The sequence below is a fragment of the Advenella kashmirensis W13003 genome (genome assembly GCF_000506985.1).
In the GTDB taxonomy this organism is placed as follows: domain Bacteria; phylum Pseudomonadota; class Gammaproteobacteria; order Burkholderiales; family Burkholderiaceae_B; genus Advenella; species Advenella kashmirensis_A.
Genome location: NZ_KI650981.1, coordinates 449,491 through 545,027 on the forward strand (window position 1 = coordinate 449,491; position 95,537 = coordinate 545,027).

At 56.1% G+C, this 95,537-nt stretch carries 83 protein-coding genes, 1 tRNA gene and 1 other RNA gene (1 of these 85 running past the window's edge); 45 read left to right on the forward strand and 40 right to left on the reverse strand.

Going from position 1 to position 95,537, the window contains the following annotated elements:
- Window positions 1-236, reverse strand: partial view of a hypothetical protein gene (locus W822_RS41590; protein ID WP_024006696.1) — the beginning only. Its footprint begins 268 nt before the window's first position; 236 of the gene's 504 nt are visible here — the first part of the coding sequence; it begins with the start codon at window positions 234-236; its stop codon lies off the left edge, out of view.
- A gap of 111 nt (window positions 237-347) precedes the next feature.
- On the opposite strand from W822_RS41590, the gene ettA reads away from it, so the two are divergent.
- Entirely contained in the window at window positions 348-2,021 is a 1,674-nt protein-coding gene (gene ettA, locus W822_RS41595) for an energy-dependent translational throttle protein EttA (protein ID WP_024006697.1), read from the forward strand.
- Between the two features lie 253 nt (window positions 2,022-2,274).
- On the forward strand, window positions 2,275-2,496 hold the full coding sequence (locus tag W822_RS41600; protein ID WP_024006698.1) for a glycine zipper 2TM domain-containing protein: 222 nt from the start codon (window positions 2,275-2,277) through the stop codon (window positions 2,494-2,496).
- 307 nt (window positions 2,497-2,803) lie between these two features.
- Here W822_RS41600 and minE read toward each other — a convergent pair whose 3' ends face one another.
- The 4 genes from minE to W822_RS41620 all read right to left on the reverse strand — a co-directional run bounded on the left by minE (window position 2,804) and on the right by W822_RS41620 (window position 6,682).
- Window positions 2,804-3,088 carry a cell division topological specificity factor MinE gene (minE, locus tag W822_RS41605; protein WP_024006699.1) on the reverse strand — a complete coding sequence of 95 codons (285 nt, stop codon included), beginning with the start codon at window positions 3,086-3,088 and terminating at the stop codon, window positions 2,804-2,806.
- Between the two features lies 1 nt (window position 3,089).
- Window positions 3,090-3,905, reverse strand: a complete 816-nt coding sequence (gene minD, locus W822_RS41610) for a septum site-determining protein MinD (RefSeq protein WP_024006700.1) — start codon at window positions 3,903-3,905, stop codon at window positions 3,090-3,092.
- A 100-nt stretch (window positions 3,906-4,005) separates the two neighbouring features.
- Window positions 4,006-4,902, reverse strand: coding sequence for a septum site-determining protein MinC (gene minC, locus W822_RS41615; RefSeq protein ID WP_024006701.1), 897 nt, complete (start codon window positions 4,900-4,902; stop codon window positions 4,006-4,008).
- A 19-nt stretch (window positions 4,903-4,921) separates the two neighbouring features.
- On the reverse strand, window positions 4,922-6,682 hold the full coding sequence (locus W822_RS41620; RefSeq protein ID WP_024006702.1) for a glutamine--tRNA ligase/YqeY domain fusion protein: 1,761 nt from the start codon (window positions 6,680-6,682) through the stop codon (window positions 4,922-4,924).
- Between the two features lie 106 nt (window positions 6,683-6,788).
- Between W822_RS41620 and W822_RS45970 the strand changes: the two genes are divergently transcribed.
- Together W822_RS45970 and W822_RS41630 are read left to right on the forward strand one after the other, a co-directional pair.
- Window positions 6,789-7,949: a cytochrome ubiquinol oxidase subunit I gene (locus W822_RS45970; RefSeq protein ID WP_024006703.1), complete on the forward strand. Its 1,161-nt coding sequence runs from the start codon at window positions 6,789-6,791 to the stop codon at window positions 7,947-7,949.
- Entirely contained in the window at window positions 7,946-9,001 is a 1,056-nt protein-coding gene (locus W822_RS41630) for a cytochrome d ubiquinol oxidase subunit II (protein WP_024006704.1), read from the forward strand. The genes W822_RS45970 and W822_RS41630 overlap by 4 nt, the downstream gene beginning before the upstream one ends.
- On the opposite strand, the gene W822_RS41635 is transcribed toward W822_RS41630, so the two are convergent.
- From W822_RS41635 to W822_RS41655, 5 genes are all read right to left on the reverse strand, one after another.
- Window positions 8,982-10,451, reverse strand: coding sequence for a HAMP domain-containing sensor histidine kinase (locus W822_RS41635; RefSeq protein ID WP_031243415.1), 1,470 nt, complete (start codon window positions 10,449-10,451; stop codon window positions 8,982-8,984). The genes W822_RS41630 and W822_RS41635 overlap by 20 nt on opposite strands.
- The gene (locus tag W822_RS41640; protein WP_024006706.1) at window positions 10,448-11,155 is read right to left on the reverse strand and encodes a response regulator; all 708 of its coding nucleotides are present in this window, start codon (window positions 11,153-11,155) and stop codon (window positions 10,448-10,450) included. Before W822_RS41640 ends, W822_RS41635 begins: the two co-directional genes overlap by 4 nt.
- 86 nt (window positions 11,156-11,241) lie before the next feature.
- Window positions 11,242-11,949, reverse strand: coding sequence for a membrane protein (locus W822_RS41645; protein ID WP_024006707.1), 708 nt, complete (start codon window positions 11,947-11,949; stop codon window positions 11,242-11,244).
- A gap of 64 nt (window positions 11,950-12,013) precedes the next feature.
- A complete protein-coding gene (gene murU, locus W822_RS41650; RefSeq protein ID WP_024006708.1) occupies window positions 12,014-12,709 on the reverse strand; it encodes an N-acetylmuramate alpha-1-phosphate uridylyltransferase MurU in 696 nt (231 codons plus the stop codon).
- Window positions 12,709-13,788, reverse strand: coding sequence for an aminoglycoside phosphotransferase family protein (locus tag W822_RS41655; RefSeq protein WP_024006709.1), 1,080 nt, complete (start codon window positions 13,786-13,788; stop codon window positions 12,709-12,711). Before W822_RS41655 ends, murU begins: the two co-directional genes overlap by 1 nt.
- A gap of 418 nt (window positions 13,789-14,206) precedes the next feature.
- On the opposite strand from W822_RS41655, the gene W822_RS41660 reads away from it, so the two are divergent.
- Genes W822_RS41660 through rsmA form a run of 3 tightly spaced genes read left to right on the forward strand, consistent with a single transcriptional unit; the run spans window position 14,207 to window position 18,803 of the window.
- Complete coding sequence (locus tag W822_RS41660; protein WP_081724442.1) at window positions 14,207-16,510, forward strand: LPS-assembly protein LptD; 2,304 nt, start codon at window positions 14,207-14,209, stop codon at window positions 16,508-16,510.
- Entirely contained in the window at window positions 16,510-18,012 is a 1,503-nt protein-coding gene (locus tag W822_RS41665; protein WP_024006711.1) for a peptidylprolyl isomerase, read from the forward strand. The genes W822_RS41660 and W822_RS41665 overlap by 1 nt, the downstream gene beginning before the upstream one ends.
- Window positions 18,013-18,023: 11 nt before the next feature.
- Window positions 18,024-18,803: a 16S rRNA (adenine(1518)-N(6)/adenine(1519)-N(6))-dimethyltransferase RsmA gene (gene rsmA / locus W822_RS41670; RefSeq protein ID WP_024006712.1), complete on the forward strand. Its 780-nt coding sequence runs from the start codon at window positions 18,024-18,026 to the stop codon at window positions 18,801-18,803.
- 22 nt (window positions 18,804-18,825) lie between these two features.
- On the opposite strand, the gene W822_RS41675 is transcribed toward rsmA, so the two are convergent.
- The 8 genes from W822_RS41675 to glyQ all read right to left on the reverse strand — a co-directional run bounded on the left by W822_RS41675 (window position 18,826) and on the right by glyQ (window position 27,221).
- On the reverse strand, window positions 18,826-19,980 hold the full coding sequence (locus W822_RS41675; protein WP_024006713.1) for a glycerate kinase: 1,155 nt from the start codon (window positions 19,978-19,980) through the stop codon (window positions 18,826-18,828).
- Window positions 19,973-21,445 carry a pyruvate kinase gene (gene pyk, locus W822_RS41680; protein WP_024006714.1) on the reverse strand — a complete coding sequence of 491 codons (1,473 nt, stop codon included), beginning with the start codon at window positions 21,443-21,445 and terminating at the stop codon, window positions 19,973-19,975. The genes W822_RS41675 and pyk overlap by 8 nt, the downstream gene beginning before the upstream one ends.
- A 70-nt stretch (window positions 21,446-21,515) precedes the next feature.
- The gene (gene gloA, locus W822_RS41685) at window positions 21,516-21,929 is read right to left on the reverse strand and encodes a lactoylglutathione lyase (RefSeq protein WP_024006715.1); all 414 of its coding nucleotides are present in this window, start codon (window positions 21,927-21,929) and stop codon (window positions 21,516-21,518) included.
- 167 nt (window positions 21,930-22,096) lie between these two features.
- On the reverse strand, window positions 22,097-22,900 hold the full coding sequence (locus W822_RS41690; RefSeq protein ID WP_024006716.1) for a M48 family metallopeptidase: 804 nt from the start codon (window positions 22,898-22,900) through the stop codon (window positions 22,097-22,099).
- Window positions 22,881-23,618 carry a lysophospholipid acyltransferase family protein gene (locus tag W822_RS41695; RefSeq protein ID WP_024006717.1) on the reverse strand — a complete coding sequence of 246 codons (738 nt, stop codon included), beginning with the start codon at window positions 23,616-23,618 and terminating at the stop codon, window positions 22,881-22,883. The genes W822_RS41690 and W822_RS41695 overlap by 20 nt, the downstream gene beginning before the upstream one ends.
- A 2-nt stretch (window positions 23,619-23,620) precedes the next feature.
- A complete protein-coding gene (gene gmhB / locus W822_RS41700; RefSeq protein WP_024006718.1) occupies window positions 23,621-24,160 on the reverse strand; it encodes a D-glycero-beta-D-manno-heptose 1,7-bisphosphate 7-phosphatase in 540 nt (179 codons plus the stop codon).
- Entirely contained in the window at window positions 24,157-26,322 is a 2,166-nt protein-coding gene (gene glyS, locus W822_RS41705; protein ID WP_024006719.1) for a glycine--tRNA ligase subunit beta, read from the reverse strand. Before glyS ends, gmhB begins: the two co-directional genes overlap by 4 nt.
- Complete coding sequence (gene glyQ / locus W822_RS41710) at window positions 26,319-27,221, reverse strand: glycine--tRNA ligase subunit alpha (RefSeq protein WP_024006720.1); 903 nt, start codon at window positions 27,219-27,221, stop codon at window positions 26,319-26,321. The genes glyS and glyQ overlap by 4 nt, the downstream gene beginning before the upstream one ends.
- Before the next feature lie 157 nt (window positions 27,222-27,378).
- Between glyQ and W822_RS41715 the strand changes: the two genes are divergently transcribed.
- The 10 genes from W822_RS41715 to W822_RS41760 all read left to right on the forward strand — a co-directional run bounded on the left by W822_RS41715 (window position 27,379) and on the right by W822_RS41760 (window position 41,222).
- Window positions 27,379-28,146 (forward strand): crotonase/enoyl-CoA hydratase family protein, encoded by a 768-nt coding sequence (locus W822_RS41715; protein ID WP_024006721.1) that lies wholly within the window; start codon window positions 27,379-27,381, stop codon window positions 28,144-28,146.
- A 26-nt stretch (window positions 28,147-28,172) separates the two neighbouring features.
- A complete protein-coding gene (locus tag W822_RS41720) occupies window positions 28,173-29,693 on the forward strand; it encodes a fumarate hydratase (RefSeq protein WP_024006722.1) in 1,521 nt (506 codons plus the stop codon).
- A 554-nt stretch (window positions 29,694-30,247) separates the two neighbouring features.
- Window positions 30,248-31,831 carry an ABC transporter substrate-binding protein gene (locus tag W822_RS41725; protein ID WP_024006723.1) on the forward strand — a complete coding sequence of 528 codons (1,584 nt, stop codon included), beginning with the start codon at window positions 30,248-30,250 and terminating at the stop codon, window positions 31,829-31,831.
- A gap of 209 nt (window positions 31,832-32,040) precedes the next feature.
- Entirely contained in the window at window positions 32,041-33,639 is a 1,599-nt protein-coding gene (locus W822_RS41730; protein ID WP_024006724.1) for an ABC transporter substrate-binding protein, read from the forward strand.
- A gap of 97 nt (window positions 33,640-33,736) precedes the next feature.
- On the forward strand, window positions 33,737-35,329 hold the full coding sequence (locus tag W822_RS41735; RefSeq protein WP_024006725.1) for an ABC transporter substrate-binding protein: 1,593 nt from the start codon (window positions 33,737-33,739) through the stop codon (window positions 35,327-35,329).
- Between the two features lie 243 nt (window positions 35,330-35,572).
- The gene (locus W822_RS41740) at window positions 35,573-37,171 is read left to right on the forward strand and encodes an ABC transporter substrate-binding protein (RefSeq protein WP_024006726.1); all 1,599 of its coding nucleotides are present in this window, start codon (window positions 35,573-35,575) and stop codon (window positions 37,169-37,171) included.
- A gap of 132 nt (window positions 37,172-37,303) precedes the next feature.
- Window positions 37,304-38,332, forward strand: a complete 1,029-nt coding sequence (locus tag W822_RS41745) for an ABC transporter permease subunit (protein WP_024006727.1) — start codon at window positions 37,304-37,306, stop codon at window positions 38,330-38,332.
- Window positions 38,333-38,342: 10 nt separating this feature from the next.
- Window positions 38,343-39,263, forward strand: a complete 921-nt coding sequence (locus W822_RS41750; RefSeq protein ID WP_024006728.1) for an ABC transporter permease subunit — start codon at window positions 38,343-38,345, stop codon at window positions 39,261-39,263.
- 10 nt (window positions 39,264-39,273) lie between these two features.
- On the forward strand, window positions 39,274-40,254 hold the full coding sequence (locus W822_RS41755; RefSeq protein ID WP_024006729.1) for an ABC transporter ATP-binding protein: 981 nt from the start codon (window positions 39,274-39,276) through the stop codon (window positions 40,252-40,254).
- Entirely contained in the window at window positions 40,251-41,222 is a 972-nt protein-coding gene (locus W822_RS41760) for a peptide ABC transporter ATP-binding protein (RefSeq protein WP_031243422.1), read from the forward strand. The genes W822_RS41755 and W822_RS41760 overlap by 4 nt, the downstream gene beginning before the upstream one ends.
- Before the next feature lie 126 nt (window positions 41,223-41,348).
- On the opposite strand, the gene folK is transcribed toward W822_RS41760, so the two are convergent.
- Genes folK through W822_RS41785 form a run of 5 tightly spaced genes read right to left on the reverse strand, consistent with a single transcriptional unit; the run spans window position 41,349 to window position 45,708 of the window.
- Complete coding sequence (gene folK / locus W822_RS41765) at window positions 41,349-41,843, reverse strand: 2-amino-4-hydroxy-6-hydroxymethyldihydropteridine diphosphokinase (RefSeq protein WP_024006731.1); 495 nt, start codon at window positions 41,841-41,843, stop codon at window positions 41,349-41,351.
- A gap of 4 nt (window positions 41,844-41,847) precedes the next feature.
- A complete protein-coding gene (gene pcnB / locus W822_RS41770; protein ID WP_024006732.1) occupies window positions 41,848-43,251 on the reverse strand; it encodes a polynucleotide adenylyltransferase PcnB in 1,404 nt (467 codons plus the stop codon).
- A 23-nt stretch (window positions 43,252-43,274) separates the two neighbouring features.
- Complete coding sequence (locus W822_RS41775; RefSeq protein WP_024006733.1) at window positions 43,275-43,955, reverse strand: HAD family hydrolase; 681 nt, start codon at window positions 43,953-43,955, stop codon at window positions 43,275-43,277.
- A gap of 17 nt (window positions 43,956-43,972) precedes the next feature.
- Complete coding sequence (hda, locus tag W822_RS41780) at window positions 43,973-44,647, reverse strand: DnaA regulatory inactivator Hda (RefSeq protein ID WP_024006734.1); 675 nt, start codon at window positions 44,645-44,647, stop codon at window positions 43,973-43,975.
- Window positions 44,644-45,708 carry an AI-2E family transporter gene (locus W822_RS41785; protein WP_024006735.1) on the reverse strand — a complete coding sequence of 355 codons (1,065 nt, stop codon included), beginning with the start codon at window positions 45,706-45,708 and terminating at the stop codon, window positions 44,644-44,646. The genes hda and W822_RS41785 overlap by 4 nt, the downstream gene beginning before the upstream one ends.
- A 60-nt stretch (window positions 45,709-45,768) precedes the next feature.
- On the opposite strand from W822_RS41785, the gene purM reads away from it, so the two are divergent.
- Window positions 45,769-46,818: a phosphoribosylformylglycinamidine cyclo-ligase gene (gene purM, locus W822_RS41790; RefSeq protein ID WP_024006736.1), complete on the forward strand. Its 1,050-nt coding sequence runs from the start codon at window positions 45,769-45,771 to the stop codon at window positions 46,816-46,818.
- Window positions 46,819-46,834: 16 nt separating this feature from the next.
- Here the strand turns inward: purM and miaA are convergent, their stop codons facing one another.
- The 5 genes from miaA to W822_RS41815 form a co-directional block, all read right to left on the reverse strand.
- Window positions 46,835-47,779 (reverse strand): tRNA (adenosine(37)-N6)-dimethylallyltransferase MiaA, encoded by a 945-nt coding sequence (miaA, locus tag W822_RS41795; protein WP_024006737.1) that lies wholly within the window; start codon window positions 47,777-47,779, stop codon window positions 46,835-46,837.
- Entirely contained in the window at window positions 47,776-49,719 is a 1,944-nt protein-coding gene (gene mutL / locus W822_RS41800) for a DNA mismatch repair endonuclease MutL (protein WP_024006738.1), read from the reverse strand. Before mutL ends, miaA begins: the two co-directional genes overlap by 4 nt.
- A gap of 215 nt (window positions 49,720-49,934) precedes the next feature.
- Entirely contained in the window at window positions 49,935-51,266 is a 1,332-nt protein-coding gene (locus tag W822_RS41805) for an N-acetylmuramoyl-L-alanine amidase (RefSeq protein WP_024006739.1), read from the reverse strand.
- Window positions 51,218-51,778, reverse strand: a complete 561-nt coding sequence (tsaE, locus tag W822_RS41810) for a tRNA (adenosine(37)-N6)-threonylcarbamoyltransferase complex ATPase subunit type 1 TsaE (RefSeq protein WP_031243427.1) — start codon at window positions 51,776-51,778, stop codon at window positions 51,218-51,220. Before tsaE ends, W822_RS41805 begins: the two co-directional genes overlap by 49 nt.
- Before the next feature lie 97 nt (window positions 51,779-51,875).
- The gene (locus W822_RS41815) at window positions 51,876-52,781 is read right to left on the reverse strand and encodes an AEC family transporter (protein WP_024006741.1); all 906 of its coding nucleotides are present in this window, start codon (window positions 52,779-52,781) and stop codon (window positions 51,876-51,878) included.
- 106 nt (window positions 52,782-52,887) lie between these two features.
- Here W822_RS41815 and xerD point away from each other — a divergent pair, with 106 nt between their 5' ends.
- The 3 genes from xerD (at window position 52,888) to W822_RS41830 (ending at window position 54,640) form a co-directional block, all read left to right on the forward strand.
- Complete coding sequence (xerD, locus tag W822_RS41820; RefSeq protein ID WP_024006742.1) at window positions 52,888-53,805, forward strand: site-specific tyrosine recombinase XerD; 918 nt, start codon at window positions 52,888-52,890, stop codon at window positions 53,803-53,805.
- 82 nt (window positions 53,806-53,887) lie between these two features.
- A complete protein-coding gene (locus W822_RS41825) occupies window positions 53,888-54,379 on the forward strand; it encodes an aminoacyl-tRNA deacylase (RefSeq protein WP_024006743.1) in 492 nt (163 codons plus the stop codon).
- A 186-nt stretch (window positions 54,380-54,565) separates the two neighbouring features.
- Window positions 54,566-54,640 (forward strand) — tRNA-Arg (locus W822_RS41830).
- Between the two features lie 10 nt (window positions 54,641-54,650).
- Here the strand turns inward: W822_RS41830 and W822_RS41835 are convergent.
- From W822_RS41835 to W822_RS41840, 3 genes are all read right to left on the reverse strand, one after another.
- A complete protein-coding gene (locus tag W822_RS41835) occupies window positions 54,651-55,061 on the reverse strand; it encodes a hypothetical protein (protein WP_024006744.1) in 411 nt (136 codons plus the stop codon).
- 337 nt (window positions 55,062-55,398) lie between these two features.
- Window positions 55,399-55,788 carry a hypothetical protein gene (locus W822_RS46420; RefSeq protein WP_155848202.1) on the reverse strand — a complete coding sequence of 130 codons (390 nt, stop codon included), beginning with the start codon at window positions 55,786-55,788 and terminating at the stop codon, window positions 55,399-55,401.
- Entirely contained in the window at window positions 55,785-56,165 is a 381-nt protein-coding gene (locus tag W822_RS41840) for a hypothetical protein (protein WP_024006745.1), read from the reverse strand. Before W822_RS41840 ends, W822_RS46420 begins: the two co-directional genes overlap by 4 nt.
- Window positions 56,166-56,332: 167 nt before the next feature.
- Here W822_RS41840 and W822_RS46555 point away from each other — a divergent pair, with 167 nt between their 5' ends.
- Window positions 56,333-56,497 (forward strand): hypothetical protein, encoded by a 165-nt coding sequence (locus W822_RS46555; protein ID WP_216593322.1) that lies wholly within the window; start codon window positions 56,333-56,335, stop codon window positions 56,495-56,497.
- 58 nt (window positions 56,498-56,555) lie between these two features.
- Here the strand turns inward: W822_RS46555 and W822_RS41845 are convergent, their stop codons facing one another.
- The 4 genes from W822_RS41845 to W822_RS41860 form a co-directional block, all read right to left on the reverse strand.
- Window positions 56,556-56,873 carry a DUF1634 domain-containing protein gene (locus W822_RS41845; RefSeq protein ID WP_024006747.1) on the reverse strand — a complete coding sequence of 106 codons (318 nt, stop codon included), beginning with the start codon at window positions 56,871-56,873 and terminating at the stop codon, window positions 56,556-56,558.
- The gene (locus W822_RS41850) at window positions 56,870-57,730 is read right to left on the reverse strand and encodes a sulfite exporter TauE/SafE family protein (RefSeq protein WP_024006748.1); all 861 of its coding nucleotides are present in this window, start codon (window positions 57,728-57,730) and stop codon (window positions 56,870-56,872) included. Before W822_RS41850 ends, W822_RS41845 begins: the two co-directional genes overlap by 4 nt.
- Window positions 57,730-58,488, reverse strand: coding sequence for a GntR family transcriptional regulator (locus tag W822_RS41855; RefSeq protein WP_024006749.1), 759 nt, complete (start codon window positions 58,486-58,488; stop codon window positions 57,730-57,732). Before W822_RS41855 ends, W822_RS41850 begins: the two co-directional genes overlap by 1 nt.
- 142 nt (window positions 58,489-58,630) lie before the next feature.
- Complete coding sequence (locus W822_RS41860) at window positions 58,631-58,951, reverse strand: hypothetical protein (RefSeq protein ID WP_024006750.1); 321 nt, start codon at window positions 58,949-58,951, stop codon at window positions 58,631-58,633.
- 490 nt (window positions 58,952-59,441) lie between these two features.
- Between W822_RS41860 and W822_RS41865 the strand changes: the two genes are divergently transcribed.
- The 6 genes from W822_RS41865 to recR all read left to right on the forward strand — a co-directional run bounded on the left by W822_RS41865 (window position 59,442) and on the right by recR (window position 68,898).
- On the forward strand, window positions 59,442-62,150 hold the full coding sequence (locus W822_RS41865) for a PD-(D/E)XK nuclease family protein (RefSeq protein WP_024006751.1): 2,709 nt from the start codon (window positions 59,442-59,444) through the stop codon (window positions 62,148-62,150).
- A complete protein-coding gene (locus tag W822_RS41870; protein ID WP_024006752.1) occupies window positions 62,143-65,487 on the forward strand; it encodes a UvrD-helicase domain-containing protein in 3,345 nt (1,114 codons plus the stop codon). Before W822_RS41865 ends, W822_RS41870 begins: the two co-directional genes overlap by 8 nt.
- Before the next feature lie 40 nt (window positions 65,488-65,527).
- Window positions 65,528-65,625: signal recognition particle sRNA small type (gene ffs / locus W822_RS46195), an RNA gene on the forward strand.
- Between the two features lie 64 nt (window positions 65,626-65,689).
- Window positions 65,690-67,918 carry a DNA polymerase III subunit gamma/tau gene (gene dnaX, locus W822_RS41875; RefSeq protein WP_024006753.1) on the forward strand — a complete coding sequence of 743 codons (2,229 nt, stop codon included), beginning with the start codon at window positions 65,690-65,692 and terminating at the stop codon, window positions 67,916-67,918.
- A gap of 42 nt (window positions 67,919-67,960) precedes the next feature.
- Window positions 67,961-68,287, forward strand: coding sequence for a YbaB/EbfC family nucleoid-associated protein (locus W822_RS41880; RefSeq protein WP_024006754.1), 327 nt, complete (start codon window positions 67,961-67,963; stop codon window positions 68,285-68,287).
- A complete protein-coding gene (recR, locus tag W822_RS41885; protein ID WP_024006755.1) occupies window positions 68,287-68,898 on the forward strand; it encodes a recombination mediator RecR in 612 nt (203 codons plus the stop codon). The genes W822_RS41880 and recR overlap by 1 nt, the downstream gene beginning before the upstream one ends.
- Window positions 68,899-68,983: 85 nt before the next feature.
- On the opposite strand, the gene tal is transcribed toward recR, so the two are convergent.
- Complete coding sequence (gene tal, locus W822_RS41890; RefSeq protein ID WP_024006756.1) at window positions 68,984-69,943, reverse strand: transaldolase; 960 nt, start codon at window positions 69,941-69,943, stop codon at window positions 68,984-68,986.
- Between the two features lie 388 nt (window positions 69,944-70,331).
- Here tal and W822_RS45975 point away from each other — a divergent pair, with 388 nt between their 5' ends.
- From W822_RS45975 to W822_RS41910, 5 genes are all read left to right on the forward strand, one after another.
- Entirely contained in the window at window positions 70,332-71,252 is a 921-nt protein-coding gene (locus W822_RS45975; RefSeq protein WP_155848203.1) for a hypothetical protein, read from the forward strand.
- 96 nt (window positions 71,253-71,348) lie between these two features.
- On the forward strand, window positions 71,349-72,503 hold the full coding sequence (gene carA / locus W822_RS41895; RefSeq protein WP_024006758.1) for a glutamine-hydrolyzing carbamoyl-phosphate synthase small subunit: 1,155 nt from the start codon (window positions 71,349-71,351) through the stop codon (window positions 72,501-72,503).
- Between the two features lie 7 nt (window positions 72,504-72,510).
- Window positions 72,511-75,762, forward strand: a complete 3,252-nt coding sequence (carB, locus tag W822_RS41900; RefSeq protein ID WP_024006759.1) for a carbamoyl-phosphate synthase large subunit — start codon at window positions 72,511-72,513, stop codon at window positions 75,760-75,762.
- A gap of 154 nt (window positions 75,763-75,916) precedes the next feature.
- Window positions 75,917-76,381, forward strand: coding sequence for a bacterioferritin (bfr, locus tag W822_RS41905; RefSeq protein ID WP_024006760.1), 465 nt, complete (start codon window positions 75,917-75,919; stop codon window positions 76,379-76,381).
- Between the two features lie 57 nt (window positions 76,382-76,438).
- The gene (locus W822_RS41910) at window positions 76,439-77,191 is read left to right on the forward strand and encodes an SDR family oxidoreductase (RefSeq protein ID WP_024006761.1); all 753 of its coding nucleotides are present in this window, start codon (window positions 76,439-76,441) and stop codon (window positions 77,189-77,191) included.
- 161 nt (window positions 77,192-77,352) lie between these two features.
- On the opposite strand, the gene W822_RS41915 is transcribed toward W822_RS41910, so the two are convergent.
- Window positions 77,353-77,988: a histidine phosphatase family protein gene (locus W822_RS41915; RefSeq protein ID WP_024006762.1), complete on the reverse strand. Its 636-nt coding sequence runs from the start codon at window positions 77,986-77,988 to the stop codon at window positions 77,353-77,355.
- Window positions 77,989-78,161: 173 nt separating this feature from the next.
- On the opposite strand from W822_RS41915, the gene W822_RS41920 reads away from it, so the two are divergent.
- Together W822_RS41920 and greA are read left to right on the forward strand one after the other, a co-directional pair.
- Window positions 78,162-79,523 (forward strand): solute carrier family 23 protein, encoded by a 1,362-nt coding sequence (locus W822_RS41920; RefSeq protein WP_024006763.1) that lies wholly within the window; start codon window positions 78,162-78,164, stop codon window positions 79,521-79,523.
- Between the two features lie 303 nt (window positions 79,524-79,826).
- On the forward strand, window positions 79,827-80,303 hold the full coding sequence (gene greA, locus W822_RS41925; protein WP_024006764.1) for a transcription elongation factor GreA: 477 nt from the start codon (window positions 79,827-79,829) through the stop codon (window positions 80,301-80,303).
- 212 nt (window positions 80,304-80,515) lie between these two features.
- Here greA and W822_RS41930 read toward each other — a convergent pair whose 3' ends face one another.
- Window positions 80,516-81,109: a YhbY family RNA-binding protein gene (locus tag W822_RS41930; protein ID WP_024006765.1), complete on the reverse strand. Its 594-nt coding sequence runs from the start codon at window positions 81,107-81,109 to the stop codon at window positions 80,516-80,518.
- Between the two features lie 15 nt (window positions 81,110-81,124).
- On the opposite strand from W822_RS41930, the gene W822_RS41935 reads away from it, so the two are divergent.
- From W822_RS41935 to W822_RS41955, 5 genes are all read left to right on the forward strand, one after another.
- Window positions 81,125-81,799 (forward strand): RlmE family RNA methyltransferase, encoded by a 675-nt coding sequence (locus W822_RS41935; RefSeq protein WP_024006766.1) that lies wholly within the window; start codon window positions 81,125-81,127, stop codon window positions 81,797-81,799.
- A 366-nt stretch (window positions 81,800-82,165) separates the two neighbouring features.
- Window positions 82,166-84,076, forward strand: coding sequence for an ATP-dependent zinc metalloprotease FtsH (ftsH, locus tag W822_RS41940; protein ID WP_024006767.1), 1,911 nt, complete (start codon window positions 82,166-82,168; stop codon window positions 84,074-84,076).
- A 19-nt stretch (window positions 84,077-84,095) separates the two neighbouring features.
- Window positions 84,096-84,947 (forward strand): dihydropteroate synthase, encoded by an 852-nt coding sequence (gene folP, locus W822_RS41945; protein ID WP_031243437.1) that lies wholly within the window; start codon window positions 84,096-84,098, stop codon window positions 84,945-84,947.
- A complete protein-coding gene (gene glmM / locus W822_RS41950) occupies window positions 84,937-86,277 on the forward strand; it encodes a phosphoglucosamine mutase (RefSeq protein WP_024006769.1) in 1,341 nt (446 codons plus the stop codon). The genes folP and glmM overlap by 11 nt, the downstream gene beginning before the upstream one ends.
- 154 nt (window positions 86,278-86,431) lie before the next feature.
- Window positions 86,432-87,196, forward strand: coding sequence for a GNAT family N-acetyltransferase (locus tag W822_RS41955; protein WP_024006770.1), 765 nt, complete (start codon window positions 86,432-86,434; stop codon window positions 87,194-87,196).
- Window positions 87,197-87,290: 94 nt separating this feature from the next.
- Here W822_RS41955 and ppx read toward each other — a convergent pair whose 3' ends face one another.
- The gene (gene ppx, locus W822_RS41960) at window positions 87,291-88,778 is read right to left on the reverse strand and encodes an exopolyphosphatase (protein WP_024006771.1); all 1,488 of its coding nucleotides are present in this window, start codon (window positions 88,776-88,778) and stop codon (window positions 87,291-87,293) included.
- 166 nt (window positions 88,779-88,944) lie between these two features.
- On the opposite strand from ppx, the gene ppk1 reads away from it, so the two are divergent.
- The 5 genes from ppk1 to pstB all read left to right on the forward strand — a co-directional run bounded on the left by ppk1 (window position 88,945) and on the right by pstB (window position 95,359).
- Window positions 88,945-91,038, forward strand: coding sequence for a polyphosphate kinase 1 (gene ppk1, locus W822_RS41965; protein ID WP_024006772.1), 2,094 nt, complete (start codon window positions 88,945-88,947; stop codon window positions 91,036-91,038).
- A gap of 435 nt (window positions 91,039-91,473) precedes the next feature.
- The gene (gene pstS, locus W822_RS41970) at window positions 91,474-92,520 is read left to right on the forward strand and encodes a phosphate ABC transporter substrate-binding protein PstS (RefSeq protein ID WP_024006773.1); all 1,047 of its coding nucleotides are present in this window, start codon (window positions 91,474-91,476) and stop codon (window positions 92,518-92,520) included.
- 149 nt (window positions 92,521-92,669) lie between these two features.
- Window positions 92,670-93,629: a phosphate ABC transporter permease subunit PstC gene (gene pstC / locus W822_RS41975; RefSeq protein ID WP_024006774.1), complete on the forward strand. Its 960-nt coding sequence runs from the start codon at window positions 92,670-92,672 to the stop codon at window positions 93,627-93,629.
- A 21-nt stretch (window positions 93,630-93,650) separates the two neighbouring features.
- Complete coding sequence (gene pstA, locus W822_RS41980; protein ID WP_024006775.1) at window positions 93,651-94,541, forward strand: phosphate ABC transporter permease PstA; 891 nt, start codon at window positions 93,651-93,653, stop codon at window positions 94,539-94,541.
- A gap of 41 nt (window positions 94,542-94,582) precedes the next feature.
- Window positions 94,583-95,359, forward strand: coding sequence for a phosphate ABC transporter ATP-binding protein PstB (gene pstB / locus W822_RS41985; RefSeq protein ID WP_024006776.1), 777 nt, complete (start codon window positions 94,583-94,585; stop codon window positions 95,357-95,359).
- Between the two features lie 110 nt (window positions 95,360-95,469).
- Here the strand turns inward: pstB and W822_RS46810 are convergent.
- The coding region (locus tag W822_RS46810; protein ID WP_367379368.1) for an IS3 family transposase at window positions 95,470-95,537 on the reverse strand (68 nt) is incomplete at its 5' end.

Here is a 95,537-nt window from a genome sequence, read left to right on the forward strand (position 1 = left end):
CTGGATTCGCTGACAAGGCGTGCGCCCGCACCGCCCATTTCAAGCGTAACAATATCGTCTGAGTTGTCATCCGAAATATCCAGCGGCACGCCGAACGCCACCCATTCCATGCCATCTTCGGTCGTATCGATTTCGGCGATAACCGGTTTGCCAAGGTAGGCGGTAAGGGCGTCGGCTGTTTTTTTCAGCAGCGAAATTTCGTAATCGGTAAAGGTGGGTTCAGGTACAAAGCTCATGGCGGTGGTCCGTATTCAGGTCTTATTGCCATTGTAGCCGCCCTCTTGCGGCACGCAGCATGTTTATTTCATACAATGCTTATTTGAATTTATTTGCAAGCAAAATTAACTATGGCCCAGTACGTTTATACGATGAATCGAGTCGGCAAAATCGTGCCTCCCAAGCGGCAGATTCTGCGCGATATTTCGCTCTCTTTTTTCCCGGGCGCCAAGATCGGTGTTCTTGGCCTGAATGGATCCGGCAAATCAACATTGCTCAAGATTATGGCGGGTATCGACAAGGATATCGACGGCGAAGCCATTCCCATGCCGGGCCTGAAGATCGGCTATCTGCCGCAGGAACCCGAGCTGGATCCCGATCATACCGTCAGGGAAGCGGTCGAGGCCGGACTGGGCGAGGTATTTGCCGCGCGCCAGCGGCTGGAGCAGGTGTATGCCGAGTACGCCGAACCTGATGCCGATTTTGATAAACTCGCGGCCGAGCAGGCAGAGCTTGAAGCGGTCATCTCCGCAGCGGCCTCCAGTGGTGCAGATGACATTGGCACCCAAATGGAAATTGCTGCCGATGCCTTGCGGCTGCCGCCGTGGGATGCGGTGGTCGGCAAACTGTCGGGTGGCGAGAAGCGTCGCGTGGCGCTGTGCAGACTGCTGTTGTCCAAGCCCGATATGCTGTTGCTGGATGAGCCGACCAACCACCTGGATGCGGAAAGTGTCGAGTGGCTGGAGCAATTTCTGCAGAAATTCCCCGGTACCGTTGTGGGCGTGACCCACGATCGCTATTTTCTGGATAACGCCGCAGAATGGATTCTGGAACTTGATCGCGGCCATGGTATCCCCTGGAAAGGCAATTACAGTTCCTGGCTGGAACAGAAAGAAGCCCGCCTGGGACAGGAAGAGGCGAGCGAGTCGGCCCGGCAGAAAACCATTCGCAAGGAACTGGAATGGGTCCGGCAGAATCCCAAGGGTCGTCAGGCTAAATCCAAAGCCCGTCTGGCGCGTTTCGAAGAGCTGTCTTCTCACGAGTATCAGAAGCGCAACGAGACGCAGGAAATTTTTATTCCCGTCGCCGAGCGTCTGGGTAATGAAGTGATTGAATTTGTCAATGTCAGCAAGGCATTTGGTGATCGCCTGCTGATTGATGATTTGAGTTTCAAAGTGCCGCCAGGCGCCATTGTCGGGATCATCGGCCCCAACGGCGCCGGTAAGTCTACCTTGTTTCGCATGATTGCAGGCAAGGAGCAGCCCGATTCTGGAGAGGTCAAGCTCGGCCAGACCGTGAATATTTCATTTGTCGATCAATCGCGTGACACGCTGGCCAATGATCAGAGTGTGTTCGACTTTGTTTCACAGGGGTCCGATCTGCTGAACGTGGGTCGCTTTGAAATTCCCACCCGGGCCTACCTGGGCCGATTCAACTTCAAGGGTTCCGACCAGAACAAGCTGGTCGGTCAGTTATCCGGGGGTGAGCGCGGACGCCTGCATATGGCCAATACGCTGATCAAGGGCGGCAATGTGCTGCTGCTGGATGAACCGTCCAATGATCTTGATGTCGAAACCTTGCGTGCGCTGGAAGATGCCTTGCTGGAGTTTGCCGGCGCCGTCATGGTCATCAGCCATGACCGCTGGTTTCTGGATCGCATTGCCACTCATATACTGGCCTTCGAAGGGGATTCCAGCGTCGTGTTCTTTGACGGGAATTATCAGGAATACGAAGCGGACAAGAAAAAACGCCTGGGCGAAGAGGGGGCCAAACCCCGTCGCATACGCTACAAGGCGCTCAAGTAACGCAATCGATGTGGTGCCGGCCGGTCGTACTGACGCGATCGGCCCACTGCAACGTTGCATTTTACCCACGTGAGCATATGGGCTTATTTCAGTTGATATCATTTCGATTGCAATAAACCATCTCTGTAACAAAGAGCCACGCACAGTTTGGTCGTGCCAAGTTTTCCGGAGTATAGTGGGACTTAAGGCGTTTGAGACTAGCATCTGCTTGACCAATGCGCGAGACTATTTTCATTACACTCAGGAGCACAATATGAAAACGAATATCGTAGCCAAGAGCATTATCGCAGGTACCCTGGCCATTACACTTGCCGGATGTGGCGGTATGACGCAGCGGGATCGTAACACGGTTGGTGGCGCTGCTATCGGTGGGGTTGCCGGATCACTGCTGACCAGCGGCGGCACATTGGGTACGCTGGGCGGAGCGGCCATTGGCGGCGTCATCGGCAATCAGGTAGGAGGTCACCGCCGTTAAGCGGCAGATCGTCTTTTTGCATGGGCGTGGGAGTTCCCGAGCGTGAACTGACGCGCCACACCGGCGGGCCAATTCAACTGATATTGCAGGGCTGAATTCTGTTTTTACAGATTTCAGCCTTTTTCTTTGCCTGATCACGTTCCTTGAGCGTCTGTCCGGCGGTTGGCTTCGATCCGTAAAAAATGCATCACGCTCGCCGGGCTGTAAAGTCTGCACGTGGATACAGCCATAAAAAATGCACCGCATTCGCCAGATTCTATTTTCTGGCAGATGAGTGCATTTTTTTGCCATTTGATGGCCTGACGCTTTAACCTGCCTTGGCAACGGCGTTTTTCGGATCCTGGGGCATTTCGATCTTGACTTCCAGTACTTCCAGGTTGCCGTGCTTGTCGACGTTCACCTTCAGATCCTGTTCGTTGATCTTGATGTATTTGGAAATGACCTCGATCAGATCTTTTTGCAATTGCGGCAGAAAATCGGGCGCACCGGTGGAGCCTTCCTCGCGTTCGTGTGTGATGATGAGCTGAAGTCGTTCCTTGGCAACGCTGGCGGACGATTTCTTTTCACCGAGAAGAAATTTCAGGAAGGACATATTACTTGCCTCCGAAAAGTCGTTTGAAGAAACCTGGTTTATTGTAGTCGGTAAAGCGCAATGGCTTCTCTTCGCCCAGGTATCGTGCAACGATGTCCTGATAGGCTTCGGACACGTCAGAATCTTTCAGGTGGATGGCAGGGATCCCGGAGTTGGACGCCTGCAAAACAGACTCAGACTCGGGCACAACACCGATCAGCTTGATACGAAGAATATCTTCGATATCTTTCAGGGACAGCATTTCGCCATCTTCAACACGCTTGGGATTGTAGCGTGTTAACACCAGAAATTCCTTGACGGCTTCTTCACTTTGTTCCGCGCGGCGTGACTTGGAAGACAGGATACCCAGGATCCGGTCCGAATCCCGCACCGAGGATACTTCTGGGTTGGTGACCACCAGGGCATCATCGGCAAAGTACGCTGCCATAAGCGCACCGGTTTCGATCCCGGCAGGTGAATCACAAACGATATATTCAAAATCCATACCCTTAAGGTCTTCAAGTACCTTGGCAACCCCTTCACGGGTAAGCGCGTCTTTGTCGCGGGTTTGCGATGCAGGCAGGATAAACAGATTTTCCAGCTGTTTGTCTTTGATGAGCGCCTGGTTCAGCGTAGCTTCACCCTGGATGACATTGACGAAATCGTACACCACGCGGCGTTCGCATCCCATGATGAGGTCAAGGTTACGCAGGCCGACGTCGAAGTCAATCACGACTGTTTTATGGCCACGCATGGCAAGACCGGATGAAAAACTGGCGCTGGTGGTGGTTTTGCCCACACCGCCTTTACCTGAAGTTACCACAATGATGCGAGTCATGTAAGGTTATTCCTATATATCCGTATGGCTGTAAGTGCCGATATCTTAACGCATATCGGTATGAATTTCTTTTAAAAAACGTTACCGGAAGGCAGCGGGGTTATCCCTGACTGCTGTCTCCCGGAATGAATCGCAGCGTGTCATTGTCCAGCTCGACGATGACCGGTTTTTTGTTCAGAGCCGGTTCGATCTCGGCGTCGATGACGCGGTAGATGCCTGCAATGGCCAGCAGTTCTGCATCCAGGTGCGATGTGAATATCCGCGCAGACGCATTGCCACGGGCGCCGGCAATGGCTTTGCCGCGCAGCGGCCCGTAAACATGAATATTGCCGTCGGCAATAACTTCGGCGCCACGGCTGACCACGCCAATGACGATCAGATCGCTGTTGCGGGCGTAGACGCGCTGGCCTGAGCGCAATTGGCGCGCCAGCACCATGGTAGGAACGGGAACCGGCACTTCGCGAATGGTTTCGCGGATGACCGGCTCATTGCTGCGATTCTGATTGCGGGGCGGCGTAGCGGGTTTCTTCGGTGCTGCGGCAGGCGGCGGGCTGGGTGGGGGCGTCGCGCTGGTGTCCGTTGCGGCGGACACGGTGCGGACATTGGCAGCTGGCGCCAGCTTGACGGCATCGGCCACCGGTTCGGTCAGCATGGTCGGCTCGGGTGGCTGTCGAGTGTTGAGCGTAGAGATCTCGACTTTGCACAGGCCAGCCTGGCGGGCGCTGTCGATGAGGGCGCCATCAGGCCCCATGACACCGATGACCGGGAGTTTGTGTTGCGCGAGCAGGGTGACCAGACCGTTCCAGTCTGGCGCGCTGCTCAGGCCTGTGGCGTCGAGTACGACCGGCTCGTGCTCGAACAGGCTGCCGGCTTCGGCCATTTTTTGTTCCAGCGCCTGCTGCAGTGCCGCTGTATCGGTACTTTTGAGTTCGATACGGACAACAAAAAGCGATGCGCTTTTGAATTCGAGGGCAGAGGAAGAGGATTTGGAAGCCACGTTTCAATTCACTTTAAATTTAGGTCCATGAATCACGCAGGGTAACACAGCGGTTCAGTACAGGGTGTTCAGGAGTGGAATCTTTCGAATCGGCAACAAAATAACCCAGGCGTTCAAATTGCCAGCGGGCGCCCGGTGTTGCGACAAATCCGGGTTCCAGCCAGGCATTAACCTGCTGCACTGAGTTGGGATTCAGATAGTCCAGAAAATTCTTTTCGCCGCTGTCCGGGGAAGGATCGGTAAAAAGCCGGTCGTAGAGCATGACCGTGGCAGGAACGGCATGCGCTGCGCTGATCCAGGTGATATTGCCCTTGACTTTGACACTGTCGGCGCCGGGCGTACCGCTTTTGGTGTCGGGCAGGTATTCGGCATAGACTTGCGTTACGTTGCCCGCGTCGTCCTTGTCGAAATCGGTGCATTTGATCACATACGCGTACTTGAGCCGGACCGTATTGCCAGGGAAAAGCCGGAAATATTTCTTGGGCGGGTCTTCACGGAAGTCGTCACGTTCTATCCAGAGTTCGCGCGAGAACGGAAATTCGCGTCGGCCGGCGTCGGCCGAGTGCGGATTGCGCGGCGCGCTGCAGGGTTCGGTCTGGCCCTCGGGATAGTTGGTGATGATCAGTTTGATGGGATCAAGCACGGCGACACTGCGGTCTGCGATCGGGTCAAGGTCGTCGCGCAGGGCCTGCTCCAGCAGACTGTAGTCGATTCGTGAGTCTGATTTTGATACGCCCAGGCGGTCACAGAACAGCCGAAGGGCGGTCGGTGTATAGCCACGGCGTCGCAGTCCGGCCAATGTCGGCATGCGGGGATCATCCCAGCCTGTGACATGGCCTTCGCGCACCAGTTGCAGCAGCTTGCGCTTGCTGGTGATGACATGGTTCAGATTGAGCCGGGCAAATTCGTACTGACGTGGCAGGGGATTGCGCAACTGACCCAGTTCGACCAGACGGGCCAGCAGCCAGTCGTAGAACGGACGCTGATCTTCGAACTCCAGGGTACAAATGCTGTGGGTAATGCCTTCGAGCGCATCCTCGATCGGATGGGCGTAGGTATACATTGGGTAGATGCACCAGGTGTCGCCGGTGCGGTGGTGCGTGGCGTGACGGATGCGGTACAGCACGGGGTCGCGCATATTGATATTGGGTGAAGCCATATCCACCTTCGCGCGCAGGGCGAGGCTGCCGTCGGGATGTTTGCCTTCCTTCATTTCGCGCAGCAGTGTGAGCGATTCTTCGGCCGGGCGATCGCGCCACGGCGAATTGACGCCTGCAGAGGTGAGTGTGCCCCGGTTAAGGCGGATTTGCTCCGGTGTCTGTTCGTCGACGTAGGCGAAGCCGCCCTTGATAAGCGCTTCGGCAAAGTCAAACATATAGCCAAAATAATCGCTGGCGAAATACCGGTTTTCTTCACGGGCGGGACCGGACGTGGTAAAGCCCAGCCAGTTGACGGTTTCGTCAATGGCGTCCACATACTCCTGTTCTTCCTTTTCGGGATTGGTATCATCAAAACGCAGGTGACAGACGCCACCATAATCACGCGCCAGGCCGAAGTTCAGGCAGATGCTTTTGGCGTGACCGATATGCAGATAGCCGTTAGGCTCAGGCGGAAAACGCGTACGGATGCGGGCCGGGTCTTTGGCGGCGTTCTGCAGAGCCGAAGCAGGTCCGGGTTCGCCGGCCCATTTTTTTGCCTGGTAGCGATCATTGCTCAGATCATTTTCAATAATGGTTCGCAGAAAATTGGCGGCGGGAATCTCAGGCGTCGAGGCGGACATATTTTTAAAATTTCAGTAAATCGATAATATCGACCATTTTGCCATGTTCAGCGGTTAGACTCATGGGATTCGCTCAACTGGCCCGAAATTTAAACCGCTCTTGCGTATGTGGGATATCTCAACATTACAGCTGGCGAAACTGCAGTTTTTCAGTTCGCTTTCCTTTTTTGCCATCTTCGGTCTGTGCACCGTCGGCCTGGGCTGGTTGCTCGTATTCTGTAAAATCATGACGCACCGTCAAACGGCAGATAGTCGCTGGATGGACATGTACCGCTTCTGGGTGCGTATTTTTGCACTTTGCGTAACCGTATCGCTGCTGGGCATGGTGTTTTTACTGGTACAGTCCGGGGCCCTGTGGCCGGGTCTGTTCGTGCGTCTTGGGCCTGTCAGCGGTCCGCTGGTGGTGCTGGTGGCAGCCCTGACTTTCGTCATCAAACTGTTTGTGGTCGACATCATGCTCTATCGGCAGGGTTCGCTTGCGCCGCTGCTGCACAGTCTGTTTGTCTTGCTGGCTGCGCTGGGAATGACCGCCATCGCCATGCTGTTGATCATATTCCAGAGCTGGCTGCATTTTCCTGTCGGACTTGCGCCCGATACGCTTCCGCTCACCATCGCCGACTGGCGTCATTTCGCCCTGCATTCACAGGCATGGCACCGGGTTCTGTTCATGACATCGGTGAGCGGTCTGGGCGTGGGCAGCCTGATGGTGTCGATCAGCGCCAGCGAAGCACTGGCAAAACCGCTGAACACTTCTGAGCAGCTGGGTTTCCGGATCGGAGCCGGGTTGGCGACGGTATCGCTGGCCGCGCTGGTGGTGGGGGGCGGGCTGTTCGGCGACGAGTTGTTCCGGAACGCAACGAGCCTGCCCGTTGCAGGCGTGGCCGTGCAAAAGCTTGTGCTTGGCCTGCTGGTGCTGGTCGGACTATTGTGTCTTGCGCAATGGGCATGGTATTTGAAACGTCGCAGCGATTTCGGCAAAATGCCGCGCTGGCTGCTGCACGTGTTGGTGTGGTTCGGGCCGGCAGGCTGGCTTGCCTTGTGGCTGATTCAGGGGTTGTTGTCCCTGCGCGATGGTCAGTTTTTTGTGCATGGCCTGGTCACCTTTGCCGAAGCATTCAGTGATCAGCAAAGTGCGGTGCTGATCGGCGCAGTGACGGTGTTTCTGTGGCTGCTGTTTTGTCTGATCGTGGCCGGATTTGTCTTTCTGGCCCGGCGAGCTGCCCGTTTTGGCGTTGTGCCCGTGCGCAAAATCAGGAGAACGGCATGATCGAGACGCTAGCCGGTTCGCTGGGCCTGAACAGTTACGATCCCGGGTTCTGGATGCCTTTGCTGTGTTTTGTCGTCTTTCTGGGCGTCTGTATCGCTGGCGCGGTTCTGGATGGATTCGATCTGGGTGTGGGCATGTTGATGCCATTTGCGACGCCGGAACAGCGCGCACGCATGTTCACCTTTCTGGGCCCCTGGCGCGACATGAACGTATTCTGGATTTTCCTGGGGTGCGCCATTTTGCTGGCCGCTTTTCCCAAGGCCTGGGCCTATGTAAGCGGGGCGTTGTACCTGCCGCTCATGCTGCTGGCAGCAGGTGCGCTGCTGCGCGGGATTGCCTATGAGTTTCGCCTGCGCGCGCTGGTCGACGGCCGGCCGGTCTTTGCGGCTGCCTTCGCGGCCGGATCGTTGCTGACGGCTTTCGGACAGGGAATGGTGCTGGGACGGATTGCCGTCAATTTCGGCAATGAGCCGGGCAGCGAGCTGTTTGCCATTTTTATTGCGTTATGCACGGTCGCCACCTTTATTCTGCTGGGAGCCACCTGGCTGCTCATGCGGGTGGATGATGATTTGCAGCAGCAGGCGCGGGGCTGGGTGCGGCGCGCGTCGCGTCTGACGGCGGCGGGGGTGGTTGCGGTCTCGGTGGCTCTGGGCATGGTCAACAGCGGGGTGTTTTTCAAGTGGACAGAAACGACCCGGTTGCCAGTGGTGCTGTTGGGCTGGTTTGCGATGCTGGCCATTTTTGTAATCATAGAGCTGGTGGTGCGAAAGGTGCAGCGTGCCCGGGTTCTGATCTGGCTGCCGTTTATCCTGACGGTCGTGATCGTGCTGGGCGTAATAAGCGGGATTGTGTTCAGCATCTTTCCGTTTTTTGTGCTGGACGAAGTGACCATCTGGGAAAGCGTGTCTAGTCTGGAGACGACCCGGATCCTGGTGGCCGGCTTTTTTCTGTTTTTGATTATTCTGCCGCTGCTCGTTGTGTGGTATTACCGGGACTTGCTGGGCAAAGAGCGCAAGGCCAGGGATGTCTCGTTTATGAGGCGGGGGGACTGATCAGCGGTAGCGTGACGGTCACCTTCAGGCCGCCGCTGTCACTGCTGTCCAGGGTCAATCGGCCGTTATGCGCGCTGGCGATGGTTTCGGCCAGCGACAATCCCAGGCCAACGCTGCCCGTCATGGTGCGTGCAGAATCCAAACGTGAGAATGCGCGTAGTGCTTCGGAGCGACGTTCTGCCGGGATCCCGTCGCCGTGATCGCTCACGGAAAGTGCTGCCTGGTCGCCACTGACTGTCAGAGCAACTTCGATGGGCGGACGGCCGTGCTTGAGCGCATTGCTGATGAGGTTATCCAGGACACGAGCCAGAGACAGGTGGTCGGCGCTGACATACGCCGCCTCAGTCGGCGAGTGCAGTAAATGTACCGGACTGCCCGCTTCGTGCCAGGACGCCACACGCTCTTCTGCCCACTCGCAAATGTTCAAAGGCTGGAATTTATATGTGGCCAGATCGGAGCCGCGTACATAATTGATGAACTGGTCGATCATGTCCTGCATTTCGTGAACATCATTGCGCATGCCTTCCTTGAAAGACGCGTCGTCGGTCAATTCCACACGCAGGCGCATGCGTGCCAGCGGACTTTTCAAATCGTGCGGCAAACCGGCAAGCAGGGTCTGCTGGACCGCTTTGGATTCTTCCAGGGCATCCAGCATGGCGTTGAAGCGTTCACCCAACTGCCGGGTTTCACTGGGTCCGGCTGGTGTCACGCGCTCAGGCTGGCCCTGGGCCAGTTTGTCGGCCGCCATCGTCAGCCGCGTGAGAGGACGGGTAATATGCCAGGCAAAGCCTGCGGCCAGAATCAGAAGCAGTCCGGTCAGGCTGAGCCACGCAATGGTGATGGCGTGCATATTCGGCGGTTCGATCCGGTCCAGCGGGATGACCAGCCATTCCCGGATGAAGGTATTGCCATCGTTATCCGGCTGCAGTGAAATGAACATGCGCGGAGTCGGGCCGCGGGTGAGGCCGACGCGGGTACCATCGTCCAGTTCCATATTCAGGCGCTTGACGATTTTCAGGATATCCGGACTGGGGTTCTCGCCGAAGGGGACGGTTCGTGGTTGAGGTTTGGGTGCTGCCTGGCGACGGGCCCGTTCAACTTCAAGCGCAGCTTCGGGAACGGGCAGCGGCGCCGGTGCGCCAGCATTGCCCAGGGTACCGCCACGGTGACGGCGATTGGCGTAGGGGTCTGCGCGGGAGAGCAGATACCAGCGCTTTTGTGAGGCTTCGATAATAAAGTCGGCGCGCCGGTTTTCGGGAATTTGCGAGACCGCCGAACGAAGTGTGCGAATAGTCGTGGAGAGGTAATTGACAACGACATCTTCAAGGAATCGTTCTTTCAGGTAATTGCCGACAGCGAAACTGCCCAGCTGCACCAGAATCACAGTACCCAGAATAAAGAGGATCATCTGCAGCCGCAAGGAGCGCGGCCACAGGGAGGGTTTTATCATGCGTCAGGAGAGAAGCGGTAACCAATACCCCAAACGGTTTGAATCCAGCGCGGATCTTTCGGATCGTCCTCGACAGCGCGACGCAGCCGCAGGATGGCGATATCGATTGCGCGATCATTGCGCTCACCTTCATCATCATCACGGGCCAGTGCCAGCAGGCGCTCACGCGAGAGCGGCTTGCCGGAGTTCTTCACCAGCGCTTCGAGCAGATTGATTTCGCCGCCTGTCAGCTTGACCTGGACATTATCCTTGAACAGCTGGCGTTTGGCCGGGTCGAAGGTAAAGGGTCCGAAATGGATCGGCGTTTCCTTGACCAGCGCCGATGCGCCTTTTTTGCGCCGCAGGACCGTTTCGATACGGGCAAGCAACTCGCGCGGGTCGAACGGTTTACCCAGATAATCATCGGCACCGGATTCGAGACCGATAATACGATCTGCGGTTTCGTCTTTGGCGGTGAGCAGGATGACGGGAATGTCTTCGTTCTGTGCGCGCAACTTGCGGCAGGTTTCCACACCATCGCCACCCGGCAGCATGCGATCAAGAACGATCAGGTCGGGTGAGAATTTGGTGATGCGCTGGGTAATATCACTGGCGTCTGGCGCAAGCAGCGTATCGTAACCATGACGGTTGAGATATTCCGCGAGAAGCTGGCGCAGGGCAGGATCGTCGTCGACGACGAGAATTTTTGTCAGTTGTTTGTCCATAGTGCCTCATCTTGCCAAAGGGTTGAAAGGAGCGCAAGAGGCCGAAATACGCTGAAATCACAATGAACGGCTGAATGCGCTGCAAATCAGCGGCTGACCTGGAAAGTACGTGTGGTAAGAACCTTTCCGGCTGCCACATCTGTGATTTTAACCGTAACTCGACGCGCGGTCATTGTTGGCGGAATTTCCACGGTTCCCGCAGTCTGCTGGAAGTCGGTGACATCCAGTGTAAACGGGTCCAGTTCGGCCGTACCGTAGCGACCATTGCGATATCGGCCATAGACAGAAAACTGCACGGATGCCTGCAAATCGGGGTCCTGCTCATTTTTTTTCATGAGCAGCATGCTGTAATTGAGCTTGCCGATAGGACCATCGAATTCGCCCACGCGAATTCCCACGGCGCTATTGCTGGGGTCTGCAGGAATGATTTTCTTGATGAGTGCGAGGTTGCCCGAGAGGTCATTGGCCTGGCTCTGGGCTTTGCTCAGGGCCGTTTCCCGCGATTCAAGCTGGGATTTGAGGCCGTTGCGTTCCTGCGTGACCAGTTCAAGCTGGGACTGCAGGCGCTGGCGATCTGCCGACAGCGACGTGACTTCACTGGTCAGGCGGTTGGATTCGTCCAGGCTCAGCCGTTTCGGACCGTAGTTGGTCTGCAGAAACCAGTAGCCGCCCGCACCGATAATCACGCCGGTAAATAAAATGCCAACCCATGGTGGCATACGGCGGTGACGGCGGCGGCTGCCTGTCTCAAAAACAGAGGGTTTGAAGGCTGCTCTTTTTGACGATCCAAACATGGGTAAATAATCCAAAATAAACCAAAACTCAACTGCCTGTCATTGTACCTTTTCCATCGGCCGTTTAGCTTGCGACGCGCAGTTGTCGATCAAGATCGGCCAGACGCTCGGGTGTGCCCACATCGGTCCATTGACCCGTGTAGTGATACCCTTCAACAGAGCGGGTTCCCATGGCCATCCGCAACAGGGGAGCCAGCGGCGCTGGCTGTTCCGGGTCGATGCTGCGGAACAGGCTTGGATGGAAGACGCCAATGCCCGCGTAGGTGAGGGCGGGTGCATCGGCCTGCCTCGGGTGCAGATAACCCAGCGAGTCCAGATGAAAATCGCCGTCTGGGTGCTGCGGCGGATTGTCAACCATCAGCAGCCAGGCCTGACTGGGTGAATCGTGCAGTCGGTTGACGACGCTGACAGCCTGCATGGGATTCCAGTCGCACCAAACATCCCCATTGATAACCAGAAAAGGCTGGTCTCCCAGTAGCGGCAGGGCATGGGCAATTCCGCCGGCGGTTTCCAATGCAGGATTCTCGCGCGAATACTGGATGGCGACATCGAATTGGCTGCCATCGCCCAATTCTTCTTCCAGGCGCTCTCCAAGCCAGGCATGGTTGATGACCACGTCACTGATGCCGACAGAGGCGAGGCGTTCCAGGTGGTGCACGATTAGCGGTTTGCCGTTGACGGGCAGCAGGGGCTTGGGCAGTGTATCGGTCAGCGGCCGCATGCGTTCGCCGCGTCCTGCTGCCAGTATCATGGTTTGAATCAAAATGTATATCCCACTTTTGTTTCGATATTGTCCAATCGGTCCAGCAGCCGCAACAGGGGGCGGAAGGCGTTATAGCGCGCCGCCACCTGCCTGACATAGCCGTTGACCCGAGGCATATGTTGCTGGTAGTGCGGCTTGCCATCGCGGATCGACAGCCGGGCAAACACGCCCAGAATGCGCAGGTTGCGCTGCAGCCCCATCCATTCGTAGTCCACATGAAAGTCGGCAAAGTCGGCCGGAACGGGCAGGCCGGCCTGTCTGGCCAGTTCCCAGTATCGGATGGCCCAGTCCAGTTGCTGGGGCTCTTCCCAGGTGGTGCGCGCGTCCATGACCAGAGAGACCAGATCGTAGGAGACGGGACCGCGCACGGCATCCTGGAAATCAATGATGCCCGGACCGCGGCCGTTTTCAGGGTGCGTGTTGATCATCAGGTTCGGTGAATGAAAGTCCCGATGCACAAAGCACGCGCTCTGGCGCGCGTTGTGCGCGGACAACTGGTCAAATAGCGAGACCAGCGCCGACTGCTCCGCCTCGGACAGGACCGTATCGCAGTGGCGGGCCACATACCAGTCCCGAAACAGGGCCAGCTCTTCGCGCAGTCTTGCGCTGTCGTAGACTGGCAAATGATCGGTGGTCACCTGCTGCATTCGCACCAGCGCCTGCAGCGTGTCGCGGTAATTGGCCTGCAGGGTTGCATCGTCCATGCCTTTGACAATGCGCTGGTAAAACGTGTCCTGACCCAGGTCGCTGAGCAGCAGCAATCCGTTTTCTGTGTCCTGCTCCAGAATTTTCGGCACGTTCAGGCCGGCGGCATCGAGGCGCCTGGCGATATCGATGAACGGGCGGCAATCTTCGTGGGCGGGTGGCGCATCCATGATGACCAGACTGTTATTCGGGCAATCGACACGGAAATAGCGGCGAAAGCTGGCATCGCTGGATGCGGGTCGCAGGCTGTCCGCGCGTATGCCATATTTTTCAACCAGCGGGGTGAGCCAGGCCTGTACCAGCGCAAGGCGGGCGTCGTCACCGGCTGTGGCAGAGGTGGAAGGCGTCAAAGAGGCTACGGGCTTGTTCATGTGCTGTGTTCGTAAAAGGGTTTTGAGATCAACGACTTGTGTTCTGTCCTGATTTTTATTTCTGCAAATCGGGCAGGCATTGCCGTTGTCTGCGGTAGATAACTATAATATCGGGCTAATGTAAAAAACTGCAGGATGCCGATATTTTATGCGGTATCCTCTGGTTTGTCCCGCAACAGCAGGAAGTCGGGCAAGTCCCGACAGCATTGCGATATAGTGCAGCATGTTGATCCCGTCTCAGTCCCGGGAAAGTTGGTAACAGGACAGGTTTTTTCTTCAATTATTTCCGGTAAAAAGCACAGTGCGAAAGATCTGTCACCTATTTCTTCTGACCGTATCCCCCATTGCTTTTGCCCAGAGCGGTATCTCAGTGCCCGGGGTAGGGAACACCTCTGCACCGCGGCTGTTTGTTTCTCCCATGCTGAGCAGTCCTGCGCTGAATAACGACGAAATTGTTACTTTTACCGACAGCGCGCGCGCAGACCTGACCAATAATGCCAATCGCATTACCCTGGATGGCGGCTCGCAGGTGCGCCGTTCCGATTCTATTCTGAAAGCCGACAGAATCGACTATGACCGGAGCCTGGGTACGGTCACGGCCACGGGCAATGCCCGCCTGTTGCGCGATGGCAACCTGATCACCGGCCCGGCGCTGCGCTACAACGTTGACAAGGTTAACGGAACCATTACCTCGCCCGTCTACAGTCTGGCCACGGGCGGACAGGGACAGGCCGGGGTTGCCAATATCATCGATGACAATCATCTGAATCTGAAGGAAGCCACCTACAGTGGCTGCAGTTGCGAAGAGCCGTTCTGGCAGATCCGTTCGAAAAACGTCGATCTGTACAACGACGAAAACGAAGGGATTGCCGAAGACGGCACGCTTTATATCAAGGGCTTGCCGGTGTTATGGTCGCCCTATCTGACGTTCCCGATCCGGGCAGAGAAAAAAACCGGGTTCCTGACGCCCACGTACGGCATGACCTCGCGCAGTGGCCTGGATATTTCCGTTCCGTATTTCATCAACCTGGCACCGCAATACGATTTGACCCTGTACCCGCGTTATCTGAGCAAGCGGGGTCCGCAACTGGGTGCCGAGTTCCGGTATCTGCAGCCCGGTTATTCCGGCACAGTGTCGGGCAACTACATGCATCGGGACAATGAGCTGGGCCGCTCCCGCTGGATGTTCTCCTGGCAGCATATGCAATCGCTGGGCTCAGTGCTGGGCTTCAATTTCAATCTGTCGGCCGACTGGAATGCCGTTTCTGATGACGATTACTATCGTGATTTCACCGATATGACGACCATCACCCAGGCCGACAAGACCTATCTGAACCGGAATATTACGCTGGGCTTTTCGGGCCATAAGTACTGGGACGGCTATCTGCAGATCCAGAAGTATCAGACGCTGCAGGACGCCACGGCAGATGAGATTTACGGCCAGTATGAGAAAGTACCGGAGTTGCGGGTGCATGGTGCGCGTTTCGACTGGCACGGGCTGGATATGGAAACCACCAATACACTGACGCGGTTTGAATACCCCACGTATTTTGGTTCCAAGCTCAGCGACGAGGTGATCGACCGGACGGATGGCCATCTGCGGCCCAACGGTACCCGCCTGACGTCGTATTCGACCTTAAGCTATCCTATCATCAGGCCAGGCTGGTATATCACTCCCAAGGTCGGCCTGCATGCTTCCCAGTACGAAACCGATTGGTATACACGCTACGGCCAGTATTCGTTTTACAGCCAGGGCGGCACGCAGCGGCGTTCGCTGTCGCGGGTATTGCCTATCGTGTCCCTGGATGCCGGCATGACATTCGAGCGTGAAACCACACTTTTCGGTTATCCCTCTACCCAGACTCTGGAGCCACGTCTGTACTATCTGTACATTCCCTATCAGGATCAGAGCGATATCCCCATTTTTGATACCGACGTGAGCCAGTTCGGTTTTGCCAGCGCCTTTTCTGAAAACAGATACAACGGCGGATGGGACCGGATCAACAACGCCAATCAGGTCACTCTGGGGCTGACCTCACGCTGGTTTGATCGCGATACCGGCTTTCAGCGCCTTGCTCTGCAGGTTGCCCAACGCATCTATTTCGATTCCCAGCGCGTAACGCTGCCGTTTGAGTCGCCGCGCACGGGCGCCAAATCAGACTGGATTTTCGGCGCAGAAGCGGCGCTGACCAACAAATTCACCACGCAGGCTGCATTGCAGGTCGATCCTTACCAGGGCAAGACGACACAAAGTTACGCTGCCGTCAAATGGACGCCCAAGCGTCTGGCTACGCTTTCGCTGTCCTACCGTTATCAGCGCGATCCGTATGTAGACGAGCGGCGCACCGACATTAATCAGGGCAATCCCCTGTCGTACCAGTTGCAAGGAAAGGAAACCGTCAGTTTTGCCGGCCAATGGCCTTTCACTCGTAATCTGTACGGCGTCGGGCGGGTCGACTATTCGCTCAAGGAAAGCCGGGTCACCCAGCATATCCTGGGTATCGAATATAAAGGTGACTGTTGCTGGACCGGGCGAGTTGTTTTGAAACGTTACGCCGTTTCGAAAGAAGATTCGAATTCTGCTATATTCTTTCAGTTGGAATTGGCGGGTTTGGGCTCAGTCGGAAAAGATCCGATGGAATTGTTAAGACAGAATGTGCCCGGATACGAGAGTGTCAACACCCCGGTTCCGGCCAGGACATCATTTGAAAGGTATGAATAATGCGTAAATTGGGTTTCATGAAAACCGCAGTTGCTCTCGCAATCCCCGCCATTTTTATTGCGGTTCCTTCTGCCGCCAGCGCGCAGCAGGCAAAACATTCCGGCGCAGCGCAGCAGCGTGCGGGAGGGCAGTTTGCGGATGGTATTGCGGCGGTTGTCAATAATGAAATCATTACGATGCGGGAATTGCAGCAACGCATGGCCAGCAACCGCATGACGACGGGAAATCAGAATCAGGTGCAGCAAACGGTGTTGCAAAGCATGATCGATGAAAAGCTCATGCGGCAGGATGCCGAGCAGTATGGTATTAAGGTCAGCGATGCGCAACTGGCGCAAGCAATGGCCAATATCGCACAGCGCAACAATCTGCCGCCTGAAAAATTGCGGCCGGCCATCGAGCAGATGGGCCTGAATTGGGACGCATACACTCGTAACCTTCGCACCGAAATGGTGATGGAGGAATTGCGCAATCGCATTATCCAAGCGCGGGTGGACATCAATGAATCGGATGTCGACGCTTTCCTGAAACAGAATCCCACAGGCATTTTGCCCGGACGGGAAGCAGAAAGGCAGAACCAGCCCAAGCCGCCCCCACAGAAACAGGTGGTGGTAGAACGTTCATTCGTGCCCAAGGCCGTGGCTCTGCAGCACATTTATATTCGCGTACCGGACAACTCTTCTGATGAAGTGGTGGCCGCAGCGCGCAAGAAAGCCGATGCCGCCATGGCGAAATTGCGTGGCGGGGCCAGTTTTGCCAGCGTCGCCAAGGAATACTCCGACGGACCGGAAGCGTCCTCCGGCGGTAATCTGGGTATTCGCATGTTTGAAGACTGGCCCTCGCTTTTTGTGAGTGTCACCAAAAAAGTGCCGGATGGACGCACAACCGGTGTGTTCAAGGCCCCCAATGGTTTTCACATTCTGAAAGTTGTTGAGCGTCGTGGTCTGGTACAGGAAAATAAACGCACTGTGACGGTTCAACCGCCGGCGCCGCCTCCACCACCGGTGCCGCCTATCGAAAAAATGGCCAAGCAGCAGGGGCCGGTTAATATCACCGAAACCAAGGCACGGCATATTCTGATCAAGATCACACCGGTATTCTCTGATCAGCAGGCCAAGGCGAAAATCGACGATATCCGCAGGCAGATTGAAGGCGGTATGTCTTTTGCTGACGCGGCCAAGAAATATTCGCAGGATACCTCGGCTCCTCTGGGCGGCGAAATCGGCTGGGTTCCTCCCGGCGCATCCGATGCCAATTTCGAGAAAGCCATGAATGCCCTGCAGCCTGGGCAGGTAAGCGCTCCGGTGCGGTCACAGTTTGGCTGGCACCTGATCTCGGTCGAGGATCGACGCAGCTCGGACAAACAGCCTGAGATTCGCCGGAATCTTGCCCGCCAGTCGCTCTATCAGTTGCGTGCCGAGCCGGTATACGAAGACTGGCTGCAGCAGTTGCGGGCCAAGTCCTATATCGACAACCGATTGACGCAGCAGAAAACTCGCCCGTAGAGCAGGACAGAATGGCAGTCCATCAGGCCCGTAAGCGGTTTGGTCAGAATTTTCTGACCGACGACAGTGTAATCGAATCTATTGTGCGGGCGATTGACCCGGCCCGGACAGACAGGGTGATCGAAATCGGCCCTGGTCTGTCGGCGCTGACGGTACCGTTGCAAGCGCGTCTTGATCATCTTGCGGTGATCGAAATTGATCGCGACCTGGCGGCGCGCCTGCGCAAGCGTTTTCCTGCTGATCGGTTGACCGTGCATGAAGCCGATGTGCTCACGGTTGATTTTGCCGAGTTCGGCAGTGAGCTGCGCATTGTCGGGAACCTTCCATACAATATTTCCAGTCCGTTGCTGTTTCACCTGGTGTCATTTGCAGAGCAGGTTCGGGATCAGCATTTCATGTTGCAGAAAGAAGTGATTGCACGCATGGTGGCCCGTCCCGGCGAAAGTGATTATGGGCGCCTGTCGGTCATGCTGCAGGCGCGTTATGACATGCGTCATTTGTTTGATGTGCCGCCCGAGGCATTCGACCCCCCGCCCAAAGTGACGTCTGCCGTTGTGCGCATGGTGCCTTTGTCGGCGGAGCGCCCGCAGGCAAAAAGCGAAAGGGCATTTTCGCAATTGGTTGCCCGGGCCTTTTCCCAGCGACGCAAAATGCTGCGCCGCGTACTGGCCGATTGGCAGATCGACTGGGCCGAGGTGGGTATTGCCGAAACGGCACGGGCAGAAGCCTTGTCCGTGGCCGATTTCATCCGGCTGGCTGATTATCTGGTTGACCAGGGCGTGCTGGCCTGAGTCATGCAGTGCATAATGGCCATTACTGCCGAGACTGCCTGCCTGCAAGAAAAACCGCAATAATATCCCGGCTGCGCTGCATCAGTAACTGCCGCGTTTGCTGCATGGTGTCTTTTAGTGTCATGGGGCCACCGGGCAGGCTGAACGCTGCGGTAATGCCACCCTCGTACACCTTGGTGTAGTCTTCATGCAGCGACCCGGCCAGGGCAATCAACGGTACATGATGGGCTCGCGTCAGCGAGGCGATGCCGGCAATGGTTTTGCCGCGTAACGTCTGCGCATCCAGCCTTCCTTCTCCTGTGATGACCAGGTCGGCTTTTTCCATATGTTTGTGCAGACCGGCGTAGTCAGCAACGATCTCGACGCCCGGTTTGAAGACGGCGTTCAGGTAGGCCAGCGCGGCATAACCCAGCCCGCCGGCGGCGCCTGCGCCGGGTTCATCACGTCGCTCGTGGCCGGTCGCTTGCGCAGTCAGATCGGCAAAGTGCGCCAGCGCCCCATCCAGAAAACGGACATCCTCGGGACTGGCGCCTTTTTGCGGACCGAAAATGGCAGATGCGCCATGCTCCCCGCATAGCGGATTGTTTACATCAGAAGCGATCAGCCATTCGACCCCGGCTGCGCGCGCATCGAGTCCTGTCAGATCGATCTCGTGCAGATCGTACAGGGCAGCCGGACCCTGCGGCAGAGGCTGGCCCGATTTGTCCAGAAACCGGATGCCCAGTGCGGCCAGCAGGCCACTGCCGCCATCGTTGGTGGCCGAGCCGCCCAGGCCCAGCACGATTCGGCGGGCGCCCTGATCCAGTGCAGCCTTGACTAGTGCTCCCAGCCCGAAGGTGCTGGCACGCCGGACATCGCGCCGGTCTGCTGCAATCTGTTCCAGGCCGGCGGCACTGGCCATTTCAATCACGGCAGTGCGATCCTGCAGCATGATCCACGCAGCAGAAACAGGTTCGCCTAGTGCATTGACGGTATCCTGACTTTGCAGCGGCGCGCCGGTACTGCCGGCAATCGCTTCGACAGTGCCTTCCCCGCCATCGGCCATCGGCAGTTGCACCAGGGTTGCATCGGGTGCGACCGAGCGGATACCGTCGGCAATGGCCTGGGCTACGCCGGCAGAGGATAGACTCTCTTTGAAAGAGTCAGGCGCAATGACGATATATAGGGGTTCATTCATTAAGAAAATCATCCATGCAAAGCAGTTTCATACTGTTGGTCGCGCCAATGACACCGTAGTGGTCGCCTTGCAGCAGCAGGACCCAGTCGCCGCGATCCAGTGGCTGGTATTTGAGCAGTTGCGCCACAGCGGCCCGTGCGACATCGGTGTCCTGGTGAGCGGACGGATCAAAGTGAACCGGATAGACGCCCCTGAAGATGGCGACGCGGTTGCGTGTGCTGTCGTGCGGGGTCAGGCAATATATCGGCACTCCCGAGCGAATGCGCGACATGATCAGTGGCGTATGGCCGCTTTCGCTGAGCGAGATAATGGCGCGGACCTGATGAAAATGATTGGCTGCGTACATGGCGGCCAGCGCAATAGTTTCGTCAAAGCGGGTAAACGTTTCGCCCAGACGGTGCCGCGACTGGGTTGTGGTCGGATGCTTTTCGGCACCCAGGCAGATGCGTGCCATGGCCTTGACCGTTTCTACCGGATACAGGCCTGATGCGCTCTCTCCGGAGAGCATGACCGCGTCGGTATAATCCAGCACCGCATTGGCCACGTCGGAGACTTCGGCGCGGGTTGGAAACGGATGATTGATCATGGATTCCATCATCTGCGTGGCGGTAATCACAAACTTGTTCAGGGTGCGTGCGTGACCGATGATTTTTTTCTGGATCCCGACCAGCTCGGCATCGCCCACTTCTACGCCCAGATCGCCGCGGGCAACCATCACGCCGTCGCTGGCAGCGATAAGTTCGTCAAGGGCGCGATCATCGGCAACCGCTTCAGCGCGTTCGATTTTGGCAATAATCCATGCATTGCTGCCGGCTTCCTGTACCAGGCGACGGGCTTCTTCCATGTCGCGGCCGTAGCGCGGAAACGAAACAGCAATGAAATCTACGCCGATTTCGGCTGCCAGCAGAATATCGGCCTTGTCTTTTTCAGTCAGGCTGGGGGCGGACAGGCCGCCGCCGCGGCGATTGATGCCCTTGTTGTTGGAGAGCTCGCCACCCGACAGCACGGTGGTATACACCTCTTGCCCTTCGATGCGAACCACTTCGAGCACAATGCGACCGTCATCGAGCAGCAGTTCGTCTCCGGGCCGGCAATCTGTGACCAGTTCCGGATAGTCGATGCCCACAATATGTGCATCGCCCTTTTCGTAGGGATAGTCATTGGACAGGACAAACTCCTGCCCCTGTTGCAACATGACTTTCTGGTTTTCGAAACGGGCAATGCGGATCTTGGGACCCTGAAGGTCTCCCAGAATGGCAATGTGCACATCCAGCTTTTCTTCCAGCTTGCGGATGATGCGGGCACGTTCGCGATGGTCCTCGGCTTCTCCATGAGAAAAATTGAAACGGGCGACGTTCATGCCCGCCTGAATCATGGCTTCGATCTGGGTTTCGGAGGTGGTGGCGGGACCCAGTGTGGCGACAATCTTGGTTCGGCGGCGGGCGACAGGGGACTGCGTGGTCATGAAAGCGGCTCCTCGGGCAGAGTCAACGGCGGGCAGCCGTTATGCTGTATGTGATAGGCAACAACAAATCTTAGCGCAGGCCGGTACCGGCAGAAGCCATGTCCTTGCGTTCGATCAGCTCGATTTTGTAGCCGTCCGGGTCCTGAACAAAGGCAATAACGGTCGTGCCGCCCTTGACCGGCCCGGCTTCACGCGTGACGTTGCCACCTGCCTTTTTGACGGCCTCACAGGCTGCATAGGCATCGGGCACGCCAATGGCAATATGTCCATAGGCGTTGCCCATATCGTATTCGGTTACGCCATGGTTGTATGTCAGTTCCAGTTCGGCCTGATGGGGGTTGGCCTCGAAGCCCAGGAAGGCCAGGCTGTATTTGTATTCCGGGTTTTCGGAACGGCGCAGCAGTTTCATACCGATGACATTTGTGTAGAATTCAATGGATCGTTCCAGGTCGCCAACGCGTAACATGGTGTGCAGAAATTGCATGATGCCCTCGTAGTATTGATGATGTGATATGGTCTCGCACAAGCGAGTTCATATCATACACGATCGCCGGGAGTTCACCGGCCAGCGGCCTGATTCGTGCATGTGTTTGCACAGGCCGGCCGATGCTGATTTTCAGGTAAAGCGGTGTTGATTGAGAGGTAAAGCAATTATGATTCCAGTGCAGGCAGGGCGGACATCTCGGTGGTTTTCAGCTGCTGCATGGCAGCCTCGTAGCCGGGCAGAATCACCCCGACCTGATGCCAGAAACGTGCACTGTGGTTCATTTCTTTCAGATGTGCAAGTTCGTGTGCGATAACATAGTCAATCACATCTGGCGTAAAGTGAATCAGGCGCCAGTTCAGGCGAATGACACCGCTGCTGTTGCAGGAACCCCAGCGGGCGCGAGCGCGCGACAATCGCCATGCCGTATAGTGCAACCCGGCGCGGGAAGCCAGGAGCCGAATGCGTTGATCAAAATAGTCCGACGCCTGCGTCTGCAGCCACTGCATGGCTGCAGTCCGGCGCTGGCCTTCATCGGCATCGGAGGACAGGGCCAGCCAGAGCGTGTTCTGTGCCTGCGGTTCAAACGGGTCGCCATCGAAGTGCGCACGTTGCCCGACCGCATCAATGTCAATTGAAATGGTGACGCCCAGATAGGGTAACCGGGTGGCGGCGCGCCAGGCTTGTTGTACTTCACTGGCAGTGTTGTTGCGCTGGCGCCAGAACGCCAGCTTATTCTGAATCCAGGCAGACTTTTCCAGCACGGCTTCGTCAATCTGTTTCAGGGACACCCAGTAGGGTGCCGTCACACGCAACCCGTCATTGCCGATCACAAAACCAATACTGCGGCGCCGACTGCGCAACAGGGCGAATGTGATCAGGCCGTGACCGGTAGGCACATGGCGCAACCGCGCGCCTTCGGGCAGCGCGGGTTGCGGTGTATGGAACAGTTCAGACTGACTCGACGTCATGGTAGCGTTCGGGATTCAGTACGCGCATTTCGCCCTCGATCCAGGTGCGCACGTCGGCCATGACCTCATCGGGTGTCCGGCCTGCCGGCTCAATGGGCGGGCCAAAGGAAATCGTGACCAGACCCGGTTTTTTAACGAAGGGTTTTTTCGGCCAGCATTCACCGGCATTGTGGGCGACCGGAATAATGGGCGTGTTGGCGTGGACCGCCAGTCTGGTGCCGCCCAGTTTATAGGTACCCGCCTGTCCAGGAGGGATGCGGGTGCCCTCGGGAAACAGGACAGGCGCACGACCTTCGGCAAGCCGTTGCGTGCCGATCTCCATGACCTGCTGCATGGCATTTTTGCCTTTCTTCCGGTCGATGGCAATGTTGCGCAAACTGGCCAGACCCCAGCCAAAGAACGGGATGTAATTGAGTTCTTTTTTGTAAACAAAGCAGGCCGGCCGGGGCAGAAACCAGGCGAAGAACATGGTTTCATAGGTGGACTGGTGTTTGCTCAAATAAATAACGGGTGCATCGGGAATATGGTGCACGCCTTTGGTTTCATATTTGATTCCAACCAGGATTTTTGCGGCCCATAGCACCATGCGTGGCCAGCCCACCGTGTAGCGATAGCGCCAGGTAAAAGGCAGAGGGATAACCAGCACGCAACCGATGGCGTAGGGCACTACCGTGACTGCCTGAAACAACAGGAAAAGAACAGAGCGTAGAAAAAGCATCTTCAGGATTCCGTTAACCAGCTTTCGACCACATCGGCCAGGGTGGGCCGGATGGACACAGATTCGGGCAGCCCGGGATCCTTGCGGGTTTTCTGGCCATTGCCCGTTTCCACCAGCCAGGTCCGGCAGCCGGCCGCCTGCGCGGCCGTGATGTCCCTGAGCGAATCGCCCACACTGAAGACTTCGTGCGCAGGAACGTCATAGCGTTTCAGAATTTCCGTAAACATGCCGGGCAGGGGCTTGCGGCAGGTGCAGCCGTCATCGGGCAGGTGAGGGCACATGAAAATGGCATCAATATGTCCGCCGAGCTGACCCAGTTGCTGCTGCATTTTCTGGTGAATGGCGGTCAGGTCGTCCGGCGTGAACAGTCCGCGTCCAAGTCCGGACTGGTTGGTCGCCACGACCACTTTCCAGCCTGCGCGGCACAGGCGTGCAATGGCCTCCAGGCTGCCGGGCAGGGGTATCCATTCGTCTGCGCATTTGATGAAATCCGGGCTGTCCTGATTGATGACGCCGTCTCGATCCAGAATGGCCAGTTTCATTGTGCCAGCCTGGAAATATCGGCCACCAGGTTCATCGTGGCGTGTAGTCGGGACAGCAGCGCCAGGCGATTGCCGCGGACTGCGGGATCATCGGCCATGACCATCACATGCGTGAAGAAGTCGTCAACCGCCGCGCGGGTCTGCGCCACGGCGCCCAGGCTTTTTTCAAATTGCCCCTGAGCAGCATCGGCGCGTGCGCTGGCTTCAATGGCCGAGAGCGCTTCGTACAGGGCTTTTTCTGCTGCTTCGGTAAACAGCGAAGGATCCAGCTCGGGCAGGTCGCCTTCGGCTTTTTTCAGCAAATTGCCGATCCGCTTGTTGGCCGCGGCCAGACTCTCGGCCTCGGGCAGGGCGGCAAACGTGGTCACCGCTTTGACTCGTGCCGTGACTTCCTGCAAAGGCGGCTGCAGTGCGATCACGGCGTCCACGACCGACCGCGCGTAGTCGCCGGCGAGCTGGTTGCGATAGCGTTCATAGACATAAGCCAGCACTTCTTCGGCCGTACCGGAATGCAGCGCACCCGGCTGGAATGTAGACGCGGCAAAATCCAGCAGGGCGGGCAGGTTAATGCCTGTTTGTCCAGATGAGGCCGCCTGAGCAGCGTCACCGTTCAGGGAGGTGTCGCTCAGGTAGTGACCGGCAGCAAGCTGTTCGACTGCGCTGATGATGCCCAGTGCTGCACGGCGCAGGCCGAAGGGGTCGCGTTCACCGGAGGGCTGCAGTCCGATACCCCAGATACCGATCAGTGTGTCGATACGTTCGGCAACGAACAGGATGGCAGCGACCAGTGTGTCGTCGGTGACGGGTGCATCAAAGCGTGTCTGGTACTGGCTCGCGAGTGCCTTGACCACGGCTGCCGGCTCGCCATCATACTGGGCGTAATAGGCCCCCATGATACCCTGCAGTTCGGGGAATTCGCCGACCATATTGGAGGTCAGATCTGCTTTGGCCAGCTGGGCGGCGCGATCAGCCAATGTGACGTCGGCATGCAGCATCCCGGCAAGGTGGCTGCTGATCTTGCGCAGGCGTTCGATGCGATCAAGCTGCGAGCCGAGCTTGTTGTGATAGACGATATTACCCAGGTGTTCCACCCGCGATGCCAGCGGCTGTTTCCTGTCTGTTTCGAAAAAGAATTCGGCATCGGCCAGGCGCGGGCGAATGACCCGCTCGTTGCCCTGGATAATATGGTGCGGATCGTCCACATTCATATTGCTGACGATCAGAAATTTATGAATCAGCTTGCCACTGGCCGGATCAAACAGGGGGAAGTATTTCTGGTTCAGGCGCATGGTCAGAATGAGGCATTCCTGCGGCACGGCCAGGAACTTTTCTTCAAACTGCCCCACATACACTGTCGGATGTTCAACAAGGGCCGTGACTTCGTCAAGCAGAGCGGTTACTTCGGTTTCGTCACCCAGCGAGGCGCCCAGTTTTGCGGCTGCCTTGTCCAGTTGCTGGCGAATGGCGTCGCGGCGATCTTCAAAAGACGCAATAACGCGACCTTTGTCTGCCAGCGCGGTTGCGTAATCATTGGCATGGCTCAGCGTGACGGGCCCTTCGCTCATGAAGCGGTGGCCTTGTGTGCTGTTGCCAGCGTCAATCCCCAGGACAGTGACAGGCAATACGTCGCTGCCGTGAAGGACAACCAGTCCGTGGACAGGGCGCACAAAACGCACGCTGGTCTGGCCGTCGGCCAGTTGATAGCGCATCATTTTCGGAATCGGCAAATCGGCAAGGGCGGATTCGACAGCCGCCTGCAATACGTTCTGCAATTGCGCACCGGCTGCAGTGCCATGCGCAATCAGATAGTCCTGCTTGCCATCGGATTCCCTGGCCAGATCTGCTGGTGTGAGATGAGCGAGGTTTTTGGCGGCCAGTTTCTTTTGCAGCGCAGGCGTTGCGTTGCCCTGGGCATCCAGTCCGACTTTGACCGGCATGAGTTTTTCAGAAAAAGACTGGTCCGGCGCCTGAGCCAGTACGCTGCTCAACTGTGCAGCCAGACGACGCGGAGTCGCATAGCTGGTGGTCACGTTGTCGGAGCCCAGCAAATGCTGTTTGGCCAGTGCCTGCGTCAGGCTGTCGGCAAATGCCTGTCCAAGTCTGCGCAGGGCGCGCGGGGGCAATTCTTCGGTAAACAGTTCAACAAGTAGAGGGGAATTCATGATACTGCCTTGTTATTCTTGAGCATGGGGAACCCGAGCTGCTCGCGTGAATCATAGTAAGCCTGGGCGACCTTGCGCGACAGATTGCGAATGCGACCGATATAGGCGGCGCGTTCAGTCACGCTGATGGCGCCACGCGCATCCAGCATATTGAAGGTATGGGCGGCTTTTAAAACGGATTCGTACGCAGGCAGGGCGAGGGGGATGTCCACCAGCCGCGCGGCTTCTTTTTCGTAGTCGTTGAAATGCGCAAACAGCATATCGGTGTTGGCGTATTCAAAGTTGTAGGTGGACTGCTCCACTTCGTTCTGGTGGAAAACGTCGCGATACAAAACCTGTTCGCCATTGGGACGTTCTGTCCAGACCAGGTCGTACACGCTTTCGACGTCCTGCAGATACATGGCCAGACGCTCCAGCCCGTAGGTGATTTCGCCCAGCGTGGCAGGGCAGTCGAGCCCGCCGACCTGCTGGAAATAGGTAAATTGCGTCACTTCCATGCCATTGAGCCAGACCTCCCAGCCCAGGCCCCAGGCGCCCAGCGTCGGGTTTTCCCAGTCATCTTCCACGAAACGGATGTCATGTTCCTGCGGATTGATGCCCAGGGCCTGCAAAGAGCCGATATACAGGTCCAGAATATCCGGCGGTGCGGGCTTCAGGACGACCTGGTATTGATAGTAATGCTGCAGACGGTTGGGATTTTCACCATAGCGACCATCCTTGGGGCGGCGCGACGGCTGCACATAGGCAGCGTGCCAGGGCTCCGGTCCGATGGCGCGCAGAAAAGTGGCGGTATGCGAGGTGCCGGCCCCCACTTCCATATCGTAGGGCTGCAGCAGGGCGCAACCTTTGGTATCCCAGTATTCCTGGAGTTTCAGGATAATCTGCTGAAAAGTTAGCATGGACGACTCTAGATAATTAGAAAAGCTGAATCGCCGATTTTAACGGATTTGACCGGGCATTCGGCTGTTTCTTGCACGGCATTGAGCATCTGGGCGGATTTTGCGGGGGGAATGATTTAAAGTTCTGGTATCCCGAAAATGGCAGTCAGGAGATCTCATGTCTGAATTAATCAAGTCTGAAATACGTGGTCGCGTCCTTATATTGACGATCAACCGGCCCGAAGCCCGCAATGCACTCACCTACGACACGTCGTTTGCACTGGCCGACGCGCTGGACCGGCTGGACGCCGACGACAACCTGACAGTCGGCATTCTGCGCGGTGAAGGCAATACCTTCTGCTCCGGCATGGATCTGAAGGAGTTTGCCCGCACGCAGCGTCGTGCCGTGGTGCCGGGCCGTGGCCTGGGCGGGCTGGCCGAAGCGCCACCGGCCAAGCCGCTGATTGCCGCGGTCGAAGGCTATGCGCTGGCCGGCGGTTTCGAATTGGCGCTGGCCTGCGATCTGATTGTGGCCGCGAACAACGCCAGCTTCGGACTTCCGGAAGTCAAGCGCGGACTGGTGCCCGGATCCGGCGGCATGTTGCGCCTGCCACGCCGGCTGCCGTATCACGTGGCCATGGAAGCGCTGCTGACCGGTGATATGATCCCGGCAAAACGCGCCCATGAGATGGGATTGGTGAACGATCTGGTCGAACCGGGTACCGCCCTGGAAGCTGCGTTAAAATTGGCAGAGAAGATCGCAGCAAACGGCCCGCTGGCCGTACGTACCGTCAAGGAGGTGGTGACCGCCTCCCAGGACTGGCGGGTAGACGACATGTTTGCCCTGCAGAATCCGCGCATGGCACATATTTTTTCTTCCGAAGACGCCAAGGAGGGGGCCACGGCCTTCGCCGAAAAACGCGCCCCGGTCTGGAAGGGCAAATAATTTTTTTCTGGTAAATACTTTCAATCATGACAACTGTAATCAAACAAGATGATCTGATCCAGTCTATTGCAGATGCAATTCAGTTCATCAGCTACTACCATCCCGCCGACTATATTCAGCATCTGGCGCGTGCCTACGAGCGCGAAGAAAGCGCGGCAGCCAAAGACGCGATTGCCCAGATTCTGACCAACTCGCGCATGTGTGCCGAAGGCAAGCGTCCGATTTGCCAGGATACGGGTATCGTGAATGTGTTTCTGAAAGTGGGCATGGACGTGCGCTTCGATCTGTCCTGTACGCTGCAGGAAGCCTGTGACGAAGGGGTCCGCCGCGGTTATCTGGACCCCGATAACAAGCTGCGCGCATCCGTTCTGTCCGACCCGATTTTCGAACGCAAAAACACCAAGGACAATACGCCGTGTATCCTGCATGTCGAACTGGTGCCTGGCGATAAAGTCGATGTCCAGGTCGCTTCCAAAGGCGGTGGTTCCGAGAACAAATCCAAGTTTGCCATGCTCAACCCGAGCGATTCGATCGTGGACTGGGTATTGAAAACGGTGCCGCTCATGGGCGCAGGCTGGTGCCCGCCCGGCATGCTGGGGATCGGCATTGGCGGTACGGCAGAAAAAGCCATGCTGATGGCCAAGCAGTCGCTGATGGAAGACATCGATATGTACGAGTTGCTGCAGCGTGGCCCGCAGAACAAGCTGGAAGAATTGCGCATCGAACTGTATGAAAAAGTGAACGCTCTGGGCATTGGCGCGCAGGGTCTGGGCGGCTTGACCACCGTGCTGGATATCAAGATCAACACGTACCCGACGCACGCTGCTTCCAAACCGATTGCCATGATCCCGAACTGCGCGGCCACACGTCATGCGCATTTCGTGCTCGACGGATCGGGTGTCGCGCATCTGACGCCACCCTCGCTGTCCGACTGGCCGGATGTGCATTGGGCGCCTGACTACAACGCCTCTAAACAGGTGAACCTGGATACGCTGACCAAAGAAGAAGTGGCCAGCTGGAAGCCGGGCCAGACACTGTTGCTGAACGGCAAAATGTTGACCGGTCGCGATGCGGCGCACAAACGCATTCAGGATATGCTGGCCAAAGGCGAGCCGCTGCCGGTCGACTTCACCAATCGCGTGATCTATTACGTGGGTCCGGTCGATCCGGTGCGCGACGAAGTGGTAGGGCCTGCGGGTCCGACGACGGCGACACGCATGGATAAATTCACCGATATGATGCTGGAGAAAACCGGCCTGATCGCCATGATCGGCAAGGCCGAGCGGGGCCCGGTCGCGATCGAATCCATCAAGAACCATCGCTCTGCCTATCTGATGGCGGTGGGGGGCTCTGCTTATCTGGTATCCAAGGCCATTCGCGGTGCGAAAGTAGTCGGATTTGAAGACCTGGGTATGGAAGCGATCTACGAGTTTGAGGTCAAGGACATGCCCGTCACCGTGGCGGTGGACTCCAGCGGAACCTCGGTGCACAAAACCGGTCCGCGTGAATGGCAGATGAAGATCGGGATTATTCCGGTTCCTGCCTGAAGCCAGGTTGATTCGTTAGTATGAAAATCGGCTCGCAGCCTTGGGTTGCGGGCCGATTTTTATTTGGGCGAGTGAGTTCAAAAGACGATAAAGCAACGTGGTGCGCACGCAAATCAACGTTTGGCGGAATTGAAAGGTGTGAGTGCTTTATCAAAAACGCAAATATATTATTGCCGTAGAAGATGCGATTAAAGTTCACTTGGAGTTGCCAAGATAATAAATCGTTCAATGAGCAGACCTTACTGCCCAGGCAACAAGCACACTATTATTTTTCAGTAAACCGTTGTGTCGCGGGTTTATGCTGTACTAACCGACCCGGTTCGAATCTGGCGTAATTTTGGGACGCCCGGATGGCCCGTTAACGCCTATCGACGTTCTCTGTGATAACAGTGTCCGTGGTACGGAATATTTTCAAAATATTCCGTGTTTTCGTCAAAACTCAATTTTCCCAAACCTTCCTAAAATCCCCCAACTCTAACACTGATACCGCTTATTCAGCCCTGTAATGCTGCGGCAGGGCTGGCTTTTTTACCTTATTGACGAAGGACACGGTAATGAAGATCAACACCACGCGCATGCTTTTATCAGCATTGTTTTCAACCCTGGCGGCCACCGCGCATGCGGCCGGTACGCTGGTTTATTGTTTTGAAGGAAGTCCGGCCGGATTCGATTCGGCGCAATACACGGCGGTCACCGATTTCAATGCCACCGCCGGCATATTCGAAAGCCTGACCGCATTCAAGCGCGGCAGTACCGAGCTGGTGCCGGCACTGGCTGAAAAGTGGGATATATCAGAAGACGGCCTGGTATACACGTTTCACTTGCGGCCTGGCGTCAAGTTCCACAAGACCCGCTTTTTCACGCCTACGCGCGATCTGAATGCAGACGATGTCGTCTACACATTCCATCGCATGATGGACAAGAACCATCCCTTTCGCAAAGCCTATCCCAGCGACTTTCCCTATTTCACCGACATGAACATGCACAAGAATCTCAAGTCGGTAGAAAAGGTGGACGACAAAACGGTGAGGTTTACGCTCAATGAAGTAGACGCCTCTTTCCTGCAGAGCATGGCCATGATGTTTGCGTCCATTTACTCGAAAGAGTATATGGAAAAACTGCTTGCCGACGGCAAGCCCGAACTGCTCAATCAGCAGCCGCTGGGAACCGGCCCTTTTGTATTTGAGCGCTACCAGAAGGATGCACAAATTCGCTATAAGGCCAATAAGGACTATTGGGACAAGGACAACGGTCCGTTGCTGGATAACCTGATCTATGCGATCAACAAGGACGCAGCGGTGCGTGCGCAAAAGCTCAAAGCCAACGAGTGTCAGGTCATGACCGTTCCATCGCCGATGGATGTGGAACGCATGAAAGCCGATCCCGATTTGAAAGTGTTGTCGCGGCCTGGTTTCCAGGTCGGTTATCTCCATTACAACACTGAAAAAGAACTGTTAAAGAAAAAAGAGGTGCGGCAGGCGCTGGACATGGCACTTAACAAGGAGATCATCATCAAGGCGGTGTATGGCGGGCAGGCCAAGGTCGCCCACAATGTCATTCCGGAGAGCCAGTGGTCATACGATGAGACAATCAGGAATCGCCCGCAAGATGTGGAAAAAGCCAAGGCACTGCTTGCGCAGGCCGGTTACCCCAACGGTTTCGAAATACGGCTCTGGTACAGTCCGCTGCTGCCCAACGGTCGCCTGATGGCCGAGATGATCCAGGCGGACTGGGAGAAAATCGGCGTGAAAAGCAAGATCACGACGTTTGAGTGGGGCGAGTATCTGAAGCGCGGCCAAAAGGGTGAGCATGACGCTATTGCGGTTGGCTGGATCGGTGACAACGGCGACCCGGATAACTGGTTCGGCAATGTGCTGTCATGCCATGCCATCGGTGGCAGCAACTACTCACGGTTTTGCTATCAACCCATGCAAGAGTTGGTCGTGAAGGCCAAACGCGTCACGGACAAGGAAGAGCGGGTTCGGATTTATAAAGAAGTACAGAAAATCGTTCACGAGTACATGCCCGTGTCGCCTATGAGCTCGCCGATTGTGAACGTGCCGATGCGCAAGAACGTAGAGGGTTTCATGATCAGTCCTTTCGGGCGGCTGCAGTTTAATGGCGTCAGCCTTAAATAGCATATCGGTCAATCACTTGAAAGCGGGACGCGACGGTTACCGAGCCCGGCAAGGCGGGTACCGGCGCGTCCCGACTACGCGCGAGCAAGGGGAGGGGATTCTCCTAATTATGACTTAAAGTAACTATATGTAAAATAACGTGTCGAGCTCGGTCTTGTAATGCTGCGGCAAGGCCGACTCTTTTTACCTTGTTATAGAAGGAATTGGTAATGAAGATAAACGTCGCGCGCATGATTTTATCGACGCTGTTCGTCGGCCTGGCGACAACGGCACAGGCTGCTGGCACATTGGTTTATTGCTCTGAAGGCAGTCCCTCCGGTTTTGACACTCCACAATACACCTCTGGCACGACTTTTGATGCCTCTGCCCGAACCGTTTACAACGGGCTGGTCGGGTTCAAGCGCGGCAGTACCGAGGTTATTCCTGAGCTGGCGCAAAAGTGGGACATTTCCGAAGATGGTCTGGAATACACCTTCCATCTGCGTCACGGTGTCAAGTTCCATACGACGCGGTTTTTTACACCGACGCGTGAATTCAAGGCAGACGACGTCGTCTACACCTTCCAGCGAATGATGGATAAAAACCATCCGTTTCGTAAAGCCTATCCTGCCGAATTCCCATACTTTACCGACATGGGCATGGACAAGAATCTGAAGTCTGTCGAAAAAGTGGACGATTACACGGTGAAGTTCACGCTCAACGAAGTGGACGCGCCATTCCTGCAAAATATGGCCATGTCGTTTGCCGTGATTTTCTCGCAGGAGTATATGGAGAAATTGCTGAAAGACGGCAAGCCGCAACAGCTGAACCAGCAACCCCTGGGCACCGGGCCGTTTGTCTTCGAACGCTACCAGAAAGATGCGCAGATTCGCTATAAGGCCAACCGGGACTATTGGGACAAGGAAGACGGCCCGAAAGTGGATAACCTGATTTTTGCCATTACCAAGGACCCATCGGTTCGTGCGCAGAAACTGAAGGCCGGTGAATGCCATGTGATGTCTTTTCCCTTGCCGGCCGACGTCAAGCGTCTCAGGCAGGATTCGAATCTGAAAGTGTTGTCCAACCCGGGCTTTAACGTGGGCTCTATTTATTACAACACCGAAAAAGAACTGTTGAAAAAGCCGGAGGTACGTGTGGCGCTTGATCTGGCCATGAATAAGCCGGCAATCATCAAAGCCGTCTATGGCGAGCAGGGTGTGCTGGCACATGGTCCCATGCCCACGACTCAGTGGTCATATGACGATACTCTCAAAAGCCGTCCACAAGATATCGAAAAAGCCAGGACGCTACTGAAAGAAGCGGGCTACCCCAACGGGTTTGAAGTGACATTATGGTCATTGCCCGTGGCGCGTCCATACAATCCCAATGGTCGCCTGATGGCCGAGATGGTTCAGGCCGATTGGGCGAAAATCGGCGTCAAGGCCAATATTCTCACCTACGAGTGGGGTGAATATCTGAAGCGCGTACAAAAAGGCGAGCATGACATCGTCATGATGGGCTGGACCGGTGACAACGGCGATCCGGACAACTGGCTGGGCAATTTGCTGTCATGCGCAGCGGTCGGCGGCAGCAACAATTCGCGCTTCTGCTACAAACCGTTTGATGACCTGATCATCAAGGCCAAGCGGGTAAGCGATCCCAAAGAACGCACGCAACTGTATAAAGAAGCGCAGAAAATCTTCCACGAGCAAATGCCGATGTCGCCTATCGGGACGTCCATTGTGAATGTCCCCATGAGCAAGAGAGTCGAGGGCTTCAAGATCAGCCCATTCGGCATGTTTCAGTTCAATGGCGTCAGCCTGAAGTAGACCCAAGCAATTTCTAAAAAACCAAAACTTGTTTAATTCAGCCTTGTCATGCTGCGGCAAGGCTGGCTTTTTTACCTGATGAATGAAGGAAATGGTAATGAAGATCCATTGCACGCGCATGATTTTATCAACCCTGTTCGCTGGCCTGGCGGCACACGCCCACGCGGCCGGCACACTGATCTATTGCTCGGACGCGAGTCCGGCAGGTTTTGATGTTGCGCAATACAGCGCCATCAGTGATTCCGATGCATCGGCCGAAACCGTTTATAACACCCTGGTATCGTTCAAGCGAGGCAGCACCGAACTGGTTCCGGTCCTCGCTGAAAAATGGGATATTTCCGATGACGGGCTGGTGTACACCTTTCATCTGCGCCGCGGCGTCAAGTTCCATACATCGCGTTTCTTTACCCCCACGCGAGAGCTGATGGCCGACGATGTGGTTTACACGTTTGAGCGCATGTTGCATAAAGATCATCCTTTTCGCAAAGCGTATCCGGCCGATTTTCCCAACTTCACCGACATGGGCATGCATAAAAACCTGAAATCGGTGAAAAAGGTGGACGATCATACGGTTCGGTTCACGCTGAACGAAGTGAATGCCCCGTTCTTGCAGAACCTGGCCATGTCCTTTGCTGTGATCCATTCAAAGGAGTATCTGGAAAAACTGCTCCAGGAGGGCAAACCGCAGCTGATCAACCAGCAACCTTTGGGTACAGGGCCTTTTGTATTTGAGCGCTACCAGAAAGATGCACAAATCCGCTATAAGGCCAATAAGGATTATTGGAACAAAGAGGACGGTCCGCTGGTCGACAATCTGATTTTTGCTATCACGAAAGACCCGTCGGTCCGCGCGCAGAAGCTGATGGCCAACGAATGCCATATTGCCGCTAACCCGGCTCCGGCCGATGTTGGCCGTCTTAAACAGGCGCCCCATCTGAAAGTGCTCTCCAGACCGGGCTTCAATGTAGGCTATATCTATTACAACACCGAAAAACCGCACTTGAGCAAACCCGAGGTTAGGCAGGCGCTTGACATGGCCATGAACAAAGAGGCCATTATCAAAGCGGTGTATGGCGGTGAGGGGGTACTGGCCCACGGCCCCATGCCCGCCAGCCAATGGTCTTATGACGAAAGCATCCGCAGTCGTCCACACGATGTGGAAAAGGCCAAGGCGCTGCTCAAACAAGCCGGCTATCCTGACGGATTTGAAATGAGTTTGTGGTCTCTGCCGGGTGCACGGCCTCACAACAGCCGCCTGATGGCCGAATTGCTGCAATCGGACTGGGCCCAGATCGGGGTGAAAGCCACCATCAGTACTTACGAATGGGGAGAGTATCTCAAGCGTGCCAGACAGGGCACCCATGATGTCGTCATGTCCGGCTGGGTGGGCGACAACGGCGACCCTGATAACTGGCTAGGAAACCTGTTATCGTGCAATTCAGTGGGGGGAAGTAATTTCTCGCGCTTCTGCTATAAGCCGTTCGACGATCTGGTGATGAAGGCCAAACGCGTGACCGATACGCAAGAGCGCACGCGGCTGTACAAGGAAGCGCAGAAAATATTTCATGAGCAAATACCCATGTCGCCTGTCGGGACACTGGTTGAAAATGTACCGATGAACAAAAAAGTGGAAGGGTACAAGATCAGCCCTTTCGGCAGACATCAGTTTTATGGCGTCAGCCTGAAATGAGCGGGCATGCGATCATGCGCAAGCGTGCTGCATCACTCAGACCCTGAGCCATTGTCAGAATAAAGAATCATATAGTTACACAACAGGTTTGATTTTGCTCAAAAAACACTCGCTTCACGGTCGTGGCTTTGGGTATTTCCCAATTGTTTCGGCCAGCGGCGATCTGTAACCTCTCCTCTGTTCAAGTCAGCCAGCGCCGCGTTGCGGCAAGGCTGGCTTTTTACCTATTTTAAAGGAACGGTAATGAAGATAAATGCGACACGCATGATTCTATCAGCCCTGCTCGGAGGCCTGGCGACAACGGCGCAGGCAGCAGGCACACTGGTCTATTGCTCAGAAGGCAGTCCGGCCGGTTTTGATACAGCCCAATACAGCGCAGGAACCGATTTCGATGTCTCGGCCGAAACCGTATATAACGGTTTGGTATCGTTCGAGCGAGGCACCACCGAAGTGATCCCGGGTCTGGCGGAGAAATGGGATATTTCCGACGATGGCCTGGTGTACACGTTCCACCTGCGGCCCGGCGTCAAATTCCAGACTTCACGCTTTTTCACCCCCACGCGGGGCCTGACGGCAGATGATGTGGTTTATACATTCGAACGCATGATGAGCCGAGATCATCCCTTTCGCAAGGCATATCCCACCGAGTTTCCCTACTTCACCGACATGGGCATGGACAAGAACCTGAAGTCGGTGGAAAAAGTCGATGACAACACTGTCAAATTCACGTTGAACGAGGTTGATGCCGCTTTCGTGCAGAATATGGCCATGCCCTTTGCGGTCATCCTGTCCAAGGAGTACATGGAAAAACTGCTCAAGGACGGCAAGCCGGAAATGATCAATCAGCAACCGCTGGGTACGGGTCCTTTCGTATTTGAGCGTTACCAGAAAGACGCCCAGATCCGCTACAAAGCCAATAAGGATTATTGGGACAAGAAAGAAGGACCGCTGGTTGACAATCTGATCTTCGCCATCACCAAAGATCCGTCCGTGCGTGCCCAGAAACTGAAGGCCAATGAGTGCCAGCTGGCTTCGTATCCCTTGCCGGCCGACGTAGAACGTCTCAAACAGGACCCGAATCTGAAAGTGCAGTCCAATCCCGGATTCAACGTCGGGTTTATCTATTACAACACCGAAAAAGAGCAGCTGAAAAAACCCGAGGTACGGGTGGCGCTGGACATGGCCATCAACAAGCCGGCCATTATCAAGGCGGTATATGGCGGACAGGGTGTGCTGGCCGACGGCCCCATGCCGACCAGCCAGTGGTCGTATGACGATACCATCAAAAGCCGTCCGACCGATGTGGAAAAAGCCAAGGCGCTGCTCAAGCAGGCCGGCTATCCCGACGGGTTCGACATGGGCCTGTGGTCATTGCCCGTGGTGCGTCCCTACAATCCGAATGGCCGCCTCATGGCCGAAATGATCCAGTCGGACTGGGCCAAGATCGGTGTGAAGGTCAAGATCAGCACCTACGAATGGGGCGAGTATCTCAAGCGCGCCAAACAGGGAACGCATGATGCGATCATGGTCGGGTGGACCGGCGACAACGGAGATCCGGATAACTGGCTCGGTAACCTGCTGTCATGTAACTCGGTTGGTGGCGTCAATTACTCGCGCTTCTGTTATAAGCCCTTCGACGATCTGGTCATGAAAGCCAAGCGCGTGACGGACAAGGAAGAGCGCACCAAACTCTACAAGGAAGCCCAGAAAATTTTCCATGAGCAGATGCCCATGTCGCCGATCGGTACATCCATCGTCAACGTACCCATGAACAAGAAAGTCGAGGGCTTCAAAATCAGTCCCTTCGGTTTGTTCCAGTTTTATGGTGTCAGCCTGAAGTAATTTTTTTTCATTAGTGTGCGGCAAGGCAGGGGCTGTCCTTCGGGAGCGCTTCTGCTTTGTCATAGTTATATTCAGGACGCGTATTACCCATGCCACATTGGACGAGCATACGCGTCCCCGGAGGCAAGCCTCATGTTTTCTTTCATTCTCAGGCGTCTGGCCATTCTGATCCCGACCTTCTTCGGTATCACGATCCTGACGTTTCTTCTTATCCATCTGATTCCCGGCGATCCGGTCATGACCATGCTGGGCGAGCGCAATATCGACCCGGACATGTACAAGTCCATGATGGCGCGATTGGGCCTGGATCAGCCTCTGCATATACAGTACCTGCATTACCTGGGCGGTCTGCTGCAGGGCGATTTCGGCAAGTCCTTTTCCAGCCAGGCCAGCGTCTGGAGCGAATTCGCGGCGCTTTTTCCGGCCACGCTGGAACTGGGCATTTGTGCGTTGCTGTTCGGCACTGTCTTTGGCATTCTGCTGGGCGTGCTGGCGGCGATCAAACGCGGCAGCATCCTGGATCACGGTGTCATGGGACTGTCGCTGACCGGCTATTCCATGCCGATTTTCTGGTGGGGCCTGATGCTGATCATGCTGTTTTCGTCCACGCTCGGCTGGACGCCGGTTTCGGGCCGGATCAGCCTGACCTATGATGTGCAGCCCTATACGGGTTTCATGCTCATTGATTCGGTCATTGCCCAGATCCAGGACCCCGAATACAACGGTGGCGCGTTTCTGGATGCAGTCATGCACCTGATCCTGCCGTCGATTGTGCTGGGTACGATCCCGCTGGCGGTGATTTCGCGCATGACGCGTTCTTCCATGCTGGAAGTCATGGGGGAAGATTACGTGCGCACGGCGCGGGCCAAGGGCTTGTCGCCACGCCGCGTAATCTTTGTGCACACCTTGCGCAACGCGATGATTTCTGTGGTGACCGTGATCGGTCTGCAGATTAGTACGTTGATTGGCGGGGCTGTTCTGACTGAGACGATTTTTTCCTGGCCCGGCATTGGCAAATGGCTGGTGGATGCGATTTTCAGAAGGGACTATCCTGTGGTACAGAACGGGCTGCTGATCGTGGCTATTCTGATTATTCTGGTGAATCTGGCGGTGGATGTATTGTACGGCATTGTCAACCCCCGCATCCGGCACGCGAAGTAAGGACGATATGATGAATCAAGTTTTATCAAACACTGCGCCGGCTGCTTCCGCTGTGGAGATGACTTATCCGTCTCCATTGCGCGAGTTCGTGAGCAGTTTTTCCCATAACAAAGGAGCCGTTGCCGGCTTCTGTTTTCTGCTTCTGATGGTGCTGGCCGCCGTGCTGGCCCCATGGCTGGCGCCGCATGACCCGCTCATGCAGTTTCGTGATCATATGCTGCAGCCGCCAGCCTGGCAGGAAGGCGGCAGCGTGACCTATTTGCTTGGTACAGACGAAGCGGGGCGCGATATCGTGTCGCGCCTGATGCACGGTGCGCGCCTGTCGCTGGTGATCGGCTTTTCAGCGGTGATTATTACGCTGGTTCCAGGCATTCTGCTGGGCCTGGTGGCCGCCTTTTTCCCCAATACTGCAGGGCGCCTTCTCATGCGTCTGGCCGATATTATGATGTCGCTGCCTTCGGTGCTGCTGGCAATCGCCATTATGGCGGTACTCGGTCCTGGTATCACAAATGCGATGATCGCGATTGCCGTCGTGGGGTTGCCTGGCTATATGCGTATTGTGCGTGCTTCAGCCATGAGCGAGCTGAACCGGGACTACGTCATGGCTTCGCGCGTCTCGGGTGCCGGTGTGCTGAGGCTGATGTTTATTGCCGTGCTTCCCAACTGCATGGCACCGCTGATTGTGCAGGCAACGCTTGGATTTTCCTCGGCCATCCTGGATATCGCCGCACTGGGCTTTCTGGGCCTGGGCGTGCAGCCGCCAGCGCCGGAATGGGGAACGATGCTGGCCACGGCACGGGACTACATCACCAGCGCCTGGTGGGTGGTGACGTTTCCGGGGCTGACGATCCTGCTGACCGTATTGGCCATCAACCTGGTCGGTGACGGATTGCGCGATGCGCTCGATCCCAAACTGAAACGTGCGGCATAGGGGGAAGACGATGAGTTTGTTGGATATTCGTAACCTGTGCGTGCGTTTTGGTACAGAGCAAAAGCCATTTCTGGCTGTGGACAGTGTTGATCTCAGTGTGGATCAGGGAGAACTGTTGGGCATCGTTGGCGAATCGGGGTCGGGCAAGTCCGTGTCCATGATGGCCATGATGGGGCTGCTGGACGGGCAGGGGACCGTGACGGCTGATCAGATGCAGTTTGACGGCAAGGAGTTGTCCAGCCTTGGGCCCAAAGAGAAACGCCGGATTATCGGTAAAGATATTGCCATGATCTTCCAGGACCCCATGACGGCCCTGAACCCCAGCTATACAGTGGGTTTTCAGATTGAAGAGGTCCTTAAAGTGCATCTGGGCCTGGATCGCAAGGCGCGCCGCCAGCGCGCCATTGAATTGATGCGCGAAGTAGAAATCCCCGATCCGGAGCGCCGCCTCTCGGCCTATCCGCATCAGTTGTCTGGCGGCATGAGCCAGCGGGTTGCGATCGCCATGGCAATCGCCTGCGAACCGCGCCTGTTGATTGCCGATGAACCCACGACTGCGCTGGATGTCACGATCCAGGCGCAGATCATGGATTTGCTGCTGCGTTTGCAGAAAGAGCGGGGAATGGCCCTGATGATGATTACGCACGATCTGGCCGTTGTGTCAGAAGTGGCGCAGCGCGTGGTGGTCATGTATGCGGGTCAGGTGGCGGAAACCGGATCGGTGCAGGACTTTTTTTTTCAACCCGCCCACCCGTATACCCGGGCGCTGATCGAATCGATTCCCGAATCCTGCCGCGGATCCCGGCGCCTGTCCACGCTGCCCGGCATTGTGCCGGGACAATATGATCGCCCGACGGGGTGCCTGTTGTCGCCACGTTGTCCGATTGCACAGGAGCGCTGCGTCCGCGAGCGGCCTGAACTCATTCGTTATACAAGCAGGGCGGTGCGTTGCCACACGCCTCTGATTCCCCTGCAGGAACTCAAGTCATGAACGATATCGTACTGAAAACAGAAAATCTGGCGCGACATTATGATGTGTCGCTGGGCTTCATGAAACCCCGCGCGACGTTAAAAGCGCTCAATGGTGTGTCACTTTCCCTGCAACGGGGAAAGACGCTGGCTGTAGTAGGGGAATCGGGTTGTGGCAAATCGACCCTGGCGCGACAAATCACCATGATCGAGCCACCCAGTTCCGGTTCGTTGTGGCTGGACGGCGACCAAGTGGATACGAGCTCTGTCGCGCAGGTCAAGGCCTTGCGCCATAAGGTGCAAATGGTTTTCCAGAACCCCTATGGTTCGTTGAATCCGCGCCGCAAAATCGGCGATCAGCTCGAAGAGCCGCTGATCATCAACACCGATATGAAAAGCCCCCAGCGCAAGGAACGGGTACGGGACATGATGCAGCGCGTAGGCCTGCGTCCCGAGCATTACTATCGTTATCCGCATATGTTCTCGGGCGGGCAGCGCCAGCGTATTGCCATTGCGCGCGCTATGATGCTCAATCCCAGTATCGTCGTAGCCGACGAGCCGACCTCCGCACTGGATGTCTCTATTCAGGCTCAGGTGCTCAATTTGTTTCTCGATCTGCAGGAAGAATTGCGCACGTCCTACGTCTTCATCTCTCACAACCTGTCGGTGGTGGAGCATGTTGCCGATGACGTCATGGTGATGTATCTGGGACGCGTGGCCGAAAGCGGACCAAAGCAGACGCTTTACGAGAAACCGTTACACCCCTATACGCAAGCACTGCTGTCGGCAACACCTTCGATTTATCCGGAAAAGCGTGCCGTGAAAATAAAAATCGAGGGGGAGTTGCCGTCGCCTCTGAATCCCCCTGCGGGCTGCGCCTTTCACCGACGGTGCCCGCATGCGGTGGCGCGCTGCAGTACTGAAGAACCGGTACTGCGCGAGCTGTCGGGTCGGCAGGTCGCCTGCCATCTGGCAGAGCAGTTTGCCTGAAATGCCCGGTTCCTTGTTAGAAACGGGATATCGGTCTTTCCCGATCTCCCGTTTCTAATACGCCATGTCGTTTGAAGGCGGCACGTGGTATTGAGTGGCGTGCCGTTTCATCAAGGTCTGCATTCTTTATCGTGGTTTGTCGTTATATTCAGAATGCAGGGCGATCGCCTGGTCTGCACAATCAGCCAGCCACTGTGCAATGGGCTTGTTGTGCAGAATCATGTCCGGCGCGATATCCAGCAATGGACGCAGGACGAAGGCGCGCAGGTGCATGCGAGGGTGGGGCAGAATCAGCTGGGGATCATCCTGGCGCAGATCGTCGTAGCAGAGCACGTCGAGATCCAGCGTACGTGGCGCGTTGCGATACGGGCGCTGTCTGCCGTGCGCCAGTTCAATGTCTTGCAGCGCCTGTAGCAGATCTGATGCGGACAATTCCGTGGTGAGACGGGCGACCGCGTTGATGTAGTCCGGGCCGGTCGAATCGACCGGGCTGGTTCTATAGAAATCCGAAACCTGTTGCACAGCGGTATCGGGCAGGGCGCTGATGTCGTTCAGCGCCTGCTGGAGTGTGTCTTCACTTTCACCCAGATTGGATCCCAGACCGATATACGCCGTATGCATGAATTTATGACGCCTGTGGCGGCGTTGACGGTGCACCGCCGCTAGAGGGGCTGCCGCCGGTACTGCTCTTGCGGGGGTTGCTGCGACGCTTGCGCCGTTTCCGGGGCGCGGCAGCGGGTGTGCCTTGTTGCTCGGCAGTAAGCGCTTCGATCATCTCGGTGCGTTCAGCCGGTGGTGCATCTGCCAGATCCATCCACCATTGCGCCAGTACGCTGTCAAATTCATGGCAGGCTGCGCGCAGCTGCAGGAAATCACAGGCTGCCCGAAAGCGCGGCTGTTCTGTCATGCGCCAGATCTGCTTCGGGATGCGACGTTCAAAACGCGGCTGCATGAACCATATCTCACGCATATCTGCCGTATGTCTGCGCTGGATCGCCAGCTTGTTGATATGGTTATCGATGACCAGATCAGCAGCCTGGCTCAGTGCCGGTACCGTGTGCTCCTTGCGTGCCAGATTCTTTTTCCAGTTGACGTCGACCAGGCGCCACAACAGGGCGGCAAACAGAAAACTGGGGCTCACGGATTTGCCTGCCCGCACCCGCTGGTCTGTCCGTTCCAGTGTGAGCTGGACGAATTGTTCTCCGCCGGGCTGCGCGAGGACCTGATCAATCAGGGGCAGCACGTTTTCATGCAGCCCTTCCTTGCGCAATTGTTGCAAAGCCGCGATGGCGTTGCCGCAAGTCAGCAGTTTGAGAATTTCGTCAAACAGGCGGGAATCCGGAACATTTTTGATGAGCCCCGCCAGACTGCGGATGGGGGCCTGCGTTCCGGGCTCGATCGTGCCATTGAGCTTGGAGGCAAACCGCACGGCGCGCAGCATGCGTACCGGGTCTTCGCGGAACCGTTTTTCCGGATCCCCGATCATGCGCACCAAATGGTTTTTGAGATCAGCCACGCCATTGTGATAATCAATGACGGTTTCGTTGACCGGGTCGTAGTACAGTGCATTGAGCGTGAAATCCCGGCGCGCGGCATCTTCCTGCTGGGTGCCGAATACGTTGTCGTTCAGGATCCGGCCGTCGGCGTCGGTGTGCTGGTCGCCTTGCGAGGGCGCGCGGAATGTAGAGGTTTCGATGATTTCCTGGCCGAATACCACGTGCACCAGCTGGAAGCGGCGTCCGATGATGCGGGCGCGGCGAAAGAGCGGGCGGATTTCCTCGGGCGTGGCATTGGTGGCGACGTCAAAATCCTTGGGCTCATAGCCAAGTACGAGGTCGCGCACCGCGCCACCCACGATGAAGGCGTCGTAGCCTTTTTGCTGCAGCACTTCGCATACCTTGATGGCATTGCGGGAGACCAGGCGGCGGTCGATTTTATGCTGGGCCTGGGAGTACACCTGGCGTTTTTCTTTTGGAACGGGAGCGGCAAAAAGCCGGCTGACAAACGTTCGAATGGTGTTTTTGATCATGTGATTTTTGTTGTAGATTCCTGTTATTGCAAAGGAAATAAATCCAGAACCGGCCAGCCTTTTTCCCGGGCCAGTTCACGTAGCGGCGGAACCGGGTTGGTGGCAACCGGATGGCTGACCACCTCAAGCAGCGGAACGTCGTTCTGGGAATCGCTGTAGAACCAGGTTTCGGTAAAGTCTGCCAGTGTGAGGTCCATGTGCGCCAGCCATTCATTGACGCGGGTCACTTTGCCACCCTGATAGCTTGGCGTACCTGACACTTTACCCGTATAACGGCCATTTTTGTACTCGGGCACCGTGCCAATGACGTGGGGAATGCCAAAGGCACGCGCCACCGGCGCAATGACGAACTCATTTGTTGCCGATACCAGGCAGCACAGGTCTCCCTGTTCCAGGTGTTTGGCAACCAGGGACACGGCCTCGTCGCGCATGGCCGGCCTGACCACTTCATGCATGTATTGTTCATGAAAGCGGGCCAGATCATAGGGAGTGTGCAGATTCAGAAAGCCCAGCATAAACTCGACCGATTCTTCGATTTTCAGTGTGCCAGCCGTATATTTTTCCATGAGTTCATGGTTTTTGGCCCGAACGATCTCCGGATCCCCGGCCCAGCCGTTGCGGGCCAGGAAGTCTACCCAGTGTCGGTCAGTATCGATGGGCAGCAGGGTGTGGTCAAGATCAAACAGGGCGAGTCGTTGCGTCATATTGGGTGCTTCGGATTTTACGAGTGTCTGGATTGAAGATAGGATTTTAACAAGGGAACGGTGATTGCCCGCTTTTCTGCGAGTGAATAGCGATCAAGGGCGTCCAGCAGCGAGGACAGGGCGCTCATATCCCGCGCATAGTAATTGAACATCCAGTTGGTTACATCGGTGCTCAGGGGGATGCCTTTGTCCGCGGCACGTTGCAACAGCGCGTCGCGGCGCTCGTCGTCGCTGAGCGTTTCCAGGCGGTAAACCAGGTCCCAGCCAAGGCGCGTGCGCAGGTCTTCACGGATCTCCAGTTGGCGGGGCGGGCAGGGGCCGCTGCTCAGAAGGGTGAAGGCGCCTGGCGTGCCCTGGCGTGTTTTCCACTGGTTGAACAGGCCAAACAGCGCAGCTGCCTGGGCTTCCGACAGCGCCTGGACGTCATCAACGGCTATCAGGCCACCCGGCGCTACGGGTTCGCCTGGATCCGGCAGGCGATCTGTGGCAGCATTCAGGTAGATCCCTTGATGCTGGGTGGCGGCGCGCAGCAGGTGGGTTTTGCCGCTGCCATGTTCGCCCCACAGGTAAATGCCTTGTCCTGCTTCAAGCGCCAACAGACGGCTGACGGCCTCGTCGTTGCGGCCACTGACAAAATTGTCAAAGCGGGGCGGTACGACCGGCAGGACATCAAGAATAAGTTGTTCAGTCATGTTTTGTAAAAATCACTGCGACGATACTGGCCGTAGACACGGCGGATCAGGACCGACAGGGCGGCGCTGATGGGCAGGGCCATCAGCACGCCGAAGAAACCGAAAATCTGTCCGAAGACAAACAGCGCAAAAATAATGACCAGCGGATGCAGGCCGATACGTTCTCCCATGATTTTGGGAGTCAGTACCATGCCTTCCAGTATCTGTCCCAGCCCGTAGACAATGGCAACGGATATCAGGCCATAATAATTGTCAAATTGCAGCAACGCCGACAAAATGGCCAGCAACAGCCCGAATGTCACGCCCAGGTACGGAATAAACACCAACATGCCGGTCAGTACGCCAATCGGAATCGCGCTTTCAAATCCGGCCAGCGACAGTCCCACGCTGTAATAAGCAGCCAGAATCAGCATAACCAGAATCTGGCCACGCAGGAAACTGGACAAAAGCCGGTCAATATCGCGAAATACGCTAAGCGTACCATTCAGGAAGCGGCGAGGGATGACTTCGCGTATGGACAGAATGAATTTATCCCAGTCGAACAACAGATAAACCAGCACGACGGGCGTAATCAGCAGGTTGACGAAGAAGAAAATGACTGCCGATCCACTGGATTTGGCATAGGCAATAATCGTGGTGGTCAGGCTGTCGGTGCCGGTAATGGCATCTTGCAGAACTTCGCGGATCTTGAGAATATCAATTTCGGCCGATACACCGAACAGATGGTTCAGACGGGGGGCCAGATTGATATTGTACTGCGCTACCCACCCTGGCAACTGTTCAAAGGCCAGTCCGACCTCCTTGCGTACCAGGGGAATCACGATCAGCAGGACGCCCAGTATGACGGCGACCAGCAGAAAAAACATGATAGCCACCGCCAGCCAGCGCGGCAGCCTGAGGGCGACCAGCATATTGACGCCCGGCACCAGAATGTAGGCCAGCGCCATGCCCAGCATGAAGGGAGTAAGAACAGGCGACAGGATATATAGCAGAACGAGCAGGACCAGACCGACTCCTGACCAGAGAAGGGTCTGTTTCCGGCGCAAAATATATTCGTTCATCGTAAAATAAGGCCTTCCTGTTCAATTTATTGACATTTTACATATTTAGGCAGCCTGCTCATGACAAATTCAAACAAATCTTCCTTAACGTATCGCGATGCGGGCGTGGATATCGACGCCGGGGATGCACTGGTTGACCGGATCAAGCCGCTGGCGGCCAAAACCATGCGCGAAGGCGTCATGGCCGGTATCGGTGGATTTGGCGCTTTGTTTGAAGTACCCAAGAAATATCGTGAGCCTGTCCTGGTATCCGGCACCGACGGCGTGGGTACCAAACTGCGCCTGGCCTTCGAGTGGAATCGCCATGACACGGTCGGAATTGACCTGGTGGCCATGAGTGTCAACGACATTCTGGTGCAGGGCGCAGAGCCGCTGTTTTTCCTGGATTACTTCGCTTGCGGCAAGCTGTCGGTCGACACGGCGGCGCAGGTCGTAGGCGGCATTGCCAAGGGGTGTGAACTGTCCGGTTGTGCCCTGATCGGCGGTGAAACGGCTGAAATGCCCGGCATGTACCCCGACGGCGAGTATGATCTGGCCGGTTTCGCAGTGGGCGCAGTTGATAAGTCTGCCATTATTGATGGCAAAAGCATCGCCGAAGGCGACCGCATTCTGGGGCTGGCTTCCAGTGGTGCGCACTCCAATGGCTTTTCCCTGATCCGCAAGATTCTGGAACGCGCCGGCAGCCGCCCGGACGACGATTTTCATGGCCAGCCGCTGGCCGACGTTGTCATGGCACCTACCCGTATCTACGTTAAGCAGGTCCTGGCCGCTCTTGCCAAACACGGCACGGACATCAAAGGGCTGGCGCACATTACCGGTGGCGGGCTGCTGGATAATGTCCCCCGTATTCTTCAGAAAGGCCTGAGCGCACGCATCAGCCAATCGGCCTGGACATTGCCGCCGCTGTTCCAGTGGTTGCAGCAGGAAGGGCAGGTTGCCGACACCGAAATGCACCGTGTCTTCAACTGCGGCATTGGCATGGTGATTGTGGTTACCGCCGATCAGGCCCCGGCGATCAGCGCGACGCTGCAGGAACAAGGCGAAACCGTTTACGATCTGGGCGAAGTGGTTCGCCAGGAAGACGGCATGCCGCAGGCAGTTGTGGTGTAAGGGTCAATAGGGGGGCTTAAGAGTGCTCCCTTTGCTCCATTAAAGGGGCGGCGGCCTCAATGACCCGGGTGGCGACATCCGGAGCCAGACAATCAATCACGTGACGATCCGGCATGCTGCGCAGCCAGGTCAGTTGGCGCTTGGCCAGTTGCCGGGTGGCTGCGATACCTTTTTCGCGGGCTTGTCCCAACGTATCGTGGCCGGCAAGATGTCGCCAGAGCTGTCGATAGCCGACACAGCGGATGGATGGCAAATCCTCGTTCAGATCGCCTCGCGCCCGCAGTTGCTGTACCTCTTGCACAAATCCCTTTTCCAGCATCTGGTCAAAACGCTGCGCAATCCGTTCATGCAATTGCGTGCGTTCCGATGGTTCCAGGCTGACAATGTGGAAAGTATCGGTTGCGGTTCGTTCACCGGGCTGTTCGATCAGGCTGGAATAGGGCTGGCCGGTGATCAGGCAGACTTCAAGCATGCGCTGGATGCGCTGGCGGTCATTGGGAGACAGGCGCGCTGCGGTAACAGGATCAAGGCGCTTTAGCGTATCGTGCACAAACGGCCAGCCCTGCTGTTGCGCCATCGTATCGATCTTCGCACGGATTTGCGGGTCGGCCTGCGGCAGTGCATGCAAGCCCTGGCGTAGCGCGTTGAAGTACATCATGGTCCCGCCGGCCAGTACCGGAATTCGGCCACGCGCACGAATCTGCTCAATCAGCTGTTGCGTATCCTGCACAAACTGGGCAGCGCTATATGATTCTGTGGGATCACGGATGTCCAGCAGGTGCTGCGGGGTCTGGGCCTGTTCAGCGGGTGTGGGTTTGGCCGTACCGATATCCATGCCGGTATAGATGGTGGCTGAATCCACGTTGATGATTTCGATGGGCCAGCGCTGTGCCAGCGCCAGCACACTGGCACTTTTCCCTGACGCCGTAGGTCCGGCGAGACAAAATACTGCTTGTGTCACTGACCACGCATGAACAGACGATCCAGGTCGTTCATGCTCCACTGAAACCAGGTCGGGCGCCCGTGATTGCACTGGTTGGCGCGTTCTGTATGTTCCATCTGGCGCAGCAGGGCGTTCATTTCTTCAATTGTGAGCCGACGATTGGCGCGGACCGATCCATGGCATGCCATGGTCGACAGTAACTCGTTGCGCTGGCCGGTCAATTGTTCGGAATGGCCTACCATGTCCAGTTCCTTGAGCACGTTCAGTACCAGCGATTCAATGTCGCCGCCGGCCAGCAGACCGGGCACTGAACGAACGGCCAGGGAACGCGGTCCGGTCGCGCTGAGTGTCAGTCCGAGTGTCGTCAGTTGGTCCTGATGGCTTTCCATGATGGCGATATCACGCTCGGAACAATGGATGACATACGGTACCAGCAGTTCCTGCTGCGGCAGGGCCTGTTGGTCGAGCAGCGTTTTCAGGCGTTCGTACACGACTCGTTCGTGGGCGGCATGCATATCTACAAGAATGAGCCCCCTGGCGTTTTGTGCCAGAATATAGATGCCATGCAATTGCCCCAGGGCCATGCCCAACGGATAAGGATCGGCTGCATCGCCAGAATCGGGCAGACCGGTTCCGGCGACCCCATTGCGACTCGTAAGACCGATGTCGTTGAGCACATGTATGGGCGATGATGGTTCATTTTCGGCGCCATTTAAATGGCGCGCAACGGGGTCCGCCGGGGCATAAAACTGCTTCCAGCTTTCTGATGGCACGGAGGCAGGGGTGTGTAAGTGCAGGGAAGGCTGGTAGCCGGGGGTGACCCGGGAGCCGGTCGATCCGTTTATCGGGCTGGAAGACAGGGAATAATGTTGCGTTGCAGATGTTTGCGGTCCGCTTCCCGTTTCGTCCATTGCGGGTTGCAGTCCAGCAGGCAGTCTGGCGGGCAGTGCGTTGGCTGCAGACGCTTCCCCGCCGACCCCGGCCAGCGCTTCAGTCAGGACCTGCCCGACGAAGCGGTGTATGGCGCCGCTGTCACGGAAGCGCACTTCGTGCTTGGCAGGATGGACGTTTACATCGACGGCCGCAGGATCAATTTCCAGAAACAACACATAAGCCGGCTGGCGGTCTCCATGCAGGACATCGGAGTATGCCGCGCGCACCGCGTGCGTTACCGTTCTGTCCCGGACGAATCGACCGTTGACGTAAAGATACTGGCGATCGGCACGCGCCCTTGCTGCATTGGGCAGTGTGGTCAGGCCGTGCAGGCTGGCGGCCGGCAAGCGGGCCTCAATCGGGAGGCCAGCCTGGGTGAACTCGTTGCCAAGCACATCGCGAATGCGCTGCAGGGCGTCCACAGGCATCCATTGTCTGTAGGCCTTGCCGTTGTGGAACAGGCGGAAGGCGATGTCCGGATTGGCCAGCGCAATGCGTTCGGCTACTACAACGCAGTGACCCAGTTCGGTCCCTTCTGACTTCAGGAACTTGCGGCGCGCCGGGACGGCATCGAACAACTGACGAACATCAATGGTTGTGCCGATACTACCTGCTGCGGGACCGACCTGCAGAGCCGTACCATCAATCTGCCAGGCGTGATCGTCGTCGGCGGTGCGCGAGGTCAGCGTCAGGCGGGCGACCGAGGCAATCGAGGCCAGCGCCTCGCCTCGAAAACCCATGGAGCTGACCGATTCCAGATCATCCAGGCTGTTGATTTTACTGGTGGCGTGACGGGTGAGCGCGAGCGTCAGTTCGTCCTTGGGAATACCGTGACCGTCGTCTGTAATGCAAATACGGCGAATGCCCCCGCCATCGAGCCGGATTTCGATGCTGCGCGCACCGGCGTCCAGCGCGTTCTCCAGCAATTCCTTCAATACGGAGGCCGGGCGTTCAATGACTTCACCGGCGGCGATCTGGCTGATCAGCGTGTCGGGAAGAGCGGCGATATGGCGGCGTTCGGGCATGAGCAAGATTAAAAAAGCAGTGCAATAGTGCATTTTAGCTTGTTTGGACGGCCTCGTGCTTGCGGTTTGTCGCGGCCGCGATGCGCAGGTACAAATGAAAAATGCCTCGGGCAGAGGCATTGTGAGGCGGGGGCGATGATTAACGCGCCGTTCAGGCAGCAAGGCGGCCGTGCCAGGCACGACCGGCGCGTCGGACGCGTGTCAGGAAAAACGGATCAGCCGACGCGCGCCAGCGGCGGGTTGGTTGAGAAGTAATCATTCATCCCAGAGAAAATCGCCTGGGCGATCTGGCGCTGGTTAGCCGGACTACGCAGGAAATTTTCCTCTTGCGGATTGCTGATGAATGCAGTTTCAACCAGGATGGAAGGGATATCCGGTGCCTTGAGCACGGCAAAGCCGGCCTGTTCAACCTTGCGACTGTGGATGCCGTTGATTCGCGCCAGCGAGCCCAGCACGCGATGTCCGATTTTGAGAGAATCGTTGATCTGCGCGTTGGTGGACATATCCAGAAGTACGCTCGCGGTTTGCCGGTCATGCGAGCCGATGTCCAGGCCGCCGATCAGATCCGAGGCGTTTTCTTTCTTGGCCAGCCATCTTGCGGCAGCGCTGGACGCGCCGTTGCGGGATAGTGCAAATACCGACGTGCCACGCGCGGAGCGATTGGTAAAGGCATCGGCATGAATGGAGACAAACAGATCGGCCTTGACGCGACGCGCTTTTTGCACCCGCACATGCAGTGGCACGAAGAAATCAGAGTCGCGGGTCATATAGGCCCGCATATTGGGTTGTGAATTGATGACATCGCGCAGATGACGGCCGATGGCCAGCACAATGTCTTTTTCACGTGTGCCGCGTCCGCCGATGGCGCCCGGGTCTTCTCCGCCATGGCCGGGGTCAATCGCCACCAGGATGGGGCGATTGGGGTTGGCACGCGATGGCTGGCGCCCGGCCGTGGCCGGATTGACCTGGCCGCTGACGGACGGAACGGGCGCATTGCTGTTGTTCTGGGCCAGATTGTCCAGGACCTGGGCCAGTGGATCGTTTTCCAGGTCCTGAGCAAGCGCCAGGATCGGATCCTTGGCCACTTTTGGATAAAGGTCAAGTACCAGACGGTACTGGTAATCGCCTACCGGTTTCAAGGTAAATACCTGGGGCGCAATATCCTGTTTCAGGTCAAAAACCAGGCGCACCACATCGGCCCGGTTCTGGGCGACACGTACCGTTGAGATATAGGGATCATTGGGACGAATTTTGGAAATCAGCGAATTGAGTGCCTGGCTGATGCTCAGGCCCTGGATATCCACGACCAGGCGATTCGGGCCGCTGAGCATAAAGTGTTCGGCTTTGAGCGGCGCGTTCAATTCCAGCGTGACCCGCGTATATTCGTCGGCCGGCCAGGTACGAACGGCCAGAATTTGTCCGCCTGCAGCCGAGGCGACTTTTGAGATGACAGGGAGGGACAGCAGCGTGGCTGACGCACCCAGAATACGCCGACGACTTATTTTTCGCTGGTTGGCGTTCCCCTGTGAATGAGCTGTGTTATCCATGTCTTGCCCTTTTCCGAAAAAGCGTTAAATTGTGCCGTTCTTCCAGCCGATTCGTATATCAGGTACAGCTCAAGATCGGGCAATGGTAGCCCAGGTCCTGCTTTTTCTGCCCACTCTATGAATACAATTGCGTTCTCGCCCAGATTTTCACGAAAGCCGGCATCAAGCCATTCGTCAGTATCGGTAAATCTATAAAAATCAAAGTGATACAAGTATAAACTAGAAAGATTATAGGTTTCAAGCAAAGTATAGGTTGGGCTCTTGATTCGTCCCTGCACCCCCATTACCTTTAAAAAGTGCCGGACAAAGGTCGTTTTGCCGGCGCCCAGATCGCCTTTGAGGTAAACCCGGGCGCTCTTGTTTTCATCTGGGTTATTTTCGTAACTATTTGAAAAGTAATCGGAAAAAATGGCTGAGAGCTGTTGCGCCAATGCCTGGGTGGCGGCTTCGTCGGCCAGAAACAGGGAGGTAGAGGCGAGGGCCTGAGGGGCGACAGAATCGGAATTTGACATGGAAATCGGGGCCGTTTCGGATAGAAACATAATGTAAATTATCAGAAAACCGCTGGAACTACTTCAAAATCAATAAAAAATAATACTTGTTTCGTGGCTAATTTACCAATTTCTCACCGATAAACAACCAGAAGGGAATTGTCAGGACCGACAGTACGGTGCCTGCAGAGACGGCGGTCGCCACACACCGGCCATCTCCCCCCATGCGTGCAGCCAGAATATAGGCGGCAGAAGCGGGCGGCAAGGCGGCGAACAGGACCAGAATATGGGTTTCCAGGGGTGACAGCGACAGGCCCAGAGCAAGCGCCAGGGCGAAGACGGGCATAATCATCAGCCGGATCGCCAGAATCCAGGTAATCACGCCGCGATCCTGGCTCGCACCTCCCAGCGACAGGCTGGCGCCGACGCACAGCAAACCCAGCGGGATGGAGCTGTTGCCAAGTTTGGACAGGGTCACCGCCAGTGTATGCTCCAGCCCCAGGCCTGAAAAACTCAGCAGCAGACCGGTCAGGGTGGCCAGCACCAGGGGGTTTTTCAGAATCTCAAGCCAGACATTAGCCCCCTGAAAGCGCGCCAGGGACTTGACGGCCAGAATGTTGGCGATGGGCACTGAAAACCCGACGATGACCGCCATAATGGCCTGGCCTTCGCTGCCGGCCAGCGCAGCCGACAGGGAAAAACCGATGTACGTGTTGAACCGATAGGCGCACTGCGCCAAAGAGGCCAGGGCAATGGGCCGCGGTTTCAAAAGGGGACGGGCCAGCCAGGCTGCCAGGTAACCGGCCAGGCACAGCAGCAGCGAGACGGCCAGTAGCCGGCCTGCCGAACCGGCGGAAATGGGTGTAGACGAGATAGACTGGATCAGCAGGGCCGGAAACAGGATGTAGTAAACCAGTCTTTCGGTGTTGGTGAAAAATTCGCGGGAGAATTTCAGTTTATGCAGAAGGACCCAGCCCAGCGCGACAATGAGACAGTCAGGTATAACCAGCAGAGCAACATGCATAAGAGAAGATCGGATTCGGGTTGGCAGAATTTGAGCTAGAATCAGATCATAGTGCAGAACGCAGCCGCAGTTTGCCAATATCATTTTTTGCTATGAATAAATAACTATGCGCACCCCGAAAGCTGAGCCGGCCCATCAACAGGATATCGACCCGTTCATCGATGCCTTGTGGCTGGAGGACGGGTTGGCACAGAATACGCTCCTGGCCTATCGACGTGATCTGAACGGACTCGCAGATTTTCTGGCAAAGCAGAAACCACCCGGCCGTCTTCTGCACACGAGGCGTGAAGATATTGAGGCCTGGTTCGCTGCCGGCCATGCCCACAGCAAAGCGTCCACGGCCAACCGCCGGCTGGCGACGCTCAAGCGCTATTTCGCCTGGGCCATTCGCACGGGTCAGATCCAGGAAGACCCCTGTCTGACATTACATTCGGCCCGTCAGCCCGCACGTTTCCCCAAAACCATGAGTGAACAGCAGGTTGACCAGTTGCTTGAAGCGCCCAACACGCGGGATGCGCTGGGGCTGCGTGATCGCGCCATGCTTGAAACGCTTTATGCGTCCGGCCTGCGGGTCACCGAGCTGGTGAGCCTGAAAGTACTGCATCTGAGTTTGAACGAAAATGTGGTCAGGGTCGTCATGGGCAAGGGGGGCAAGGATCGGCTGGTGCCCCTGGGCGCGCAGGCCGCATACTGGCTTGAGCGGTACCTGAAAGAAGCGCGGCCAGAACTGCTGGGACGCAGACAATCGGATGATCTTTTCCTGACCCGGCGCGCCACCGGTATGACCCGCCAGGCCTTTTGGCAATTGATCAAAAAGTACGCGTTGCAGGCCGATATTCACGCGCCGCTGTCGCCGCATACCCTGCGTCACGCTTTTGCCACGCATCTGCTCAATCATGGCGCCGATCTGCGGGTGGTGCAGTTGCTGCTGGGGCATGCCGATATTTCCACGACGCAAATCTACACCCACGTCGCGCGTGAACGGCTCAAGCAGCTGCATGCGCAGCATCATCCTCGTGCTTGAGGTAACGGCCTCTGGCGTGGGATAAATAACCTGCATTAAAATAACCTGCTTTAGCAATGATTCAAAAATCAGTCAGGTATATATGGCCGCCAGCAAACACGTTTCCGAAACACCCGCTACCCAACTGCTGAAAAAGCACAAGGTGGCTTACACCGAACACATCTACCAGTATGTCGATCATGGCGGGTCGTCGGAAGCGGCCAGCCAATTGGGCATTGAGCCCCATGCGGTCGTCAAGACGCTCATTCTGGAAGACGAACACGCCAAGCCCCATGTGATGTTGATGCATGGCGATTGCGAAGTGTCTATGAAAAACCTGGCGCGCCAGGCAGGGGTCAAGAAAATGCAACCGTGCCAGCTGGCGGTGGCGCCCAGGCACTCCGGCTACCAGATTGGCGGAACTTCGCCTTTCGGGACACGTAAGCGCATGCCTGTGTGGGTTGAGCAAAGCGTGCTGGATTTGCCGCTGATTTACATTAATGGGGGGCGGCGCGGATACCTGCTGGCGCTCAATCCCCAGGTGCTGGTGGAACTGTTGCAGGCCAGTGCGGTCCATGTCGCCAATGACGGTTGAATTTTGGCAACAGGGCAGGTAAAAAGAGCGTCTTTGAGTACCAAAAGGGGTTTATTTGGCCTGGCTCCACGCAGCGGTCGCACATCAAATTGTTGATTTCGCATATAATGCCGGGTGCCCTGCGTCTGGATTCATGTAGCGGCATATCGGCCACCCTGGTCGAAGATGACATCTGCAATATGCGTTCTCGCCGTAGTTAAATGGATATAACCGACCCCTCCTAAGGGCCAATTACAGGTTCGATTCCTGTCGGCGAGGCCACATTTATCGCTCAAGATGCTTCATCCGAGGACTTCTCTGCATACACACGGTACCCGTAACCCCCAAACGCTCCAAAACCAGCGCTTGCGATAATCGTTATCATTTTCTCTTCCAGCGCATCTTTGTTTTGATACAAACCGAATCCGCAGAAAATCATCAGACCAAGACAAACGGTCCCGCAAAAGTACAGTCTGTAACGAACAGTGGTTTGAATATGTGACCGTTCAGCGGCTCTGTCCCTCATTTCAGCTTCAAGTGTTTTTGTGGCAAATTTTGCTTGCTGCTCTATCTCTCTTTCTCGAACCGTAAGCTCTCTGAGTTTTAATTCCTGATCGCGTATATGAGTGTCGAGCAGTCTGTTGATTGTGGCTTCGTTCAGTGAGGACGGATTCGTATTCTGCGGCGATGGAATATGACTCATCGGCTAATTGGTTTAAATCCCCAAATAGGTTTATAAACGGGGCGGTTGTATAGGACGTGGAAAGCAACTAAGTTTTTTCTTTCTGAAACGACAGGGACAATTTCAGATTTGTTGATTAAATGTTTCCTTGTTTTCACTAACTCCGCGAATTGAGCAGCGTTGAGATTTTCACTGTAAACAGGGAAAACATTCATAGATTTTTGTCAAATAGCTTCTTGCGATATACCCATATTTACACCTGAATGATTTATGCCTGATTTTAATTCATGCCTATTTTGCTGTTCAATTAGGAAAGACCGAAGGTATGCAACTTCGTCGATCCCATTGAAACAGAGCCTTATGATGATGAAATATGTTCTAGCAAGGAATAAGTCTCCGCAATCACCTGTCGCCCTGTGGTGATTTCCAAATTGCACTTCAGATCATAATCGGCGGCTTCACGTTCTGATTTAAGTGACCGACACAGATAGCCGATAGAACGCGATTTTGAACGCAATTTACTCGACCTGATCGTCGGATTGATTAATTGGCGGATTAGCGTCTCGTGTACGCCGCAATTGTCAGTTCTAGCCGAACCGGGTGAGTCTAAGCCATGATGAAAATCTTTTGCGCTATGGTATGCACAGTAATATGCTCTACTAATCGCAGCTCGAATTTCAATTTCTGAGGCAGTCGGGGTAAGAATCGCTGAGGAGAAATTCAAAAAATCAATGTTATCAACACTCATTGATCTACCCATTTGAAAGTAACGTGGAAGCCGTTTGGGATATCGTCCATTTTTTCCGCAATCAGCTCGGCTAACTGTAAATTCATCTCGGTAACTTGTTTGAGCGGCACAGGAACGTTAATCCGCGCGTGTATCATGCCATTGCCGTTTGTCAGTTTAAATGGGAACGCTGGGCTCTGTTGAAATAGAGAATGGCGACGTAATACTATAGCAGCGCAATCTAGCATAGTGGCGATTTGTTCATCACTGGTTTTTGCTGCATCTAAAGTGTTTACAACGCTTGTGTTTGCAACGCTTCTCAGTAACGCAGTACGGTTGGTGTGAACTTCGTTATTGTTAAGCTTCATAACGGAAACGCCCATTTCGGAAATGCCCATTTTTATATCTCAATGATCTCTATTTCGGATTTTATTTCCCCCGATTCTGCAGTTCAATTAGGAAAGACCGAAGGGCCACAGACGCGTTGCACGCTGGATTGCCTTTTCGATTCTTCAAACCCGATACAGACAAGCCAGTCCATATGCTTTAAAATGGAACATGACTCATGCCCTCCGGAGATTATCCTGTGAACGACGATACCGATTTTGAATCCGCATTGGACAATATTGATTTCGATGCCATCGAAAAGAAAAACGCCGAGCTGATCAACAAGCTCGACGAGAACGTACCCGAAGTTGATAACGACTGTGGTGATGCCTGCAAAATTTAAGCAATTTGCGGCTCAAGCGATCAGCCCCGGAACCTGACGGTACGGGGCTTTTCTTCATCTACAGCCCGATCAGCACGCCCGTCCCGATAATGGCCAGAACGAGGGCGGCGATGGCCATGTATACGTAATCCCGCGCCTGTAAAAACAGGATCATCATCAGCATGACACGCGAGACCGGAAGCAGAATAAAAATGACAACGCCGATTTTGATCAGACCGTAACCGATGGCGCCCATTCCGAGGGCAGGGTCCAATGCATCGGCTGCGGCCAATAGAATGCCGGCGCCGATCACTGCCGAGGCCAGCAGCGTGCCGTACCACAGCAAGGCGGCGATGAGCCCGTCGTGGCGATCAGGTGCGTTTATTGATGAGTTCACGTATCAGCCCCCCATATTTGAATATCAAGCGCGCTCAACATCATCTGTATGGCAAGCGCGATAAGCACGACAGAGAACAGAATCCGCAATTTTTCTGCGGGCATGCGCATCAGCAGTCGGGCGCCGGCCAGCGACCCCGCGACTGAGCCCAGCGCGACCGGGCCGGCAATGCCCATGTCGATATCCCCCCTGACCAGATAGGCGCCTCCACTGGCCGCAGCAGTAACGCCTATCATAAAATTGGATGTCGCTGATGAAACCTTGATGGGAAGCCGCAAGGCCGTGTCCATAGCTGGAATTTTCAATACGCCCGATCCGATGCCCAACAGCGCCGAGATGACGCCCGCGCCATACATGAGAAACAGCCCGAGTGGCACGCGATCCACCTGATACGGGATGTCCGTACCCAGTGCGCGGTCGGGAAAGCTGGCGTGCAAACGCAGGCGCGTTGCCCAGCTCGCGGGGTCCGGCGGCGTGTTGCGGGTCAATTGCTGCCGCCGCGCCATCATTTGCTGGGCTGAGAGAACCAGGATAAGAGAAAAAAGGGCATAGAGAAACGGGGTGGGAATAATGCCGATCAGCAATACACCCGTTAACGCGCCCAGTGTAGTGGCGGTTTCCAGGACAATTGCCAGTTTGACATTGGTCAATCGGCCCTTCAGAAAGGGTGACGCGCTGCCACAGGAACAGGCAATCACCGAGACGATACTGGCGGCGATCGCGACATGAATATCAATGCCGAAAGCCAGAATCAGGATGGGAACGATAAAGATGCCGCTGGCCATACCCAGCATACCGCCCAGTGCGCTGGCACCGAAGGCGACTGCAAATAGCCATAACACGGTTGTCATGTCCATCAGCGCTCGCCTGCAGGTGAACGTGGCCGTCGTGACAGCTGCGTTGCAAATCGGATCGAGTCGCCGCGGTAATACAGTTTTTCGTAATCGATGGGCTGCTGTCCCGTTGTGTAGGATGTACGTTCGATCAGAAAGATCGGCGCACCGCATTCGATGTTGAGCGCCTGCGCGACGATCTGATCGGCAACCACAGCTTCCAATTGATACCGCGCTTCAATGAGTGGCAGCGCGTATTTGTTTTCCAGCAGATCAAAAATCGGTTCGATCTCCAGATTGTTGCTGACGACCTTTTCGCCGATGTTCCTTGGCAGATAAGTTTCGTCAAACGACATGGGCATGCCGTCGGCAAGACGTACGCGTTCGATTTTATAGACCAGTGTGCCGGGCAGTTTATCAAGCGCATGGGCGACCGCTTTGTCTGCTGCGATCAGCTTTTTATCCAGCAGGCGAGAGGAGGGGTGCCGGCCCAGAATGACCATATCTTCGGCGAAGCCCGTTAATTCAGTCAGCGCTTGCGTGATCTTGGGTTGCGTGACGAACGTCCCCTTGCCGCGCCGGATTTCCACCCGCCCGCTGGCGATCAGGTTTTCTATGGCTTTGCGGATGGTGGTGCGACTGACCTGAAAGCGGTCTATCAATTGCTCCTCAGGAGGCAACTGATCGCCAGGACCAAGCAGGCCCTCGGAGATGTCTTTGAGTAATATCGCTTCTACTCTTGCGTATAGCGGCAGGCTGCCGGCATCGGAGATCGTATTCATAACGACATAATGACATCATGATGTCATTATGTCCAGTGCTCGGGCGAAAAGATTGCGATCCGATGGCGCGACGTGCATAGTGCGTCGCGCCGAACGGACGAATTCCAATAAAACGACGAATTCCAATAATAAAGGGGGCGGGTCAGCCCGCTTTGTGCGAATCTGGGGTATCAGCCGGCGTGCCGTCGCTGTCCAGATTATTTAGATCGGCAAAGTGCCGTTGAAATTGCCCGCCCTGAGAAACCAGCATTTCGAAATGCGGCTTGCCATCTTTCAGCCTGGGGGTGAGCAACACCACTTTACCCTGGGTTTGAGCTTCGACCTGGCGAACGACTTCGGTCAGACCCTGAATCGTTTTGCTTTTGCGTTTCTGATCATCATCCGGATTATCGGCGGCAAATGCACCGTAGCTCAATTGCGCTGCTAACGAGGACAAAACCAGTTTGAGCAGTACATCTTTCATCTTATTCTCCTTCTGGTTATGGCTGCATGCAGCGTGAATGGTGGGGTGGCAATGGGGCAAGGTGCCGTCGCGTAAATCTTCGAAGGTGGTAAATGGTTTTGTTGCGGGCCGGTTATGAGGCGAAGGCCGCAAGTGCGGACCCGATGATTGCGCGTAACACCACCGGAAGAGTCGTCATTTTAGCGGCTTGTACCCTGGCAATCCAGTAAATATTTCAAGTCTGATACTACATTTTATGCTGCAATGCCGCGCCGGGTCTTGGTTCCCATAGGTTAGCGGATTGCGCTCCCGCAAGAATCTATTTGATTTGTAATACGAGTCTGCCTAGGGTACAGCAATAAGATGAACGTGTGATGACAGTCTGTAGCTATCGTATGAACCGAATGTTGCGGCGCAAGCGAAGTCATGCCATTCAATGCCTGTCATAATACTGCTTTACGTCCAAAGCGCTCCGATTGCCCGGCAACGAACATGATTTACGGATATATACATGAGCCTTTCAATTGATGAAATCACCGCTGAAACGGTCGCCACGCTCGATCCCGACACCACGGTCATTGTCACTGTCAATAACCGCCTGGTCTGGCGGGTGCAGGCGTTGTTGCTTGAGCTGGCGGGTCAGTCCAGGGCCGTTCTGCAATTGCCGCCTACGTGTTCGCTGAGCCGGTGGCGCGATCAGTTGCATCAGGAAAGGCTTTTTTGTGGAGACAACACGGTAGGCAGACACAAGCTCAGCCCTTTCGCTGCCCGGCTTTTGTGGGAAGAGGCTGTCGAAGCGCTGCAGGGCGATACGCCGCTTCTGGACCTGCAACAGGCAGCGATGCGTGCCATGGCGGCCAGTCACGAGCTTGACGAATGGCAGATTCAGGTACAGCCGCATGAGTATACAGACGAATTTATGCGTTTCATGATGTGGCGAAAGCAGTATGAATTACGTTGTCGCGAGCTGGATGCTCAGGACGATAATCAGTTATATAACACGCTGGTCGATGCCATTGCAGATGGGCGTCTGGCTCGCCTGCCTGCGACAATTGTGCTGGCCGGGTTCAACGAGTTTTCACCACGCTTGCGCCTTCTGTTGCAGGCCTGCGCGCAACGAGGGTGTCGTACCGTTTCGCTTGCGCTGCCTGGGTTCCCGCAGTCGCAGCGCACGCTGCGCGCGCAAAAAGATCGCAGCCGGGAATGGATCGCGGCGGCGCATTGGGCAGCAGCGCAACTGGCGGTCAATCCGCAGCGACGCGTGGCCATTGTCTCGCCTTCCATGGAGGCCGACGCCGTTTTCGCCCGACGGGTGCTGGATCGCGAGCTGTCGCCGACGCCTTTTGCCCCTGCCTATGGCTATAACCTGACAGTGGGGCGCGCACTTGCCGATTGGTCAGCTGTCCGGGCAGCATTTCGCTGGCTGTCGCTCATCGCCACCCTGGTTGAGCGACGAGCGGTCAAACCCCGGCAATTGGGTGAGGCGCTGCTGGCCGGGTTTTGCGGAGCAACGGCGGCTGAGCAATCGGCCATGGCCGTGCTCGATGCGCGTGTGCGCGATTCGCAAACAATCGCCTGGCATACTGATCAGGTTTTTTCCCAACTGGATCGTCAGGCCCCTGATTTTTCCTATGTCTTTCGTCAGGCTTATGCATACTGGCAGCAGGCGACAGCCGGCGGACGCCGGACGACCGAGCACTGGACGCAAGTGGTGCGCGAAACGCTTGCGCTACTTGGATTTCCGGGACAGGCGTTGTCCAGTACCAATTACCAGGTGTGCGCTGCCTTCGATGCCTTGCTCCATACTTTTTCTTTGCTGGATCAATACGCAGGTCGCCTGTCCGGCACGAGCGCCATTGCCTTGTTGCAGCGAATGGCGCGGGATACCATGTTCCAGCCGCAACGCGATCCGAATGTACGGCTTGATGTGCTTGGCTTCCTGGAGGCCGAGTATGGCCAGTGGGATGCGGTCTGGGTGCTGGGCCTGACCGATGAGGTTTTGCCGGCCAGCCCCGATCCCAATCCGTTTTTGCCGGTGCCGGCGCTGGCGCGTGCCGGTGCACCGCGCGCGACGGCAGAACGGGAAAAACGCTGGGCCATGGACATGCTCCAGGCGCTATGCAGCGTCGCCCCCAGCGTTGTGCTCAGTTACCCGCTGGCCGACGCCGATCGGGCATTGCGGCCATCTCCTTTAATTGGTAATCTGGTCAACGATGGGATTCCTGAACCGACGGTCGCTGCGCCCGGGTTGGCCGAATCCCCCGACGCAGCTTCGTCGTCGCTTGCCCGCAGCATGCGTCTGCCACTTGAAAACCTGACAGACAACACAGGCCTGCCACTCACGCAAACGCTCGAAGCCGGATCTGATCTGCTGGAAACCCAGGCACTTAACCCCCTGTGGGCGTATGTGCGGTATCGCCTGCTGGCCAAAGGTCTCAAGCCGTATCCTGAATCGTTGAATGCGGCCATTCGCGGCACGTTTTTGCATAGTGTGGCGCAAAAAGTCTGGGAAATGCTCGCCTCTTCAGAACGCCTGTCGCAACTGGACGCGGACCGGCAGCACGAACTGGTGACCCAGGCGGTCGAGATGGCCGCGGAACAGACCCTGGGCGGCGTGTCACCTGTACTGGCGATGCTGGAAAAGGAACGGAGCCACGTAATTATGATGGCACTGCTGGATCTGGAACGTGATCGCCCGGCCTTTCATATTTCTGGTGTGGAACAGGCCGCCACCTGGTCTCATGCGCAAGTCAGGGTCAATTTGCGTGTCGACCGAATCGATGAAACCGAACAGGGCGCGCTCGTGGTCATGGACTACAAATCAGGGCAACGCACGCCCGACTTTCAGAAAGACTGGTTGCGGCCGCAGCCGGTCAACCTGCAACTGCCGCTTTATGCGACCGTGCTGCGCCAGCCAGACGAAGCCGGACATCGCCGCGATGTCGAAGCACTGCTGTTTGCAAAACTGAATGCCAAACAGACCGGGTTGGCTGGTTTGGGCGACAGTGGCAGCGGAATCGGGGGCCTCACGCCGCTGGCCAAAGTGTCACCCCAGGAATCCTGGGCAGCGTTGCTGGACCGATGGGAGCATAGCCTGCAGGAACTGGCGCGGCAATTCTCGGATGGCGCTGCCGAAAACCTGACCTGGGCGGTCAAGGACTTGACCTATTGTGATGTGTTGCCGTTTTTAAGGCTGGAGCAGGAGAGCGAAGATGAGTGAACGTCGCCCAAGCGATTTTGAAGCCCGGGCGCGGGCACTGCAACCGGACGAATCCTTTATTATCCAGGCACCCGCCGGATCCGGCAAAACCGAATTGCTGACGGACCGGATCCTGGCCTTGCTGGCCGGTGTTACCAAGCCTGAAGAAATTCTGGCAATCACATTCACGCGCAAGGCGGCCTCGGAAATGCACGCCCGTGTGCTCAAAAAACTGCACGCCGGTTTGTCCGAGCAGGAGCCTGTCCATGAGCACCAGAGAAACAGCTGGCGCCTCGCCCGCGCTGCCCTGGCGCGCAACGCGCAGCAAGGCTGGGATCTTCTGAATCATCCTGCCCGCCTTAAAGTGCGCACCATTGATGCGTTTTGTGCGCAACTGGTCCGTTCCATGCCCTGGATGTCCGCCATGGGCGGCATGCCCGGGATTGCCACGAATCCCGAACAACTCTATGCGCAGGCGGCCAGGCGTTTGCTGGAGCATGTCGATCATGATGAATGTGTGCAGGATGTGCTGCGTCATATGGATATCGACCTGGCCTCGGTAGAGCGCCTGGTCGTGGAAATGCTGGCCCGGCGTGACCAGTGGCTGCACGAAACCGTTGATACCGAAGCCGCCATGACTCAGTTGCGCTTTGCGCTCACTGAGGTCATGGAACAGAAGCTGCAGACGCTGGCCGATGTCATGCCCCTGGGTTATGCCGATCAGTTGGCGCCGATTGTGCGTCTGGCCGCGGCCAGCCAGGCGGAGGCGGCCACACGTATGTACGAGACCCTGGAGGACTGGAACGGTTCGCCGATTGCGACTTCTGTCGATGCGCTGCCGCAATGGCAGGCGCTCTCGCGCCTGCTTCTGACCGGCAGTGGCGGTTTGCGCAAGCGCCTGACGGTCAAGGAAGGGTTTCCTGCAAAAAGCGCACACAAACAGGACATGCAGGACTGGCTGAACGCCTGCGAAGGCGACGCTGCGGCATGGGTGAGCATGCTCGCCCAGGTCGGAGGGCTGCCGTCGGAAGTGCTCAGTGCAGCTCAGGAAAAAATTATTCGCTCCCTGTTGCGGGCGCTCAAACTGGCGGCTGCAGAATTGATGCTGGTGTTCCGTGAGGAAAAGCAGGTCGATTTCATTGAAATCGCCGAAAGGGCGGCGTTCGCGCTGGGTCATACCGATGACCCTTCCGAGATGCTGTTGAAACTGGACGCACGCATCTCCCATATCCTGATCGATGAGTTTCAGGATACCAGTCAGATACAGATTCAACTGATCGAAAAGCTCACGCTGGGCTGGAGTCCGGGAGACGGTCGTACGCTGTTTCTGGTCGGCGATCCGATGCAATCCATCTACCGATTTCGCAAAGCTGATGTCGGCCTATTTCTGGGCGTCGCCAGGGACGGCATCAACGGGCTTGCGCTGGAAAAACTGATTCTGACCGAAAATTTCCGTTCCCAGGCCGGTGTTGTCAACTGGGTGAACCAGTCTTTCCGTCAGGTATTTCCGAAACAGAATGATCTGGCGCTGGGCGCCATCCGGTACACCGACTCGGTCGCCTTCAATCCGGCCTCAGAGGGGGCGGCAGTGCGGTTTCATCCCATCTACCAATGGGAAGACAGCGACCCTCGGGATGCTCAGACGCAGGCCGAGGAGCAGACGCTTGCGCTTGTGCGGGCGGCATTGGAAGCGCACCCCGATAGTGAACATCCCGTGGCGATTCTAGTAAAGGCCCGGTCGCATATGGGGGCGCTCATGCTGCTGATGCAGCGTCACGGAATACCGGTACGTGCCGTCGAGTTGAACCCGATCCGGGCCGAGCAATCGGTCAGCGATCTGGTCCAGGTCATTCGGGCGCTCGCCCATCCTGCAGACAGGGTGGCGTGGCTCTCGGTGCTGCGTTCGCCGGTCTGCGGGCTGACACTCAAGTCGCTCACGCTGCTGTTCGGAAATAGTCGGGAGACGATTCCCTTTTGCCTGCAAACCATTCTGATGCGCGAAGCAGAGTTTGCGCCGCTGCTGGGCGACGAATGGTCCCGTCTGAAACACTGCGCCCGCATCATGCTCGATCGCAGTCATCTTGCCGATGACATGACGTTTTCTTCACATGCGGAAGCGGTCTGGCGTGCCCTCGGCGGGTACGGTGTTTATGCGACGGATACCGCGTTTGCCGATTTTCAGGCCGTATTCGAGTTGCTTGACCAACTCGCGCCCTATGGCGATCTGAATCCGGCCGATCTCGAGGAAGCCCTGGCGCATCTGTACTCGGCATCCAGCACGCAGCACGCCGCTGTCGAAATCATGACCATGCACAAATCGAAAGGGCTGGAGTTTGAAGAGGTCATCCTTTATGGTCTGCACCGGCGACCGCGCGCCGATACCGCGCCGTTATTGCGCTTTGAACGCAGTCGGAACCGCCTGCTGATGGGACCGATCAAACCACGGGCGGCAGAGGAAACCGACAAACTGTCGGCGATGCTGGGTGCCATGGAAAAACAGCGCAGTGAATACGAACTGGATCGTTTGCTGTATGTCGCCGCGACGCGCGCGCGCCAGCGACTGCATCTGGTGTCGCATATCGTTTGCAAACCCGGCCAGATCGTTGATCCGCCACGCGGTTCGTTGCTCTCACGTTTGTACTCGTTGTTTGAGCTCACTCAGCCGGAGCCGCCTGAACAAACCAATGACGGGATTGCCACGGATTCCCTCGTTACGCGGGGGCCGGTCCTCACCCGTATTGCCGATTCGGCGATGGCGCAGCTTGCGGCAGCCCCCGCAGCGCCGCTACCGCAACTATCTGCTGGTGCCAGCTGGAAATTTGATGACAAGTACGAGGCAGCCATTGGGACGGTGACGCACGCATGGCTGGCGCGTATTGGCCAGGATCGCATGCGGGAGTGGGATGCGGCAAGGCTGCACAAGGCGCTGGATGTTATCGTGCGGCAACTGGAAAACGAAGGGTTGCGCGACGCGCAGGCGCGCAACGGGGCGCAGCGCGTACATGATTTGCTTTGCGCCTGCATGGCATCTGAAAAAGGACGCTGGCTGTTGTCACACGATCAGGTACGTCAGGAGTGGGAGCTGACCGGTGTCGACGGCACCAGGCTGATTGTGGATGCGGCTATTTCCACCGATGGCGGCTGGCTGGTCGTGGACTATAAAACCGGCGCGCGTCGAGAGCACGAACCGCAAGACGCGTTTGAGATGCGTATGAGGGAAACGTACAGACCTCAGTTGCAACGGTATGCAGAGCGGCTGTCGCAGATAGACGGGCGTGCGGCGACGGCGGCCATTTTTGCGCTGGATACCGATGACTGGATCCCGCTTGAGCTGACTGTCTCGGAAGGGGCAGGGTAAATTTGCCACAACAAGTCGGAAAGTTGTTAAAATGCAAAGCGGTGGGTCCCTTCGCATGGGCCGGCGGTGAAACTGGTCAGGTCGGGAACGAAGCAGCCATAGTCGTTCAGGTTCAGTGCCGAAGTAAGGCTCACCCCCTGCATTCACGAACAAACGTCACCCCAGTGGTGGCGTTTGTTTTTTCTGGGCTAAAATAACCGGTATGAGCTATCTTGTCCTTGCCCGTAAGTGGCGTCCACGCTCCTTCGAAACGCTAGTCGGCCAGGACCATGTGGTCCGGGCGCTGACCAACGCGCTCGACACCCAGCGTCTTCATCACGCATGGTTGTTCACAGGTACACGCGGGGTGGGCAAAACCACGCTGTCACGCATCCTGGCCAAATCGCTTAACTGCGAAACCGGTATTACCTCCCGGCCATGTAATGTCTGTCGCGCCTGCGTCGAAATCGATGAAGGGCGTTTTGTCGACTATCTGGAGTTTGACGCCGCCTCCAATCGCCGGGTCGAGGAAATGACCCAGTTGCTGGAACAGGCCGTGTACGCGCCCAGTTCCGGTCGATACAAAATATACATGATCGACGAGGTGCACATGCTTTCGGGGCATGCGTTCAACGCCATGCTCAAAACGCTGGAAGAGCCCCCACCGCATATCAAATTTATTCTGGCGACCACCGATCCGCAGAAAATGCCGGTGACTGTCCTGTCCCGCTGTCTGCAGTTCAATCTGAAGCAAATGCCGCCCGATGCCATTGTCTCGCATCTGAACCATGTGCTGACCGAAGAGGGTATTAATTTTGAGGTGCCCGGCTTGCGCCAGATTGCGCAGGCGGCAGCCGGATCCATGCGGGATGCGCTCTCGCTTACCGACCAGGCCATTGCATTCAGCGGTTCGCATATCACCGGCGATGCCGTGCGTGATATGCTGGGCACGATCGACCAGCGGTTTCTGGTGCGACTGCTTGATTCCCTGAACCAGGGATCGGCTCAGGGCGTGCTTGATATTGCAAATGAATTGTACGAACGCGGCTATTCATTTAGTGGTGCGCTGGCCGATCTGGCCGTGCTGTTGTCGCAGATCGCCATCGAACAGCGTTTGCCGGGCACCGCCCTGACCGAGGCCGTGCTGCAGGAAGATATCGTGCGACTGGCACGCACCTGCCATCCCGATACGCTTCAATTGTTCTACAGCATTGCCGTGCACGGACGCAATGAGCTGGCCTTGTCACCCGACGAATATGCCGGTTTTGTCATGACCTGCCTGCGCATGCTGTCGCTGATTACCACTGAACCGGCGCATAGTACCGCCAGCGAATGGCACGAAGGCAATGGCAGCGCGGCAATTGCGGCTGCTGCGTCCACGGCATCTGCTACACCGGCTGCGACTGCTACACAAGCAGCGACTGCGTCAGATCCGCAAAAAAAAAACCTGAATAATTCCTCGCCGGCAGAGATCGGCCAGCCAGCAAGCCAGCCAACAGCCGTTGCACCAGCAGCAGATACACCAGCTGCTGTACCTGACCCCAATGATAAGGCTGCCCTCCAGGCGGCGGGGAAGGTCATTGCGTCAGATGTCCACACACGCGAGACCATCGTGCAAGACGCTGCGCTGCCGGTCAGGCTGGCGCCCCAGCCTGAGCCTGTCATGGTTCCTCCTGTTGCTGCTGTTGCGGCGACACAGGAAAGGCCTGCCTGGGAAGAGGAACCGGCGCCTGCCCTGAGCAGCGCCGCATCCTCACAAGCCGCGACGGAATCCGTAGCAGCAACCACGCAGCCTGTGCCCGCGACTGCAGAGAAGCAGCCAGCAGTATCAGTGACGCAACCCGCCGCTCCATCTACAGCGCCTTCCGCCATCAACGACGGGGCTGATCAGGACGGTCCGCCCGTCTGGGAAGATATCCCCCCGGACTGGGAAGCGGCCGGATTGGCGGGCCAGACCGACGATGAAGGTGATGTGATGCCGACTGATCAGGTCGTGGTCGAAGCCGATCAGACCTGGGTTCCGACCCACCAAGATCCGCAGGTACGCCGGTCGTTGTCGGCCATGAATGCGCGCGAATGGGTTCAGTTGGTGGCCGAGTTGCCGCTTGCCGGGTACACGGCCGAAATGGCCCGGCGCTGCGAATGGATGGGGTATGATCGCAAAAAGATTACACTGCGGATACCCGTCAAGGGACAAAACGACCTGAATGCCAAGATCAAGCTGGAAACTGCGCTGACCGAGTATTTTCATGAGGTGGTGCGCGTCGATATGGTCTTTGGCAAAACGGGTGATGATACGCTGTACGCCGTCGAGCAGGCCGAGCGTGAGGCATTGCAGAAACGGGTGGAAAAGGCCGTGCAGGAAAATGCATTTATTAATACACTGATTTCTGATCTGGGTGCGCGTGTCGTTCCCGGCAGTATAGAGCCCTTCAGGCAAAAAAACGCTTAATGTCAATCGCAATACTTTGCGTTATATAGGAACTTATTCATTATGATGAAAAATCAATTGGCCGGTCTGATGAAGCAGGCCCAGCAAATGCAGGAAAACATGAAAAAGGCGCAGGATGCGCTGGCCGATATTATGGTCGATGGTGAATCGGGTGGCGGCATGGTAAAAATTTCCATGTCCTGCCGTCATGATGTCAAACGCGTCACGATAGATCCATCCCTGTTGGGCGAAGACAAGGACATGCTTGAGGATTTGGTTGCGGCTGCGTTTAACGATGCGTTGCGCAAAGCCGAGGCCACCACACAGGAAAAAATGTCCGGTGTCACTGCCGGCATGCCTATGCCTCCCGGAATGAAATTTCCCTTCTGATGCGCGATATCCTGCCCGAACCTGAACCGCTGAGCGCCTTGATCGAGGCGTTACGACGCCTGCCCGGTGTGGGTCAGCGCACGGCGCGGCGCATGGCCTACCATTTGTTGCAACACGATATTGCCGGTGCAGATCAGTTGGCGCGAGCCCTGGGTACGGCACTGACTGAGATCAGGCATTGTGCGCTCTGCAATTCATTCTCCCAGAATGACATTTGTGAAACGTGCCTGAATCCCAAGCGTAACGCTGCCCAACTGTGCATTGTCGAGACACCTGCCGACCAGAATATGATCGAGGCCAGTCACGGCTATCAGGGCTTGTATTATGTGCTGATGGGCAGAATTGCACCGCTGGAAGGGGTCGGCCCGGCGCAGCTCAATTTCGAGCGACTGCTCAAGCGCGCGACAGATGGTACCGTCAGTGAAGTGATCCTGGCAACCAACTTTACGGCAGAGGGCGAAACGACGGCCCATTATCTGACCGATATTTTGCGCGAACGAGGCTTGCAGGTGTCGCGGATTGCGCGCGGCATTCCCAGCGGCAGCGAGCTGGAATATGTGGACGCCGGCACAATTGCCTGGGCTTTCATGGAGCGCCGCGGCGCGCAATAAGTCAATATCTTGTGACACTGGCCGGGAGCGGTGTTCCCGCCCGTGGTGCCAGGGCGCTCTGATCTCCCCCTGACCAGATATCTCCTTACCCGTGAGTACGGCTGCTTTCGATCAGGGCATCCAGTTTGATGGCATCGGCCACAAAAGTACGGATTCCTTCGGCGAGCTTTTCAGTGGCCATGGCATCTTCATTCAGCAGGAAGCGGAAGTTTTTCTCTTCCGGCGCGATCGAAGGGATGCTCATGCTGGCGGCAAGTGATTCATGCAACCTTGCCTTGACCTCACCCTCGTTTTTAGACAGCTCACCCAGCAGTTCCGGGCTGATAGTCAGCAGATCGCAGCCGGCCAGTGCGAGAACCTGTCCTGTATTGCGGAAGCTGGCGCCCATAATTTGCGTTTTGATGCCGTGCTTGCGGTAGTACTGATAAATTCGTGTGACCGATTGCACGCCAGGATCGTTTTCACCGCTATTGCCGGCTTCGTCCCAATTGCTGCCTGCGGCTTTTTTATGCCAATCGTAAATGCGCCCCACGAACGGAGAGATCAGTCTGACCCCGGCGTCGGCGCAGGCAACGGCCTGAATCAGCGAAAATAGAAGCGTCATATTGCAGGTAATGCCTTCTTTTTCCAGAATACGGGCAGCGGCGATGCCTTCCCAGGTGGAGGCAATTTTAATCAAAATACGTTTACGATCTACCCCGGCCTCCTCATAGAGTTCCATGATGCGGCGGGCGCGATTGACTGTGCCCTGGGTGTCGAAAGAAAGACGCGCATCGACCTCTGTTGATACCCGGCCCGGCACGATATCCAGAATGCGTTTGCCGAAGGTCACCAGGATGCGATCCAGCGTGTCGGCGGCCGAGGCGTCGGGATGGTTCGTCAGCGTATCCAGCAGGATGGGGCGATAGGCGTCCTTGGAAAGCGCTTTCAGAATGAGTGAGGGATTGGTCGTGGCATCGGTTGGCTGATGCTCACGCATACTTTCGAAGTCGCCTGTATCGGCAACCACGGTTGTGAATTTTTTTAATTGGTCAAGCTGGCTCATAGAGAATATTTCCTGCGTGCGACAATCGCCGGGACACCGGGATCTGGAACAAAAAGCGTCATTGCGAACGGGCGCTAAATTGTAAATTAACAGTTGATTATTTCAAAATCTTACGGATACGTGTATATTACCCGCAATATGCAGACAAGGTTCGAATACAGGGCCACTGACACACATATGTCATTCAGATGAGGTCATGCCTCACCCGGAATGTGCAGTTGCCGATGTTGTTCGACGCTGAAAGCGGCACAGACCCGCTACGCATGACATCAAGATGCATGTGGGACGCGAAACTTATTGTAAATGTGATTTTGTGGCGGTTGCAGCATTCCGGCCACAGTGCTTTTATTTCATTCAATACTGTATACAGGAAAAGGTTAAGGGCAGAATGCTTGTCAAGTGGTGCAGGGCGATGTTGCTGACGGGACTCGCTGCGATGTCGGGTACGTATCTACCAGCCGCATCCGGCCAGATCATGTCGTTCGCTCGGCCTTTTGTCGGGGTGGGTTCTGCGCAGCAAGAAATTGCCCTCAATCCGTGTTTGCCCGAGGCAGACGTGCTCAGGCAGTTCGGCGCTGTTGCGGTCGAGCAACTGCGCCAGGCTGCCGCCCGCTGGCCTGCCAACACCTGCCGTGACGCTGCGGTCTCTCATAATCTGGCTGACTGGTTCTACAACAGTTCGGCTCTGCTGGCCAAAACAGACCGGCCGCTGGTCATGGCCGTTATTATCCAGAAACGCACCCGATCGCTCGCTGCCTGCCGGGACGTCGCCTGTCTGCGTGACAAATTGCCTGCCATGGTGGACTGGGCCAAAACCAATCTTGACCGTACGCCGGTATACGGCACAGATGATCAGCCGATCAATGTGGAAGGGGCCTTGCTGTCGCTGCCCAAGCTGTCGCTGCGGGGACTGCATTTGCCTTTGCCCGGGCAGGAAAAGTTCTGCGCGGGCGTGAAAATCGATGATCTGGATTTTTTCAGCACCAACTTGAAAGTCTCTGGCAAGGCCTATGTCCTGGTCAAGTGCCGGGAAGACCGGGGCGATCGTAAAAACTGGATTCTTGAAAACGACGGTGGAAAAGAATGGCGTCCAGTTGTGGATCTGCGGGCCAGTTCAATGCAAATCGGCAATTTGCGCCGTAATAACCATCCCATTGTGGTCAGCTACCTGGAAGAAAATCGCGGTACCCGCGTGCGCATTCTGAGTTACCAGGACAACAGCTACCGGGAAATGCTGCGCTTTCTGGTGGTTGATGATCAGGCCAAACTGGCGCATGCATTCGAAGTCGAAGTCAATACCGATTTCTGATTTCTTGCACGCGCCGCCTGAATTTTTTTCTATCGGTGAACCTTACTCTGTATAATAGAAAGGTTTACTTACCGATACCAAAATTTGGGGTTCTGCGTGCTTACGTCTTCCATATTCGAGGATCATCCTCAGTTTCCACCCGCAATTCTAGCTCTGGCAGATGGCACGATTTTCAAGGGAATATCCATCGGGGCAGAGGGCCAAAGTGTGGCCGAACTGGTGTTCAATACGGCCATGACCGGCTACCAGGAAATTCTGACCGATCCCAGTTATACCAACCAGCTTGTCATGCTGACCTATCCACATATCGGCAACACCGGGGTCAATCCCGAAGATGTCGAATCTACCCAGGTCCATGCTGCCGGTCTGGTGATCCGGGACTGCCCGCGTCGTCTGTCTAATTACCGTTCAACCCAGTCTTTGCCCGACTATCTTAAAGAGCAGGGCGTCGTGGCAATCTCCGGTATCGACACCCGCAAGCTGACCCGTCGCCTGCGCGAAGGGGGTGCCCAGGGCGCCTGCATTCTCGTGGGCACCGACGAGCAGAAAGCGATCGAGCTGGCTGCAGGCTATGCAGGCATGACCGGCCAGGACCTGGCCAAAACCGTGACTCGCGCGCAACGCGAGGACTGGCAGGAAGGCACCTGGCAGCGCACGCAGGGATACACCCATCCTGCCCAGGACGCATTCCATGTCGTTGCCTACGACTTCGGCGTCAAATCCAATATTTTGCGCATCCTGGCCGATCTGGGTTGCCGCCTGACGGTGGTGCCGGCCCAGACGCCCGTCGACGATGTGCTGGCCCTGAATCCCGACGGAGTGTTTCTGGCCAACGGCCCGGGTGATCCCGAGCCCTGCGATTACGCCATCGAAACCGCCCGCGTCGTCATGGACAAGCGCATTCCGCTATTTGGCATCTGCCTGGGCCATCAAATCATGGGCCTGGCGCTTAACGCGCGTACGGTGAAAATGAAAAACGGACATCACGGGGCCAACCATCCCGTGAAGGACCTCCAGACCGGCCGTGTCTATATCACCAGCCAGAATCATGGCTTTGCGGTGGATGCCGATACCTTGCCGGACAATGCCCGGGTCACGCACGTGTCCCTGTTCGATGGTTCATTGCAGGGCTTTGAGCTGACCGACCGTCCTGCCTTCTGCTTCCAGGGTCACCCTGAAGCCAGCCCGGGTCCGCACGATATCATCGTGCTGTTTGAAAAATTCATCCGCTCCATGAGCGAAAAAAACTAGAGATATCATGCCCAAGCGTACCGACATAAAAAGCATTTTGATCATCGGCGCCGGTCCGATTATTATTGGCCAGGCCTGCGAATTCGATTACTCGGGAGCCCAGGCCTGCAAGGCCCTGAAAGCAGAAGGCTACCGCACCATCCTGGTCAACAGCAACCCGGCCACCATCATGACCGATCCGGAAACGGCCGATGTGACCTATATCGAGCCCATTACCTGGAAAGCGGTTGAAAAAATCATCGAAGTAGAGCGCCCTGATGCACTGCTGCCGACCATGGGCGGGCAAACCGCGCTGAACTGCGCGCTGGATCTTGCCCATCACGGTGTGCTGGAAAAGTACAACGTGCAGATGATCGGTGCCAACGAACAGGCCATTGAAAAAGCCGAAGACCGTCAGAAGTTCAAAGAAGCCATGACCAGCATTGGTCTGGAATCGGCCAAGTCGGGCGTGGCCCATACGCTGGAAGAGGCCTGGGAAGTGCAGAAACGCATCGCAGCAGAAGCCGGCACCAGCGGGTTCCCTGCCGTCATTCGTCCCAGCTTCACCCTGGGCGGTACCGGTGGCGGCATTGCCTATAATGCTGAAGAGTTCGAAACGATCTGCCGCCGGGGTATCGAAGCGTCGCCCACCAACGAATTGCTGATTGAAGAGTCGCTGCTGGGCTGGAAAGAGTACGAAATGGAAGTGGTTCGCGACAAGGCCGACAACTGCATCATTATCTGCTCCATCGAAAACCTTGACCCCATGGGCGTGCACACCGGCGACTCCATCACGGTGGCCCCGGCACAAACGCTGACCGACAAGGAATATCAGATCATGCGTAACGCGTCCATCGCGGTCCTGCGTGAGATCGGTGTTGAAACCGGTGGCTCCAACGTCCAGTTTGCCGTCAATCCCGATAACGGGCGCATGATCGTCATCGAAATGAATCCGCGGGTATCGCGTTCATCTGCGCTGGCATCCAAGGCTACGGGGTTTCCAATTGCCAAAGTGGCCGCAAGACTGGCCGTTGGTTATACGCTGGATGAATTGCAAAACGAAATCACCGGTGGTGAAACACCGGCTTCGTTCGAGCCCACAATCGACTACGTGGTTACCAAGATCCCGCGTTTTGCCTTCGAAAAATTCCCGCAGGCCGACTCACGTCTGACGACTCAAATGAAATCCGTCGGTGAAGTCATGGCCATGGGCCGCACCTTCCAGGAATCATTCCAGAAAGCGCTGCGCGGATTGGAAGTGGGCGTCGATGGCCTGAACCAGAAAACGCTGGATCGCGAAAAACTGCAGGTGGAACTGGCTGAGCCGGGTCCGGAGCGCATCTGGTATGTCGGCGATGCGTTTGCCCAGGGCTTTACCCTGGATGAAGTGCACGCGCTCACCAAAATCGATCCATGGTTCCTTGAGCAGATCAAGGAAATCGTGGATATCGAACTGGAACTGGAACAGAAAACCCTGTCCGACCTGAATGAAACCGTCATGCGCCGCCTGAAGCGCCGGGGCTTTTCGGATCGTCGTCTGGCATTCCTGCTGGATGTTTCCGAATCCGAAGTGCGCAAGGTGCGTCATCAGCTGGGCGTGCGCCCGGTCTATAAACGGGTCGATACCTGCGCAGCGGAATTCGCCACCAAAACAGCCTATATGTACTCTACTTATGAAGAAGAGTGCGAATCGCATCCTACCGACAGGAAAAAAATCATTGTCCTTGGCGGCGGACCGAACCGTATCGGCCAGGGCATCGAGTTTGACTATTGCTGCGTTCACGCGGCTTTGGCCTTGCGTGAGGACGGCTATGAAACCATCATGGTCAACTGCAATCCCGAGACCGTTTCGACTGATTATGACACCTCCGATCGCCTGTACTTCGAGCCGCTCACGCTGGAAGATGTGCTCGAAATCGTGCACCTGGAGCGTCCCGTCGGCATGATCGTGCAGTACGGCGGCCAGACACCGCTCAAACTGGCGCGTGCCCTTGAGGCCAATGGCGTGCCGATCATCGGCACCAGCCCTGAATCAATCGACGTTGCCGAAGATCGCGAACGCTTCCAGAAGCTGTTGCAAAAACTGGGTCTGCGTCAGCCGCCAAACCGCACGGCGCGTACCGAAGCCGAAGCCATCGCCCATGCGGCGGAAATCGGCTATCCGCTGGTGGTGCGTCCCAGCTATGTGCTGGGCGGTCGCGCCATGGAAATCGTGCACGAGCAGACTGATCTGGAACGCTATATGCGCGAGGCCGTCAAGGTCAGCAATGATTCTCCGGTACTGCTCGACCGCTTCCTGAACGATGCCACCGAAGTCGACGTTGACTGCCTGGCAGACGACGAAGTGGTATTCATCGGCGGTGTGATGGAACATATCGAACAGGCGGGCGTGCATTCCGGCGACTCGGCCTGCAGCCTGCCGCCTTATTCGCTGTCTTCCGAAGTCATCGAAGAAATCAAGCGGCAGACCAGCCTGATGGCGCGTGCCTTGAATGTGCGGGGTCTGATGAACGTGCAGTTCGCGATCCAGAACGGCGACGTATATGTACTGGAAGTCAATCCGCGTGCTTCACGCACCGTGCCGTTCGTTTCGAAGGTCACCGGCTACCAGCTGGCCAAGGTCGCGGCTCGTGCCATGGCTGGTAAATCCCTGGCCGAGCAGGGCGTCACCCAGGAAGTGGTTCCCGACTATTTCTGCGTCAAGGAAGCGGTTTTCCCCTTCGTCAAATTCCCCGGCGTCGATACCATTCTTGGTCCTGAAATGAAATCCACCGGCGAAGTCATGGGCGTTGGGCGCACCTTCGGCGAGGCTTTCGTCAAGTCGCAACTGGCAGCGGGGGTGACGCTGCCCGAAACCGGCACGGCGTTTCTGAGTGTCAAGGATCAGGACAAATCCAAGGCCGTCGAGCTGGCTCGCGGTCTGGTAAATCTGGGCTTCAAGGTTGTCGCAACGCGTGGTACGGCCGCCAGGCTGAACGAAGCGGGTGTGGCTGCCCAGGTCGTCAACAAGGTGACAGAAGGGCGTCCGCATGTTGTGGATATGCTCAAAAACGGTGAAATCCAGCTCGTGATTAACACCGTTGAAGAGCGGCGCAACGCGATTTCCGATTCGCGTGTGATCCGTACCCAGTCTCTGGCCGACCGCGTCACCTTCTTCACCACACTGGCTGGCGCCCGTGCGGCGATCGAAGGCATGCAATATCTGCGCGACGCCGACGGTATTCAGGTCTACTCCCTGCAGGCCTTGCATGCCGAATCGGCGCCTGACGCCAAGGCCTGATTTGCAGAAAAGGCCGGCGGCAGGATGCTGTAGAGAATGAGAACAATTGCCATTTTTCTTCGTGAAATTTGGCAATTGTTCTTTATCGCGCTTGCTTTTCTGAAACCTCTCTTAAAATATCACTTTACGTTTGATACTTTCTAGGAGTAGTAAAATGAAAGGCCATCCGAAAGTCATTGATTATCTGAACTTCCTGTTGTCGGGTGAACTGGCCGCAAGGGACCAGTACTTCATCCATTCCCGCATGTATCACGAATGGGGTTACAGCAAATTGTTCGAGCGCATCGGTCATGAAATGCAGGACGAGACCGACCACGCTGATGCATTGATCCGCCGTATTCTCATGCTGGAAGGCACACCCAAAATGGTGCCTGCCGAGATCCGCGTCGGCAAGGATGTACCCGAAATGCTCAAATTCGATCTGGATACTGAATTTGAAGTGCGCGATAACCTGAAAAAAGGCATTGCCCTGTGCGAAGAGTCCGGCGACTATGTTTCGCGCGAAATGTTGCGCGTGCAGCTGGAAGACACCGAAGAAGATCATGCGCACTGGCTGGAACAACAGTTGCGTCTGATCGATCGCCTGGGTATCCAGAATTACCTGCAATCACAACTGTGATTATTGCAAACGTAATCACAGCCCCGATAACCGCATCTTTGCAGTAGCTCTGTCGGCATGCGTGTATTCATCAGCGGCGCCAGCAGTGGACTGGGTGAGGCCTTTGCCCGATATTACGATGCCCAGGGCGCGCAGCTGGGGCTGTTCGCCCGCTCGCGCGATAAACTGCAGGCCCTGTCGGCCTCGCTGTCGCAGCCGGCAAAATGCTACGCGGGCGACGTTCGCGTTTCATCCGATCTTTATGCTGCCGCTGCCGACTTCCTGCAAGACGGCGCGGTAGACATTGTCATTGCCAATGCCGGAATCAGCGTTGGCATTCTCAATGGCATTGCTGAAGATGCCGAAGTGTTTCGCGATGTCATTGAAACCAATGTGCTGGGCATGGGCGCTACGTTCGAGCCGTTCATAGCCGGCATGCAGCAACGGGGCTGTGGCACGCTGGTGGGTATCAGCAGTGTGGCAGGTGTGCGTGGTCTGCCTGGTTCCAGTGCTTACAGCGCATCCAAGGCAGCAGCCACTGTTTTTCTTGAAAGCCTGCGGATTGATCTGTATGGGACCGGGGTCAAAGTCGTCACGATTGCACCGGGGTTTATCGATACCCCCATGACGCAGCACAATCCCTATCCAATGCCGTTTCTGATGCAGCCGGGTGATTTTGCCGCTCAGGCGGGTCGCGCCATTGCGCGTGGCCGTCGCTATACCGTCATCCCCTGGCAAATGGGGCTGGTCGCCCGGCTCATGCGGTTGATTCCGGGCGCTCTTTATGATCGCATCATGAGCCGGGCGGGTCGTAAGCCCCGGCGGCAATAAACCGGCCTGAGTCGAGTCCTCGCTAGCTACGCCTGCCATTATCAGATCGACAATCATCACGCCGGCAATAAACCGGCTTGAGCCGAGTCCGCCGCAAGCCGCGGCAGCCATCATCAGATCGACAATAATCGGGCTGCAGCGACCCGTCAATCAATGATCTGTCAGGCCGCCACGCCGGGCAGATGTGCCGTATCGGCCCAGGACACAATCTGCCAGTCATCATCGTTTGCAATGCGCAAGCGATTGATACTGGTATTGCGCTGGGTGAATTCGCGGGGCGCATCGGGTGGCAGCTTGCCGGCAGCCCGCCACATCATATCAATGGCGCCCCCGTGGCTGACGATCATGACCGTTTCGTTGCGATGCTGCTGCGCCAGGCCATTGAGTGTCTGGCGGATGCGCGTGTAAAAAGCCGCCAGATCTTCCGCCTGGTGTTCGTCCGGGCTCAGTTCGATCGCCACATTGTGATTGCGCGCTGAATCAAAACCCGTCAGCTCGGACCAGAGGCGGCCTTCGAGCACACCATAGTTGCGCTCCCGCAGTCCACGCAGTTGTTGCACAAACTTGTTGCGCGACTGGGCGTACGGCAGGGCGGTTTGATAGGCCCGTTCCAGATCACTTGAATAGATGTGAGTGGGTTCGGCTTGCGCAAAATGTGTTTGCAGGTGTGCACTCAGGGCCTGGGCCTGCGCAACGCCCGTGGGATTGAGCGGGATGTCGCGCCAGCCCTGCAGGCGTCTTTGGGTGTTCCAGTCGGTTTCCCCGTGGCGGATAATCCAGAAATCGGTATGTGACATAGTTCAGCGAATGATAAAAAAATAGGGCAGGGACCGGGATGCACGCGGGTCGGCGCAAAAGCAACAGTCAAACAGCAAACTGCCAAGACCCGGTTGTGCTTGCCCTGCGCACCAATGAAGCCGTACACTTCATACCCAGTAAAACATGACGTCATATTTCTATGGGGAAAGTAATGAGTGGACCTTTTTTTCCAATCTGGCGACGGGTCGACCGGGCCCGTGATCACCAGATTGTAGCACCCGACGAACGGCTCTCGTGGCCGCAAACAGCAGTCATGGGCGCGCAGCATGTGGTGGCCATGTTCGGGGCAACTGTGCTGGCGCCGCTGCTGATGGGGTTTGACGCCAATCTGGCGGTGTTGATGTCGGGTATCGGCACGCTGATTTTCTTCTTCTTCGTGGCCGGGCGCGTACCAAGCTACCTGGGTTCCAGTTTTGCCTTCATCGGTGGCGTGATCTCGGTCACAGGATATAGTGGCAGCGGCTTCAATGCCAATATCGGCGTGGCACTGGGCGCGATTATTATTTGCGGCCTGGTTTATGCGCTGGTCGGAGTGATCGTGTGGTTCGCCAATAGCCGCGGTAACGGCTCTGCCTGGATCGAGCGACTGATGCCGCCGGTGGTGACGGGCGCCATCGTGGCCGTGATCGGCCTTAACCTTGCACCTATCGCTGCCAAGGGCGCCATGGGCAGCGGCACCACATTCGAAGCTCTGATGGCCCTGATGACCATATTGTGTGTGGCCGGCGTCGCAGTCTTTACGCGCGGCATGATTCAGCGCCTGCTGATCCTGCTGGGTCTCATTGCCGCCTGCGTAGTGTACTGGTTGCTGACCAATGTGGCCGGTCTGGGTACCCCCATTGATTTTTCGGGCGTACAGGCGGCGGCCTGGTTCGGTTTGCCTACGCTGGCCACGCCGGTCTTCAGTCTGTCGGCAATCACGATCATGGTGCCAGTTGCCGTGATTCTGATCGCCGAAAATCTGGGGCATATCCGTGCGGTCAGCGCCATGACCGGCCAGAATCTGGACCAGTACCTTGGACGCGCGTTCGTCGGTGACGGAGTCGCCACTATGATTTCAGGAGCCGTAGGCGGAACCGGTGTGACCACGTATGCAGAAAATATCGGAGTGATGGCAGTCACGCGCATCTATTCGACGCTGGTATTTGTCGCGGCGGCGTGCATTGCCATTGTGCTGGGTTTCTCGCCCAAGTTCGGCGCCCTGATTCATGCCATTCCCGGCCCGGTTCTGGGCGGGGTCTCCATGGTGGTGTTTGGCCTGATTGCGATTGCCGGTGCCCGGATTTGGGTGGTCAACCAGGTCGACTTCGGCGATAACCGCAATCTGATTGTCGCGGCGGTCACCTTGTTGATGGGGGCGGGTAACTTTACCCTTCAATTCGGGGCTTTTAAGCTCGAAGGCATCGGAACGGCGACATTCGGGGCGATTATTCTGTACGCACTGCTCAACCTGCGCCAGCAACGCAGGACGCAGCCTGATCAGAGTCCTTTCGATCAAGAGACGAATTCATAAATTTGATATTTTTTCAATTGTTTTCAAGACTTTAGCGACTTTTCGCCCAAGGCTTGCATTTTGTCCCGGAATTGGGGACAATGTCACAACGATGTCCCTGGCACTAGCTCACCAGTGCCGGGGCTTATTTTTGGTTGTTTTGGTTATTGTCGTTTTACTAATTTCTTTTATTTTAACCTTTTAAACTAACATTTCTTTAGTGCTTTCGCCTGACATCGTTGGCAAAGCCGATAACACAACAGCACGCTCATCATCATGGCACCTCGAGTGCGATGGGGGCGTTTTTACTTTTTTGAGACAGCTATGGCAGGTATCCCATTAACAGCGCAAGGTGCGAAGCGCTTGGAAGAAGAATTGCACCGTTTGACCAGCGTAGAACGTCCCGCTGTGATTGAAGCAATCGCGGAGGCGCGGGCGCAGGGTGATCTGTCGGAAAATGCCGAATACGATGCGGCTCGTGAACGCCAGGGGTTTATTGAAGGTCGTATCAACGAGCTGGAAGGTGTTTTGTCCAACGCCCATATCATTGATCCGGCCAGCCTGGATGTCGATGGTCGTGTGGTGTTTGGCGCAACAGTCGGGATCGAAGATCTGAACTCCGGTAACCAGGTTACCTACCAGATCGTTGGCGATGCTGAATCCGACATCCGTCTGAACAGAATTTCTGTTTCCAGTCCGGTTGGGCGGGCGCTTATCGGCAAGTCCGAAGGCGATGTCGTGGTCGTGACAGTGCCGTCAGGCGAAAAAGAGTTTGAGATTACCTCTGTTGAATACAAGTAATTGAATCGCATTCTGCTATGCGAGGATCCGGAGTAGGTAAAAGCGTTTGTTGAACTGCACGGACATAAAATTGGCCTTCAGGGCATGGCCCAGATGCCAGTAGCAGCAAAAAAGCCGCAGAAAACAGTCCTGCGGCTTCTTTTTTATCCCAGTCGTATTTTGTTCCGGTAGCTGATGATTCTGGCATCCGGTTGTTTTTTTATCCCGGCAGCTTATTTGCCTCCGCGTCTGCCAGTGCGCCCGGCAGGTGTCGCGCGACGACCCGCCCGCAGCGACAATGCGCTACCCGCACGCCGCGGGATACCATGCGGGGCGTGGTCTGCACCCGGACGAGCAGTCGGTGCCCGAGCAGGCTTGTGGCTGCGTGTCCCGACCAGTTCGTCGTTGCCCTTGGCCGTTTTTCTTGGTGTCTTGCGGTCTTTCAGTGTTTTGCCGGCAGCCAGCAGCTTTTTGGGCGTATGCGGTTCATTGGGAAGTCGGCGACTGCGTTCGACGGGTTCTTCGGTTTTTTGTTCCCAGCGACGGTTTTGCGAGCCGTGTCGATATAAAATAAGCGTTTTGCCGACATGACCGACTGCGGCACACGATAATGAATCACAGATGGTGTTCAGCATGTCAACACGCGCGGCACGATCATCACCGGCGACGCGTACCTTGAGCAGGCCGTGCGCAGTAAGATTCATATCAATTTCTTTCAATACCGCTTGCGTCAGGCCCTGATCGCCAATCAGGACGACCGGCTTAAGTGGGTGGGCGGCAGCGCGTAGTTCGCTGCGCTCTTTAGATGTCAATTCTAGGATAGGCATAAGGTAATCAGGGCAATGGCCAAAAAGAAATTCTCGAAAGAATGGATACATCAGCACATCAATGATCCATACGTAAAAATGGCAAGTCAGAAGGGCTATCGAGCCCGGGCAGCGTTCAAGCTGATAGAGATCCTGGATTCGGAAAAACTGATGCGTAAAGGCGATATTATAGTCGACTTGGGCAGCGCGCCCGGTAGTTGGTCGCAGGTGGCGCGTGAAAGGCTGGTTGCAGAAGGCGGTGTGTTGCAGGGACGCGTCATTGCGCTGGACCTGCTACCCATGGAGCCGATCGCCGGCGTCGAGTTCCTGCAGGGCGATTTTCGGGACGATGCCGTCCTGGCTGAGCTCAACGAGATGGTGGGCGAGCATCAGGTCAATCTGGTCATGTCCGATATGGCGCCCAATCTGTCCGGTGTCAGCTCGGCTGATTCGGCCCGCATCCAGCACGTCTGCGAGCTGGCTGTGGCCTTTTCCCTGCAAAACCTGACCCCCGACGGGGCTTTGATCGTCAAAGCTTTTCACGGTAGCGGCTTTTCCCAGATCGTGCAGATGTTCAAACAGCATTTCAAACGGGTCGTTGAGCGCAAGCCCAAGGCGTCCCGCGATAAATCGTCGGAAACCTTTTTGCTTGGGCGCGGTCTTAAGCATCCGGACAAGCGGCAGGAGTCCTTGCAGGAACTGGGTGGCTGAGCGCCGACCACTCTGACTACCGATTGCCTCAATCCAATCAGGCATCGTCGGGCGGCCGAATGTAACAGTGCTGTCAAAAAGCGAAAATCGTGCTTGGAAACCGCTTTTTAGCCCCCATTATGAATCAGGAAAGTACTTTTTCGAGCTTGCGCATCGGTTCGCTCAGTGCGCGGCTTGCAAGACACCCAAACTCAGGCGATAGGGGCGCTTTTTCTCCAAAAATGCGCGAAATTCCGGGTAATGGTTTTAATTTGCTTTTCAGCCAGATGTAAAGCCTCTTTTTTTTATCAATAGGTTAGAATGATATGAACGGGGCAAAGACTTTGCTTTCAGGGTCATTTGCCATTCATCGCAGGAGTCAGATTGTTGAATAATTCTTTTTCAAAATTCGCCATCTGGGTGGTCGTAGCGCTGGTACTTTTCACAGTATTCAAGCAATATGACGGCGCAGGTCAGGTCAAAGAGGGCGTGAGCTACAGCCAGTTCATGTCTGATGCCAAACAGGGCAAGATTTCCAGCGTTGAAATTCAGGGCAATACCCTGACGGTCACCCCCAGCTCGGATGGTCGCCCCTATACGCTGACTGCTCCTTCCGACCTGTGGATGGTCGGCGATCTGGTGCGTGAAGGCGTCAATGTCACGGCCAAACCGCCGGAGCAGCCTTCGTTCCTGCTGAGCGCACTGATCTCCTGGTTCCCCATGCTGCTGCTGATCGGCGTCTGGTTCTTCTTCATGCGTCAAATGCAGGGCGGCGGCAAGGGCGGGGCATTCAGCTTCGGTAAATCGCGTGCCCGCATGCTCGACGAAAGCACCAACCAAATTACCTTTGCCGATGTGGCCGGTTGCGATGAAGCCAAGGAAGACGTGAAGGAACTGGTTGACTTTCTGCGCGATCCGACCCGCTTCCAGCGCCTGGGTGGTCGTATTCCGCGCGGCGTGCTGATGGTCGGTCCGCCCGGAACAGGTAAAACCCTGCTGGCCAAGGCCATTGCCGGCGAAGCCAAAGTGCCGTTCTTCAGTATTTCCGGTTCAGATTTTGTTGAAATGTTCGTCGGTGTCGGTGCGTCGCGCGTACGCGATATGTTCGAGAACGCCAAGAAGCAGGCGCCGTGCATTATCTTTATCGACGAGATCGATGCGGTCGGTCGCCAGCGTGGCGCCGGTGTCGGTGGCGGCAATGACGAGCGCGAGCAAACACTTAACCAGATGCTGGTTGAAATGGACGGCTTCGAATCCGGCCAGAGCGTGATTGTGATTGCCGCAACCAACCGCCCCGACGTTCTGGACCCTGCATTGCTGCGTCCTGGCCGTTTCGACCGCCAGGTCGTGGTCAGCCTGCCCGATGTGCGTGGCCGTGAACAGATTCTGAATGTCCATATGCGCAAAGTGCCGCTGGCACCGAACGTCAATGCGTCGGTCATCGCGCGTGGTACACCAGGGTTTTCGGGCGCCGATCTGGCCAATATCGTGAACGAGGCAGCCCTGTTTGCTGCCCGTCGCAATGGACGCACCGTCAACATGGCCGACTTCGAAAATGCCAAGGACAAGATCATCATGGGTGCGGAGCGCCGCTCCATTGTCATGCCCGAGGAAGAGCGCAAAAACACCGCGTATCACGAATCCGGACACGCCATCGTTGCCCGCATGCTGCCGAAAACCGATCCGGTGCACAAAGTCACCATCATTCCACGGGGCCGTGCGCTGGGTGTGACCATGCAGTTGCCTGAAGGCGACCGCTACAGTATGGACAAAGAGCGCCTGCTCAATACCATTGCCGTATTGTTCGGTGGCCGTATTGCCGAAGAAATCTTCATGAACCAGATGACCACGGGTGCGTCCAACGACTTTGAACGGGCTACCGCGATTGCCCGTGATATTGTCACCCGTTACGGCATGACAGAATCATTGGGTCCCATGGTTTATGCGGAAAACGAAAACGAAGTGTTCCTGGGTCGCAGTGTGACCAAGACCACACACGTTTCCGAGGCCACCATGCAGAAAGTCGATGCGGAAATCCGACTGATCATTGATGAACAGTACTCTGTTGCACGCAAGATCATCGAGGAAAACAGCGAGAAAATGCATATCATGGCCAAGGCGCTGCTGGAATGGGAAACCATTAACGCAGACCAGATCGCAGATATCATGGCAGGGCGGCCACCGCGTCCGCCAGAAGCGCCGGAACCCACCGGTGATTCTCCGGACACGCCACCCCCTCCATCGTCAGGCCCTGCCCGCAAAGAACCCGGCAGCGATAAAGCAACCGCTACCGCCTGATCAACGTGCTGTATTTTTCATGAATCATTCCACATTCATTTGCGGGCGCTTCGAGCTAACACTCAAGCGCCCGCTTGTTATGGGCATTGTCAACGTCACGCCCGACTCTTTCTCTGACGGTTCCTCCCATTTTTCCGCTGATGAAGCGACGCAACACGCACTCGATCTGATCGCGCAGGGCGCCGATATGCTGGATATTGGCGGGGAATCAACCCGTCCCGGTGCCGACGCCGTCTCCGAAGAAGAGGAACTGCGTCGCATTATCCCGGTCATCCGCAATCTGCGCGACTGCGGTAAGCCGCTGTCAGTCGACACCTTCAAGCCCGCCGTCATGCAGGCGGCCCTGCAGGCCGGTGCCGATCTGATCAATGATATTTATGCGCTGCGCATGCCCGGCGCGCTCGATGTGGTTGCTGCACATCCCGATTGCGGCGTGTGCCTGATGCACATGCAGGGCGAGCCCAAAACCATGCAGACTGCACCCACCTATGAGAACGTCACCGATGAAGTCTACCGGTTCCTGGATGAGCGCAAGCAGGCGTTGATCTCGGTCGGTGTGTCAGATTCGCGCATCTGTCTGGACCCCGGATACGGATTTGGAAAGACGGCGCAACAAAATTACCAACTTTTACGTGAACAGGACAGGCTGTCCGGTTTACACTCCCCGCTATTGATCGGTTTGTCGCGCAAAAGCATGATTGCGGCGGTGACAGGCCGCGCCCCGCGTGAGCGCGTTGCCGGCAGTATCGCCGGTGCGCTTGCTGCTGTAAACCGGGGCGCAGCTATCATACGAGTACACGATGTTGCAGAAACAGCAGACGCCCTCAAGGTATGGGCAGCGGTAGAACAAGGAGAAATCAATGGGTCGTAAATATTTCGGTACAGATGGGGTACGTGGGGAAGTCGGCGGGGCAGTGATCAACGCGGAATTTGCATTGCGCCTGGGCTATGCGGCAGGGCGGGTCCTGTCTAAAAACTATCGGGACAGTGCGCGCCCTATGGTGTTGATCGGCAAAGATACGCGTATCTCTGGTTATATGCTCGAATCAGCACTCGAAGCGGGTTTGTCTGCAGCGGGTATTGATGTGTATCTGGCCGGCCCGATTCCAACGCCGGCCGTGGCCTATCTGACGCGCGCCTTGCGCCTGACTGCAGGTGTGGTCATCAGCGCCTCGCATAATGCCTATCAGGATAACGGTATCAAGTTTTTCTCCGGCAACGGGATGAAACTGCCTGATGAGGTTGAGCTCGAGATCGAAGCTGCCCTCGAGGAACCTGTGGGTTGTGTCGATTCGGAACATATCGGGCGTGCCCGGCGCATGCCGGATTCGGCCGGACGCTATATTGAATTTTGCAAAAGCACCTTCCCCAATGATCTGGATCTGAAGGGGATGAAAATCGTGGTAGATGGCGCGCATGGCGCCGCCTATCATATTGCACCGCATGTCTTTCGCGAGTTGGGCGCTGAAGTGATCGCCATCGGCTGCAGCCCCGATGGGTTCAACATCAATCAGGGCGTAGGCGCCCTGCATCCTGAATCCCTGGCCGAAAAAGTCCGGGAAGAGGGTGCCCACTACGGTATCGCTCTGGATGGCGATGCCGACCGAATTCAGATGGTTGATGCCGATGGACGTATCTACAATGGCGACGAACTGCTCTACGCCATGGTCCGTGAACGCATGATGCATGGTCGCGTGGCTGGTGTGGTCGGTACGCTCATGACCAATTACGGTTTTGAAAAGATCATGCAAATCATGGGCGTGCCGTTCGAGCGTGCCAATGTAGGTGATCGGTACGTATTGGAAGCCATGCAAAAGAACGGCTGGCTGTACGGCGGCGAAAGCTCGGGTCACCTGCTTTGTCTGGATCATCACTCTACGGGCGACGGCATTATTGCCGGCTTGCAGGTGTTGACCGCGCTGGTGCGCAGCGGCAAAACCCTTTCACAGTTCATTTCTGATCTGAAGATGTATCCACAGATCATGGTCAATGTGCCCTGGAAAAAAGGCGCCGACTGGACAGCGCACGCCGGCCTGCAGACCGCCAGACAGGAAGTGGAGCGTGATCTTGACGGACGCGGCCGGGTACTGATCCGGGCCTCCGGTACTGAACCCAAGCTGCGCCTCATGGTTGAGGCCGAAACCGAGGAACTGGCCCGTCAGGGCGTGGAGCGTTTGCAGGCGGTCGATCTCAAATCCTAGCAACTGTCTGAGCATTTACCGGCACTTTGCACAACCTGCGCGCAATTGTGCGGTAATATTTCAAAAATTCGAAATATTACCTGTATGTGAAAAGTTTTTGTCAAATGAACCCGGTATCATGCAGCTTTATTGTAAAACTTAGGAATTGACCCAAATGCAAGAAATCATGCGGATCCAGGCTGACGAGGAAGATACGTCAAGCCACAGCCTGGTCTTGGGGATTGCTACAACAGACGAAGAAGTAGAGCAACTGCAGCGCTTGCGCTACGAGGTCTACACCCGGGAAATGAACGTGGTCTTTCCCGGGGCCATCGATGGCGTCGATATCGAGCCATTCGACAAGTGGTGCACCCATTTGATGGTGCGCGATCTGAAAAACGATGCTGTGGTTGGCACCTACCGCATTCTGAGTCCTGAAAAGGCAGTCGAAGCGGGCGGTTATTATTCTGAGCTGGAGTTCGACCTGACGCAACTGGGTGATATCCGGCGCGTATTGTGTGAATGTGGTCGCTCCTGCACACATCCCGACTACCGCAACGGCCAGGCCATCATGTTGTTGTGGAACGGGCTGGCGCGCTATCTGCTATCCAATAATTATCGCTATATGCTGGGATGCGCCAGCGTCAGTCTGGCAGACGGCGGTGTACAGGCCTCCAAGGTATGGCGGGCCGCCAAAAAAGATATCGATGCTCACCCGGATCGTCCTACCGTGGTTCCGATCAATCCCTATCCCCTGGACAAGCTGACGCTCACCGACGACGCCAAAACGCCGGCGCTGATCAAGGGATATCTGAAAATCGGTGCGCATATTTGTGGCGAGCCGGCATTCGACAAAGACTTTAACTCCGCCGATTTTCCGGTCATTATTGATGTGGCCAATATCGATCCGCGCTACAAAAAACACTTCGGCCTGGTCTGACCGGGCGTTTCTGTTTGTCCTGACGCTGCATGCCGGCTCGTTCGCCTGTAAAAAGAGTGTAGTCAGCCCCGGCATGGCCGTACCGACAGACCGTTCAGGTCGGCACGATATCCAGCGTGAAACCCACTTTTTTCCATTCAGCCGCTTCCAGGGCAAGCGTGTAGCGCGTGAGCGGGTGATCTTCCAGCCATTTTTTCCCGACGCATAATTTCAGTTTTTCCTCGCCTGTTTCCAGCGTGACCGGCAGAGCGGTGACGGGCTGTCGACGTCGCATGAACACCACGGCCAGCCGCAGGCATAAGGTCAGACGCCATTTGGCACGCGTGGGCGCTTCGGCCAACAGCTTATCCAGTTTCCCCTGATGGCCCAGGGTCAGGAAAGAGAGCAGTTCCTGTTCGGCTTCGGAAAAACCGGGCATATCGGCGTTGGCCATCACATAGGCAGTGTGTTTGTGATAATTGTTCTGTGAAATACTCAGGCCTGTTTCGTGCAGGTCGCAAGCCCAGCCCAGATAGCGCCGCAGATCATCCGCAGCAGGTTCGTCTGACAGTATTGAGTCAAAAAAGGTCAGCGCCTGTTTTTTGACGCGGGCGGCCTGGCGTACGTCGATATGATAGCGTTTCATGAACACCAGGGCAGTCTCATCACGTTTGTCATGAGACGTGTCGCGGCCCAGCATATCGTAAAGCACCCCGACGCGCAGGGCACCATCTCCCTGGTTCATCTGTTTGACCTGCAACTCGCTGAAAATCGCCATCATGATAGACAGGCCCGCAGGCAAAACTTCCATCCGGTCCGGTTTGAGGCCATGCAGTTCGGGGGCATGGGCGCTGCCGTGACGGATTAGCACTTTTTTTAGCTTCTGCATGCCGTCCAGCGTAATGCCTTTCTCGGAAAACCCCGATTCTTCCAATGTGGCGACCAGTGCCTTGGCGGTACCGGAGGACCCGAAAGCCTCGTCCCAGCCCAGATGCCGATATTGCCTGGAAATAATCTCGATTTCCTTGCGTGCGGCGATTTCTGCCTGTATGAATCCTTCTTCCGTGACTTTTCCGTCCGGAAAATACGCCTTGGTATAACTGACGCACCCGATGGCGAGCGATTTCATGAGCAGAGGTTCCAGCTCCTGACCGATAATGAATTCAGTTGAGCCGCCGCCAATATCGACGACAAATCGCTTGTTTATCGAGGGCGGCAATTCATGGATGACGCCTGAATAAATCAGCCGCGCTTCCTCCTGGCCGGAAATCACTTCTATCGGATAGCCCAGTGCGGCTTCTGCGCGCGGCAGAAAGTCAGCGACGTTGCGCGCGACCCGAAAGGTATTGGTCGCCACGGCTCGCACGCGGCCGGCGGGAAAATTATCAAGGCGTTCGCCGAAGCGGGACAGAACCGCGATGGCGCGCTGTATGGCTTCTTCGCTCAGGACGCGATCGGCATCCAGTCCGGCGGCAAGCCGGACCGTCTCTTTCAGTCGGTCAGTGGCGTAAATCTGAACAGATTGTTCATTCTGGACAATCCTTGCAATGGACAGGCGAAAACTGTTTGAGCCCAGGTCGACGGCGGCAAGTAATTGTTCCATGATGCATCTTGTAGGTAAAGGAAACGCCATTTTAGTAAAAAAGCCGAGATTGCGAGCGCAAGACGGCCATTTTGGCGCAGGATAATTTTTGTAATAATCCTGTTATATTTATGATGTATAAGAATCGTTCCCTTTAAAAGCCCGAAAATTACTCTACGCAGCTTACATGTCCGATACCAACACAGCTCCCGCAATGCCAGACGTTACTTTACTCAACCGAGAGCTGTCGCTGCTCAAGTTCAATGAACGTGTGCTGGGCATGGCCGTCAATCAGAGCCATCCGCTGCTGGAGCGCCTGCGCTATCTGTGTATCGTGAGCTCGAATCTGGATGAGTTTTTTGAAATCCGCATCTCCAGCCTGAAAGAGCAGGAACGTCAATTTCCTAATGTGCCGGGCGAAGACGGCCTGACGCCATCGGCGGCTTTTGAGCTGGTGCAACAGCGTGTGCACGATCTGGTCGACCGCCAGTATGCCCTGCTCAACAAGGATATTTTCCCAGCACTGCGTAAAAGGGGGGTGTCGGTCTTGGCGCCCAGGGAGTATTCGCCAGCCATTTCAGAATGGGCACGCGATGTTTTTCTGAACGAAGTATTGCCGCTGCTCACGCCGATCGGACTGGATCCGGCGCACCCGTTTCCCCGTGTTTACAACAAAAGTCTGAACTTCATCGTGTCGCTCAGCGGCCAGGACGCTTTCGGGCGTCGCGCGTCAATTGCCATCGTGCAGGCACCTCGCGCCTTGCCGCGCCTGCTTGAAATACCGGAATCGGTCTGCGGGCAGCGCCACACCTACACCCTGCTGTCTTCGCTCATGCAGGAGTTCTCCGGCGAACTGTTCCCGGGTATGCAGGTCAAGGGGCTTTATCAATGGCGTGTCACGCGCAACAGCGATCTGTTCGTCGATGAGGACGAAGTGACCAATCTGCGGCAGGCACTGCAGGGGGAATTGTCCCAGCGTAACTTCGGGGCGGCAGTGCGACTGGAAATTTCCGAAGACACGCCGGTGGACCTGGAGCATTTTCTGCAACGGGAATTTGCCCTGGACGCCAAGGATACCTATCGCACCCATGGTAGCGTCAACCTGACGCGTCTGATGCCGCTGTGCGATATCGACGCCGATCCCGAATTGGTATTCCCTAGCTACCGCGCCCGTCTGCCTGCGCCGTTCGATACCATGAATGACAATCCGGCCGATATGTTTGACGCGATTGCGCGTGAGGACCGGCTGCTGCATCATCCCTATCAGTCGTTCAAGCCCGTCATCGATTTTCTGACGTCTGCGGCGCTTGACCCCAAGGTGGTGGCCATCAAACAGACCATTTATCGTACTGGCGAAGACTCTGAACTCATGAGCCTGTTGCTGGCTGCGGCCAAGGCAGGTAAGGAAGTCACCGTCGTGGTTGAGCTGATGGCGCGCTTTGACGAACAGACCAACATCAACTGGGCCGCCAAGCTGGAAGAGGTGGGCGCGCATGTCGTGTATGGTGTGGTGGGGCACAAGACCCATGCCAAGATGCTGCTTGTTCTGCGTCGGGAGGGCCGTAAAATTGTACGGTATGGTCATCTGGGCACAGGTAACTATCATCCGCGAACAGCGCGGCTGTACACAGACTTTGGTTTGCTGACGGCCAACCCTGATCTGACCGATGATATGGACCGGGTGTTCTCGTTATTGACCGGACTGGGAACCCGCCGCCCGCTCAAGTTGTTGCTGCAGTCGCCTTTTACCCTGCATGAGCGGGTCGTGGAGATGATTCAGGCCGAAACCGCGCAGGCGCTGGCCGGCAAGAAAGCAGTCATTATGGCCAAAATGAATTCCCTGCTGGAAACCGAAGTCATTGAGGCGCTCTATAAGGCAAGCCAGGCGGGCGTTCGCATCGAGCTGATCGTACGCGGGGTCTGCGCGCTTCGCTCGGGCGTACCGGGTCTGTCGGAAAATATACGGGTGCGCTCGATTGTCGGACGGTTTCTGGAGCATTCCCGGGTCTTTTATTTTCATGCCGGCGGTCGCGAAGAAGTCTACCTGTCTTCGGCTGACTGGATGGCGCGCAATTTTTTCCGCCGGGTGGAAGTGGCATTCCCGATTCTCAATCCGGCATTGAAGAAACGGGTGATCAACGAATCCTTTATCTTCCCGTTAAAAGACAACGTGCTGGCCTGGGAGCAGAAACCCAGCGGCGAGTATGAACGGGTCAAGAATCGTCGTGAATCGTTCAATATCCATCACTATCTGATGAATCTGCTGGGAAAGGCAGTTTGAGGCAGCGGGACAGGGTATGCGCGCCGGTCGAAAGCGGCGGCGCTGCCACTTCGATGGAATGATTCCGAAACACGCGGGTAAACTTCAATAATGTGTCGCTGCCAAGAGCGGGTCGATGCACAAAAACAGACAAGTGAGGCACTTGATCCACGCAATTTTGTAACATGACGATATATGACAGTATTGATCCACTGTTGTTCTGAATCCGCTTTTTATTCAGATTTTTTTGGCTTTAATACAGCCATCATATAATGAAATATATGAAGCAAGCATTTGATATTATTAAAAAAAATAAACATGCTTAGTGGTTTCCCTAGCGAAGGAATCAAATTGCCTTATATTTGTCACTATCCTGTCATAAAGCGGTTTTACTATACTCGGGAAGGACATCAAGGTTCGTATTTTGTTACCTCTTTAACGTATTAAGGAATATACATGTTCAAACATGCACTCAAAAGCGTTTCTGTTGCCGTCGCGCTGTCGACAGCGGCTTTCGCTGCTCATGCTGCCGCAACTGTGACCGGTGCAGGCGCTTCTTTCCCATATCCTGTTTATGCGAAATGGGCTTCCCTGTACGCAGCAGAAACCGGTAATAAAATCAATTACCAATCTATCGGTTCCGGTGGCGGTCAGCAGCAGATTATCGCCAAAACAGTCGATTTCGGCGCATCTGACGATCCATTGAACGAGAAAAAACTGTCTGAAAACGGCCTGTTGCAGTTCCCGGCCGTCATCGGCGGCACGGTGCCTGTTGTCAATATCGACGGCATCAAACCCGGTCAGCTGAAACTGACAGGTCCGGTCCTCGCCGACATTTTCCTGGGCAAAGTGACCAAATGGAATGACCAGGCTATCGCTTCCCTGAACCCAGGTGTGACGCTGCCTGACGCGGCAATCATTGTTGTGCACCGTTCAGACGGTTCAGGCACCACATTCGGGTGGACCAACTATCTGTCCAAAGTGTCTGCAGACTGGAAAGACAAAGTGGGCGAAGGCAAAGCCGTTAAATGGCCTACAGGTCAGGGCGGTAAGGGTAACGAAGGCGTGGCCGCTTATGTTGGTCAGCTGAAGAACTCTATCGGTTACGTTGAATACGCGTATGCCAAACAGAACAACCTGTCCTGGACACAGCTGAAAAACAAAGACGGCAAATTCGTTCAGCCTGAACAGAAAGCGTTTGCCGCTGCCGCTGCAAACGCCGACTGGAAAAGCGCACCTGGCATGGGTGTGGTTCTGACAGAAGAGCCTGGTGCTGATTCCTGGCCTGTGACTGCAGCCACCTTCATCCTGGTTCACAAAAAAGCTGACAAGCCTGAGCAAACGAAAGCCGTTCTGTCTTTCTTTGACTGGGCCTTCAAAAACGGTGGGAAATCGGCTTCAGAGATCGATTATGTACCCCTGCCAGACGAAGTGACCAAAGAAGTTCGCGCAGCATGGGCTTCAGAAATCAAATCTGCCGACGGTCAGGCAGTCTGGAAATAATCAGGTCAATCAAAACCTGAGTACCTAATAAAACATGGCGACTTAAATTTTTAAGCCGCCATGTTTTTTACGAACACCTAGACGGGTTTACAATGAGCGTTTCGATAACGACTACCGCAGCCGGGCCCAACCAGTCCGCCATCCAGACTATGCAAAAAGAACTTCCTCCCACTCCAGCCCGGAGCAACGCGTTCGCCGACGTTCTGTTCAAGAACATCGCCCGCTTTTTTGCTTTCTTTGTATTTTCGCTTCTTGCGGCTATTATGGTGTCGCTGGTGTATGGAAGTCAGGAAACGCTGCTCAAGTATGGTGCCGCATTCTTGTGGACCAATGACTGGGACCCGGTCAATGATATCTACGGTGCTGTTGTTCCCATTATCGGTACGCTTATCACGGCATTTGTCGCTCTCATTATTGCGGTGCCGGTCTCTTTCGGTATCGCCATGTTCCTGACCGAGCTGTCCCCTACATGGTTGCGTCGCCCGCTGGGCACGGCAGTGGAACTGCTTGCTGCCGTCCCTTCCATTATTTACGGCATGTGGGGACTTTTCGTCTTCGTGCCCATCTTTCAGCAGTACATCCAGCCCACGTTAATCAACGTGCTGGGTGCCATTCCGTTCATCGGACAGTTTTTTCAGGGTGCGCCTTTCGGTATTGGTCTTTTCACCGCCGGGCTTATCCTGTCCATCATGATTATTCCCTATATTGCGTCGGTCATGCGTGACGTGTTCGAGGTCGTGCCGCCCATGCTCAAGGAATCGGCCTATGGTCTGGGTTCCACAACCTGGGAAGTCATGTGGCGGGTCGTGCTGCCCTTCACGAAAAGCGGTGTGATCGGCGGCATTATGCTGGGATTGGGTCGTGCATTAGGTGAAACGATGGCTGTCACGTTCGTGATCGGCAACTCCTTCCGCCTGCCCGGCAGTGTGTTCGATCCGTCCAACTCTATTGCATCGGCCATTGCCAATGAATTTAACGAAGCAGGGGGCCTGCAGAAATCATCGCTGATCGAGCTGGGGCTGATCCTGTTCCTGATTACAACGGTGGTATTGATGGCTTCGCGACTGATGCTGGCAAAAATGTCAGCGGGCGAAGGCAAAAAGTCCTGATTGAGGCGAAAGAGATACTTTATGAACACAACAACAGCATCCATCACGACAACTCCGGCCAATTCGGCCATCAACCCTAATAACGGCATCTATCGTCGCCGCCATCTCCGTAACAAGATCATGCTGACCTTATCATCAGCAGCCCTGATTTTCGGGCTGTTCTGGCTGGTCTGGATTCTGTTCACCCTGGCGATCAAGGGCGGCGGATCACTCTCCCTGTCTCTCTTTACGGAAAAAACGCCCGGACCAGGCGAAGCGGGCGGTCTGGCCAACGCGCTGATCGGTTCGGTCCTGATGTCGGCCGTTGGTACCGCGATCGGTACACCGATAGGCATTCTGGCCGGTACGTATCTGGCCGAATATGGCCAGCGCGGCTGGCTTGCGCCGGCCACCCGGTTCCTCAATGACGTGCTGCTGTCAGCCCCGTCCATCGTGATCGGTCTGTTTATTTATGCGATCGTGGTGTCCAATTCCGGCCATTATTCAGGCTGGGCAGGTTCATTTGCCCTGGCTATTCTGGTGATCCCCGTCGTGGTGCGTACCACAGACAACATGCTGGCCCTGGTACCCAACAGCCTGCGTGAAGCGGCATCTGCCCTGGGCTGCCCGAAATGGCGGGTCATTACACTGGTGTGCTACAAGGCGGCCATGTCCGGTATTCTGACGGGCGTGCTGCTGGCGGTGGCCCGTATTGCCGGTGAAACTGCGCCTTTGCTGTTTACTGCGCTGTCGAACCAGTTCACCAGCTGGAATATGAATGGGCCGATGGCCAACCTGCCGGTCGTGATCTATCAATACGCGGCCAGCCCCTTTAAAGACTGGAATGAACTGGCATGGGCAGGCGCGACCCTGATCACATTGCTGGTGCTGGCACTCAACATTCTGGCCCGTAACGCGTTTCGCAGCAAATAATCTGCGGCCCTCACATTAAAGTATTCGTCAGGAAGACACACATGGAAAACTTGGTTACGAACGACCAGACAAAGATTGAAGTCAAGAATCTGAATTTTTACTACGGCAAGTTTCACGCGATCAAAGACGTGAACATGCGTATTGCCAAGAACAAGGTCACGGCATTCATCGGCCCTTCAGGTTGCGGCAAATCGACACTGCTGCGTGTATTCAACCGCATGTACGAGCTGTATCCAGGCCAGCGCGCAGAAGGCGAAATCAATATGGACGGCGAGAACCTGCTGACGTCCAAGCAGGATATCGCGCTGTTGCGTGCCAAGGTCGGCATGGTGTTCCAGAAACCCACACCATTCCCCATGAGCATCTACGATAACGTTGCATTCGGTGTGAAACTGTTCGAACGCCTGAGCAAGGCCGCGATGGACGAGCGCGTCGAATGGGCTCTGACCAAAGCGGCGCTCTGGAACGAAGTCAAAGACAAACTGGCTCAAAGCGGTAACGGCCTGTCAGGTGGACAGCAACAGCGTTTGTGCATCGCACGCGGTATCGCCATCAAGCCCGAAGTCCTCCTGCTGGACGAACCCTGCTCGGCGCTGGACCCGATTTCGACCGTCAAAATCGAAGAGCTGATTACCGAACTGAAAAAAGACTATACGGTGGCCATCGTGACGCACAACATGCAGCAGGCGGCCCGTTGCTCCGATTACACCGCCTATATGTATCTGGGTGAGCTGATGGAATTTGGAGAGACCGAGCAGATGTTCGTCAAACCAAAACGCAAGGAAACAGAAGACTACATCACGGGTCGTTTCGGCTAAATCCTGTGGCGGAGCCCACGCTCCGGTTGGCGTGTGTTGTACTGTGGTAAGTGAACTGCGCCCCGTTGTGCTCGATTATGAAGTGACCCCACAAAGTTGGACGATTAAAGCTAGGTTTTGAAGGCCTGGGTTCGGTATTGCACCGGGCTCAGGCCATTTAGTTTTGTTTTGATGCGCT

What these genes read in the sequence shown, in the direction of transcription:
- W822_RS41695 (WP_024006717.1), bottom strand. Translation starts at nt 23,618, where the DNA reads ATGCTTTTTCTACGCTCTGTTCTTTTCCTGTTGTTTCAGGCAGTCACG.
- W822_RS46420 (WP_155848202.1), bottom strand. Translation starts at nt 55,788, where the DNA reads ATGAGTGTTGATAACATTGATTTTTTGAATTTCTCCTCAGCGATTCTT.
- W822_RS41740 (WP_024006726.1), top strand. Translation starts at nt 35,573, where the DNA reads ATGAAGATAAATGCGACACGCATGATTCTATCAGCCCTGCTCGGAGGC.
- W822_RS41620 (WP_024006702.1), bottom strand. Translation starts at nt 6,682, where the DNA reads ATGTCCGCCTCGACGCCTGAGATTCCCGCCGCCAATTTTCTGCGAACC.
- xerD (WP_024006742.1), top strand. Translation starts at nt 52,888, where the DNA reads ATGCGCACCCCGAAAGCTGAGCCGGCCCATCAACAGGATATCGACCCG.
- W822_RS41750 (WP_024006728.1), top strand. Translation starts at nt 38,343, where the DNA reads ATGAATCAAGTTTTATCAAACACTGCGCCGGCTGCTTCCGCTGTGGAG.
- W822_RS41735 (WP_024006725.1), top strand. Translation starts at nt 33,737, where the DNA reads ATGAAGATCCATTGCACGCGCATGATTTTATCAACCCTGTTCGCTGGC.
- gloA (WP_024006715.1), bottom strand. Translation starts at nt 21,929, where the DNA reads ATGCAATTTCTGCACACCATGTTACGCGTTGGCGACCTGGAACGATCC.
- pyk (WP_024006714.1), bottom strand. Translation starts at nt 21,445, where the DNA reads ATGACCACGCAGTCCCCTGTCGCCCGCCGCCGAACCAAGATTGTCGCC.
- W822_RS41880 (WP_024006754.1), top strand. Translation starts at nt 67,961, where the DNA reads ATGATGAAAAATCAATTGGCCGGTCTGATGAAGCAGGCCCAGCAAATG.
- W822_RS41935 (WP_024006766.1), top strand. Translation starts at nt 81,125, where the DNA reads ATGGCCAAAAAGAAATTCTCGAAAGAATGGATACATCAGCACATCAAT.
- W822_RS41725 (WP_024006723.1), top strand. Translation starts at nt 30,248, where the DNA reads ATGAAGATCAACACCACGCGCATGCTTTTATCAGCATTGTTTTCAACC.
- W822_RS41640 (WP_024006706.1), bottom strand. Translation starts at nt 11,155, where the DNA reads ATGGACAAACAACTGACAAAAATTCTCGTCGTCGACGACGATCCTGCC.
- W822_RS41915 (WP_024006762.1), bottom strand. Translation starts at nt 77,988, where the DNA reads ATGTCACATACCGATTTCTGGATTATCCGCCACGGGGAAACCGACTGG.
- W822_RS41655 (WP_024006709.1), bottom strand. Translation starts at nt 13,788, where the DNA reads ATGAACAAGCCCGTAGCCTCTTTGACGCCTTCCACCTCTGCCACAGCC.
- W822_RS41910 (WP_024006761.1), top strand. Translation starts at nt 76,439, where the DNA reads ATGCGTGTATTCATCAGCGGCGCCAGCAGTGGACTGGGTGAGGCCTTT.
- carB (WP_024006759.1), top strand. Translation starts at nt 72,511, where the DNA reads ATGCCCAAGCGTACCGACATAAAAAGCATTTTGATCATCGGCGCCGGT.
- W822_RS41860 (WP_024006750.1), bottom strand. Translation starts at nt 58,951, where the DNA reads ATGAAAGATGTACTGCTCAAACTGGTTTTGTCCTCGTTAGCAGCGCAA.
- tal (WP_024006756.1), bottom strand. Translation starts at nt 69,943, where the DNA reads ATGAGCCAGCTTGACCAATTAAAAAAATTCACAACCGTGGTTGCCGAT.
- W822_RS45975 (WP_155848203.1), top strand. Translation starts at nt 70,332, where the DNA reads ATGCTTGTCAAGTGGTGCAGGGCGATGTTGCTGACGGGACTCGCTGCG.
- W822_RS41825 (WP_024006743.1), top strand. Translation starts at nt 53,888, where the DNA reads ATGGCCGCCAGCAAACACGTTTCCGAAACACCCGCTACCCAACTGCTG.
- purM (WP_024006736.1), top strand. Translation starts at nt 45,769, where the DNA reads ATGACAAATTCAAACAAATCTTCCTTAACGTATCGCGATGCGGGCGTG.
- W822_RS41760 (WP_031243422.1), top strand. Translation starts at nt 40,251, where the DNA reads ATGAACGATATCGTACTGAAAACAGAAAATCTGGCGCGACATTATGAT.
- glyQ (WP_024006720.1), bottom strand. Translation starts at nt 27,221, where the DNA reads ATGCTAACTTTTCAGCAGATTATCCTGAAACTCCAGGAATACTGGGAT.
- mutL (WP_024006738.1), bottom strand. Translation starts at nt 49,719, where the DNA reads ATGCCCGAACGCCGCCATATCGCCGCTCTTCCCGACACGCTGATCAGC.
- W822_RS41715 (WP_024006721.1), top strand. Translation starts at nt 27,379, where the DNA reads ATGTCTGAATTAATCAAGTCTGAAATACGTGGTCGCGTCCTTATATTG.
- dnaX (WP_024006753.1), top strand. Translation starts at nt 65,690, where the DNA reads ATGAGCTATCTTGTCCTTGCCCGTAAGTGGCGTCCACGCTCCTTCGAA.
- W822_RS41645 (WP_024006707.1), bottom strand. Translation starts at nt 11,949, where the DNA reads ATGTTTGGATCGTCAAAAAGAGCAGCCTTCAAACCCTCTGTTTTTGAG.
- W822_RS41775 (WP_024006733.1), bottom strand. Translation starts at nt 43,955, where the DNA reads ATGACGCAACGACTCGCCCTGTTTGATCTTGACCACACCCTGCTGCCC.
- rsmA (WP_024006712.1), top strand. Translation starts at nt 18,024, where the DNA reads ATGGCAGTCCATCAGGCCCGTAAGCGGTTTGGTCAGAATTTTCTGACC.
- pstA (WP_024006775.1), top strand. Translation starts at nt 93,651, where the DNA reads ATGAACACAACAACAGCATCCATCACGACAACTCCGGCCAATTCGGCC.
- bfr (WP_024006760.1), top strand. Translation starts at nt 75,917, where the DNA reads ATGAAAGGCCATCCGAAAGTCATTGATTATCTGAACTTCCTGTTGTCG.
- W822_RS41745 (WP_024006727.1), top strand. Translation starts at nt 37,304, where the DNA reads ATGTTTTCTTTCATTCTCAGGCGTCTGGCCATTCTGATCCCGACCTTC.
- W822_RS41955 (WP_024006770.1), top strand. Translation starts at nt 86,432, where the DNA reads ATGCAAGAAATCATGCGGATCCAGGCTGACGAGGAAGATACGTCAAGC.
- glmM (WP_024006769.1), top strand. Translation starts at nt 84,937, where the DNA reads ATGGGTCGTAAATATTTCGGTACAGATGGGGTACGTGGGGAAGTCGGC.
- ettA (WP_024006697.1), top strand. Translation starts at nt 348, where the DNA reads ATGGCCCAGTACGTTTATACGATGAATCGAGTCGGCAAAATCGTGCCT.
- W822_RS41920 (WP_024006763.1), top strand. Translation starts at nt 78,162, where the DNA reads ATGAGTGGACCTTTTTTTCCAATCTGGCGACGGGTCGACCGGGCCCGT.
- glyS (WP_024006719.1), bottom strand. Translation starts at nt 26,322, where the DNA reads ATGAATTCCCCTCTACTTGTTGAACTGTTTACCGAAGAATTGCCCCCG.
- W822_RS41635 (WP_031243415.1), bottom strand. Translation starts at nt 10,451, where the DNA reads ATGATAAAACCCTCCCTGTGGCCGCGCTCCTTGCGGCTGCAGATGATC.
- W822_RS41720 (WP_024006722.1), top strand. Translation starts at nt 28,173, where the DNA reads ATGACAACTGTAATCAAACAAGATGATCTGATCCAGTCTATTGCAGAT.
- minE (WP_024006699.1), bottom strand. Translation starts at nt 3,088, where the DNA reads ATGTCCTTCCTGAAATTTCTTCTCGGTGAAAAGAAATCGTCCGCCAGC.
- folK (WP_024006731.1), bottom strand. Translation starts at nt 41,843, where the DNA reads ATGCATACGGCGTATATCGGTCTGGGATCCAATCTGGGTGAAAGTGAA.
- W822_RS41690 (WP_024006716.1), bottom strand. Translation starts at nt 22,900, where the DNA reads ATGACGTCGAGTCAGTCTGAACTGTTCCATACACCGCAACCCGCGCTG.
- W822_RS41730 (WP_024006724.1), top strand. Translation starts at nt 32,041, where the DNA reads ATGAAGATAAACGTCGCGCGCATGATTTTATCGACGCTGTTCGTCGGC.
- W822_RS41930 (WP_024006765.1), bottom strand. Translation starts at nt 81,109, where the DNA reads ATGCCTATCCTAGAATTGACATCTAAAGAGCGCAGCGAACTACGCGCT.
- ppx (WP_024006771.1), bottom strand. Translation starts at nt 88,778, where the DNA reads ATGGAACAATTACTTGCCGCCGTCGACCTGGGCTCAAACAGTTTTCGC.
- W822_RS41675 (WP_024006713.1), bottom strand. Translation starts at nt 19,980, where the DNA reads ATGAATGAACCCCTATATATCGTCATTGCGCCTGACTCTTTCAAAGAG.
- W822_RS41855 (WP_024006749.1), bottom strand. Translation starts at nt 58,488, where the DNA reads ATGAATACGATCTCCGATGCCGGCAGCCTGCCGCTATACGCAAGAGTA.
- pstC (WP_024006774.1), top strand. Translation starts at nt 92,670, where the DNA reads ATGCAAAAAGAACTTCCTCCCACTCCAGCCCGGAGCAACGCGTTCGCC.
- W822_RS41870 (WP_024006752.1), top strand. Translation starts at nt 62,143, where the DNA reads ATGAGTGAACGTCGCCCAAGCGATTTTGAAGCCCGGGCGCGGGCACTG.
- minD (WP_024006700.1), bottom strand. Translation starts at nt 3,905, where the DNA reads ATGACTCGCATCATTGTGGTAACTTCAGGTAAAGGCGGTGTGGGCAAA.
- recR (WP_024006755.1), top strand. Translation starts at nt 68,287, where the DNA reads ATGCGCGATATCCTGCCCGAACCTGAACCGCTGAGCGCCTTGATCGAG.
- W822_RS41665 (WP_024006711.1), top strand. Translation starts at nt 16,510, where the DNA reads ATGCGTAAATTGGGTTTCATGAAAACCGCAGTTGCTCTCGCAATCCCC.
- gmhB (WP_024006718.1), bottom strand. Translation starts at nt 24,160, where the DNA reads ATGAAACTGGCCATTCTGGATCGAGACGGCGTCATCAATCAGGACAGC.
- W822_RS46555 (WP_216593322.1), top strand. Translation starts at nt 56,333, where the DNA reads ATGCCCTCCGGAGATTATCCTGTGAACGACGATACCGATTTTGAATCC.
- W822_RS41755 (WP_024006729.1), top strand. Translation starts at nt 39,274, where the DNA reads ATGAGTTTGTTGGATATTCGTAACCTGTGCGTGCGTTTTGGTACAGAG.
- W822_RS41835 (WP_024006744.1), bottom strand. Translation starts at nt 55,061, where the DNA reads ATGAGTCATATTCCATCGCCGCAGAATACGAATCCGTCCTCACTGAAC.
- W822_RS41805 (WP_024006739.1), bottom strand. Translation starts at nt 51,266, where the DNA reads ATGGATAACACAGCTCATTCACAGGGGAACGCCAACCAGCGAAAAATA.
- W822_RS41840 (WP_024006745.1), bottom strand. Translation starts at nt 56,165, where the DNA reads ATGGGCATTTCCGAAATGGGCGTTTCCGTTATGAAGCTTAACAATAAC.
- W822_RS41660 (WP_081724442.1), top strand. Translation starts at nt 14,207, where the DNA reads ATGCTGAGCAGTCCTGCGCTGAATAACGACGAAATTGTTACTTTTACC.
- W822_RS41850 (WP_024006748.1), bottom strand. Translation starts at nt 57,730, where the DNA reads ATGGACATGACAACCGTGTTATGGCTATTTGCAGTCGCCTTCGGTGCC.
- W822_RS41865 (WP_024006751.1), top strand. Translation starts at nt 59,442, where the DNA reads ATGAGCCTTTCAATTGATGAAATCACCGCTGAAACGGTCGCCACGCTC.
- pstB (WP_024006776.1), top strand. Translation starts at nt 94,583, where the DNA reads ATGGAAAACTTGGTTACGAACGACCAGACAAAGATTGAAGTCAAGAAT.
- pstS (WP_024006773.1), top strand. Translation starts at nt 91,474, where the DNA reads ATGTTCAAACATGCACTCAAAAGCGTTTCTGTTGCCGTCGCGCTGTCG.
- pcnB (WP_024006732.1), bottom strand. Translation starts at nt 43,251, where the DNA reads ATGATCAAAAACACCATTCGAACGTTTGTCAGCCGGCTTTTTGCCGCT.
- tsaE (WP_031243427.1), bottom strand. Translation starts at nt 51,778, where the DNA reads ATGTCAAATTCCGATTCTGTCGCCCCTCAGGCCCTCGCCTCTACCTCC.
- W822_RS41600 (WP_024006698.1), top strand. Translation starts at nt 2,275, where the DNA reads ATGAAAACGAATATCGTAGCCAAGAGCATTATCGCAGGTACCCTGGCC.
- greA (WP_024006764.1), top strand. Translation starts at nt 79,827, where the DNA reads ATGGCAGGTATCCCATTAACAGCGCAAGGTGCGAAGCGCTTGGAAGAA.
- ppk1 (WP_024006772.1), top strand. Translation starts at nt 88,945, where the DNA reads ATGTCCGATACCAACACAGCTCCCGCAATGCCAGACGTTACTTTACTC.
- W822_RS45970 (WP_024006703.1), top strand. Translation starts at nt 6,789, where the DNA reads ATGTGGGATATCTCAACATTACAGCTGGCGAAACTGCAGTTTTTCAGT.
- folP (WP_031243437.1), top strand. Translation starts at nt 84,096, where the DNA reads ATGAATCATTCCACATTCATTTGCGGGCGCTTCGAGCTAACACTCAAG.
- W822_RS41815 (WP_024006741.1), bottom strand. Translation starts at nt 52,781, where the DNA reads ATGCATGTTGCTCTGCTGGTTATACCTGACTGTCTCATTGTCGCGCTG.
- W822_RS41630 (WP_024006704.1), top strand. Translation starts at nt 7,946, where the DNA reads ATGATCGAGACGCTAGCCGGTTCGCTGGGCCTGAACAGTTACGATCCC.
- W822_RS41785 (WP_024006735.1), bottom strand. Translation starts at nt 45,708, where the DNA reads ATGAACGAATATATTTTGCGCCGGAAACAGACCCTTCTCTGGTCAGGA.
- hda (WP_024006734.1), bottom strand. Translation starts at nt 44,647, where the DNA reads ATGACTGAACAACTTATTCTTGATGTCCTGCCGGTCGTACCGCCCCGC.